At 37.8% G+C, this 115,343-nt stretch carries 112 protein-coding genes, 17 tRNA genes, 2 rRNA genes, 1 pseudogene and 1 other annotated feature (2 of these 133 cut by a window edge); of the genes and pseudogenes, 35 read left to right on the forward strand and 97 right to left on the reverse strand.

Going from position 1 to position 115,343, the window contains the following annotated elements:
- Positions 1–338, reverse strand: the 5' end (the start) of a protein-coding gene (locus O7776_RS16215; RefSeq protein ID WP_274308001.1) for a TPM domain-containing protein. Its footprint begins 418 nt before the window's first position; the window shows 338 of its 756 coding nt (coding positions 1–338); its start codon is at positions 336–338; the stop codon falls past the left edge of the window.
- 60 nt (positions 339–398) lie between these two features.
- Positions 399–914: a LemA family protein gene (locus O7776_RS16220; protein ID WP_420802187.1), complete on the reverse strand. Its 516-nt coding sequence runs from the start codon at positions 912–914 to the stop codon at positions 399–401.
- A 173-nt stretch (positions 915–1,087) separates the two neighbouring features.
- Between O7776_RS16220 and O7776_RS16225 the strand changes: the two genes are divergently transcribed.
- Positions 1,088–1,699, forward strand: a complete 612-nt coding sequence (locus O7776_RS16225; RefSeq protein WP_274308003.1) for a spore coat protein — start codon at positions 1,088–1,090, stop codon at positions 1,697–1,699.
- A gap of 238 nt (positions 1,700–1,937) precedes the next feature.
- Here O7776_RS16225 and O7776_RS16230 read toward each other — a convergent pair whose 3' ends face one another.
- The 8 genes from O7776_RS16230 to O7776_RS16265 all read right to left on the reverse strand — a co-directional run bounded on the left by O7776_RS16230 (position 1,938) and on the right by O7776_RS16265 (position 13,500).
- Positions 1,938–2,150, reverse strand: coding sequence for a hypothetical protein (locus O7776_RS16230; RefSeq protein ID WP_274308004.1), 213 nt, complete (start codon positions 2,148–2,150; stop codon positions 1,938–1,940).
- A gap of 20 nt (positions 2,151–2,170) precedes the next feature.
- Positions 2,171–3,652 carry an NCS1 family transporter gene (locus tag O7776_RS16235; RefSeq protein ID WP_274308005.1) on the reverse strand — a complete coding sequence of 494 codons (1,482 nt, stop codon included), beginning with the start codon at positions 3,650–3,652 and terminating at the stop codon, positions 2,171–2,173.
- Between the two features lie 35 nt (positions 3,653–3,687).
- Positions 3,688–4,971 (reverse strand): NAD-dependent dihydropyrimidine dehydrogenase subunit PreA, encoded by a 1,284-nt coding sequence (preA, locus tag O7776_RS16240; RefSeq protein ID WP_274308006.1) that lies wholly within the window; start codon positions 4,969–4,971, stop codon positions 3,688–3,690.
- A gap of 11 nt (positions 4,972–4,982) precedes the next feature.
- Positions 4,983–6,320, reverse strand: coding sequence for an NAD(P)-dependent oxidoreductase (locus tag O7776_RS16245; protein ID WP_274310528.1), 1,338 nt, complete (start codon positions 6,318–6,320; stop codon positions 4,983–4,985).
- Positions 6,321–6,379: 59 nt separating this feature from the next.
- Complete coding sequence (gene hydA / locus O7776_RS16250; protein ID WP_274308007.1) at positions 6,380–7,777, reverse strand: dihydropyrimidinase; 1,398 nt, start codon at positions 7,775–7,777, stop codon at positions 6,380–6,382.
- A gap of 1,189 nt (positions 7,778–8,966) precedes the next feature.
- Complete coding sequence (locus tag O7776_RS16255; RefSeq protein WP_274308008.1) at positions 8,967–10,484, reverse strand: CoA-acylating methylmalonate-semialdehyde dehydrogenase; 1,518 nt, start codon at positions 10,482–10,484, stop codon at positions 8,967–8,969.
- Positions 10,485–10,501: 17 nt separating this feature from the next.
- The gene (locus O7776_RS16260; protein WP_274308009.1) at positions 10,502–11,857 is read right to left on the reverse strand and encodes an aspartate aminotransferase family protein; all 1,356 of its coding nucleotides are present in this window, start codon (positions 11,855–11,857) and stop codon (positions 10,502–10,504) included.
- 107 nt (positions 11,858–11,964) lie between these two features.
- Entirely contained in the window at positions 11,965–13,500 is a 1,536-nt protein-coding gene (locus O7776_RS16265) for a PucR family transcriptional regulator (protein WP_274308010.1), read from the reverse strand.
- Positions 13,501–13,630: 130 nt separating this feature from the next.
- On the opposite strand from O7776_RS16265, the gene O7776_RS16270 reads away from it, so the two are divergent.
- A complete protein-coding gene (locus O7776_RS16270) occupies positions 13,631–14,878 on the forward strand; it encodes a Zn-dependent hydrolase (RefSeq protein WP_274308011.1) in 1,248 nt (415 codons plus the stop codon).
- 574 nt (positions 14,879–15,452) lie between these two features.
- Here O7776_RS16270 and O7776_RS16275 read toward each other — a convergent pair.
- Positions 15,453–15,524 (reverse strand) — tRNA-Arg (locus tag O7776_RS16275).
- Positions 15,525–15,707: 183 nt separating this feature from the next.
- Between O7776_RS16275 and clpP the strand changes: the two genes are divergently transcribed.
- The gene (gene clpP / locus O7776_RS16280; protein ID WP_274308012.1) at positions 15,708–16,301 is read left to right on the forward strand and encodes an ATP-dependent Clp endopeptidase proteolytic subunit ClpP; all 594 of its coding nucleotides are present in this window, start codon (positions 15,708–15,710) and stop codon (positions 16,299–16,301) included.
- 136 nt (positions 16,302–16,437) lie between these two features.
- On the opposite strand, the gene O7776_RS16285 is transcribed toward clpP, so the two are convergent.
- The 22 genes from O7776_RS16285 to O7776_RS16390 form a co-directional block, all read right to left on the reverse strand.
- Positions 16,438–16,743 (reverse strand): MarR family winged helix-turn-helix transcriptional regulator, encoded by a 306-nt coding sequence (locus O7776_RS16285; protein ID WP_420802128.1) that lies wholly within the window; start codon positions 16,741–16,743, stop codon positions 16,438–16,440.
- A 114-nt stretch (positions 16,744–16,857) separates the two neighbouring features.
- Positions 16,858–17,115, reverse strand: coding sequence for an HPr family phosphocarrier protein (locus O7776_RS16290; RefSeq protein ID WP_241369988.1), 258 nt, complete (start codon positions 17,113–17,115; stop codon positions 16,858–16,860).
- A gap of 107 nt (positions 17,116–17,222) precedes the next feature.
- Positions 17,223–18,164: a DNA-binding protein WhiA gene (whiA, locus tag O7776_RS16295; RefSeq protein ID WP_241369986.1), complete on the reverse strand. Its 942-nt coding sequence runs from the start codon at positions 18,162–18,164 to the stop codon at positions 17,223–17,225.
- A 36-nt stretch (positions 18,165–18,200) separates the two neighbouring features.
- Positions 18,201–19,178, reverse strand: a complete 978-nt coding sequence (locus O7776_RS16300; protein ID WP_274308014.1) for a gluconeogenesis factor YvcK family protein — start codon at positions 19,176–19,178, stop codon at positions 18,201–18,203.
- Between the two features lie 4 nt (positions 19,179–19,182).
- A complete protein-coding gene (gene rapZ, locus O7776_RS16305; protein WP_274308015.1) occupies positions 19,183–20,064 on the reverse strand; it encodes an RNase adapter RapZ in 882 nt (293 codons plus the stop codon).
- Positions 20,065–20,079: 15 nt separating this feature from the next.
- Positions 20,080–20,550 carry an NUDIX hydrolase gene (locus tag O7776_RS16310; protein WP_241369982.1) on the reverse strand — a complete coding sequence of 157 codons (471 nt, stop codon included), beginning with the start codon at positions 20,548–20,550 and terminating at the stop codon, positions 20,080–20,082.
- A 242-nt stretch (positions 20,551–20,792) separates the two neighbouring features.
- Complete coding sequence (gene trxB / locus O7776_RS16315) at positions 20,793–21,737, reverse strand: thioredoxin-disulfide reductase (RefSeq protein ID WP_274308016.1); 945 nt, start codon at positions 21,735–21,737, stop codon at positions 20,793–20,795.
- A gap of 76 nt (positions 21,738–21,813) precedes the next feature.
- Complete coding sequence (locus O7776_RS16320) at positions 21,814–23,346, reverse strand: tetratricopeptide repeat protein (RefSeq protein ID WP_274308017.1); 1,533 nt, start codon at positions 23,344–23,346, stop codon at positions 21,814–21,816.
- A gap of 176 nt (positions 23,347–23,522) precedes the next feature.
- Positions 23,523–24,146 (reverse strand): bifunctional phosphoribosyl-AMP cyclohydrolase/phosphoribosyl-ATP diphosphatase HisIE, encoded by a 624-nt coding sequence (hisIE, locus tag O7776_RS16325; protein WP_274308018.1) that lies wholly within the window; start codon positions 24,144–24,146, stop codon positions 23,523–23,525.
- Positions 24,143–24,901 carry an imidazole glycerol phosphate synthase subunit HisF gene (gene hisF, locus O7776_RS16330; protein WP_274308019.1) on the reverse strand — a complete coding sequence of 253 codons (759 nt, stop codon included), beginning with the start codon at positions 24,899–24,901 and terminating at the stop codon, positions 24,143–24,145. The genes hisIE and hisF overlap by 4 nt, the downstream gene beginning before the upstream one ends.
- Positions 24,895–25,515 (reverse strand): imidazole glycerol phosphate synthase subunit HisH, encoded by a 621-nt coding sequence (gene hisH, locus O7776_RS16335; RefSeq protein WP_274308020.1) that lies wholly within the window; start codon positions 25,513–25,515, stop codon positions 24,895–24,897. The genes hisF and hisH overlap by 7 nt, the downstream gene beginning before the upstream one ends.
- The gene (hisB, locus tag O7776_RS16340) at positions 25,512–26,102 is read right to left on the reverse strand and encodes an imidazoleglycerol-phosphate dehydratase HisB (RefSeq protein WP_274308021.1); all 591 of its coding nucleotides are present in this window, start codon (positions 26,100–26,102) and stop codon (positions 25,512–25,514) included. The genes hisH and hisB overlap by 4 nt, the downstream gene beginning before the upstream one ends.
- Complete coding sequence (gene hisD, locus O7776_RS16345; RefSeq protein ID WP_274308022.1) at positions 26,102–27,385, reverse strand: histidinol dehydrogenase; 1,284 nt, start codon at positions 27,383–27,385, stop codon at positions 26,102–26,104. The genes hisB and hisD overlap by 1 nt, the downstream gene beginning before the upstream one ends.
- A 13-nt stretch (positions 27,386–27,398) precedes the next feature.
- Positions 27,399–28,022 carry an ATP phosphoribosyltransferase gene (gene hisG / locus O7776_RS16350; RefSeq protein ID WP_274308023.1) on the reverse strand — a complete coding sequence of 208 codons (624 nt, stop codon included), beginning with the start codon at positions 28,020–28,022 and terminating at the stop codon, positions 27,399–27,401.
- 2 nt (positions 28,023–28,024) lie between these two features.
- Positions 28,025–29,185, reverse strand: coding sequence for an ATP phosphoribosyltransferase regulatory subunit (locus O7776_RS16355; protein WP_274308024.1), 1,161 nt, complete (start codon positions 29,183–29,185; stop codon positions 28,025–28,027).
- Positions 29,186–29,462: 277 nt separating this feature from the next.
- The gene (locus tag O7776_RS16360) at positions 29,463–29,996 is read right to left on the reverse strand and encodes an acyltransferase (protein WP_274308025.1); all 534 of its coding nucleotides are present in this window, start codon (positions 29,994–29,996) and stop codon (positions 29,463–29,465) included.
- A 2-nt stretch (positions 29,997–29,998) separates the two neighbouring features.
- A complete protein-coding gene (gene ppaX, locus O7776_RS16365; protein ID WP_274308026.1) occupies positions 29,999–30,640 on the reverse strand; it encodes a pyrophosphatase PpaX in 642 nt (213 codons plus the stop codon).
- Positions 30,641–30,697: 57 nt separating this feature from the next.
- The gene (gene lgt / locus O7776_RS16370) at positions 30,698–31,564 is read right to left on the reverse strand and encodes a prolipoprotein diacylglyceryl transferase (RefSeq protein WP_274308027.1); all 867 of its coding nucleotides are present in this window, start codon (positions 31,562–31,564) and stop codon (positions 30,698–30,700) included.
- A 60-nt stretch (positions 31,565–31,624) separates the two neighbouring features.
- Positions 31,625–32,563: an HPr(Ser) kinase/phosphatase gene (hprK, locus tag O7776_RS16375; protein WP_274308028.1), complete on the reverse strand. Its 939-nt coding sequence runs from the start codon at positions 32,561–32,563 to the stop codon at positions 31,625–31,627.
- Between the two features lie 135 nt (positions 32,564–32,698).
- The gene (gene cccB / locus O7776_RS16380; RefSeq protein WP_274308029.1) at positions 32,699–33,016 is read right to left on the reverse strand and encodes a cytochrome c551; all 318 of its coding nucleotides are present in this window, start codon (positions 33,014–33,016) and stop codon (positions 32,699–32,701) included.
- Positions 33,017–33,068: 52 nt separating this feature from the next.
- Complete coding sequence (locus tag O7776_RS16385; RefSeq protein WP_274308030.1) at positions 33,069–33,932, reverse strand: YitT family protein; 864 nt, start codon at positions 33,930–33,932, stop codon at positions 33,069–33,071.
- A 231-nt stretch (positions 33,933–34,163) separates the two neighbouring features.
- Positions 34,164–35,144 (reverse strand): ABC transporter substrate-binding protein, encoded by a 981-nt coding sequence (locus tag O7776_RS16390; protein ID WP_274308031.1) that lies wholly within the window; start codon positions 35,142–35,144, stop codon positions 34,164–34,166.
- A gap of 181 nt (positions 35,145–35,325) precedes the next feature.
- Between O7776_RS16390 and O7776_RS16395 the strand changes: the two genes are divergently transcribed.
- The 3 genes from O7776_RS16395 to O7776_RS16405 are packed head-to-tail and all read left to right on the forward strand — an operon-like array spanning position 35,326 to position 38,191.
- Positions 35,326–36,327: a FecCD family ABC transporter permease gene (locus O7776_RS16395; protein ID WP_274308032.1), complete on the forward strand. Its 1,002-nt coding sequence runs from the start codon at positions 35,326–35,328 to the stop codon at positions 36,325–36,327.
- The gene (locus tag O7776_RS16400; RefSeq protein WP_274308033.1) at positions 36,327–37,382 is read left to right on the forward strand and encodes a FecCD family ABC transporter permease; all 1,056 of its coding nucleotides are present in this window, start codon (positions 36,327–36,329) and stop codon (positions 37,380–37,382) included. The genes O7776_RS16395 and O7776_RS16400 overlap by 1 nt, the downstream gene beginning before the upstream one ends.
- Positions 37,383–37,396: 14 nt before the next feature.
- Positions 37,397–38,191: an ABC transporter ATP-binding protein gene (locus O7776_RS16405; RefSeq protein ID WP_274308034.1), complete on the forward strand. Its 795-nt coding sequence runs from the start codon at positions 37,397–37,399 to the stop codon at positions 38,189–38,191.
- Between the two features lie 93 nt (positions 38,192–38,284).
- On the opposite strand, the gene O7776_RS16410 is transcribed toward O7776_RS16405, so the two are convergent.
- Positions 38,285–39,520 (reverse strand): EAL and HDOD domain-containing protein, encoded by a 1,236-nt coding sequence (locus O7776_RS16410; RefSeq protein ID WP_274308035.1) that lies wholly within the window; start codon positions 39,518–39,520, stop codon positions 38,285–38,287.
- 98 nt (positions 39,521–39,618) lie between these two features.
- Between O7776_RS16410 and O7776_RS16415 the strand changes: the two genes are divergently transcribed.
- Positions 39,619–40,395 carry an enoyl-CoA hydratase-related protein gene (locus O7776_RS16415; RefSeq protein ID WP_274308036.1) on the forward strand — a complete coding sequence of 259 codons (777 nt, stop codon included), beginning with the start codon at positions 39,619–39,621 and terminating at the stop codon, positions 40,393–40,395.
- Positions 40,396–40,500: 105 nt separating this feature from the next.
- Here the strand turns inward: O7776_RS16415 and O7776_RS16420 are convergent, their stop codons facing one another.
- From O7776_RS16420 to O7776_RS16460, 9 genes are all read right to left on the reverse strand, one after another.
- Positions 40,501–41,139 (reverse strand): DedA family protein, encoded by a 639-nt coding sequence (locus O7776_RS16420; protein ID WP_274308037.1) that lies wholly within the window; start codon positions 41,137–41,139, stop codon positions 40,501–40,503.
- Positions 41,140–41,352: 213 nt separating this feature from the next.
- A complete protein-coding gene (locus O7776_RS16425; protein WP_274308038.1) occupies positions 41,353–43,326 on the reverse strand; it encodes a S9 family peptidase in 1,974 nt (657 codons plus the stop codon).
- Positions 43,327–43,444: 118 nt separating this feature from the next.
- Positions 43,445–44,995: a fatty acid--CoA ligase family protein gene (locus O7776_RS16430; protein ID WP_274308039.1), complete on the reverse strand. Its 1,551-nt coding sequence runs from the start codon at positions 44,993–44,995 to the stop codon at positions 43,445–43,447.
- 138 nt (positions 44,996–45,133) lie between these two features.
- Positions 45,134–47,068: an FtsX-like permease family protein gene (locus tag O7776_RS16435; RefSeq protein WP_274308040.1), complete on the reverse strand. Its 1,935-nt coding sequence runs from the start codon at positions 47,066–47,068 to the stop codon at positions 45,134–45,136.
- Positions 47,040–47,813, reverse strand: coding sequence for an ABC transporter ATP-binding protein (locus O7776_RS16440; RefSeq protein WP_274308041.1), 774 nt, complete (start codon positions 47,811–47,813; stop codon positions 47,040–47,042). Before O7776_RS16440 ends, O7776_RS16435 begins: the two co-directional genes overlap by 29 nt.
- 16 nt (positions 47,814–47,829) lie before the next feature.
- Positions 47,830–48,252, reverse strand: a complete 423-nt coding sequence (locus tag O7776_RS16445; protein ID WP_274308042.1) for a hypothetical protein — start codon at positions 48,250–48,252, stop codon at positions 47,830–47,832.
- A gap of 10 nt (positions 48,253–48,262) precedes the next feature.
- The gene (locus O7776_RS16450; protein WP_274308043.1) at positions 48,263–49,246 is read right to left on the reverse strand and encodes a sensor histidine kinase; all 984 of its coding nucleotides are present in this window, start codon (positions 49,244–49,246) and stop codon (positions 48,263–48,265) included.
- Positions 49,246–49,950: a response regulator transcription factor gene (locus tag O7776_RS16455; protein ID WP_241369930.1), complete on the reverse strand. Its 705-nt coding sequence runs from the start codon at positions 49,948–49,950 to the stop codon at positions 49,246–49,248. Before O7776_RS16455 ends, O7776_RS16450 begins: the two co-directional genes overlap by 1 nt.
- A gap of 540 nt (positions 49,951–50,490) precedes the next feature.
- A complete protein-coding gene (locus tag O7776_RS16460) occupies positions 50,491–51,483 on the reverse strand; it encodes a lipoate--protein ligase (protein ID WP_241369928.1) in 993 nt (330 codons plus the stop codon).
- Between the two features lie 139 nt (positions 51,484–51,622).
- Here O7776_RS16460 and yhfH point away from each other — a divergent pair, with 139 nt between their 5' ends.
- Complete coding sequence (gene yhfH, locus O7776_RS16465) at positions 51,623–51,748, forward strand: protein YhfH (protein WP_241369927.1); 126 nt, start codon at positions 51,623–51,625, stop codon at positions 51,746–51,748.
- A 154-nt stretch (positions 51,749–51,902) separates the two neighbouring features.
- Here the strand turns inward: yhfH and O7776_RS16470 are convergent, their stop codons facing one another.
- From O7776_RS16470 to hemE, 9 genes are all read right to left on the reverse strand, one after another.
- The gene (locus tag O7776_RS16470; protein WP_274308044.1) at positions 51,903–54,089 is read right to left on the reverse strand and encodes a YhgE/Pip domain-containing protein; all 2,187 of its coding nucleotides are present in this window, start codon (positions 54,087–54,089) and stop codon (positions 51,903–51,905) included.
- A gap of 89 nt (positions 54,090–54,178) precedes the next feature.
- Positions 54,179–54,754, reverse strand: a complete 576-nt coding sequence (locus O7776_RS16475) for a TetR/AcrR family transcriptional regulator (RefSeq protein WP_274308045.1) — start codon at positions 54,752–54,754, stop codon at positions 54,179–54,181.
- Between the two features lie 88 nt (positions 54,755–54,842).
- Entirely contained in the window at positions 54,843–55,349 is a 507-nt protein-coding gene (locus O7776_RS16480) for a FixH family protein (RefSeq protein WP_274308046.1), read from the reverse strand.
- Entirely contained in the window at positions 55,349–56,737 is a 1,389-nt protein-coding gene (locus O7776_RS16485) for a sensor histidine kinase (protein WP_274308047.1), read from the reverse strand. The genes O7776_RS16480 and O7776_RS16485 overlap by 1 nt, the downstream gene beginning before the upstream one ends.
- On the reverse strand, positions 56,734–57,432 hold the full coding sequence (locus tag O7776_RS16490; RefSeq protein ID WP_274308048.1) for a response regulator transcription factor: 699 nt from the start codon (positions 57,430–57,432) through the stop codon (positions 56,734–56,736). The genes O7776_RS16485 and O7776_RS16490 overlap by 4 nt, the downstream gene beginning before the upstream one ends.
- Positions 57,433–57,437: 5 nt before the next feature.
- Entirely contained in the window at positions 57,438–58,388 is a 951-nt protein-coding gene (locus O7776_RS16495) for a YncE family protein (RefSeq protein ID WP_274308049.1), read from the reverse strand.
- A gap of 223 nt (positions 58,389–58,611) precedes the next feature.
- Entirely contained in the window at positions 58,612–60,036 is a 1,425-nt protein-coding gene (hemG, locus tag O7776_RS16500; RefSeq protein WP_274308050.1) for a protoporphyrinogen oxidase, read from the reverse strand.
- Between the two features lie 14 nt (positions 60,037–60,050).
- Positions 60,051–60,983 carry a ferrochelatase gene (gene hemH / locus O7776_RS16505; protein ID WP_241369913.1) on the reverse strand — a complete coding sequence of 311 codons (933 nt, stop codon included), beginning with the start codon at positions 60,981–60,983 and terminating at the stop codon, positions 60,051–60,053.
- Positions 60,984–61,156: 173 nt separating this feature from the next.
- Positions 61,157–62,209, reverse strand: coding sequence for a uroporphyrinogen decarboxylase (gene hemE, locus O7776_RS16510; RefSeq protein WP_274308051.1), 1,053 nt, complete (start codon positions 62,207–62,209; stop codon positions 61,157–61,159).
- 215 nt (positions 62,210–62,424) lie between these two features.
- Between hemE and O7776_RS16515 the strand changes: the two genes are divergently transcribed.
- The 4 genes from O7776_RS16515 to O7776_RS16530 all read left to right on the forward strand — a co-directional run bounded on the left by O7776_RS16515 (position 62,425) and on the right by O7776_RS16530 (position 65,007).
- The gene (locus O7776_RS16515) at positions 62,425–62,931 is read left to right on the forward strand and encodes a Target of RNAIII-activating protein (RefSeq protein WP_274308052.1); all 507 of its coding nucleotides are present in this window, start codon (positions 62,425–62,427) and stop codon (positions 62,929–62,931) included.
- Between the two features lie 83 nt (positions 62,932–63,014).
- A complete protein-coding gene (locus tag O7776_RS16520; protein WP_420802129.1) occupies positions 63,015–63,569 on the forward strand; it encodes a chromate transporter in 555 nt (184 codons plus the stop codon).
- Positions 63,566–64,093: a chromate transporter gene (locus O7776_RS16525; protein ID WP_274308054.1), complete on the forward strand. Its 528-nt coding sequence runs from the start codon at positions 63,566–63,568 to the stop codon at positions 64,091–64,093. Before O7776_RS16520 ends, O7776_RS16525 begins: the two co-directional genes overlap by 4 nt.
- Before the next feature lie 62 nt (positions 64,094–64,155).
- On the forward strand, positions 64,156–65,007 hold the full coding sequence (locus O7776_RS16530; RefSeq protein ID WP_274308055.1) for a flagellin N-terminal helical domain-containing protein: 852 nt from the start codon (positions 64,156–64,158) through the stop codon (positions 65,005–65,007).
- Between the two features lie 22 nt (positions 65,008–65,029).
- Here O7776_RS16530 and O7776_RS16535 read toward each other — a convergent pair whose 3' ends face one another.
- Together O7776_RS16535 and O7776_RS16540 are read right to left on the reverse strand one after the other, a co-directional pair.
- Positions 65,030–66,208, reverse strand: coding sequence for an ABC transporter permease (locus tag O7776_RS16535; protein WP_274308056.1), 1,179 nt, complete (start codon positions 66,206–66,208; stop codon positions 65,030–65,032).
- On the reverse strand, positions 66,192–66,941 hold the full coding sequence (locus O7776_RS16540; RefSeq protein WP_274308057.1) for an ABC transporter ATP-binding protein: 750 nt from the start codon (positions 66,939–66,941) through the stop codon (positions 66,192–66,194). The genes O7776_RS16535 and O7776_RS16540 overlap by 17 nt, the downstream gene beginning before the upstream one ends.
- Before the next feature lie 154 nt (positions 66,942–67,095).
- On the opposite strand from O7776_RS16540, the pseudogene O7776_RS16545 reads away from it, so the two are divergent.
- The 5 genes and pseudogenes from O7776_RS16545 to O7776_RS16565 form a co-directional block, all read left to right on the forward strand.
- Positions 67,096–67,530: pseudogene (locus O7776_RS16545) on the forward strand (HIT family protein); the annotation flags it as partial.
- 129 nt (positions 67,531–67,659) lie between these two features.
- On the forward strand, positions 67,660–68,031 hold the full coding sequence (locus O7776_RS16550; RefSeq protein WP_274308058.1) for a YtxH domain-containing protein: 372 nt from the start codon (positions 67,660–67,662) through the stop codon (positions 68,029–68,031).
- Positions 68,032–68,212: 181 nt separating this feature from the next.
- Complete coding sequence (locus tag O7776_RS16555; protein WP_274310529.1) at positions 68,213–68,785, forward strand: HTH-type transcriptional regulator Hpr; 573 nt, start codon at positions 68,213–68,215, stop codon at positions 68,783–68,785.
- A 193-nt stretch (positions 68,786–68,978) separates the two neighbouring features.
- Entirely contained in the window at positions 68,979–69,521 is a 543-nt protein-coding gene (locus tag O7776_RS16560; RefSeq protein WP_274308059.1) for a DUF3267 domain-containing protein, read from the forward strand.
- A 28-nt stretch (positions 69,522–69,549) separates the two neighbouring features.
- Complete coding sequence (locus tag O7776_RS16565) at positions 69,550–69,735, forward strand: hypothetical protein (protein WP_241369896.1); 186 nt, start codon at positions 69,550–69,552, stop codon at positions 69,733–69,735.
- Between the two features lie 97 nt (positions 69,736–69,832).
- On the opposite strand, the gene O7776_RS16570 is transcribed toward O7776_RS16565, so the two are convergent.
- Complete coding sequence (locus O7776_RS16570; RefSeq protein ID WP_274308060.1) at positions 69,833–69,943, reverse strand: YjcZ family sporulation protein; 111 nt, start codon at positions 69,941–69,943, stop codon at positions 69,833–69,835.
- 141 nt (positions 69,944–70,084) lie between these two features.
- Here O7776_RS16570 and O7776_RS16575 point away from each other — a divergent pair, with 141 nt between their 5' ends.
- Positions 70,085–70,936 (forward strand): peptidylprolyl isomerase, encoded by an 852-nt coding sequence (locus O7776_RS16575; RefSeq protein ID WP_274308061.1) that lies wholly within the window; start codon positions 70,085–70,087, stop codon positions 70,934–70,936.
- Positions 70,937–70,982: 46 nt separating this feature from the next.
- Here the strand turns inward: O7776_RS16575 and O7776_RS16580 are convergent, their stop codons facing one another.
- Together O7776_RS16580 and O7776_RS16585 are read right to left on the reverse strand one after the other, a co-directional pair.
- On the reverse strand, positions 70,983–71,318 hold the full coding sequence (locus O7776_RS16580; RefSeq protein WP_274308062.1) for a zinc ribbon domain-containing protein YjdM: 336 nt from the start codon (positions 71,316–71,318) through the stop codon (positions 70,983–70,985).
- A gap of 113 nt (positions 71,319–71,431) precedes the next feature.
- Positions 71,432–72,202 carry a formate/nitrite transporter family protein gene (locus tag O7776_RS16585; protein ID WP_274308063.1) on the reverse strand — a complete coding sequence of 257 codons (771 nt, stop codon included), beginning with the start codon at positions 72,200–72,202 and terminating at the stop codon, positions 71,432–71,434.
- A gap of 499 nt (positions 72,203–72,701) precedes the next feature.
- Here O7776_RS16585 and serC point away from each other — a divergent pair, with 499 nt between their 5' ends.
- Positions 72,702–73,799: a 3-phosphoserine/phosphohydroxythreonine transaminase gene (gene serC, locus O7776_RS16590; RefSeq protein ID WP_274308064.1), complete on the forward strand. Its 1,098-nt coding sequence runs from the start codon at positions 72,702–72,704 to the stop codon at positions 73,797–73,799.
- Between the two features lie 379 nt (positions 73,800–74,178).
- A complete protein-coding gene (locus O7776_RS16595; RefSeq protein WP_274308065.1) occupies positions 74,179–75,429 on the forward strand; it encodes an MFS transporter in 1,251 nt (416 codons plus the stop codon).
- A 386-nt stretch (positions 75,430–75,815) separates the two neighbouring features.
- Here the strand turns inward: O7776_RS16595 and yhaM are convergent, their stop codons facing one another.
- Positions 75,816–76,751 carry a 3'-5' exoribonuclease YhaM gene (gene yhaM, locus O7776_RS16600; RefSeq protein ID WP_274308066.1) on the reverse strand — a complete coding sequence of 312 codons (936 nt, stop codon included), beginning with the start codon at positions 76,749–76,751 and terminating at the stop codon, positions 75,816–75,818.
- Positions 76,752–76,948: 197 nt separating this feature from the next.
- On the opposite strand from yhaM, the gene O7776_RS16605 reads away from it, so the two are divergent.
- Positions 76,949–77,134: a YhzD family protein gene (locus O7776_RS16605; protein WP_241369881.1), complete on the forward strand. Its 186-nt coding sequence runs from the start codon at positions 76,949–76,951 to the stop codon at positions 77,132–77,134.
- A gap of 57 nt (positions 77,135–77,191) precedes the next feature.
- Here the strand turns inward: O7776_RS16605 and O7776_RS16610 are convergent, their stop codons facing one another.
- From O7776_RS16610 to O7776_RS16620, 3 genes are all read right to left on the reverse strand, one after another.
- On the reverse strand, positions 77,192–78,361 hold the full coding sequence (locus O7776_RS16610) for a hypothetical protein (RefSeq protein WP_274308067.1): 1,170 nt from the start codon (positions 78,359–78,361) through the stop codon (positions 77,192–77,194).
- A gap of 120 nt (positions 78,362–78,481) precedes the next feature.
- Positions 78,482–79,261: an enoyl-CoA hydratase gene (locus O7776_RS16615; RefSeq protein WP_274308068.1), complete on the reverse strand. Its 780-nt coding sequence runs from the start codon at positions 79,259–79,261 to the stop codon at positions 78,482–78,484.
- 60 nt (positions 79,262–79,321) lie between these two features.
- The gene (locus tag O7776_RS16620) at positions 79,322–80,968 is read right to left on the reverse strand and encodes an FAD-binding dehydrogenase (RefSeq protein WP_274308069.1); all 1,647 of its coding nucleotides are present in this window, start codon (positions 80,966–80,968) and stop codon (positions 79,322–79,324) included.
- 514 nt (positions 80,969–81,482) lie between these two features.
- Positions 81,483–81,728 (forward strand) — a binding site (T-box leader).
- 76 nt (positions 81,729–81,804) lie between these two features.
- Here O7776_RS16620 and serA point away from each other — a divergent pair.
- Positions 81,805–83,427, forward strand: a complete 1,623-nt coding sequence (gene serA, locus O7776_RS16625; RefSeq protein ID WP_274308070.1) for a phosphoglycerate dehydrogenase — start codon at positions 81,805–81,807, stop codon at positions 83,425–83,427.
- Between the two features lie 306 nt (positions 83,428–83,733).
- Positions 83,734–84,975 (forward strand): polysaccharide deacetylase family protein, encoded by a 1,242-nt coding sequence (locus O7776_RS16630; protein ID WP_274308071.1) that lies wholly within the window; start codon positions 83,734–83,736, stop codon positions 84,973–84,975.
- A gap of 41 nt (positions 84,976–85,016) precedes the next feature.
- Here O7776_RS16630 and O7776_RS16635 read toward each other — a convergent pair whose 3' ends face one another.
- The 5 genes from O7776_RS16635 to O7776_RS16655 all read right to left on the reverse strand — a co-directional run bounded on the left by O7776_RS16635 (position 85,017) and on the right by O7776_RS16655 (position 89,546).
- Entirely contained in the window at positions 85,017–85,394 is a 378-nt protein-coding gene (locus tag O7776_RS16635) for a DNA polymerase III subunit delta (RefSeq protein ID WP_241369871.1), read from the reverse strand.
- Between the two features lie 118 nt (positions 85,395–85,512).
- Positions 85,513–86,301, reverse strand: a complete 789-nt coding sequence (locus O7776_RS16640; RefSeq protein ID WP_274308072.1) for an HAD family hydrolase — start codon at positions 86,299–86,301, stop codon at positions 85,513–85,515.
- 143 nt (positions 86,302–86,444) lie between these two features.
- Entirely contained in the window at positions 86,445–86,696 is a 252-nt protein-coding gene (locus O7776_RS16645; protein ID WP_274308074.1) for a DUF3006 domain-containing protein, read from the reverse strand.
- Positions 86,683–87,873, reverse strand: coding sequence for an MBL fold metallo-hydrolase (locus O7776_RS16650; RefSeq protein WP_274308076.1), 1,191 nt, complete (start codon positions 87,871–87,873; stop codon positions 86,683–86,685). Before O7776_RS16650 ends, O7776_RS16645 begins: the two co-directional genes overlap by 14 nt.
- A gap of 167 nt (positions 87,874–88,040) precedes the next feature.
- On the reverse strand, positions 88,041–89,546 hold the full coding sequence (locus O7776_RS16655; protein WP_274308077.1) for a coproporphyrinogen III oxidase: 1,506 nt from the start codon (positions 89,544–89,546) through the stop codon (positions 88,041–88,043).
- Positions 89,547–90,006: 460 nt separating this feature from the next.
- On the opposite strand from O7776_RS16655, the gene O7776_RS16660 reads away from it, so the two are divergent.
- The gene (locus O7776_RS16660; protein WP_274308078.1) at positions 90,007–90,378 is read left to right on the forward strand and encodes a hypothetical protein; all 372 of its coding nucleotides are present in this window, start codon (positions 90,007–90,009) and stop codon (positions 90,376–90,378) included.
- 31 nt (positions 90,379–90,409) lie between these two features.
- Here the strand turns inward: O7776_RS16660 and O7776_RS16665 are convergent, their stop codons facing one another.
- Both O7776_RS16665 and O7776_RS16670 read right to left on the reverse strand, forming a co-directional pair.
- Positions 90,410–90,754, reverse strand: a complete 345-nt coding sequence (locus O7776_RS16665) for a YlbF family regulator (RefSeq protein ID WP_274308079.1) — start codon at positions 90,752–90,754, stop codon at positions 90,410–90,412.
- 21 nt (positions 90,755–90,775) lie between these two features.
- Positions 90,776–91,921 carry a DUF445 domain-containing protein gene (locus tag O7776_RS16670; protein ID WP_274308081.1) on the reverse strand — a complete coding sequence of 382 codons (1,146 nt, stop codon included), beginning with the start codon at positions 91,919–91,921 and terminating at the stop codon, positions 90,776–90,778.
- A gap of 107 nt (positions 91,922–92,028) precedes the next feature.
- Between O7776_RS16670 and O7776_RS16675 the strand changes: the two genes are divergently transcribed.
- Both O7776_RS16675 and O7776_RS16680 read left to right on the forward strand, forming a co-directional pair.
- Entirely contained in the window at positions 92,029–92,238 is a 210-nt protein-coding gene (locus O7776_RS16675) for a YheE family protein (protein ID WP_274308082.1), read from the forward strand.
- Between the two features lie 571 nt (positions 92,239–92,809).
- Positions 92,810–94,114, forward strand: a complete 1,305-nt coding sequence (locus O7776_RS16680; RefSeq protein WP_274310530.1) for a hemolysin family protein — start codon at positions 92,810–92,812, stop codon at positions 94,112–94,114.
- Positions 94,115–94,181: 67 nt separating this feature from the next.
- Here the strand turns inward: O7776_RS16680 and O7776_RS16685 are convergent, their stop codons facing one another.
- The 3 genes from O7776_RS16685 to O7776_RS16695 form a co-directional block, all read right to left on the reverse strand.
- Positions 94,182–94,832 (reverse strand): response regulator, encoded by a 651-nt coding sequence (locus tag O7776_RS16685; RefSeq protein ID WP_274308083.1) that lies wholly within the window; start codon positions 94,830–94,832, stop codon positions 94,182–94,184.
- Between the two features lie 11 nt (positions 94,833–94,843).
- A complete protein-coding gene (locus tag O7776_RS16690; protein ID WP_274308084.1) occupies positions 94,844–95,956 on the reverse strand; it encodes a GAF domain-containing sensor histidine kinase in 1,113 nt (370 codons plus the stop codon).
- Positions 95,957–96,273: 317 nt separating this feature from the next.
- On the reverse strand, positions 96,274–97,815 hold the full coding sequence (locus O7776_RS16695) for a carbon-nitrogen hydrolase family protein (RefSeq protein ID WP_274308086.1): 1,542 nt from the start codon (positions 97,813–97,815) through the stop codon (positions 96,274–96,276).
- Between the two features lie 175 nt (positions 97,816–97,990).
- Here O7776_RS16695 and O7776_RS16700 point away from each other — a divergent pair, with 175 nt between their 5' ends.
- The 3 genes from O7776_RS16700 to O7776_RS16710 are packed head-to-tail and all read left to right on the forward strand — an operon-like array spanning position 97,991 to position 99,777.
- Entirely contained in the window at positions 97,991–98,416 is a 426-nt protein-coding gene (locus tag O7776_RS16700; protein WP_274308087.1) for a disulfide oxidoreductase, read from the forward strand.
- Between the two features lies 1 nt (position 98,417).
- Complete coding sequence (locus O7776_RS16705) at positions 98,418–98,888, forward strand: thioredoxin family protein (protein ID WP_274308088.1); 471 nt, start codon at positions 98,418–98,420, stop codon at positions 98,886–98,888.
- Between the two features lie 55 nt (positions 98,889–98,943).
- A complete protein-coding gene (locus O7776_RS16710; RefSeq protein ID WP_274308089.1) occupies positions 98,944–99,777 on the forward strand; it encodes an RluA family pseudouridine synthase in 834 nt (277 codons plus the stop codon).
- Between the two features lie 46 nt (positions 99,778–99,823).
- Here O7776_RS16710 and O7776_RS16715 read toward each other — a convergent pair whose 3' ends face one another.
- Positions 99,824–100,180 carry a hypothetical protein gene (locus O7776_RS16715; RefSeq protein ID WP_274308090.1) on the reverse strand — a complete coding sequence of 119 codons (357 nt, stop codon included), beginning with the start codon at positions 100,178–100,180 and terminating at the stop codon, positions 99,824–99,826.
- Between the two features lie 117 nt (positions 100,181–100,297).
- Between O7776_RS16715 and O7776_RS16720 the strand changes: the two genes are divergently transcribed.
- The gene (locus tag O7776_RS16720) at positions 100,298–100,510 is read left to right on the forward strand and encodes a hypothetical protein (RefSeq protein ID WP_274308091.1); all 213 of its coding nucleotides are present in this window, start codon (positions 100,298–100,300) and stop codon (positions 100,508–100,510) included.
- 50 nt (positions 100,511–100,560) lie between these two features.
- On the opposite strand, the gene O7776_RS16725 is transcribed toward O7776_RS16720, so the two are convergent.
- Both O7776_RS16725 and O7776_RS16730 read right to left on the reverse strand, forming a co-directional pair.
- The gene (locus O7776_RS16725) at positions 100,561–101,112 is read right to left on the reverse strand and encodes an acyl dehydratase (RefSeq protein ID WP_274308092.1); all 552 of its coding nucleotides are present in this window, start codon (positions 101,110–101,112) and stop codon (positions 100,561–100,563) included.
- 32 nt (positions 101,113–101,144) lie between these two features.
- A complete protein-coding gene (locus O7776_RS16730; RefSeq protein ID WP_274308093.1) occupies positions 101,145–101,975 on the reverse strand; it encodes an aldo/keto reductase in 831 nt (276 codons plus the stop codon).
- Between the two features lie 231 nt (positions 101,976–102,206).
- Here O7776_RS16730 and O7776_RS16735 point away from each other — a divergent pair, with 231 nt between their 5' ends.
- The gene (locus O7776_RS16735; protein WP_274308094.1) at positions 102,207–103,823 is read left to right on the forward strand and encodes a long-chain fatty acid--CoA ligase; all 1,617 of its coding nucleotides are present in this window, start codon (positions 102,207–102,209) and stop codon (positions 103,821–103,823) included.
- Positions 103,824–103,879: 56 nt separating this feature from the next.
- On the opposite strand, the gene O7776_RS16740 is transcribed toward O7776_RS16735, so the two are convergent.
- Positions 103,880–104,041 (reverse strand): multidrug ABC transporter ATPase, encoded by a 162-nt coding sequence (locus O7776_RS16740; protein ID WP_274308095.1) that lies wholly within the window; start codon positions 104,039–104,041, stop codon positions 103,880–103,882.
- Between the two features lie 380 nt (positions 104,042–104,421).
- Between O7776_RS16740 and O7776_RS16745 the strand changes: the two genes are divergently transcribed.
- Entirely contained in the window at positions 104,422–105,309 is an 888-nt protein-coding gene (locus O7776_RS16745) for a VOC family protein (RefSeq protein ID WP_274308096.1), read from the forward strand.
- A 104-nt stretch (positions 105,310–105,413) separates the two neighbouring features.
- Complete coding sequence (locus tag O7776_RS16750) at positions 105,414–106,181, forward strand: sporulation protein (protein ID WP_274308097.1); 768 nt, start codon at positions 105,414–105,416, stop codon at positions 106,179–106,181.
- Between the two features lie 181 nt (positions 106,182–106,362).
- Here the strand turns inward: O7776_RS16750 and trmL are convergent, their stop codons facing one another.
- Together trmL and queG are read right to left on the reverse strand one after the other, a co-directional pair.
- Entirely contained in the window at positions 106,363–106,836 is a 474-nt protein-coding gene (gene trmL / locus O7776_RS16755) for a tRNA (uridine(34)/cytosine(34)/5-carboxymethylaminomethyluridine(34)-2'-O)-methyltransferase TrmL (RefSeq protein ID WP_274308098.1), read from the reverse strand.
- A gap of 20 nt (positions 106,837–106,856) precedes the next feature.
- Complete coding sequence (gene queG / locus O7776_RS16760) at positions 106,857–107,987, reverse strand: tRNA epoxyqueuosine(34) reductase QueG (protein WP_274308099.1); 1,131 nt, start codon at positions 107,985–107,987, stop codon at positions 106,857–106,859.
- Positions 107,988–108,079: 92 nt separating this feature from the next.
- Here queG and O7776_RS16765 point away from each other — a divergent pair, with 92 nt between their 5' ends.
- Both O7776_RS16765 and O7776_RS16770 read left to right on the forward strand, forming a co-directional pair.
- Positions 108,080–108,769: a B3/B4 domain-containing protein gene (locus O7776_RS16765; RefSeq protein ID WP_274308100.1), complete on the forward strand. Its 690-nt coding sequence runs from the start codon at positions 108,080–108,082 to the stop codon at positions 108,767–108,769.
- 13 nt (positions 108,770–108,782) lie between these two features.
- Positions 108,783–109,292 (forward strand): hypothetical protein, encoded by a 510-nt coding sequence (locus tag O7776_RS16770; protein WP_274308101.1) that lies wholly within the window; start codon positions 108,783–108,785, stop codon positions 109,290–109,292.
- Between the two features lie 257 nt (positions 109,293–109,549).
- Here the strand turns inward: O7776_RS16770 and O7776_RS16775 are convergent, their stop codons facing one another.
- From O7776_RS16775 to O7776_RS16870, 20 genes are all read right to left on the reverse strand, one after another.
- The gene (locus tag O7776_RS16775) at positions 109,550–110,461 is read right to left on the reverse strand and encodes a S66 peptidase family protein (protein WP_274308102.1); all 912 of its coding nucleotides are present in this window, start codon (positions 110,459–110,461) and stop codon (positions 109,550–109,552) included.
- Positions 110,462–110,764: 303 nt separating this feature from the next.
- On the reverse strand, positions 110,765–111,478 hold the full coding sequence (gene nagB / locus O7776_RS16780) for a glucosamine-6-phosphate deaminase (protein WP_420802188.1): 714 nt from the start codon (positions 111,476–111,478) through the stop codon (positions 110,765–110,767).
- Between the two features lie 295 nt (positions 111,479–111,773).
- Positions 111,774–111,855: transfer RNA gene (locus O7776_RS16785), tRNA-Leu, on the reverse strand.
- A 49-nt stretch (positions 111,856–111,904) separates the two neighbouring features.
- Positions 111,905–111,978, reverse strand: a tRNA-Cys gene (locus O7776_RS16790).
- A 7-nt stretch (positions 111,979–111,985) separates the two neighbouring features.
- Positions 111,986–112,060 (reverse strand) — tRNA-Gly (locus O7776_RS16795).
- Between the two features lie 7 nt (positions 112,061–112,067).
- Positions 112,068–112,142: transfer RNA gene (locus O7776_RS16800), tRNA-Gln, on the reverse strand.
- Between the two features lie 27 nt (positions 112,143–112,169).
- Positions 112,170–112,245, reverse strand: a tRNA-His gene (locus O7776_RS16805).
- Between the two features lie 38 nt (positions 112,246–112,283).
- Positions 112,284–112,359 (reverse strand) — tRNA-His (locus O7776_RS16810).
- Between the two features lie 26 nt (positions 112,360–112,385).
- Positions 112,386–112,459, reverse strand: a tRNA-Trp gene (locus tag O7776_RS16815).
- A 9-nt stretch (positions 112,460–112,468) separates the two neighbouring features.
- Positions 112,469–112,552, reverse strand: a tRNA-Tyr gene (locus tag O7776_RS16820).
- A gap of 6 nt (positions 112,553–112,558) precedes the next feature.
- Positions 112,559–112,634 (reverse strand) — tRNA-Thr (locus tag O7776_RS16825).
- Positions 112,635–112,641: 7 nt separating this feature from the next.
- A tRNA-Phe gene (locus O7776_RS16830) sits at positions 112,642–112,717 on the reverse strand.
- Between the two features lie 23 nt (positions 112,718–112,740).
- Positions 112,741–112,816, reverse strand: a tRNA-Asp gene (locus O7776_RS16835).
- A 3-nt stretch (positions 112,817–112,819) separates the two neighbouring features.
- Positions 112,820–112,894: transfer RNA gene (locus tag O7776_RS16840), tRNA-Met, on the reverse strand.
- A 21-nt stretch (positions 112,895–112,915) separates the two neighbouring features.
- Positions 112,916–112,991 (reverse strand) — tRNA-Val (locus O7776_RS16845).
- A gap of 27 nt (positions 112,992–113,018) precedes the next feature.
- Positions 113,019–113,093, reverse strand: a tRNA-Glu gene (locus tag O7776_RS16850).
- 15 nt (positions 113,094–113,108) lie between these two features.
- Positions 113,109–113,200, reverse strand: a tRNA-Ser gene (locus tag O7776_RS16855).
- A 10-nt stretch (positions 113,201–113,210) separates the two neighbouring features.
- A tRNA-Asn gene (locus O7776_RS16860) sits at positions 113,211–113,286 on the reverse strand.
- A 14-nt stretch (positions 113,287–113,300) separates the two neighbouring features.
- Positions 113,301–113,416, reverse strand: a 5S ribosomal RNA gene (gene rrf, locus O7776_RS16865).
- A 114-nt stretch (positions 113,417–113,530) separates the two neighbouring features.
- Positions 113,531–115,343 (reverse strand): 23S ribosomal RNA (locus tag O7776_RS16870); it runs 1,116 nt beyond the window's last position.

A 115,343-nucleotide genomic window follows, 5' to 3' on the forward strand; every position in this document is an offset into this window, starting at 1 on the left:
CATATATCATTTTGTCCTTTGCCTTGCTCTGTTGTGGCAAAAATGAGCATGCCATTATCAAGCTTTTCATCACCAATGCCCCATGCTCGCATTGTTTCTGTTCCAAATTCATACGGTTCCAAGCCACCAATCGTATCAATCGTCATCATTACAATGACATTTCCTGTTGATCCTTCAAGTGCTTTTGCTGCTTGAATTAATTTTTGCTCAACGTCATCCGAGATAACATTTCCGTAATCATAAACATACGAATTATATGCGGGCTTTTGTGGAATTACCGCAAATGTTTGTAATGGCATTAAGACTAAGAATAATGCCACTAACAATAGCTTTTTCATATGCCCTTCCCCCTTTAGAAGCTGAGATCTAAACTGCCGGCTCCACCTGAATACGAACTATTACTCACCATTTCCAAAATCAACAGAAGGCGACTCTTCTACACCTTCTTTAATTTCAAAGTAATCTTTTTTCTCAAAGCCAAACATACTAGCAATCAAGTTACTTGGGAACAGACGTACATCACTATTAAACGTTTGAACGGTATCATTATAATCTTTACGTGCAACTGCTAAACGATTTTCCGTTCCAGCCAGTTCATCCATTAAACGTGTAAATTGTACATTAGCTTTCAACTCCGGATAATTCTCTACTATGACTAATAAGCGTGACAATGCAGAAGATAAATCATTATTCGCATCTGCGGCTTCTTCTATTGTATTGGAATTTCCATATTGTGTACGTGCATTAGCTATTTGTGTATATACTTCTTCCTCATGGCTCGCATAACCTTTTACGGTATTTACTAAATTAGGAATTAAATCAAATCTGCGTTGTAATTGGTTTTCAACTTGTGCCCAAGTAGCTTCCACCTTTTCCTCACCTGTTACTAAACTGTTATATTTTGGCACAATCATTACTACCGCAATAACGATGATCGCTACTATTGCAATGAGCACAATAAGTAACGCACTTCCTTTTTGATTTTTTACATGCACAACGAACACCCTCTCTTTGAAAATTACGTATAAAAAATTTTTTATTCTCCACAATAAGAACGTACGAAATTTCTAAAAATGGAGGTTTATAAATGTATACCCAATCATCACAATCTCAAGACAATCAAATGCCTTTCTCACACAACCACGGTGCCCACGAGTTACTTGACGTTCACGAAGTACTTAGTACTATGATCGCCGGACTGAATCAATATGTACTACTACGCGACCATGTACAAGATAGTGAGCTATTAAATATTATGGATCGTCAGTACGCTTTCATGCTCGATGAATACAATATTACGATGGAGTCATACAAAACCGGCCATGACCCGCAACATCCAACCCGTAGCTACAATATGCAAATGGGCAATGACACAAATTATGGCTTAACACCAGGTACCCCAAAAGCACCAATGACTTCTGCAAGCGAAATAAACGATGCTGTCATTTCAGGCTTCATGTTAGGCTGTCATAAAGCTGGTGCAAAAGGCAAAACCGCTGCCGCACTTGAAACAACAAATCCAGTCGTACGTAGGGTTTTACAAGATTCTGTCGCCAACTGCATCGAAATGGCGTATGAAGTTTCACTTTACGAAAACAAAAAAGGGTTTTACCAAGTACCACAACTATCTGAGCAAGATATGAACGCAATGCTCAATATGTATGGCCAAGCACAAAAAGCGAAAAACATGCCAAACTAAAATCATATTTCTTACCAAGATATACGGATGATTTAATCAAAAGTTTCTATTCGCCAAAAAATAACAGAGCATGCGTACAAAATAATTGCGCATGCTCTTTTTATAAATTTCATCTAAGGTAGTAATAAAGAATCGCCAAGATTGTAGTGGGCTTACACCACTGAGTTGTTGTACACTCCGGGCAAAAATAAAACTAGTACTTTTATAGAATTCTCGACAAAAGTACTAGTTTTCAAACTTACTTATTTAATTGTTCATGTAACTTAGAAGAAAAATATTTTCTCGTCTCTGCCATTTTAATATGCAATATTATCTCATCTTTCGTTTCTTCATTCATAAATGTAACATATGCGCCCTCTAAGTCTTCGGTAATATTTGTGAAAATATAGTTTTGCGCAAGTAGTTGATCAATTTGCTGAATTTCCTTTTCGACAAACTGAAATTCCGACATAATCCCACCTCTTTGACATGTTATTCTGTAGAAACTGTTGATGGAACACTAATTGGTTCTGCTTCCACATCAATTGTCCAACTGCGTCCCGTTGTAATACCTAAATAGTCTTCATCACTTGGATTCACTATTTCAGCTTGTGGATACTTTTTGAACCACCAGAACTTCGCTAATACAAAGTAAATGGCAGCCCCTACAAAAAAGCCGATTAATGAAGAATACGCTGGCCAAATATTAGCGATTAACCCACCAATAATCCAAGCAATAAGTCCCGCTAAATTTACACCTTTTAAATAACGATATTGCCCATTAATTTCATATAACTCTTTTACATTTACACGACGTTTTCGAAGTAAATAATAATCCGCAAATAAAATACCTACGATTGAAGATAAAATTCCACCAATCACAAGAAGCACGCTATTTAAAATGTCAAACAAACTCCACGGTTGAACAACTGTACCAACAATCCCAGCAATAACTACCCCCACCCAGAAAGGCACTTTTGGTCCACCTATATTCGAAAAAATGGTAGCTGCTGGAATTACGTTCGCAGAAGTATTTGTCGACCATTGGGCTAAGACAATCATCGATAATAGCATTACAAGTACAAATCCACCCGCTGCCTGCTGAAGTGCATTAATTGGATCACCCGAGCCTGTCGCCATATAACATACCGCTCCGATTACAACCATTAATGTATTAAAAACAGGTTGAACAATAAGAGAACCTAATAATTGCGTTTTATTTCGTTTGAACCAGTTGCGTTCATATTTTGGCGCTTTAAAGTGACGAGAAAGCGTTGGCATATCGGCAGCCAATGTCGCCCAGAAGCCCATAATCGCTGTTGCGATAACCATAAATGCGGTAAACTGTTCAAAGCCTGTTTGTGGTGCTTCCACCCAAGACCATACTGCCTTTCCTTGTTCCTTTGCTTCAGCAGATAATTGTAAATACATCCAAATCGAGATGAAGATAATGATTGGCGCTGCGAAATCTGCAAAACGCTCGATCGACTTAATCCCCAATGAAACATTTAGCAATTGTAACCCAGCAAATACGATGAAACATACAAACCAATTATCAAAGCCAATTAATATATTTAAAATTCCGTTGATTGCTGCAGCACCAAAATACGTATTAATACCAAACCAACATGACGCGGTAAATGCACGGGCAAATGACGGTAAATGGGTTCCGATTGTACCAAATGGAGCCCGCATGTATACCGGAAACGATAAACCATGCTCTACACCTATATCACCGATAATTACCATAAATATTCCGATTAATACAGACCCAACTAATGTCGCCAATATTAACATTGGCATACTTAAATTAATAATACCTCCAGCACCGATTGCAAACGCTGCTAATACAATGGCCATACCTACCCAAATTACACCAAAACCTAACATCCCTATATTACGGTTTTCATACTTAATAGGTAGTAAATCAGGAGACTTTAAGTAATTATCACTTGAACTTTTGGATTTTGACATGCTACACCTCATTTAATTAGATTTCTTTAAACTAATTAACGGACAACATTTGAATTATTCGCACTGAATCCTGCAAGTAATGATTGTCTTTCATTCCATGTCATTGATGCTTGTGTACGAGGTAATTCTTTCATCGTAATTGCACCTTCAGCCGGACAAACAATGGAGCATAAATTACAACCAACACAGTCCTCTTCTCGAACTTTTAACATTGGACGCCCATTTTCCGAATATAAATCGATACATTGATGAGAAGTATCTTCGCAAGCTATATGACATTTATTACAATTAATACAGATGTCATTATTAATTTCTGCGACAACTTTGTAATTTAAATCTAAATCCCCCCAATCCGAATATTTCGGGACTGTTTTTCCAACTAAATCCGTTACTGAAGCTAAGCCTTTTTCATCTAAATAATTGCTTAAGCCATCAATCATATCTTCTACAATACTAAATCCATGATGCATGGCTGCTGTACAAACTTGTACGCTTGTAGAACCCATCAAAATAAATTCTGCTGCATCTTGCCAATTTGAGATTCCACCAATGCCTGAAATCGGTACGTTTATAATTGGATTTCTAGCACATTCCCCTACCATATTTAGTGCAATCGGTTTAACAGCTGGGCCACAATAACCTCCGTGTGCACCTTTATTTCCGACATGCGGGATTGTATTCCAAGAGTTTAAATCCACTCCGGCTAAACTATTAATCGTATTAATCATACTAATGGCGTCTGCACCACCACGAATCGCCGCTTCTGCTGTTACAGTAATATCTGTAATATTTGGTGTTAACTTTACGATTACCGGAACTTCAGCATACTCTTTTGCCCAATAAGTTTGCTTTTCTACTAGTTCTGGCACCTGCCCTGAAGCGGAGCCCATTCCGCGTTCGGCCATTCCATGTGGACAACCAAAATTCAATTCAAAGCCATCAACACCGACATCTTGTACTTTCTTAACGATTTCATGCCACTTTTCAGCCTTTGGTTCAACCATTAACGACGCAATAATCGCATGATTCGGAAATCGTTTCTTTGTTTCATAAATTTCTTTTAAATTCACTTCTAGTGGACGGTCTGTAATTAACTCAATATTGTTAAAGCCTGCAACTCGTTGTCCATTAAAACTAACAGCTGCAAAACGTGATGTAACGTTTAATATAGGATCTCCTAATGTTTTCCAAACTGCACCACCCCAGCCTGCCTCAAACGCCCTTTGCACTTGGTAACCCGAGTTAGTCGGTGGTGCCGATGCTAGCCAAAATGGATTTGGTGACTTAATGCCTGCGAAATTAATCGATAAATCTGCCATTTGAATACCCCCTATGCAATTTCTGATTTTGCGTTCAGTTCATTATGAATTGCGTATGCCGAATCTTTTCCTTGTTGCGCCGCGGACACGACCGTTGCTTCACCATAGCCATTGCCATAAATAACGTCACCGCAAGCATAGATTTTCGGATTTGATGTTTTCAAACTATTCATGTCTACATCAATCACACCACGTGTATTCGCTAATCCTAAATGCTCAATCAGTTCATAATGTTTCGTTTGACCAATTGCTCGAATGACTGCATCTGTTTCAATGACAAATTCAGAGTTAGGAATTTCCGTTAACTTTCCTTTTCCATTCTCTATATCCGTTAACTTCATTTTCACACATTCCATTCCAATGACTTGACCGTTTTCATTGCCAATAATTCGTTTAGGTAGTGATAACCATCTGAATTCCACACCGTCCAGTTTGGCAAATTCATATTCAAAATCATAGGCCGTCATTTCTTTGGAGGTACGACGGTAAACAATTTGCACTTGCTCCGCACCTAAACGAACCGAGCAGGTTGCAGCATCTATCGCTGTATTCCCAGCACCAATGACAACTACTTTTTTCCCTACTACCTTATCAGTAAATGTAGCTTTTGATTCTTTTACATAATCAATCGCATCATATACGCCCTCTAAGTTTTCACCCTCAATGCCAAGCATCGGTACTTTCCCCATCCCAACCGCTACGATAATGCGGTCAAAATTGGCAAGTAGTTCATCTACGAGCACATCTTCCCCTATTTTTGTGCTTGTTTTTATTTCTACACCTAGGTTTTGTACTTGCTTAACTTCCCATTCTACGACATCTTGTGGTAAGCGGAATGAAACAATTCCGTAGTAATTTAAACCGCCTGCTTTTTCATCGGCCTCATAAATCGTTACGGCATATCCTAATAACGCCAATTCACGTGCGGCAGATAAACCTGCGGGGCCACTCCCGATAATTGCGATTTTCTTACCGTTTTGCGGTTGTGGTGTAAATAATTTTACGTTCGATTCACGTAGCCAATCAGTTGCATAGCGTTGCAAATGACCAATTTGAATTGGTTTTTCCTCACTATTTAATACACAAGCTCCCTCACAAAGCTCGATTGTTGGACAAACTCTCGCACAACTTGCACCTACAGGATTTGACTCCATTATGACGCGAGCAGAACCCTTCATATTATTCGAAGCAATTTTCTTTATAAAGCTTGGAATATTAATACTTGTTGGACAGGCTTGAATACAAGGCGCGTCGTAGCAATATAAACATCGATTTGCTTCAACCGTTGCGGTATATGTTGTTAAGCCACCAAACATTTCTTCAAAGTTTTTTGATAAATCATTACTCATTTTCATAACAATCCTCTCCCCAGTGTGATTTGTTATTACTTGTCTAGTGGGATCAATACTTATGAAGATACTTTAGTTGTGTTCTTTACTTCTCGTCGGATATACTTGCCACTTCCAAGTTTACCTACGAATTTTTTTTCTTTAATTACGTATTCACCACGTACTAAAACGCTTGTCGGTTCACCTGTTACTTCCAACCCTTCAAATGCGTTATAGTCCACATTCATGTGATGCGTCTCCGCTGAAATCGTACGTTTAACTGTCGGATCAAATAAGACAATATCGGCATCTGATCCAATAGCAATCGTCCCCTTTTGCGGGAATAATCCGAAAATCTTTGCGGACTGTGTAGAAATCATATCAACAAATTCATTAATTGAAATTCGGCCTTTTTCTACGCCTTCCGAATATATAACAGAGAAGCGATCCTCAATAAATGGCCCTCCATTTGGAATTTTCGAGAAATCATCTTTCCCTAATGACTTTTTGCCGTTAAAGCTGAAAGAGCATTGATCTGAACCAATTGTTTGTAATTGCTTCGCTTTCAATGCATTCCATAATACTTCCTGATGCTCTTTCGGGCGTAAAGGTGGTGACCATACATATTTTGCCCCTTCAAAGTCCGGCTTTGCTAATGCTGATTGATCCAACACTAAATACGGTGGGCATGTTTCACCTAAAACATTGTAGCCTTTATTGCGCGCTGAAATAATTTCATCAACGGCTTCTTTACATGTAACATGTACAACATATAATTGTGCTCCCGCTAAATTTGCAAGTTCAATCGCACGTTTTGTCGCTTCTCCTTCTACTTCTGGAGGGCGTGTTAATGCATGATAAATTGGAGCTGTATTACCCTTTGCTTTCGCCTCTTCTACTAGCTCGTCAATAACCGACCCATTTTCACAGTGCACCATAACCGTTGCACCTAGCTCTTTTCCAACTTTAAATGCTTGGAATAATGTACGGTCTGTTGCCTGGAATTCCTTTGCATATGCTAAAAACACTTTGATTGAACTTATCCCGCCTCGTTCTAGCGCTTCAGGCAATTCTTTTAGACGTTGCTCATTTAAATCACCAATCATTAGGTGGAAACCGTAGTCAATAACCGCCTTGTCTTTCGATTTGCTATGCCATGTATCAATGGCATCCATTAAAGTAGGAGAACCGGCACTAATGCAGAAATCAATAATTGTTGTCGTTCCTCCAAATGCTGCTGCAATCGTCCCTGACTCCCAATCATCATCGGTAACGGTATTATTAAAAGGCATATCTAAATGGGTATGCGGATCAATTCCTCCTGGGAAAATAAGCTTTCCTGACGCATCAATAATTTCCGCATCTTCCTCTTGTATACTCGGTGCAATTTGCGTAATTACCCCGTCTTCGATTAATAAATCTGCTTTATACGTATCGGCAGCCGTTACAATAGTTCCTCCAGTTACGATCTTCTTCATAATTTCTCCTCCTAGTTGCTAAAATTATTTATCAAAAACTCTATTAAAGAATTGATAAAACAACAGAATACAAAATATTCGGATTATTAAAGGTGTGCTTATCCTACATTAATGCTCACACTTAAAATGATAAGTGTTTGGAGACAGCTTAAATGAGGGATCCACTGACACTATAAGCACGCTAAGTGAAAGCTAATGTTCGAAATAAGATGAGGAATATCCCATCAAGCAAAGAAAGTTTCACTTTATGCAATTAAATATATTTATGAAAAGAATTTTGATTATATCCATACGTTGGACAAAACTGATGTGAACTAAAGCTTAAATACCTTTTGCGGAAAGCGTACTACTAAATATTTTTAGCAAACACAATTTCATAGAATGAGGGATAGATGTATTAAATTTTGAATAATAATCTAACATTGAGCAAATTTAAAGAATGGATTAATTAGAATGTTACTTATTGTGGCGGGCTACGGCATGACCGCATTATGGCCACGTGGTACGTGTCCATACTACTGTCTTTAATGCCGCATGCAAGGCCCGCCAAACTAAAATGTTGCGTGTGAATTTAGTTAAAAGAGTCCAATGCCGCCGCTTGCGCATTCGCGAGGCGGCGAGGATGCATAAAACATGTCGCTGTTTACAATATTGTATCTTCAATTAAATGTTTTCTTTGAAAATAAAAACCAGCTATTTTTTTTAAAATAAAACCATTTCAGATGAAAGTAGACTTTATTTCAATAACTAAGATTAATTCAGCACACTTCATTAAATAGCTTTGTAAAAAAGTCAACTTTAGTTATATAGTAGAGTGCCGCGAAGTGAAGGGGCGGACTCCTTGGGGATTAAGCGTGCGCGTAAAAAATAAAGTTGCTCCTGCGGTTACTCGTCGCAAAGCGTTTGTCAACGCTTTGGAGCCACGCCCCCAGGAAAGCATGCCCCGTAGAGTAGCAGAACGAATTATTTTATCTACGCGTACTTTATTCCAAATATTGTATTGTAAAGTACTAATTATGGATAGTAATTTTAATTTTACAAGATGGATTGTTGCGATTTAATATACACTACGTAATGTAATTTATATTAAATTGTGGACATTTTGTAAAAGTAATAATGAATAAAGGAGCAATTCCATTATTACTTATCCACAATGTAATAAAAGCTTGCTCCTTTTCAATCCATCTATTTAGTTATTGCTAGGGAAAGCAAATGTAGATTCGGTTTTTTCTGTTACTTCAATCCAACGTTCTGAAATGGTCTTCGTTTTCGTATAAAAACGGGCTTGATCTGGTCCAAACATATGGCCTTCACCGAAACGAGAGCCTTTGAAACCGGCAAAATTGTGGTAACCTACTGGTATTGGAATTGGCACGTTTACGCCAACCATCCCTACATCAATCTCGGTTGTAAACTTGCGTGCAGCTGCACCGTCATTTGTAAAGATCGTTACACCATTTGCTAATTCTTGCGAATTAATAACAGCAATTGCTTCCGCTAAAGAAGCTACGCGCACAACATTTCGAGCGGGACCGAATACTTCTAATTCGAAAATATCCATTTCCGTTGTAATATTATCTAATAATGTGGGACCTACAAAGTAACCATTTGAATTTTCCGCCATGTTTAATGTACGCCCATCATTGACAACCGTTGCCCCTTGCTGCTCCGCACGATCAATCGCTTTTAAAATGCCCTCTTTGGATTCTTTCGAAATGACCGGACCGAAATCTGTTCCTTCTTCGGTATAACTACCGACTTTTAACTTACTAATTTTCTCTTTTAAAATTGCTACTAATTTATTTGCCGTCTCTTCGCCAACCGGCATAATTGTAGAAATGGCCATACAGCGTTGAGAGGCCGCTCCATATGCCGCTCCGATAAATGCGTTTGCTACTTGCTCTAAATCTGCATCGGGCATGACAACCATATTATTTTTACCACCACCAAGTGCTGTTACACGCTTTCCATATTTTGAGCCAGTCTCGTAAATATATTTCGCTACCGGCGTTGAACCTACAAATGAAATTGCTTGCACCGATGGATTTTCTAATAGTTCATTTACAGCCTCTTTACTACCATTTACTACTGTCCAAATGCCATCTGGTAAGCCCGCCTTTTTCCATAATTCACTGACAAATAACGCTGTCATCGGTACTTTTTCAGAAGCCTTTAAAATAACGGCATTCCCAACAGCTACAGCCATTGAAGTTTGCGCTAACGGAACCATAATTGGGAAGTTAAACGGTGAAATCGCAGCAACAACCCCTAAAGGATATTTTGCCGAATACGAATTAATTTGACCGCCTACATTGACAGAGTATTCCCCCTTCATTAAATGAGGTGCTCCAATAGCTAAATCAACGGATTCCAATCCACGAATAATTTCACCGCGCGCATCTTCTAAAGTTTTTCCGCTTTCTGTGCAAATGATATTCAGTAACTGATCTATATTTTCTGTTATGAGTTGACGAAAACGTATGATAACTTCTACTCGTTTAGCAACGGCGATATCACGCCATGCAGGGAATGCAGCCTCAGCCGCGGCAATTGCTTCATTCGTTTCCTCGGCAGTTGCAAGTGGCACTTCTGCAATCACTTCACCCGTTGATGGATTATATACATTTGCATAATTACCACTTTTACCTTCTACTAATTGCCCATTAATGAAATGCGTTAATTTTTTTACTGAAACCGCTTCTGTCATATGAGAAATTCCTCCTTTTACTTAATGCTGTTTACAGCTTCGATAAATGTATTGGCAATAAAGTTCATTTCTTCAAACGTAATTGAAAGTGGTGGGGATAATGTTAAAACATTATTAAAGTTCGCAACTGTCACACCATTTTTCCCAATGATTAATCCTTTTGCCTTACAATAAGCAATAACGGCATTTACTTTATGGATATCTAATGGTTTTTTCGTTGCTTTATCTTCAACAAGCTCAATTCCTAGCAACAAGCCTTTCCCACGAATATTCCCAACATATGGGTGGTCATTTAAATTATCCTGTAAGCATTGCATCAGTTCTGTACCTAGCTTTACAGATTGTTCAAATAAATTTTCACGTTCCATAATTTCGATATTTTTTAAAGCAACTGAACACGCTACTGGTGAGCCGCCAAATGTATTTACATGACGCAAAAACTCATAGTCTCCATTGCTTGTGAATTGATCATAGATTTCCCGACGTACAGCTGTAGCAGATAATGGCATATAGGCACTCGTCAGCCCTTTAGCCATTGTCACAATATCAGGTTTAATTCCATAATTTTGGAATCCGAAAGCTTTACCCGTACGACCAAAGCCACAAATTACTTCATCAATGATGAGCAACGTACCATGCTTTTCACATACTTCTTTCACACCTTTTAAGTAGGCCTCATTGGGTACGATTACACCGCCACCCGTAATGATTGGCTCCATAATAACGGCAGCCACCGTTTCTGACATTTCCCACGTAATCGTTTGATCAATTGTGTTGACACTTGGTAATGTCGTTGGATCATTATTTTGCATCTCTTCAGGATTGCGATATTGATCAGGTGGTGCAACGTGTAGGAAGCCTGGTGCAAGCGGCTCATATTTATATTTTCGTTGTGCTTGGCCTGTTGCTGCAAGTGAGCCCATTGTATTTCCATGATACGCGCGGTAACGGGAGATAATTTTATAGCGATTTGTTTCACCTTTTTGTTGATAATATTGACGAGCGATTTTAAATGCTACTTCATTCGCCTCTGAACCGCTATTCGAATAAAAAACAACATATTCATCGCCTAATAATTCACTAATTTTTTGACTTAATAAAATCGATGGTGTATGACCATAAGAAAGAGGTGTATAGGAGTTTTTAATCATCTGTTCATATGCTACTTCTGCCATTTCCTTACGTCCATACCCAATATTAGTACACCAAAGTCCTGCCATTGCATCCAAATATTTGTTACCATCAATATCCGTCACCCAAGCACCTTCAGCTTGTTCAACAATGAAAGTTGCTTCAGGGTTATAAGGTTTCATTGAATGCCATACGTATTTTTCATCATTTGTTTTCCAGTTATACTCCACTGATTTACTCATGAACATCCCTCCTAATTTTCAACACTTACACTTATTTTCTCTTATTAGAATTAGTAGGGCACTATACATTGTGTAAAACAATTATTTCAACGTATTTCACATTTAGCTCATTCTTTCGTTCTGACCTGATTTTGTTTTGTCATTAATAGCATAATTTCAAGGCATAAACGATTTTCGTAATTCATGAAATCACTACCAATTACTTGTTCAATTTTTTCAAGGCGATGATAAAGCGTTTGACGAACAATAAATAATTTTTCGGCAGTTTCTTTCTTTAAGCCATTACACTGCAAATACATATTTAATGTTTGAATTAAGTTACTATTATGCTTGCGGTCATACAGTCGAAGCTTCTCAACTTTTTCATTGGCCATTTGCATCAGAATCGAATTATTTTGTAACACTTTCACCATGTGATAAAGTGTCAGTTCATCATAAAAATAAGAAAGCTTCATATTTTTCATCCTTATTTGTAAGGAATCTTGCGCCGTTTGATAGCTTTCGGTCAGCTCATTATAGTTGTACACATATTTTCCTACCGCAAATAATGTCTCCAGCCGGTATTGATTCACAATTTCGCCCATCGCACGTTTCATGCGTTCCTTATACGTATTTTCTTGCAATAAATCGCTTAAAATAAAAATTAAACAATGCGACTGCTCGACAATAAACGTATAAAAACCTTCTTTTTGTAAGGATTGGCGCAAATTGATTTTATAGTTTGTTAAATCCGTTTTTTTGTTTTCCTTTCGTAGCTGATGAATCATAACTAGCCAACCATTTTGCGTTAAATTACGATCAATTTCTTCTAAAAAATAGCCCATTTCTTCATTGCTATTTTTCCCTTCTAACCATTTTTCGAAAAATTTACGGTGCTCACTTTCGAGCTTCTCTTCAATGTATAAATCTCTTAAAACAAATTGAGACAAAGTAACGACTGTTCTATCCAAAATTAATATATCTAAATCGGTAATCTCCTTTCTTTCTGAATATATATAGACGGTGCCATACGCTTGATCAAATATATTCAATTCATTGCTCGCACGGAACTTATCTCCTAGCTTCACTATGCAATCTTTTGAATTTTCAGTCTTTTTATCCGGTATTGATAGGCTTGCTCCTGTATTTATTTCGAAAAATACATTTACATTTAAATACTTTTGCATATATTGAAGGATCTTTACTTTATCATTTACTTTTAAAACATATTTATTTATTTTTTGGGAATAGTCTTCTAACTGTTTTAAAATATCGTATTGATGATGAATAATAACCGTATGTAAATCCTGTGTAATTTCAACAAACGGTACAATTTCTTCAAAAATAATTAAGGGGAAATCCAATTGGTTTGCTAGCTTTCTGACGCTTTCAGGAATTTCTTTTATATACATGCCAAGCTCCACACAAAGTCCTGCCACACCTAAATCGCTCAATTGTTGGACAAATTGAAGAAACCCTTGCTCGTTATCTTTTAAAACAACCCCAGTTGTCAGTAGTAATTCATTGCCCTTTATTAATTGTTTCACATCGGTAACTTCCATTATGTGTATCCATTTAATGACACGGCTTAAGCCAGTATTGCCTGCAACTACTTTGGAACATTCAAAATATTTTCGCTGTAAAACCTCTTGAACCGTTAACATTTATGACCCCCCTCAAAATTTACATAATGTACATGCTATTATTGTAATATTTTACAATATGTATATACAAACATATTTTATAATAATGATATAGTAAAAATGAATTGCTGACTTTAAAGGAGGTTAACCAGTGTTCAAAACGAATCGTGAACGACTTAAAAAAAATATTGAGTTATTTAGTCAAATTGGTGCTACTGAAAATAATGGGGTCACACGTTTAAGTCTTTCTCCTGAAGATATTATGGCGCGCGACAAATTTAAAGCTATTTGTGAACAGCTTGGCATGATTATTACAGTTGATGACATGGGCACAATGTATGCAACACTGCCTTGTAAAACAAATAACTTACCTATCGTGATGGGCTCACATTTAGATTCCGTTATTAAAGGCGGACGCTTTGACGGCGTTCTTGGCGTATTAACGGCATTAGAAGCAGTAGAAACGATTATCGATGCTAATATTGAGCTTAATCATCCTTTAACAATTGTGAACTTTACAAACGAAGAAGGCGCCCGTTTTGAACCTTCACTAATGGCTTCTGGTGTGCTTTCAGGAAAATTCGAGAAGGAGAAAATGTTAGCTTCAATCGATCGCGAAGGTATAACATTTGAAAATGCGTTAGAAAAAAGTGGCTATAAAGGCGAAGAAGAAAATCGTTTAACCAAAGCGCATGCCTACTTGGAACTTCATATTGAACAAGGTCCCGTTCTGGAGCATTACAACAAAGAAATTGGTGTTGTAGAAGGTGTTCTAGGAATGGTATGTTATGACATAACTTTAACTGGGGAATCCAATCATGCAGGTACAACCCCTATTTCCATGCGTAAGGATAGCATGTTTGCCGCGATGCAGATTATTTCTATCTTACAAAATAAATTAAAGCAGCTTCCTGAGGATCTCGTTTATACGATTGGTCGTATTAACGCCTATCCAAATATTCACACCGTCATTCCAAGCCATGTAACTTTCTCATTAGAATCCCGCCATCAAGACCCTACAGTTATTCAACAAGTGGAACAAATTATTTTCGATTTACCAAAAGAAATTGAAAATTGTCAGCTTGAATATACGAAATTATGGAATCGTGATACGGTCTATTTTGCTCCTACAGTAATTAATGCCGTAGCAGCAAGTGCCGAAGAATTAGGCTATTCTAGCCACCATTTATTTAGTGGGGCTGGTCATGATGCACAATTTATCGCACAATTTATCCCTTCTACAATGATTTTCGTACCAAGTGCAAAAGGCTACAGTCACCGCGAAGATGAATTTACTTCCTATGAAGCATGTTCAAAAGGGGCCGATGTTCTAGTGAATGCTGTATTAAAAGTTGCAAATCATACCCTATCACAAGCAAATTCAGCTAATGCCTTTTAATATACAACACACATCCCCCAAATCCGTCCTGTTCAAAATTGCAAGACGGATTTTTTTAGTGCCTATATTTTTCTTTACGCAAAAAAACTGTTTCATCGGCATTGTGCTTTTGAAACAGTTTTGAATTCTGTATGTTATTTGTTTGAATGAATTGTTATTGGAAAGAATGAATTTAGGATAAAAAGAAACGGTACAGTGAATCTTTTTATCCTAGTAAAACTTCACTCTCCGTTGTAAAAACTCAAAACTACAATTCGATTTTTTACAACAGCTATAAAAAGTATATTAAAACAGTAAAATGGTGCCCACGAATGGACCTAATAACAGTGTGTAGTGCCTTTGATTATTTGTTCTAATTAGCAACTTTCACCATTAACACGACATTTACTAATTTACTAATTTTCGACACACTTTTCAAGTATTATTTCTCATAAAAATAAAGAAATTAAGTATTTGAAGAGTTTCTGTAATGTTTAATTTATCCGAAAGCGGGAAAAGTATTCATGTAAAAAATCCCCTTAACAACCATTCGTGCCGAAATGGAAAAATTAATTAGATATGTCGATTGAATAAGCGCCCTCGGAGGGAATCGAACCCCCATTTTAAGAACCGGAATCTTACGTGCTATCCATTACACCACGAGGACATTATAATATTTATCTAGCATTCCCATTATACAAAGTGTACTGTTTGTTTTCAACTGTTAAAAAGCAGACTTTATATTTGACCATAATTGACTAATACGTGTATGATAGGTTTACAGCTGAAATACTTACCAAATTCAGCAAAGGTATACGAAAATAGGCTTTAACAAAGGGAGGATTTTTCAATGAACTTAATTCCTACAGTTATTGAACAAACAAACCGCGGCGAACGTGCATATGATATTTACTCACGTTTATTAAAAGACCGTATCATTTTATTAGGGAGCGCTATCGACGATAACGTTGCCAACTCAATCGTAGCTCAGCTTTTATTTTTAGAAGCAGAAGATCCAGATAAGGATATCTACTTATACATCAACTCTCCAGGTGGTTCAATTACTTCTGGTATGGCGATTTACGATACAATGAACTTCATTAAACCTGATGTATCAACAATTTGTATCGGTATGGCAGCTTCTATGGGCGCATTCCTATTATCGGCTGGTGCAAAAGGGAAACGTATTGCATTACCAAACGCCGAAGTTATGATTCACCAACCACTTGGTGGCGCACAAGGTCAAGCAACTGAAATCGAAATTGCGGCTAAACGTATCTTATTCTTACGCGAAAAATTAAACAAAATTATGGCCGAAAACAGTGGTCAACCATACGAAACATTGGCACGCGACACAGATCGTGATAACTTCATGACTGCTGAGCAAGCAAAAGAATATGGTTTAATCGATAAAATCTATGAGCGTAACCAACTTAAAAAATAATATTTATTAAAAGCGGCAGAGCGATTCTGCCGCTTTTTTATTTTAAACTTAGCTTGTGTAAACAACAAAAGGTAGCACTAGATAACACAATCCGCGCAAATATCGTCCGAGCTGATTAGTATAGGCATTCTAACTGTTAATCGATATTTGTAGCCTGATATTTTTCCTTATTCAATCGCTTCAATAAACCTAGTAGTACCCCATGTTGATCTACTGGTATGTTCTCTAAAAGCCTATCCGTAATTTCGTTTTGTAAAACACGCACTTCATCCAAATGCGTTTTTGCTAAATCGGTTAATTGTAATAAGATTGCCCTAAGATCATTTGGGTCAGGTTGACGAACGACCTGTTCTAAAGCATCTACAAAATCGGTAACAGACCTTGCTTTTATGCCCAAAATTCGGGCAAGTTCATTCATACGTATCGATCCTTTTTCTGCCACAGTTGAAAGAACTCGATTTCTAGGCCCAGTTAATTGGAAAGGTGAATCTACATACAAAAAAGAGGTGCTCGTGAAATTATTTCACAAACACCTCTATGATTACGCTTCCAAAAATTAATCTGCTTTTTCGATTAGTAGCTGTAGCGCATGCATCGCTTTTTCTTCATCATGCCCATCTGCGCTTAGCGTCACTGTCGTACCTTTTGCTACCGCTAAGCTCATAATGCCCATGATCGATTTGGCATTCACCTTTTTCGCTTCTTTTTCTAAAAAGACATCTGATTTATAACGATTCGCTTCTTGAACGAATAGTGCAGCTTGTCTTGCTTGTAATCCTGATTTTAGCTTGACCTCTACTTGTTTTTCGATCATTTTGAAATACTCCCTTTCACATCCGTACATCAACTTATTTATTTCATCTTATCGAAATTATCGGAAAAGAACAACAATAGAATGCAATATTTTGAAAACTTACCTTTCTAAATCTGCTCTCCGCGACGAAGTGCTTCCGCAATTTCATCGATTTTACGTAAGCGGTGATTCACGCCCGATTTACTAACAACTCCCGTTGAAACCATTTCACCTAGTTCTTTTAACGTGACATCTTGATACTCGACACGTAATCGTGCAATTTCCCGTAGTTTTTCTGGCAACTGATCTAAACCGATCGCGTTGTCAATAAAACGAATATTATCGACCTGACGTAATGCCGCGCCGATTGTTTTATTTAAATTAGCGGTTTCACAGTTTACAATGCGGTTCACACTATTACGCATATCGCGTACAATTCTGACATCCTCAAACTTTAACATAGCTGAAGTCGCACCTACTAAATTTAAAAAATCCGAAATTTTTTCTGCCTCTTTTAAATACGTGACAAAGCCCTTTTTACGTTCAATCGTTTTCGCATTCAAATCATAGTGGTTCATCAGATCAGCCAACGCCTCCCCGTGCTCCTTATAAAGCGAATAAATCTCTAAATGATATGAGGACGTTTCTGGATTATTCACTGAACCACCGGCTAAAAACGCACCACGTAAATAAGCACGGCGCTGATTATTTTTTGGAATGATCGACTGTGCAATTGTATGATTGAACTCGAAAGAATTCGAAACAATTTCTAAATCCGCTAAAATTTCACGGGCCCCTTCACGTACACGGCAAATGTATACATTGTTTTTCTTAAGGCGCATTTTTTTACGTACTAACAACTCAACATTATATGGATAAAGCTTTTTAACAATTGTATAAAGTCGACGTGCAATCGCTGCATTTTCGGTTTGTACATCTAAACTTAATTGACGATTGGCAAAGCTTAAAGATCCATTCATTCGTATAAGGGCGGACACTTCAGCTTTTAAGCTTGTGTCATCCGCTTCAATTTGCGTGAGCTCTTTTTTTGTTTCTGATGCAAATGACATTTCTGAGTTCCCCCTTTCTAGCAAACTATGTAGTAATTAGTCCTGCATTTTTTGTTGCTTTTGTGCTGCATAATCACATAGCCAATCCGCTAAATTTTTTGCATCATGACGAACTGTGCCGTCTTCTATAAGTGCAATTTCTTTTTTTATTATTTTCAAACCCATTTGAGTTAATTTTTCAACATCAAAATGTACGGGCTCTGCATTTTCTTCACGATAATGGGCGTAAATTGCAGGAGGTAATTCTTTTTCATTAAACAACACGGATTCGATAAATGATTCACCAACATGTTCATGAATTGCTTCTATGTGCTGTGATACTGAATAATTGATTGTTTCTCCTTGCTGCGTCATTAAGTTAGCAATATATATTTTTTCGCCTTTTGCCTTTACGACCGCTTGCCCAATTCCTTTTACTAATAGGTTTGGAATAATACTAGTATATAAACTTCCTGGACCAATTAAAATAAAATCGGCACGTTCAATCGCATGGATCGCGGCTGGCAACGGCTTTAAATTACTTGGTTCTAAAAAAACACGTTTAATAGGCGCATGACCTGAAGGGATTTTGGATTCTCCAACAATTGTTGTTCCGTCCGTTAGTTCGGCATGTAGAGTCACTTTTTTATTTGCAGCTGGAACGACCTTACCGTGAACATTTAATACTTTACTCATTTCAGCAATAGCATGGTTAAAGTCACCTGTAATTTCGATAAGCGCCGTTAGCATTAAATTGCCTAAAGAATGTCCATTCAAATCATTGGACTGCGAAAAGCGAAACTGAAACATTTGCTCGACTAATGGTTCCACATCAGATAGCGCCGCAATGACGTTTCGTACATCCCCAGGTGGTGGTATATCATAGTCATCTCGTAGTCGTCCAGAAGAGCCACCATCATCTGCTACTGTAACAATCGCTGTAATATCAAACGAATGCAGCTTTAATCCCCGTAGCACCGTCGATAGCCCTGTGCCTCCCCCAATGACTACGATGCGCGTTTTCTTTTTTTTCATGCTATCAATCCTTCCTATGATTGATATCTCTGTGTGAAATAATAACTCGATCATTTTTTGTTAAAAACTTACCAAAGTATTCTGCAAGTGTTACTGAGCGGTGCTGACCACCTGTACAGCCAAATGCAATCACAAGCTGTGATTTCCCTTCATTACGGTACTGTGGAATCATAAAGGCAAACAGGTCAGTTAATTTAGCAATTAACTGCTGTGTTTCATCAGTTGCTAATACGTACGATGAAACTTCCGTTTGAAGCCCTGTTTTATGACGAAGTTCTTCGACATAATATGGATTTTTTAAAAAGCGCACATCAAATACTAAATCGGCATCAATTGGAATACCATGCTTAAAGCCAAACGACATGACATTTACTGAAAATGAAGGGCTACTTTGATTATCAAATTCTTGTGCGATGCGCTCACGTAATTCACGCGGTTTTAACGAAGAAGTGTTAACAATCGTTTTTGCACGTCCTTTTAATTCAGATAATAATTGGCGCTCTAACTGAATTCCTTCAAGCGGTAAACCTTGAGGAGCTAATGGGTGTGAGCGGCGTGATTCTTTATATCGGCGCACAAGTGTGGCATCATCCGAATCTAAATATAAAATGCGTGCTAATAAATCCTCTTCTTCTAAAAGAGCATCTAGCGTTTCAATTAACGAATCGAAAAACTCACGCCCACGTAAATCCATCACAACAGCAATACGGGAAATTTTCTTTTCAGAATCCTTCATTAACGCTAAAAAAGTAATTAATAAATCTGGCGGTAAATTATCAACACAGTAATAGCCTAAGTCTTCAAAGCTATGAACAGCAACTGTTTTACCTGCGCCCGACATCCCTGTAATTATGACCAACTCATGTGTATAGCTCGAACTCCCCACAGTGTTTCTCCTCCTCTAGTTTTCTTCGATTGAATTTTGGATTTTTTCGCTAATCAACTCAAAATCTTCTGTATATTCAAATGTACCATATTGTATACCTTTGTTTAACGCTGCAAACAATAAATTAGTTCGATCACCTTCAGCCATCGGAAGTTCGTTGATACTGTCAATGGAATGCCAACCTAAAATTCCTTCGCGTGTTTCAATAAATTGTGTACCTTCCACATCATTTGCAACAAATGTATACAGCATCCACTCGTCAACTACTATATCTTCATTTTTAATAACCATTGTATAAATGCCTTTTAAATGAGCAGCTTTTGGTGTTAAGTTTGTTTCTTCTTGAAATTCGCGTACAGCGGATTCATAGATGGACTCCCCTAACTCCATTTTACCTCCTGGCGCAACAAACCAACCGCGCCTTGGCTTTTGGAGTAATAATACTTTTCCATCCTTTATAGCTAATAAATTCGTAATACGTTGCATATTTAACACCTCAATTCTTTCATGTAAGCTTACTTCTATTATACCTTGTCCTATGCATTCCGTAAAAGCGCATACTTCCATTTAATGTATATCAAAACGCCAACTACGCAAAAAGAGGTCGCTTCGGCGTAGGTACGCTCGAAACAACCTTAAACGAATTTGATTATAAGGGGGTTAAAACGAATTCATATGTTTAGTATACCCTACCTTTGTAACGATTCGATTACAATTATGTTAAAAAATTATTGATTTATTTTTTCTTTTAATTCTTCGATGTAATGTTGAGCTGATTGCGCTGCGATACTACCATCACCTGTTGCTGTAACAATTTGACGAAGCATTTTGTCTCGAACGTCACCAGCTGCATAAATACCTGGCACTGCTGTTTCCATTTTTTCGTTTGTTACAATATAGCCAGCATCATTAAGAATGTTTAACGGTGCAAATGGTGCAGTTAACGGTAGCATACCCACATATACGAAAACGCCGTCAGTTTCTACTTGAGATTCTGAACCATCTTCTGTTGATACTAATGTTACTTTACCTACTTTACCATCGACTTCGTGAATTTCGCTAACTGTTGAATTCCAAATGAAGTCGATTTTTTCATTTGCAAATGCACGGTCTTGTAAGATTTTTTGTGCACGTAATTTATCACGACGGTGAACGATTGTTACTTTATCAGCAAAACGAGTTAAGTAAACGCCCTCTTCTACTGCCGAATCACCACCACCGATAACGATTAAGTTCTTTTGTTTGAAGAATGCACCGTCACATACAGCACAGTAACTTACACCACGACCACCAAGCTCTGTTTCGCCTGGAATGCCTAATTTTTTATATTCTGCACCTGTTGTAATAATAATTGTGCGTGTTTTATATTGTTTCTTGCCTGAAATAATTGTTTTATAATCCTCGCCGTCAATGATTTCTGAAACATCACCGTATGCGTATTCTGCACCGAATTTCTTCGCGTGTTCGAACATTTTCGTTGAAAGTTCAGGACCTAAAATTGTATCAAAACCTGGGTAGTTTTCTACAGCTTCTGTGCTCGCCATTTGACCACCTGGAATCCCTCGTTCAATCATTAATGTTGATAAATTTGCGCGAGATGTATAAACGGCAGCTGTCATCCCTGCTGGACCAGCACCGATAATGACAACATCATAAATTTTTTCTTCTGACATGAAAATCCTCCTCTTGCGTGTACCTATTCCTAGTATTTATCGTATAAGATTACTGTAACAAATACAAATTTACTGCTTATTCATAGTCGGTTGGTACAAATTTATATAATTCATCGTTATATTTCGTTAATGTTGATGTGGAAATACCATATTTCTCAGCCATTTCCTTCTTGGTTACTTTATTTTCAATTGCTACATGAAATGAATATTCAATTGATGCTGCTAATGCCGCACTATTTTTGAATGCATAGCCTTGCTTAAATGCTATTTCCCCAAGTGCAAACCAAGTACTTAAAATTTGTGCTACCTCTAAATTAATAGATTCATTTGCTTGGACGATTAATTCTGCAACTTGCATAAAGCTTAAAAATGTCTGTTCTTCCTTACAGGTTGGATTAAATTCGTATTCAAGAGCATACGCCAAGCTTAATTTTTCAAGTTCAGAAAAACTTGTCACATTTAATAATGTAGGATGGGCCACAATTTCTTGCCTATGCGCAGAACGTTTCAGCAAAAATAATCCGAACAATCGGCTCGATTCGTGCTCATCTGATAATTGACGGATGATGAAATCACGATGGTTTTCTGCAGAGTTACGCATACGCCCAACTTCACCATGCAACCATGGCTCCATGCCTTCTTTTGTCGGGTCTATTTTAATGAGTGTTTGCCACGCCTCAATTGCTCTTTGCTTGTGTCCAGTGAAATGTGCTGATTGCGCCAACCAAAAATAAAATCCAGCGTCGCCCTCATAGCCACGCTTACTCATCGAACGTAACCACTTGTATGCACTTTCATATTCACCAATTAACGCAAAAGTAGCACCTAGCTTATAACGATTATCCCAATCATATGGCTGAATTTTATTTAAAAGTTCTAGTAAATTACCAAGCTCTTCATTGTTTTTTTCGTAGTAAGCAAATACCGCTAAATTACATAGAGCATGCAAGTTCCCTTGATTTTCACGTAGCACTTGGTATAGTAGCGCACGGGCTTGCTCGGCTTCACCAATGTAAAAGTAGGCCAGTGCTAAATTATTATAAGCGTTCCACAAGTCCGGAAATTCCTCTATTGTCTGCTCCAACACTTCAATTGCAGACTGAAAATTACCTTGTTCCATTAGACGACGTGCTTTTTCTTGTGCCACGAGCTTCTCGCCATCATACTCATCCATATCTTCGATTGCCTCTGATTCCGATACATAATCAAAGAAGTCCAAAATTTCTGTTGCATCTTCAATATATGTACCATTTGGATCCATCTCTAAATATTTCGCTGCGTATTTTTGTGCATCTGCAATATGTCCGATACAGCCTGAAACTTCAGCTAACATAAATACAATTTCTGCCTCATTTTGCTCAATACTATATGCTGTATGAATCAATTCATAAGCATGGTCGAAATTTTGTAATTCCATTTCTAAAATCCCATATTGTAATAACACATGTGCGTCATCCGGGCTTAAATCTGCGGCACGTTTAATGTACTTATACGCCTTATCCATTTCATCACGATCTATCGCTTTTAATGCTTTATTGTAGTAATAATCACCATTCGGAACAAACGACACGACATTAGTAGATTTTTCTTTTAAACGTTTATTTTCCAATAAAATTCCTCCGAGTAAATTTCCGTTCGTTTACTTTATATGAAAGGCTATACTTGTTTTTATACAAAGAAATAAGGAACGAGCATGATGTCGTTCCTTAATCAATTCTTATTATTATAGCATATTTATGCTCATTAGCATAAAACCTCACATTACAAAGTCGTGAAATTTGCTCATTATTTTTGTGGTTTTTTACCTTCGTGACGTTTTTGTAGTACTTCTAACACCTCATACACATCTATTTTTTGTTCCTGTAGTAAAACTAATAGGTGATAAATGAGGTCTGCTGCTTCCCATTTTACTTCTTCTTTATCACGATTTTTCGCACCAATTACTACTTCAGTCGCTTCTTCCCCTACTTTTTTACAAATTTTATCGATTCCTTTTTCAAATAGGTACGTAGTATATGCGCCTTCTGGCATATCGATTTCGCGCTGTTTAATAACTTCAACTAATTGCGGTAAAATCGCCACTGACCCTGGGTGTGCGTTATCTACAATTGTTTCAGTGAAGCATGATGTTGTACCGTTATGGCAAGCTGGGCCTTCCGGAAGCACCTCGATTACTAATGCGTCTTGATCACAGTCCGCTTTAATCGACACAACTTGTTGCGTATTACCGCTTGTTGCACCTTTATGCCATAATTCGTTGCGTGAGCGAGAGAAGAACCATGTCTCGTTCGTTTCAATCGTTTTTTGTAATGATTCCTCGTTCATGTAAGCTACTGTTAATACTTCTTTTGTTTGTGCATCTTGGACTACGGCAGGAATTAATCCTTGCTCATTAAACTTTACATTCATCGTACGTAAACCCCTTTTTGTTGTAAGTAGCTTTTTACTTCGGCTACGCTCGTTTCTTTATAGTGGAAAATGCTCGCAGCAAGTGCAGCATCTGTATCAACATCTTGAAGTACTTCACGGAAGTGTTCAGCATTACCAGCACCGCCACTTGCAATAACCGGTACAGTTACAGCATTGCGTACCGCTTTTGTAAGAGCCAAATCGAAACCCGATTTTTCGCCGTCTTGATTCATCGACGTTAGTAAAATTTCACCCGCACCAAGTCGAACTGCTTCTTTTGCCCATTCTACTGCTTTCCACTCGGTTTTATTGCGACCGCCATGTGTATAAACCATCCATGTCTCATCTTCTTCCGAGTAACGCGCATCAATCGCACAAACGATGCACTGTGCACCGAAATAATCAGAGCCCTCTTTTATTAACTCAGGACGTTCTAACGCAGAGGTATTCACCGATACTTTATCTGCACCTGCACGTAAAATACGTTTCATGTCATCTAATGTACGAATGCCACCACCAACTGTAAATGGAATGGCTAATGTGGACGCTGTTTGGCGTACCACGTCCACCATCGTTTCGCGCCCTTCATGTGAGGCCGATATATCTAAAAATACAAGCTCATCAGCACCTTGCTCATCGTAAAACTTTGCAAGCTCAACTGGATCACCTGCATCTCTGAGCTCCACAAACTGTATACCTTTTACAACACGGCCTTCTTTTACATCGAGGCACGGAATTATTCGCTTCGTTAACATACTGTATCCATAACCCCTTTCGCCCATGCTGTTAATAAGTGAACACCAAACTGACCTGATTTTTCAGGATGGAACTGCATACCTGTAAAGTTTTCCGCTGAAACAATTCCTGGTACCTGTAAATTTTCATAATCCGCATAAGCAACAAGTTCATCGACATTCATATCGCTCGCATAAAATGAGTGCACGAAATACACATGACGCGCTTCTGGTAATGATTGCTCATTTAGCCAATCTGGTGTTTGTAGTAATTCTAAATTATTCCATCCCATATGTGGAATGCGCGAAACTCCCTCAAAACGCTTTATACGTCCAGTGAAAATGCCAAGTCCCTTTGTTGGTGTAACTTCATCACTTTCTTCAAATAACAGCTGCATCCCTAAACAAATGCCTAGTAGCGGCTTTTTTGTTGTTTGAATGAAATCGATTAGATCCGTTTCTTCTAGGCGTTTCATTGCATCTGGAAATGCGCCAACACCTGGTAGTAATAATGCATCAACTGCTTGCAATTGCGTTTTATCACTTGTAACAACAACTTCAGCATCAAGCTTTTTTAACGCCTGCTCAACGCTGAAAAGATTTCCCATTCCGTAGTCAATTACACCAATTTTCACGTTAACAGCCCCTTCGTTGATGGCACACCTTTTACGCGTGGGTCAATTTGGATTGCATCATCTAACGCACGTGCTACTGCTTTAAAGATGGCCTCAATAATATGGTGTGTATTAAGACCATAAGGCACGATAACATGCAAATTAATGCGAGCCTCTAATGCAAACTTCCATAAAAATTCATGTACTAATTCTGTATCAAATGTGCCAACTTTAGCATTGAGAGTTGGTGTCACACGATACTCTAAATGTGGGCGATTCGAACAATCAACTATAACTTGCGCTAACGCGTCATCCATTGGCACAAAGGCATTCCCATAACGTTTAATCCCTTTTTTGTCACCTAATGCTTCGCGGAATACTTGACCTAATACGATACCGATGTCTTCTGTTGTATGGTGATCGTCAATCCACGTGTCGCCAGTGGCAAAAATTTTGCCATCAAACAAACCGTGCTTAATGAAAAGGTCGAGCATATGGTCCATAAAACCAACACCTGTTTTAATTTCTGCTTGACCTGTACCGTCTAAATTTAGTTCTACTGTGATTTTTGTTTCATTCGTACTTCGATCGATTTTTGCAAAACGCATTATGCTTCGTCTCCTTTATCCCATCCACGTGATTCTACTGCGCGCGCATGTCCTTCTAACCCTTCTAAACGAGCTAGTCGAGCAATTTTTTTCGCATTTTGTTGCCAAGTTTTTTGGCTATAATACACAACGCTCGTTCGTTTTATGAAATCATCAACATTTAAGCCACTTGCAAAACGTGCTGTTGAGTTTGTTGGTAACACGTGGTTTGTTCCTGCAAAGTAATCTCCAACCGGTTCTGAGCTATAACGCCCGATGAAAATCGCACCTGCATGCGTAATCATCTTTGATACTTGCTCTGCATTTTCCGTTACAACTTCTAGATGCTCAGGCGCTAAAGAGTTTACCGCACGCACCGCTTCTTCTATTGATTCTGCCACATATATTTGACCAAAGTTTTCAATCGCTTTACGTGCGATTGCTTCACGTGGTAATCTACTTAACTGTATTTCAACTTGCTCTGCTACTTCATCGGCTAAATCATCACTCGTCGTAATTAATACTGCGCACGCTAATGTATCATGCTCGGCTTGTGATAAAAGATCCGCTGCAATTTCATCAGCATAGGCTGTATCATCCGCTAATACGCAAATTTCTGAAGGACCAGCAATCATATCAATCGCCACTTCACCGAACACTTCACGTTTTGCTAAGGCGACGTAAATATTACCAGGACCTGTAATTTTATCAACCGGTGCAATCGTTTCTGTACCATAAGCAAGTGCGGCAATCGCCTGTGCACCGCCCGCTTTATAAATTTCAGAAACCCCTAAAATATATGCCGCTACTAGCACGGCTTCTGGTAATTTACCACACTTACCAGCAGGTGATGTAATAACAATTCGTTTTACGCCCGCTACTTGCGCGGGAATCACATTCATTAGTACCGAAGATGGATATGCTGCTGAACCACCTGGTACATATAAACCAACCGCATCAAGTGCTGTAATACGCTGCGCTAAATAAGAACCATCAGCAAGCGGTAATTGGAATCCGTTACGCTTTTGTTCATTATGATACAGACGAATATTATGAGCCGCTTCTTGTAAATCCATATATAATTGGGAGTCAAAATTATTTACTGCATCTGTAATTTCCTGCTTAGTCACACGTAAATTTTCTGGTGCGAAACCGTCCCATTTTTCACTATAGTATTTAATCGCCGTATCGCCTTTTGCACGAACATCCGCAATTACTTCCCGTACAGTTTGCAGTTGTTGTTCATTGCCCTGCTCTAGCTGGCGTTTTAACGAAATATCACTTGTTAACGTTGTAATTTTCATAAAGCTGCCTCTCTTATTTCACACATTTTTTTAATCGTGTTACTAAATCTTGAATACGCTCGCTCTTCATACGGTAGCTCACTGGGTTTGCGATTAAACGCGAAGATACTTCTGCAATACGCTCGTATTCAACTAAGCCATTTTCCTTTAATGTACGCCCTGTTGATACGATATCGACAATACGATCCGATAACCCAATCATTGGTGCTAATTCAATCGAACCGTTTAATTCGATAATTTCCACTTGCTCGCCAATTCCCTTGTAATATTTCATCGCGATGTTTGGATATTTTGTCGCTATGCGTGGTGCAATTTCGTTCATTGTTGTATTGGGTAACCCAGCTGATGCGATATAGCATTCACTAATTTTTAAATCGAGTAGCTCATGGACTGTACGTGCTTGTTCGAGTAACACGTCCTTACCAGCAATGCCGATATCTGCAACGCCATGCTCTACATAAACCGGTACGTCCATTGGCTTTGCTAAAATGAAGCTAATTTGTTCTTCTGGAATTTCAATCATCAGCTTGCGTGTCATTTCTACTTCTTCTGGAAGGTTAAAGCCTGCTTCTTGTAACATCACATATGCTTCTTCAAAAATACGACCTTTTGGCATCGCAATAGTTAGTGCTTTCATGCTTATGCCTCCTTGCTTTTAAATTCGTTTACTAGTTTAAATTGTGCTTTAAGTGCATTCACATTTTCGATACCTTCATATGCTTGGAATGTCACTTGTTTACCTTGTTCACGTAAAAGTTGCGCCTGTATCAATGCTTCAGAAAAACGCTCCGCTGAGAATAATACAAGCACATCATTGTTGTCGATTTCGATTTTTGGCATCGCTTCAAAAACACGATCTACACGTAAGCCAAAGCCTGTTGCACCAACCTGTGAACCGAAATGCTCTAAGAGTCCATCATAGCGACCACCATTACCTAATGGGAATCCACTCCCTGATGCGAACACTTCAAATAACATCCCTGTGTAATAGCTCATATGACTTGAAAGTGTAAAATCAAAGGCGATATACGGCTCATAACCCGCAGCATCTAAAATACGCGATAAATTACGCATATATTCAAGTGCATCGTTTTTACGTACATATTTTTCAATTGCTTCAATTGAAGGTAGGCTAATCGCTTCTTCAATGTAAGCCAGTAAAGCATCCGATTTTGTTTTCGGTAAATCAAAAGCAAGTACCGCCTCTTCAAAGCCTACATAATTGCGTTTTACAAGTAGTTCATTTAACGCCTTTGCTTGTTGTTCACTTTCTGTATAGTCTTTTAAAATGCAACTTAATACACCTGCATGACCAATTGTTACTTTGAAATCTTCAATGTTATAGGCCTTTACTAAATCAATCGCTGTCATAATGACTTCTGCATCAGCAAAAACACTTGAATCTCCAATTAGTTCGATGCCCATTTGATCGAATTCTGCTGGGCGTCCACCTTCGCGCTGTTGTGCACGAAACACATTGGCAAAATAAGCTAGGCGTTGTGGAATTTTTTCTTTTAATAATTTCGATGTCGCTATACGCGCAATCGGTGTTGTCATATCTGGTCGTAATACAAGCGTATTCCCTTGACTATCGACTAATTTAAAAAGACGCGCATCTGAAATTGCCGATGCTTTGCCGACTGTATCGTAATATTCAACAGAAGGTGTAATAATAAACTCGTACCCGCGTCCTCGAAGTAGCTCTCGTCCTGTTGAACGGATTTGTTCTAGTTTTTCGTAGATATCGGGAAATGTATCGCGCATCCCAAGAGGTTTTTCAAACTTTTTAATTGATGACATTTTGACACATCCTAAACTTTAAATAAGATTTCCGTTCTGATTACCACTTTAATCTGCTAGAGTGATAAATCATTAGTGTATGAAAGTATTTTACTGCTAGAACTGATTACCGTCAACCCACTATTCTTAATAGATTTATTAAATAGAATTTTCTGATATATTTTATTATACACCAATTTATAGCCAACTTTGATGAGACATACCGGATTCCATTACTTCATTAGTATTTGTGCGCAAGAAAAAAGCAAAACCTCTAAAATGAGATTTTGCTTTTGTATTATTTATTTTGCCAAACTGGGTTGTCTGATCTTTTACGCTCTGCCATCTCTTCCGCAGTAAAAATAATACGCATTGGATTTCCACCAGCCATCGCACCAGCCGGTACATCTTTATGAACAAGCGTCGCGGCTGAAACGATCGCACCGTCACCTATTTTAACTCCCGGTAAAATGGTTGAATTTGCACCAATCATGACATGACTTCCAATTTCAACATCACCTAACCGATATTCTTCAATCAAATATTCATGCGCTAATATTGTCGTATTAAAACCTATTATCGTGTTATCACCAACTGAAATTCGTTCCGGAAACATCGAATCTGGCATGACCATTAACGCTAATGACGTTTGTTTACCAATTTTCATTTTTAAAAAAGTACGGTATAACCAGTTTTTCATTGATAAAAATGGTGTGATTCGACCAATTTGAATAACCGTAAAGCATTTCATAACTTTCCAAAACGACACCGTCTCATAGACATTCCATAATGAATTCGCACCTTGTACACGGTAGCGCTCCGTTCGTCTCATCGCTATTCCCCTTTCACAATTTCAAGTAAGTCGCGCATATGATGCAGCATATATGTCGGTTCAAAAGTTTTTAAAAATTCGACACCTTTTGCAGACCATGCCACCCCTGCTGTACGCACACCAGCATTTTTTCCCCCTTCAATATCATGCGAATTATCACCAATCATAATCGCTTCTTCTTTTGGTACTCCTAATTTTTCTAGTGCTAATAATACTGGTTCAGGATGCGGCTTTACATGCTCGACATCATCTACGCCTACAATCACTTCAAATAAGTGCTCTGCTTTTAAGATATTTAAGCCACGTGCTAAGCCCTCACCACTTTTTGTCGAAACAATTGCTAATTTAATACCCATTTTATGAAGCGCTTCTAATGTTTCGAGTACAGCATCATAGCCTGTGACAAGTGCGTCGTGATTCGCTGCATTCCATTCTTTATACTTAGCAATCATCTCATCGGTTTCACCTGGCGTTAATTCGTCAAATGTCTGCTTCAATGACGGACCAATGAATTGTAAGCAGTCTTGTGTCGAATATTTCCCCGGAAATTTTTCGTCAAAAATATACATAAACGTTTGAACGATTAAGTCATTGGTATTTAATAACGTACCATCAAAATCAAATAATAGTGCGGTTGTTTTCATTTTATTGCCTCTTTCTTGTAAAAAACCGTTCGCATCAATTGCAAACGGTCTACATCATTATTTCTTTTTCGTTTGTTTTTTCTTCGCCGGTGTTGTCGTTGCTTTATCTTTATCTAAATAATGAATAGCAGGTTTCACATTCACACGGCGGTAAATAATACAAATTAATCCGACTGCAAAGCCAATGATCGAAACAACTTGCGCTGAACGTAAGTCACCTACTAAATATAAGCTGTCGGTACGTAAACCTTCAATAAAGAAGCGTCCAAACGAATACCACATTAAATAGAAGAAAAACATTTCGCCGCGACGCCAGTTCCACTTGCGCGCGAATAATAAAATAATAAGGCCGATGACATTCCATAATGACTCATATAAGAATGTTGGATGAACATATGTACCATCTTCTTTAATATACATTTGCTCAATAATCCAGTTTGGTAAAAATAAATTTTCTAAAAAACTGCGGCTAACAGGCCCACCATATGCTTCTTGATTGACAAAGTTGCCCCAACGACCAATAATTTGACCAATCAAAATACTCGGTGCAGCGATATCTGCCAAATGTAAAAAACTCGTTTTACGTTTTCTCGTAAAAATGTAAGCCGTAATAAATGCTCCAATTAGCGCTCCATGAATGGCAATTCCACCATTCCAAATTTCAATAATACGGCCTGGATTTTGGCTATAATAATCCCATTTCATTGAAACATAATAGATACGCGCACATAAAATCGAAATCGGCACTGCCCAAAGTAATAAATCAGCAATATACTCTGAATCATAACCATGGCGCACCGATTCACGCTGCGCAATAAAATAAGCAAGTACAATTCCTAATCCAATTAAAATTCCGTACCAGTACACCGGGATAGGTCCCAAATGAAAGGCAACAGGGTTAATGGCTAAAACAACTGATGACATAATATTCTCCCTTCAATTACAGCATTATCACGTAGACGAATATGTAGTTCCATAAATGGTTTAAAAATCATCCATTTCATCTCTAGGGACGAGCATATCATCTAATCGACGTGAAAATTCCTCCGCTGCATTCACACCCATTTTTTTCAGGCGATAATTCATTGCAGCAACTTCAATAATTACTGATACATTTCGTCCAGGCTGTACTGGAACGGTTAGCTTTGTAACCTCGGTATCAATAATTCTCATTTTTTCTTCATCTAATCCTAGACGATCGTAAAACTTATCAGGATCCCAGTTCTCTAGTTCAATAATTAATGTAATGCGTTTATACGGACGCACAGCACTTGCACCAAATAACGTCATAATATCAATTATACCAATACCACGAATTTCAAGTAAGTGTTCCAGTAATGGCGGTGGACTACCAATTAACATGTTTTCACCTTCTTGGCGAATTTCCACACTATCATCGGCAACAAGACGATGACCTTTTTTCACAAGTTCAAGTGCAGTTTCACTTTTCCCTACACCACTTTTCCCCATAATTAATACGCCAATACCATATACATCGACAAGTACACCATGCATCGCTGTCGTTGGTGCTAACTTACTTTCTAAAAAGTTCGTTAATCGGCTTGAAAAACGAGTTGTTGTTAGGGACGTGATCAGTACAGGCACATGATTTTCATTGGAAGCATCGATCAATTCCTGTGGTACTTCCAAACCACGTGAAATAATAATTGCTGGTGTTTGCTCAGAACATAAACGCTTCATGCGGCTTACTTTTTCATCTTTAGGCAGCATTTCAAAAAACGATAGCTCGGTTTTTCCTAACAATTGCACACGATTTGCCGGATAGTGTGTGAAATAACCTGCCATCTCTAGCCCTGGACGGGAAATATCACTTGTAGTAATATAGCGCCCAATTCCTACTTCTCCACTTACTAATTCCAACTGAAATTTTTCCATAACATCTCTTGTGATTACTTGAATCATGAATTCGATACTCTCCTATCTTCAACCCATCTCCACTGTATTTTAACATGTAACCAACAATTGCTATATAATCTGAACTTAAATTTTTGAAAATAAAAACGATGAAGCCTATTCGCCCCATCGTTTATAGATAAATTACTTTAATCCTGATAAATATTCAGCTGCAGCTTCAGCTTTTTCTCCTTTAATGATACCAGGAGGCATGCGATCCTTACCATTTAAAATAATATCTAAAATCTCTTCTTGTGTATATTTTGCGCCTAATTTATCTAACGCTGGCGCACTGCCACCTTGTAATTGACCACCGTGACAAGTTGCACATGATTGCTGCACGACTTTTTTACCATCTAATTCTGCTGTTTCACCATTTGATGATTCTGAATCACCGCCACCACATGCTGCTAAAAATAGTGCAGACCCTAATACAATTGTAGAAAGTAATCTTTTCTTCATTCTGAACCCCTCCAAAAATGAACTTTTCTATTCGTTTCCCAGTATACCAAATTTACGCTCTTTTGAAACCTTCCCCCAAGACTTCATATGCATCCGATACGATAACAAACGCTTGAGGGTCAACATCTTCTATCACTTGTTTCAACTTTGTGAACTCTGTTTGATAGACAACAACCATTAGTACTGGGCGATTTTCACCTGTATAGCCGCCAATCGCAGACAGCTTCGTAACACCCCGGTTAACATCTTTATAAATTGCATCACGCACTTCGTTTTCCCTTTGTGTAATAATATAGACCATTTTAGATTGACTAAAACCGAGTTGAATAATATCAATTGTTTTTGTCGTCACATAAAGGCCAATAAGTGCATATAACCCTTTTTCTAAATCAAATACAATTGCCGCGCTTATCGCAATAATTCCGTCAATTAACAGCACGCTCGTCCCAAGGGTTAGACCCGTATATTTCGTAATAATTTGTGCTAACAAATCTGTTCCACCAGTAGATGCATTACCCTTAAACACTAAACCAATTCCGAAACCAACGATGATTCCACCAAAGATTGAACCTAATAACGGGTTTAATGTCCAAGGCTCCCAATCCTCTGTTAAAATAACGAACATTGGTAATGCCAATGTCCCTACTAGAGACTTCACACCAAATTTCTTCCCAAGAACTAAAACACCTGCAATAAATAATGGAATATTGAACGCATATTGCACAATTCCTGCATTCCAGCCAAACATACCGTGTAATATTGTACTAATTCCACTAACACCACCAGAGGCGACTTGGTTTGGGAATAAAAAAACATTGAAACCAAGTGCAATTACCGCTGCACCAACAATTACAAATATATATTCCTGTATAACATTTTTCACAGAATTACGTGATTGATAAACTGTCTTTTCCATGTAAATCCTCACTTTTTTCCAAATTCCATTGAATTATAGCAAATTCATACATAAAAGAGAACTTCATTACGTTAAAGGAAATATAGTTAACATTGTACAAAAAACAAATAGAATTTCAGTATAGCATTTAGTTGGGACGATAAATGAAAAACGCTATACTTTCATCATTATGTCGATAAAAGTATAGCGTTTTTTTATTCATATAATAGGTGAAGTACCTTTATGAAACTTTTATTTCGTAAAGATTTCTTCTACTTGATCAAGCATAATGTTAGCTGCTAGAATACCACCTGCAGTATTCCAAATTGCATCGTCAACTTTATGCGCATTTCCTTTTTGTACAGCAGTTAGATTTTTCCAAAGTGGATCTTGTGTCCACTCTGTTTCAGTAGCTAAAGCTGAATTATCATCTTTTGGCATGTAAGTAAAGTAGAAAATTACATCTCCATCCATTTTCGGAATTACTTCTTTTCCAACTTCAACAGCTAAATTCCCTAATTTTGCATTATCTTTAAATAATTCAGCTTGGGCTGGTACACGTTTGAATCCTAATGAATCAAAAATAACTCCTGAGAATGAATCAGTATAATAGATACGAGATTTATCAGCCATAAAACGGACAAATGAAACTTCTTGATTTGTTTTATCGCCTAATTTCCCTTTGACAGATTGTACTTTATCATCGTAAGCTTTTAAAACTTCTTCACCTTTAGCTTCTAGATTTACTGCTTTTGCATATAGTTTGAAGTTTTCTTTCCAATCACCACGTAATGTTTCTGAGAATACTGTTGGAGCAATTTTGCTCAGTTTTTCGTAGTCTTTTTCTTGTCTTAATTTATTCCCAATGATTAAATCTGGCTTCAATGAAGCAATTTTTTCAATATTGACTTCGCTTTCAGTGCCTACAACTTCAACACCTTCCATATCGTCCTTAATATGATCGTACCAAGGATCACCTGTCCAAGATTGAACTGCTCCAACTGGCTTAATTCCTAAAGCTAAAATTGCTTCCGTTCCTTCATTTGTTAAAACAACCACACGTTTTGGTGTATCTTTTACCTCTGTTGTACCCATAGCTTGTTGTACAGTGTATGCTTTACTCTCATTTGATTTTTGCTCTTTCGGTTCTTCTTTTGTATTGCCACATGCTGCTAGGGCAAATACAGCCACTACTGCAAGCAATACTAGTAATTTACGAAATACTTTTTGCATCTTTTCTTCCCCCGATGTATGTGATAGAATGTTTTAGTAGATTTTTTGAAAATGAGAATCAATTTCATTTAATTGAGAACGATAATAATAATATTGCAAGAATCTATTACTGTCAATAAATAATTAATAAATTTTTATTTTTTATTGTAAAAACAATCTATTTAGAAAAGAGTTTGACCTAATGATTTTTAAAAGTAATTTTTCAAAAATGATTGCATTAATAGTAGGAATGCTACTTTTACTTTTATGCATGGGTATAAGTATTGTATATGGTTATGCAGATACTTCCATCCAAGCAACGTATCAATCATTTACACAATTCAATAATTCTAACGAACACATCATCATTCAAAACGTTCGCATCCCGAGAGCTCTAATTGCTACTTGTGTGGGTGCTTCCTTAGCTATAACTGGAGTACTTATGCAAACATTAACGAAGAATCCTTTAGCTTCGCCTGGGATACTAGGAATTAATGCGGGAGCCGGCTTCGCAGTCGTATTTGCAATGATTTTCTTCCATATATCGAGTCTGCAATCTTTTGCATGGATTGCATTTTTAGGTGCAACAATTGCAGCACTAGCTGTTTATGGCATAAGTTCGTCAGGTAGAGATGCAATAACCCCTGTCAAAATAACCTTAGCTGGAGCAGCTATTAGTGCTTTATTTGCGTCTTTTACTCAAGGGTTACTAGCAACAAATGAAGCAGAGCTCGACCAAGTACTATTCTGGTTGGCTGGATCTGTACAAGGGAGAGAGCTTGAAATCTTACTTGCTGTACTACCCTATTTAGTAGTTGGTTGGATTGCTGCTCTACTGATTTCTTCAAAAATGAATATTCTTGCGCTTGGAGATGATGTAGCAAAAGGATTAGGGTTACCTTTAGGATTCATGAAGGTAGCGGTTGGCCTTATTGTTATTCTATTAGCCGGTGGTTCAGTTGCAATAGCTGGTCCTATAGGGTTTATCGGGATTGTGGTACCCCACTTTGCACGAAAGTTTGTTGGTACAGATCATCGTTGGGTTATCCCAATGGCTGCTGTATTAGGTGGCATTCTTTTACTACTTGCAGACGTAACAGCCCGTTATATCATCATGCCTCAAGAAGTACCTGTAGGAGTTATGACAGCAATAATCGGGACACCTTTCTTTATTTACCTTGCGCGAAAAGGTGGAAAAAAATAATGAAGCATTTCAAACCCATTCGTTTATTACAAAATAAAATATCCTTTTTACTTGATGTGAGAGCCTCAAAAAAAATATCGATTATTAGCATTATTGCAATAGCTGTTTTCTTATTTAGTGCTTCATTAGGTGAATCATTTATTAACCCTGTTAAGGTGTTCCAAGTTTTCATGGGTAAAGGTACTGAATTCGATCAATTAATTATTGTCGATTTCCGATTGCCAAGAATTTTTATTGCTGCATTTGCAGGAATGGCATTGGCAGTAGCAGGTGCCATTTTACAAGGAATTATTAAAAATCCACTAGCTTCTCCTGATATAATTGGCATTTCAGCTGGTGGTAGTGTTGCTGTTGTTGGTTTTTTAGCCATTTTCAGTGATTCTAATCATTCTTTAACAGTTAGTATTGAATGGCTACCTCTAGCTGGTTTTATCGGAGCTACTTTCGTTGGTATGATCGTGTACCTATTTGCTTGGAAAGATGGTGTAACACCCAACCGCCTTGTATTAATCGGTATCGGTGTTTCCGCTTTTATGCAAGCTATCACAACGATGCTGATGATTATTGGCCCCATTTATAAGGCAAGTGAAGCGAATAAGTGGATAACAGGAAGTGTTAAAAGTGCAACTTGGGAACAGGTTCAAATAATTATTCCAGTGATACTGGCACTTCTACTTATCACAATTTTTATTACACGACAATTAAATGTACAAGAACTGGGTGATGATATGGCGGGGAGCTTAGGACAATCTGTTCAAAAAACACGTCTCCTTTTATTAATCCTAAGCTCGAGTTTAGTAGCTAGCGCCATTTCTTTCGCTGGTGCAATAGGGTTTGTCGGTTTAATGGCACCACATATTGCTCGACGCATTGTAGGTCCATCATTTAGTGTTTTAATACCAACATCCGCAGCAATAGGCGCATTACTCGTTATGGTTGCAGACATTATTGGTCGCACTGCATTTAGTCCATTAGAAGTACCAGCTGGTGTATTTACCGCTGCCATTGGTGCTCCTTACTTCATCTATTTATTATTTAGAAACCCTAGGAAATAAAGGAGTCAGATTGCATGACTGTATCTATAGAAACAAAATCACTTACACTTAGTTATGGTGATATAAACATCATTGAAAATCTAGATTTGTCTATTCCAATGAATGAGATTACCGTGTTAATTGGTGCCAATGGTTGCGGAAAATCTACGCTTTTACGCTCAATTGCACGATTATTAAAACCGAAGCAAGGATCTGTATTATTAGATGGATCGGATATTTTTAAGTTATCAACAAAACAAGTAGCAAAAAAACTCTCCATTCTCCCTCAGTCACCCGTGGCACCGGAGGGATTGACAGTTCTACAACTTGTTAAACAAGGTCGTTATCCTCATCAAAGCTGGAGAAAACAATGGACACCAAAAGATGAGGAAATAGTTTTGAATGCATTAAAAGCAACTGGTGTTGACCACCTTCAAGATAAATCCGTGGACGAGCTTTCTGGTGGTCAACGTCAACGCGCATGGATTGCGATGACTCTTGCCCAAGATACAGATATAATTTTGTTAGATGAACCAACAACATACTTGGATTTAACACATCAAATAGAAGTATTAGATCTGCTATTTGAATTGAATCAACAGCAAAATCGAACAATTATTATGGTCCTTCATGATATAAATCTCGCATGTCGTTATGCCGATCACATCATAACTGTTCGTAATCAGACAGTATTTAATCAAGGAAAACCTAAAGAAATAATGACTTCCACATTGGTAAAACATGTATTTGATCTTAAATGTAAAATGATTGATGATCCGATCTTCGGTACACCTTTATGTATTCCATATGGTAAAGGGCATAAAATCTAAAATATGGCACTTCTTGTTCGATTTTGAACAGGAAGTGCCTTATTTATTTAACTATACCTTATTCTTTTTCACGGAGCAGCCTCAATATACATTTCATATATGAATTGCTTCATCCACCCAAACGCGTGCTTCTTCATAGATCGGTAAAATCTGATCTACCGAAATGTTTAATTGTCGCGCTAGAGGTTCGATTTCCGCCCAATTTAATTTGCTTAGCGCAATGCTAAATTGCAAATATGGCATCATTTCTGTCTCGGCACCGCTAATCGTTTCTATAATATTTTCCGCTAAAGGCAGTTGCACTAAAATCGAATTGATTGGACGATTTAATAATGCATCTATTAATGAAAATAATCCAATTAAAAAATACTCTGAATAATTATTTTGATAATTTAATCGCGCACATTTTTCGCATACTTTCGCTCTGAATAACGACGCATACATTAATTCATTGAATATCTCGCCTTTTTGCTGTATATCTGACTCGTGCATCGCTAGTAAGTAAATCCATATTCGAAGCTCTGTTAGCCCTAGTAATAATATTGCCTGCTTAATAGAACGAACTTTCGATTTCGAACGCTTTGATGAATTATTAATTAGCTTTAATAGGCGATAGGTTAATGAGATTTCCCGTTCGATATATTCAACTAACATATCAATATTCGTATTTTCATCACGCAATAACGAAATAATTTGGAAATATTGAAATAGGTTTGCTGGTATGTCTGTAGCTTTTAAAATTTGCGGTTGTTGAAAGAAATAACCTTGAAACAATGAATACCCTGAATTCTTTGCCTGTTCATAATCCTCACGTGTTTCTACTTTTTCTGCAAGTAGTTGAATATGCGGGAATTTGGCTTTTACTTTATTTTCAATAATGGCTCTCTCTTGTTCTGATGTCTGTATAAAATCTACTTTAATATAGTCTACTAACTCAAACAAATTGTCATAGATGAGCACGCTTTCGTCCATAGTAAAATCATCTAATGCTAGTTTAAAACCATCGCGCTTTATTGTTTTAAGTCGATCAATTAAAGCTGGAGTAATTGGGATATCCTCTAAAAGTTCAATCACTACTTTTGTCGGATTTAAAAAATGAAGCTCCTCCTGCATAATCAAATTTTCCGTAAAATTGATAAAAGATGGGAGCCCATTCGATACTTCCTGAAAACCAATCTTTATAAACGAATTGATCAAAACATCTATGGTCGCTTTATCGGAATCAATTTGGGAAAATTTATTTACACCATTGTTTCGATATAAAAGCTCATACGCAACAATTTCTTCTTCACTATTAAATATAGGTTGCCTGCCGATGAAAACTTCCATGTTAAATTCCCTTCCTCAATTTTATATAGATTCATTGTATTTTTCTTATTTTCCATTGTACTATAAAGTAGATTAACAAAATATAGGAGGTTGTAATTGTGAACACTATAAAATATGAGCAAAAAGATTTTATCGCCTATGTTACATTAGATCGTCCTGATATGTTAAATGCTTTTAATTTTGAAATGCTAGAGCAATTGCGCAAAGTAATTGAATCGATTCAAATTCACCCTGATATTCGACTTGTAATTATTACCGGCGCTGGTGATAAAGCCTTTTCAGTTGGAGCGGATTTAAAGGAACGTAAAACTTTGCCTGATACACTTGTTAAACGAAATTTAAATCGCTTTGGGGAAGTGTTTTCACTTATTGAGCAATTGCCACAGCCCACAATTTGTGTCATGAATGGCTATGCTTTTGGTGGTGGTCTTGAACTAGCGCTTGCTTGTGATTTCCGTATTGCCGCAGATTCCATTACACTTGGCTTAACTGAAACAAGCCTCGGGATTATCCCAGGCGCTGGTGGTACACAACGTTTACCGCGCTTAATCGGCGAAGCAAAGGCACTAGAATTAATCTTAACTGCCAAACGTATGACAGCCACAGAAGCACTACACTATGGCGTTGTCACAAAAGTTGCACCAAGAGAACAGTTACATGAGATGACGGCAGAGTTCGCTGCAGTCATTTTAAAAAATGCACCAATCGCCATTCAACAGGCAAAATTTGCTGTAAAGCAAGGCATGAAAACAGATATTCAAACCGGCTTACAAATAGAACGCAAAGCTTATGAACTTACGATTCCAACAGAAGATCGCATTGAAGCACTTAACGCCTTTGCAGAAAAAAGACCTCCTCAGTTTCGAGGGAAATAAGGTCGTTAAATGCTTATGAATACTTTATGTATTTCTCTTTCTATATTCATAAAACAATAGTTAATATAAAAGGGCATCGCTAAATGTTTAGCAATGCCCTTTCCATTATTTTTTACGTGCTTTTAGTGCACCAATAATTGCTGGTAATACTGAAATCACAATAATTAAAATAAGTACTAACGAGAAGTTTTCTTTAATAATTGGAATATTACCGAAGAAGTAGCCGAGTAGCGTACAACTCATTACCCATAAAAACGCACCTAATACGTTATAGAATAGGAAGTAACGATAGTTCATGCGACTTGCACCGGCAACAAACGGAATGAATGTACGAATAAATGGCATGAAACGTGCAATAACAATCGTTTTACCGCCATGTTTATTAAAGAAGCGCTGTGCAATTTCTAAACGCTCACGATTAATAACTCGTCCGATAAAACTGTTTTCCGGGATAGACATCCCTACTTTATGTCCAATATGATAATTGACTGTATCCCCGAGAACTGCTGCCACGAAAAAGATAATCAATAAAGTATATAAATTAAATGCACCTAATGCGGCCAGAGTACCACTCGCAAATAATAGTGAATCCCCCGGTAAAAATGGCATAATCACTATGCCTGTTTCAACGAACACAATCGTAAATAAAATCCCGTACGACCAATTCCCAAACTGTTGGATAATTTCAACAAGATGTTCGTCGATGTGTAAAATAAAATCAATTAACCCATAAATGATTGACATCGTTACTCTCTCTTTTCTGCTAAATTATTTTTTTATTTTACCATACTATGAAAGTGATGGTTGATTATTTCGTCTATGTAAAGACGTTTAGTACGTTGAATTGTTGCCACAACTCAATGTTTGCTAAACAAATTTACAAAACTGTAATATTACTTTGCAATTAGAAACAAAATGAAAAGGGCATCCACTTTCGATGGATACCCTTTTTTCATGTTATAAATATTTTTCAAACCAACCGGTAATTTGAGCTAAACGCTCTACTCGTAAGCTCGGAATCCCTGTACGTGATAAGTTATGGTCACTTTCTGGGAAGCGAACAAATCCTACTTCTTTCCCCATACGTTTTAGCGTAATGTATAATTGCTCTGCTTGCTCTATTGGACAACGGAAATCACGTTCGCTATGCAAAATTAATAGCGGTGTTTCCACATTTGTTGCGTACTTTAATGGTGAATGATGCCAAAGCTTTTCGACATTATTCATATCGGCAAGCATTTGCCATTCTGTGAAGTAATAGCCAATATCCGATACCCCATTAAAACTAATCCAGTTTGAAATTGAACGTTGTGTTACCGCTGCTTTAAAGCGGGTAGTATGTCCTACCACCCAGTTTGTCATGAAGCCACCGTAGCTACCACCCGTTAAGCCAAGACGCTCCTCATCAATCCAATCATAGTTGGCTAACGCATAATCTAATCCAGCCATAATATCTTCATAGTCTCCGCCACCATAATCACCGCGCACTGCATCTACAAAGCCTTGCGAATAGCCATGACTACCACGTGGATTTACATATAAGACGCCATAGCCTTGAGCTGCTAATAGCTGCATTTCGTGGAAGAATGTGTTGGCATAAAGTGTATGCGGTCCGCCATGAACTTCCACAATTAGTGGATACTTTTCGCCCGCAATGTAATTTGCTGGTTTCATAATCCATCCATGCACAGTGAAGCCATCTTTTGTTGGATAAACAATTGCCTCTGGTGTTGAAAGTGCTGTGTTTGCTAGAAATTCGGCATTAAATGTTGTTAATTGTTTGCGCTCACCTGTTGTAATATCAAAATCAAATAGCTCTCCAGGAAATGTTGGATTTGATACGGTCATTAATGCACGATTACCATTTTTAAAAATCGCATAGCCATATACGTGTTCATTTTCAGGGGATGCCGGATAAATCGCTCCTTCAAGCGTTGCATAATACAAACGAACATCACCTTCTGTTGACACTTGGAAATACAAATCATTGTTTTCCGTCCACATGACAGTTGGTGCTGATGCAGCTTGTTGAGTGTCTCCTACCGCATAATCTCCTACTGGTACATCAAACATTTCTGTTAGCTTTTGTATATTTTTTGATTGTGTGTCGTAAATATAGACATGACCATGCGTTGCGTTTTTAAATGTTTGATCTGAACCACCAAATGCAATATAGCGGTCATCAAATGAAAACGCAGCGTCTCCATAATAACCATCTTCCTCGATTAACATTATTTCTTCTTTTGTGTCCACATCTACTAAATAAAGTGGTGTGCGGAATACATCATCAGTGTTGTCAACTCTGTTTACCGCTACTACTAGCGTTTTCCCATCATGTGAAATTCCTTGTAAGCTATGTGAATAAGGTGCATCTGTATATGCCGTTACTTCTTTTGAGCCCAATTCAACAACAGCAATTTGTGCATGACGATTTTGAGGTAATAGCCCTAAACTATCGGCTTTATACTTCATTTTGTCGACTACAAATGCTTTCGGAAATTTTTTATCTTCCTTTTCTTCCTCGTCCGTAATTGCTAGTCCTTCTTTGACTGAAGTTGTCAGCCAAATCTTTTCACCACATGGGCTCCATAAAAATGAATTAACCCCATTTGGTAATGTCGTAATTTCTTGTGCTTCGCCTCCGCGACTATTTAATAAATAGAGCTGTTGTTTTTCGCCACGCTTCACTAAAAATGCCACTTGTTTACCATTCGGCGACCAAGCTGGACTTGAGATTCGTTCGTTTCCAAATGTCCATTGTGTCAAATTGCCTGATGCTAATTCAATGTGAAATAAATGGGCATTATAATTATTTTCTTTTTCGTTAATTTGTGTGTGAATGAATAGCGCTTCCTGCTCATTTGGAGCTAGCACTGGATTGGTAATCGATTGTAGTTCAAATAAGCTTTCTTTTGTTACAAAGTTAGTCATAAGTCACCTCGTTATTATTTCGGATTACGTAATATTTAGTTTACCAATTTTTGCATCAAAATTCAAAGTAAAAAATAAATAACACTTACCACCAATCGAAGCGGTAAGTGTTGACTTATTAGGCTTTCATCGCTTCTTTTAACGAACGACGCAAAATTTTACCTGTCGTATTTTTTGGTAACTCATCAATAATTTCGATGACTGTAGGTACTTTATATTTTACGATATGCTGTGCGCAGTATTCTTGAATATTTTCTACTGTTAATGAAGGATCTTTTAGCACAACATAAGCATGCACTGCCTCACCGAAGTTTGGATCTGGGAAGCCGACAACAGCCGCTTCTACAATACCGCTGTGTGAATATAACACTTCCTCTACTTCACGAGGATATACATTAAAACCACCTACAATAATTAAATCCTTTTTGCGATCCACGATAAAGAAATAATCTTCTTCGTCTTTTCGTGCTAAGTCACCTGTATATAGCCAGCCATCGCGAATTGTAACTGCTGTTTCTTCTGGCATTTTATAATAGCCCTTCATCACATTTGGTCCGCGAACGATTAATTCGCCTACCTCACCAATTGCGACTTCTTGACCAGTTTCATCAACGACTTTATTTTCCACATTAATAATTGCTTGTCCGATTGAACCAGGCTTACGGTCACGATCAATTGGATTAAAACAAGTAACTGGTGAAGCTTCTGACAGACCATAACCTTCTGAAATTCGTACATTAAACTTATTTTCAAAGTTATGTAGTAATGATACTGGCAATGATGATCCGCCTGAAATCGCTACGCGTAATGTAGATAATGCGCTTACTTCGCCACCTTCAAATTGGTATAAGAAGTTAAACATTGTCGGTACGCCTGCAAATACCGTTGCTTTATAAGTAACAGCTAACTCAAAAATTTCACCTGGGCTAAAGCGTGGCGCTAATAAAATTGTAGCCCCACGTGTTAATGGTGCATTCACTACTACCGTTAATGCGAATACGTGGAATACCGGTAACGTGGCAATAACACGATCTTCATGTGTCATTTTTAAATAATCACCAATATCACGGGCATTTGAATAAAGATTATTATGTGTTAACATCGCACCTTTCGGATGACCTGTAGTACCTGATGTATACAAAATAATCGCTGTATCATCTGGTGACACTTCTACTGGGTCAACAGAACGTGTTGCCCCCGATAACACTTGTGTAAATAATTTTGTCTTCACTTTCACTGCGTCAGATAACGCTGCATATTTCTCCCCAATATCTGGTGTCGTTTCGCATATAATGTAATTTGTCACTTGTGGGAATCCTTGCACCCCTGCCTCCACAAGTGGCAATAACATATCTAGTGCGATAACAACCTTTACATCACCATTTTTAATAATGTACGAAATTTCGTCTGCTGTATAAATTGGGTTGATTGGAATAGCAACTGCCCCAATACGCATTGACGCGTATAAACTAATGATAAAATGCGGTGTATTGCCGAGTAAAAGGGCGATATGATCTCCCTTTTGTACACCTAAATCTTCTAGAGCTCCAGCAAAACGTGAAACTGTTTGCTCTAATTCTCCATAAGAAGTGCCTTTCCCTAAAAAGTGATACGCTGTTTTTTCTGGTTGTTCGAAAGCTTGTTGTCGTACTTTTTCAACTAAATTCAATACACCCATCCCCTTTTCACATAAAATGAAAGAATATTCACTTTAATAGAAGTATAAAATAAGTATATTAATAAAACAACATCAATTTCTGCGTTATTACATAAATATTGTTTTTAATACACCTTTTTCTATTTTCCATTACCCACTAATATGCGAAATATAGCGCCAACGAATTAAGAAGAAATAGACAATTTGGATGAATATAAAGCACGTAAATGAAAATACCACCTCTTTTACGATTGACAAATTCATATAATCATTTAACACCATTTGCACGACATAAAATGCAAATGCGCTGTGCATCAGGGCTAATCCCCACGGTAAGAAAAATTGAATGACTAAATTCCGAGTGACAATTCGCTTCATCTCTTTGTCTGTTAACCCAATTCGCTTTAATGTATTAAACTGCTTTTTCTCACGATCTAAGTTTGCATAAATTTTGAAATACACAAAACTACCTGAAGCAAGTAAAAATACAGCAACCACCAAAATTCCAACAATTGTCAATAATGAATACGTAGCTAATATATAAGAATAATTTAGCCCTGCATTTTCAAAATAAAATGGCAATGAGTAATTTCTATTCAGCACATACTCGCTTGCGACCATTTGCTGAATACCTAGTCCTACAAATTCGGTTTCAGCCCAATTCGGAATATCAAACGTAAATAAATGGTAGCCAGGCTCAACATCTGGTGCACGTTCGAATTCATTTACTAGCTTTTCAAAATCTTCGTCACTAATAATAATCGAATTACTACTAATCATCGCCGCTGGGAAAAACATTTTCGGGTACACACTATTAATCGTTAGTGCTACATTATTTTCCTTCAATGTTGTATGGACAACCGTTTCACGAAGCTCTTTTATTGAATCCTCCGAATACGGAATGAACATTGCTTCTCCACTATTCAAACTAACAAGCGGGTATTTATATGAAAACAGTAAATGATTAACATCAGTTTCCCGAAAAACCTCTACTGGATTCGATGTAAAAGTAGACGTTTGACGCACTACGGAAAAGCGTGTCATATGATAACTAATACCGTTTTGTTCTAAATCCTTAATAATTGAAAGTACATGTTCGATTTCATAAGGATTATCGATTTCCCCCTTATAAATAATGCCAATTGGGTTAATTTTGTCATATTGAGATGTGTAGGATGACATCGCAGATAACACACCTACTGTCAAAAACGCCAATGTCGAAACAAGTGTCACGACAAAAAACATTCGCGAATTTACACGCAGTACTTGTACTTGATCGGCAATCAATAACATACGGGATTGCTTCCAGTACACATGCTTGCGTCGCTTAATACGATCAATTACCAGTAACGTCGTATCTGAAAAGAAATAATACGTACCAAACGTAACAAATATCGGAATTAGTAACGTATACGTAAAAATAGACGATTTAGTTGTTAAAAGTGCCAAGCTATATCCAACAACTATTAATACAATGCCCAAAATTGCATTGCGTTTGGAATAAGACTGCTCAATTTCAATCGATTGTTGACCACGAATCAAATCGCGGATCTTTAAGTCAGGAATAAACATCATACTAATCGTCGAAATAATAACAAATGCACTTAAATAAACAAAAAGAGTAAGTACAAAAGGTTCCCACGAGAAGTACAATGGCAATGCCGATAAATTCAAAATTTCTCGCACAATCATAAAGAAAAAATTCGAAAAAGCAAAACCAAAAACGATGCCCAACAAACACGAAAACAGCCCGATTGTCATCGTTTCAATGAAAATTAACTTTCCAAGCTGATGCCGACTCATGCCGAGCTGTAGTAATATTGCAAATTCCTTCGAACGTGCTTCTAAAAATGCACGCAACGAATAGTAAATAAAAAACCATGAAAATAACACGAGTATAATTTCCGCAAAAACCATGCCCGCAATCGAGACTTCTCCTAAAAAGCCACTTTCAATTTCAGGGTGAAACATGAGCATTGAGTAAATAAAAAAAACAAACACACTAAAAAAGGTGGCCATAAAAAACGCCGCATAATTTCGGAAATTGCGGAAAACGTTACGGTAAGCGAATTGAAGAAAAGTCACCAACATGTCCCCCTAGTAGGCTTAATACATTTAAAATGCGTTGGAAAAACGTTTGCCGACGGTCATCCTTATAGATTTCATTGAAAAATTCACCATCTTTTATAAAAATGACACGGTCACAATAACTAGCAGCGATCGGATCATGCGTCACCATTAATATGGTCGTCTTGTTTTCTTTATTCATTTTTACAAGTAGCTCTAACACTTCACGAGATGCATTGGAATCTAAATTCCCTGTAGGCTCATCTGCTAAAACGAGCATGGGATCATGGATAAGTGCACGTGCAATTGCTGTACGCTGCGCCTGCCCACCTGATATTTCATTTGGACGCTTATGCAAAATTTGCGTTAAATCTAGCTTATCACTTAAAAATGCAAGACGTTCTTCCATCACTTTAATTGGCTGTTCATCAAGCGTTAATGGCAAAATAATATTTTCCTCCACCGTTAACGTTGGCAATAAATTGAATTCTTGAAACACAAAACCTAACTGCCTACGGCGAAAATAAGCCAGTTCCTCACTAGAAAATTTTTGTGGTTTCATGCCATCAAAAACGACTTCACCCGAAGTTGGTACATCAATCATCGACACAACATTCATAAGCGTTGTTTTCCCACTACCAGATGGTCCCATAATGGCAATAAACTCACCCTTTTCAACCTCAAAACTTAACTGATTAAGTGCACGGTTTGTTACTTTACCCTCATAAACTTTCGTCACTTCATGTATTTGTAAGATTGACATAATTACTCCTTCATACTTAAACTTCCATTTTCACTTCTAGTACCCAAGGCAGCACTACTTCAAAGCTAATTTCAATGATTGAACCTATCATTACGATAGGTACCATATCAAATTCAGATGTTAACGAAAAACAATGTGTATCCAATACGATATCCCACGCATCTAGTTCCCCTTCAATCACTTCACCGATAATATGATATTTACCTGAATACATTACCGCTGTATTGTTATTAACTTGAAGGCTCTCTAACTGACTTGGCTTAGCTAGGTCAATTCCTAGTTTATTTGCAAACTCAAGTACAACTGGACCCATATGATTTTCACATGCTTCAACAAAATTACGACACTCTTCACTCATACAAAGGTAGCTATTGAATTCAACCGCCATTTTCGTATTTTCTATATCTATCGCTAATAGCCAATCTTCTATTTGTACCATCGCGCTCCTCCTAGGATTGAAAAATCACTTCGATTTGAGTTCCTATTCCTACCTCTGATGTAATTACAAGTTGATGTCCGAGTCTATCACAAATTTCCTTTGCAATATAGAGCCCCATACCAGTAGACTCTCCTGTTTTGCGCCCATTTTCGCCTGTATAAAAAGCCTTTGTCACACGCGAAAGGTCAGCCATTGGAATGCCGATACCTTCATCACGAATAATTAGATGAATATGATGCTCTATTTTTTTAGCTGAAATAAAAATTTTTTTATTTGGCTCAAATGTATATTTCACGGCATTTGTGATGAACTGCTCTAAAAGAAAGCGCAACCACTTCAAATCACTCATGACGACAATCGCCTCATCTACATCCACTTCAGGAAACACACGATTCGCGATAAATAAACGCTTATTGTCATTTACTGCTGTCATTACTGCTGATTTTAATGGAATTTGCACGATTTGCATATCGTCGGAAAAGTTTTCTAGCCTTGCATGCATAAGTACCATCTCTAACCCACGTTTTAATCGTTCGACTTCTTCTTGTACACTTTTTTTATCTAGTTCTTCTTCCTGCTGTAAAAGTAGCTCTAAAATGGATACAGGGGTTTTCATTTGATGTACCCACTGATTCATAAATTTATATTGCCTTGATTGTGTCGCATATAACGTTTGTACTTCATGCTGATAAATTTTATAGAGCTCTGATAAATACTGTTCTGTAATGGCGTACTCAGATGTTTTTGAATCTTTTTGCAGCGCATCCTCCATCCTTACCGGTAACTCTACAATTTTTGCTAAATATCTGCGACGTAGCATATAGCGCACCACTAAAAACGATGTAATTAATAACATACTAATCGCAATAACATAAATGGCCGTACTTACATTTCTTAAGCCATCCAACCAAAAAAGCACAAGTAAAAATGCTATTAATACCATTTGAAATAAAATATAGGAAATATGCTCTCTTATAAATAACTTTATAGCCACTACATTTCCTCCGCGCTTAAAAGAAAGCGATATCCAGCCCCACGCACAGTTTCAATGCTTGATATTATTCCGTAATCTGCTAGCTTTTTGCGCACACGCGTCATATTAACATTCAGCGTATTTTCATCAACAAACGCTTGATCATCCCACAGCTCTTCCAATAACTGATCTCGCGACACGACTTTTGGAGCCTGTCCCATTAACAACCCAAGAATAATACACTCCTTTTTTTGTAGCGGTACTATTAATTCTTTCAATTGTAAATCCATGCGCTCCAAATAAAGTGTGAGCTGTCCTTGAACAACGGTGCGCTCTTCTTGACGTGCCGAATATTCACCGTAAGTACGGCGTAGATGACTGCGAATTTTTGCAAGTACAATTTCATAGTTAAATGGCTTTGTAATAAAATCATCGCCTCCATTTTCTAGCGCAAAGATTTGGTCCATTTCTCCTGAACGTGCCGAAATAAAAATAATTGGGCACTTTGTATATGAACGTAATTTCCGGCACCAATAATAGCCGTCGTATAAAGGTAAATTAATATCTAATAAAATCATATGAGGTGCAAACGCTACGCATTGTTCGCTTATTGTTTCAAAGTCTTGAACTGTCTCCACATCATACTGATACTTCCTCAATGTATCTGCTAGTAATGAGGCGATTTTCGGATCATCCTCTACGATAAAAATCCGATGCTTTTCCATCACCAATGCCTCCTTCATATTTCTAAAATCTGTCTATACAGTTGGTTCTATTGTAACAAAAAAACAGAGCACTCGAAAATACCAGTGCTCTGTTTTATAAATTCAACTTTTATTTTAATAATTAACATTTAGCAAATGTACTAACAGAAAATGGATTAAGTAAAGTGTTACTTATTTTTGCTTTAAGACGAAATTAGCTTTTTTTCAATTACAAAGTTCAATTCATCACACTTCATTCAAACACTTTGTAAAAAAAAACGATTATAGTTTATTGTAGAGTGCCGCGAAGTGAAGGGGCGGACTCCTTGGGGATTAAGCGTGCGCGGAAAATCCACTCTATGGTTGCCGCCGTAGTGGCATGCATAGAGTTAGTTGTAGCCACGCCCCCAGGAACAGTGGAACAAATGCTAAATGCACCACATCGTGTGGCGACGCATTCGTGACCAACATCGTGTTGGCCTCCCGTAGCGTAGCAGAACGGATTTTATTAGATAAACGCTCTTGATTCCAAACTTTGTATTGAAAATTGCTCGTTGAAAGTTAATAAATCAGCTGTAAGAAATCCTCTTCTGTAATCCCACCAAAGTATGTTGGAATATCGAGATCTTTTAGCACTTCCCCGATTGCTGTACGGTCGTACTTTGTACCGATTAAGTGCTGTGCTACTTCTTCTACATCACCAACCCCAAAGAAATCACCGAAAATGGTTACATCTTCAATAATCCCTTTGTTCACTTCTAGTCGAATATCGATGCTACCAGATGGGAAGCGTTTTGTTTTTTGGATATTAAATCGTGGTGATTTACCGTAATTCCACTCCCATAATTGATAGCGATTTTTTGAAATTTCGTGGATATTTTCCCAATCTTCCTCTGTTAGCTCATAGTATTGAATGTTTTCTTCGCCACCGAAAATAGATTTTAAAATTTCGCTGCGGAACTGTTCTACAGTAATTTTTTCAGGTAAAAAATCAATAATGTTCGCTACACGAGATCGAACCGATTTAATGCCTTTTGATTCGATTTTGTCTTGTTTTACTTTTAATGAATTCACAACAGCGTCAATGTCTAAATCAAACATTAATGTGCCGTGACTAAACATACGACCACGCGTTGAGTATTGCGCATTACCAGACACTTTTTTACCTTCAGCTAAAATATCGTTACGACCGGATAATTCAGAGTTTACCCCTAATTTTGCAAGCGCATCTACTACAGGCTGTGTGAATTTTTTGTAGTTGCTGAAGCTGTTTCCATCGTCTTTTGTAAGGAAGCTGAAATTTAAGTTGTTTAAATCATGGTATACTGCGCCACCACCAGAAAGACGGCGAACAACTAAAATATCATTTGCTTCTACGTAGTCTGTGTTAATTTCCTCAATGGTATTTTGATTTTTGCCAATGATAATCGAAGGCTGATTGATATAGAACAGTAAAAAATCATCCTTTTCAATATCCATGTTTTTTAATACGTACTCTTCAATTGCTAAATTAATTCGTGGATCTGTAATTCCTTTATTGTCGATAAAATACAAGATGGTCACTCCTTCACAAATTGTCCATAATTATTTTAACCTAAATTTCCTGTTTTGTGTTGACGAATCTCAACTGTTATAATACAATATAAAATATAAACAGAAGTAATATAACAGACATTTAAAGGAGGCACACACAATGTTAGAAAACGTAGTGGAATTTTTCAAAAACTTACCAGATAAAATTTGCGTATCATGCGGTGATAAAATTGAAGAACAAAGCGAGTGCTACAGCAACAATTGTGAAAAATGCAACTCTCTTTAATTCTTACTCACTGTTTAACTAATCTTTAAATACCTTCATCTTAGACTAAGATGAACCTAAAACGCTTACTTCAAACCATAAGCTCGCTCAAAGCTTATGGTTTTTTTCTGCATAAAACAAGCGCATGGAACAAAAATTCCATGCGCTTGTTTTTTTATGCTTCTGTATGATGTTTTGAATAACGTTTTTTGTGTACTAATGCGAAGTAACCAAATGTAATCACTAAGCATGACAGCATTACGGCTGCTAATAATGACCAATTGAACATTAAGAATGTTGTATCACCTGTTGAAATAGCTGCTTTGAAGCCTTGAACAGAGAACGTCATCGGTAAAATTTTATTAAAGATTTGTAATTGCTCTGGTACTAATTCGATTGGGAATGTACCTGCACTTGTTGTTAATTGTAGAATTAACACAATGATCGCTATAAAGCGGCCAGGGTCACCGAATATTGACACAAGCATTTGAACAATTGCTAGGAAAGTAAAGCTTGTTAAAATTGTTGTCAAAATAAACTGTGGCATGCTATGAACTTCTAGTCCTAATCCCCAAACAACAATAGCTACCGATAATAGTGATTGAATAATACCGACACCCATTAATACAGTCACTTTACTTACAAACCAACTTGCGCCTGTTTTTGGGATAATTGCTGGTTCCACAAGTGGGAAAACAATTGAAATTAATAATGCCCCTACAAATAACCCTAATGAAATAAAGTATGGTGCAAATCCTGTACCATAGTTTGGTACATGGTTTACTGCTTCTTTTTCAACTTCAACTGGAGAACTTACCATATCATACGTATCTTCTGTTGGATTAACATCTGCTTTTTCACCAGCTTCTGATAATTTATCAGTTAATGTAGTAGTTCCATCTTTTAAATCTTTTGTACCATCTACTAATGTAGTAGAACCTTGTGCTAATTCATCTGATTTTTCGGCAAGTAAGCTTGTGCCATCATTTAATTTGTTTGAGCCATCTGCTAAAGTATTTAACCCTTGTGCTAATTCATTTGCTCCTGTTGAAGCACTTGTTGCACCTGCGCTTAATTCATTTAACTTATTAGCGATTGTTGTAGTGCCTTCTGCAAGAGAAGTTGCACCATCTGAAAGTTGAGCAGAATTTTGTTGTAACTGTCCAACACCTGCACTCACTTGTTGTTGACCCGCATATAATTTATCCGCACCCGCGCTAATGGCCGCGATTTTATCGTCTAAACCGTTCGTACCATCATTTAATTGGTTTAAACCACCACTTACTTGTTTACTACCTGCTTGTAATTGTGACAATGCTGTTTTTAATGCGGCTTGATTTTCTTCTGGTAGCGTTGGAATAATTGCTTCTAGCTGAGTAGCTAATTGATCAATGCCTCCTGCTACATTGGTAGATCCATCAGCTAATGCTTTAATTTTGTCATCAATATTGGCTGTGCCCTGTGTTAGTAATGATAAATTTTCTGCTAAATTAGCCTGGCCAGTTGTTAACTCTTTTTGGCCGCCTGCTATTTGAGCAACCCCATTCGTATAGCTCATAATGCCTTGTTGTAAAGCATTAGCACCATCTGCGGCTGTTTGTGCTCCGGCTGCTAATTGTTTACCGCCATCTGCAATTTTTGCTACTCCGGTTGCTAATTCATTAGCACCATCTGCGGCTGTTTGTGCACCCGCTGTTAATGTATTTGTACCTTCTGATAATTCAACTGAACTTGAAGCCAATTGCTCTAAATAACCTTTGAATTCATCTGCACCATCTGCTAATTTTTTTGCACCTTCATCTAATTTTCCAGCGCCATCAGCTGCTTCAACGAAACCGTCACCAAGTTGGGTAATTGAATCGAATAAACTTTCAGCATAGATTGTGGAAACTTGCTTATTTACTTCCGCCTTAATAAGCTCCATTGCAGATTCACCAATTTGAGCACTTAAAAAGTTAAAACCTTCATTTGGAATGTAATCAATCACTAATTTTTGTGGTTGTTCATCTAATAAAGTTGTGGCATGCTCAGAAAAGTTTTCTGGAATTTTAATTAAGATATAATATTTTTGATCTAATAATTGTTGATTGGCATCTTTTGCATCAATTTCTTCAAATTGAAATTGCTTACTATCTACGAGCGTGTCAACTAATATTTGACCCATTTCCATTGTTTCACCGTTCATCGAAGTACCTTTGTCTTCATTGACAATTGCTACGGGCATGCTATCTAAATTTGAGTACGGATCCCAAAACGCCCATAAGAACATGCCACTATACATGACTGGCACGAAAAGTACAGCAATTACAGATATCAGCATTTTTTTTGTTTTAAAAATTTTAAGCCATTCTGCTTTTATCACACTATTTCCTCCTTATAATACCCAATGACCAAAAACGTCACTTGGTCATTTTACTGCAAAAAGAAACTCACTTCAAATGGAAGTGAACGTTACTTTTTCTTTGCTAAACCACGGAAAATTGTTTTACTGAATAAGGTCAAAATCTCTTGTTCTTTAAGTGGCTCATGATGTGTCAACTGCCAATCTACAATAAAGGCTAAATATGATTTGAACAATAAATAAGCTACATGCTCAGGGTTACAATCAATTATTTCATCTTTAGTAATCCCATTACGAATACGCATTGATACATACGAAATAATTTCTGCTTCAATTTTTAAAAGCATTTGCTGTACTTCTGGTGTACGTAGCGCTTTTTCTTCTTCAATCAATTTTGCAAATAGCATATGTCGCTCTCGGAAGTGGAGCATTTTTATTAAGGCGGTATGCGCATTTTGCATAAAACTTGCGTTTGTATCAATAAGTTGATCTGTTTCATGCTTCATCTCGTTAATCAAATGAAATACTACCTCTTGAAATAGCTCTTCTTTATTTGAAAAAAACGTATAAATCGTCCCTTTACCGACATTTGCGATTTTCGCTACCTGTTCAATAGTCGTCGCTTTGTAACCAAATAATGAGAACGATTTTGTAGCTGCTTGTAAAATTTCATATCGACGATCCATAAATCCACCTCCTTAAAACAAAAGTGACCAGAAAACCTTTTCGGTCATCTGGTCATTATTATACACCGTTCATTTTATTTTGCAACAATTAATGATTGTGATCTTCTTCTTTTTCTTTTTCTTTGTCTTTATCCTCGTTTTTATGTTCTGAATGCCCCATAGTGTTTGAGCTTGTGTCTTCTAACACCTTGCTCATATCTGGATTACCTACAACAAGCTCGTGCTTTGGCATGACATGCATACCACGCGCTGTTGTATGAGCGAACATATAGTAAACCCCGTCATGATCGAATGTATAATCCACTGCGTATACACCATCTGACGTTAATTCTCCAATTAGCATTTCTCCTTGTTCACGCATGCCTGATTCCCATACTTCGAATTTCACTTCATCGGCATCATCTACCGCTTCTTCATTTTGCGTAATACGTGCTGCTAATTGAACCGTTTCATTGCTATTTAACTGCGTTGCTGTTTGAATTTCAACTTCAACAATTGCCGGTGCTTCAGTATTGGCATCCGTTTGAAGTTCTTCTTCACCACAGCCAAATAATAAAAACGGTACTGCTACAACACTATAAATCCATTTTTTCATCATGATTCCTCCATTAATGGGAGCGTTACGATTACGCGTGTCCCTTGTTCACTTACGCTTTCAATTTTTAATGTTCCGTTATGTTGTTTGACAATTTGCTCTACAATTGACAGCCCTAGTCCACTGCCACCATCTGCTCGACTGCGCGCCTTATTCACACGATAAAAGCGCTCTGTTACATGAGGTAGGTCTTCTTTTGGGATACCTATCCCAAAATCCTGTACTGTAATTACAGCTTGATTTTCTCGTTTGGACGTTGTAATGATAATCTGTGCTTGCACATGTGAGTAACGAATCGCATTTTCAATCACATTGATCCATACTTGTTGTTGCTTTTGCTCATCGCCAAGTACGATGAGTTCTTCATTAAAATTTTGGATAATTTGAATTTGCTTATTCATTGCTTGTTGGCTCAATAAACAAATCGCATCACGCAGATTCTCGGCCAACACAAGTGGATCAAATTCACTTGCCGTAATATCATCTTTTCGTGCTAGCTGCATTAACTCATTCGTTAAACGTTCCATACGCGACGCTTCTCGTGAAATAATTTGAATAGCCTCTTCTCTTTGTTGCACATCAACTAGTCCATTTTGAATAGCTTCACTATAACCCTTGACATAGCTAATTGGTGTACGCAGTTCATGCGAAACGGTTGCTAAAAAGGATTTTTGCGCTTCATCTTCTCGTTGGATAGCTGCTGCCATTTGGTTAAAAGCTGCTGATAGACTTCCAATCTCATCATTAGATGTAACCATTACCCGTGTTTCATATTGACCTGTTGTCATTTTCCCTACTGCGCGCTGTAATTTTGCAAGTGGCTGCAATATTTTACGCATGCCATAATAAACAAAAAACGCTGCAACTATTAAGAACATCACCGCCCCCGTTACAAGTAAAATCACTTCTTGTTGGGCTAGCTCTGAAATTTTAGCAAGTGGATAATACACATAAATAATACCCTCTAAACGATTTTGGTCTGTGAATGGTAAAATGACAGAAATGATTTGACGTTCAAAACGTTCCTCATAACCTATTTTCGTAACAGCCTTCCCCTGCAACAGCTGCTGCCTTTCATCCACACCAATCAGTGCATCATAATCAATATCAAACGGAACACAGGCACTTAGCTCACGTGGATTACGTACCGCAAAAATTTCAAGATTTGAGTAAGCGGCGTACGCATCAATTTCAGCTATGAGCTCGTCCGTAACTTTTCCACCTGTATATTTTGTTTGCAGTTTTTCGCCTACTTCAATCATTGTGGCCTTCGTATCTTCTACATAAAGTTGCACATATAAAAAGTTTGTAAATATGTACATGAACACTATGGTCGCACTTAAAAACAGTACAATCAGCAACCAAATTTTTGACGACAGCTTTTTCATAAATCCTTTTCAAAGCGATAGCCTACACCCCAAACGGTTTGGATATAGTCGCTTGCTTCCTTTGATTTTTTACCTAATTTAATGCGCAACGTTTTAATATGCGTATCTACTGTGCGCGTGCCACCAGAATAATTCAAATCCCAAATTTGCTCAAGTAACTGTTCACGGGAATACACATTATTCGGATGCTTCATAAACAAATATAGCAGTTCAAACTCTTTTAATGTCAACACAATCAATTCATCCTCTATAAATACTTTGCGCGAAATTTCATCCAGTTTAATTACACCGTGTTGTAGGAACTGTACTTCGGTCTCTTGAATTAGAGTCCCTGTGCGTCTTAATACCGCGTAAATACGTGCTACTAATTCCTCTGCAGTAAATGGTTTTACAATATAGTCATCACCACCAATCATAAGTCCCTTTACTTTATCGTCTTTCGCATCACGTGCCGTTAAGAATATAATCGGTACTTTGTCCATGGTCATGGCATGAATCGCTTTACATACTTCAAAGCCATCTTCACCAGGCATCATGACATCTAAAAGCACTAAATCAATCGAATGTTGACTTATTGCTTGATAGGCTTCTGCCCCATTTTCAGCATGAATCGTTTGGAAGCCTGATTTTACTATTACTAAATCAATGAGCTGACGCATATTATATTCATCATCAACAATTAATATCGTCGTCATTGTTGTCACTCCCTTACTAATAACTGAAATGCACCTTTTCCTGTAGCAACCGTTTCAATAATATTCGCATGCTCTGTTACATAAAGCGTTTGATCATCATAGCCTGCTACAACCAATTGACCATCAAATGAAACAATTGAAAACGGATTAGCCGCAACTTCTTGTTGCCAATTGATAGTTCCATCCAACGAAGTACTATAAATCATATTCGAGCCATGACTAGCAATAATTACTTCTTGTTCCTGCTGTATTAATGTGATCGGCATCACCGGTACAGCAATTTCTTTTTTCACCACACCTGTTGTTAAATCGAATACTTGCACCATTTCGTTTGGCTTACTTCCTTGTCCATGCCCACCTAACCAAAGCTCATTTGTCGCTTCCACTACAAGTGCCCCTTGAGATGAACTTGCAATCAGCCACTCATCAATTGCCTGGAATGTTGTTGTATCAATAACGGAAAGGAATGTATCTTTATAATTCACAACATAAAGCATATTTTCATGCAACGCCATGGACATTGGATAATTGCGTAGCTTCAAACTTTGTTGTAACTCACCCGTTATTGAATAACTTGTTAATTCATTTGTTTTACTATTGGTCAAATAAATGGCATGTGCTTGTTCATCATAAAGTGCATTTGTCGTGCCAACACCTGTTTTCAATTTGACTATTTGCTTCCCTGATGACAGGTCATAGAGTTCGGCCTCGTCAAGTTGATGGCCATAAAGCAAAATTGCGTTTGTTCCAACTAACGTCGCCCCTGTATATGTATTATCCAAATCCCATGTCGCTATCAATGCATAGTCTTCATCATAAAACGTAATCGAAGGTTCTAAAATATTGACAGAAGCTAAAAAACTTTGCTGTTCATCAATTGCATCAAAAACCGATTCATTACACCCAGTCAAAACAAACAGGCAGCATACTAAAAATAATGCTTTAAAAAATTTCATGGCGTAACACCTCGTATTTAAGCGTACTAAATAAATGTGAAATTTGCATGAAATGAAAAGGATAAATTTGTGAAATTTACATACAAAAAACGCTGGACTAAAAGCAGAAACTTTTAATTCAGCGTTTTCGTTCTATTTGAATGGATAAACAATCAATTACGCCTCGGCGATTCGCCCCCCACTTACAAAAATGGACGACTTCAGCTGAAGCAAGTTAAATTGATTATTTCCCCTGTGTAAGCTGCGAGATAATTCGCTCGGCTGTTTCTTTTCCTTGGGATACACAATCCGGAATACTAATGCCTTCATATGAGCTACCAGTCAAATAGACATTCGGAAATTCCTTGCAAAACTGTGCTTTTAATAGCTGAACACGTTCTTCATGACCAATTGTATACTGTGGCATCGATTCTTTCCAACGTGCGACTATCATTAATGATGGCCTCTCATTTAAGCCAATCGCCTTTTTTAAATCCTGTAGCACAATTTTTTCAATTTCACTATCCGACAATTCCACAATCGACTCATCACCGACACGTCCAATATAGACTCGTATTAATTCATGTCCTTCAGGTGCAACATGGTCGAATTTACGATTGCTCCATGTACATGTTGTGATAGCAAAATCACTATTACGAGACACAAAGAAATTCATAGCATCGGTATACTTCTGCACTACTTCTCTATCAAAAGCTAGTGTGACAGTTGCAATCGTTGCGTAATTCATTGTATCCATATTGTGAAGTGTTTCCGAATCCCGGAATATTTTTTTTGTTACATTAAATGGTGTCGTCACAACGATTTGATCAGCTTGAATGGACGTCCCATCATTTAAATACAGCTGTTGTGTTAAATCCGTGTTTTTTTCGATTGTATCCACTTTTAAGCCTTTTAAAATTGTGACGTTTGTTAATGCGGCTTCTAATGATTCCACTATCGTTTCTAATCCACCATCAAACGATTCATAATGAATTTCACCTGGCATATCGAATAGCGCATAAATGCCTCTGCCTGTCTTTTTCATTCCAACTAAAAGGCTTCCATAATCTTTCTCTAACTGGTAAAACTGCGGGAACATAGATTGCATACTTACATGATCGACATCACCAGCATAAGTTCCTGCTATCACAGGTTCGACAAGATTTTCTACCAGTTCCTTGCCGAAACGACGACGGAAAAAGTCACTAATAGGCTCATCCTTCTCATGCGATAATTTTGGTAAAAGTAAATCGCCAGCCGCGCGAATTTTACCACTTAAAGAAAGAAAATTCGAAGTCAACACAGATAAGATTTTAGGTGACCCCCCAAGCAATAAATTACTTGGGATTTGGTGAAGTTTGTTGCCGATTGCGATAAATGTTCGACCGTTATTATTTTGTATAATTTTATGTTCGATTTTTAAATCACGTGCTAAACTATGAACACTGTTACTTGTATCAAAAAACGATTCAGGGCCACGTTCAATTATGTAGCCATTTTTACGAACAGTGTGGATTTTTCCACCTAGACGTAATGACGATTCAATTAACACAATTTCTAATGATAAATCGTCTTCCATCGCTTTTTGCTGTAAATAGTATGCCGTCGTTAAGCCCGTAATTCCACCGCCAACGATTACAATCTTACTCCTTTTTAAAGTCACCTTCATCATCACTCTCTATATTATTTCGCTAATTTTTTATCGATTGCATCTACCATCGCATCGATGAATAACGGATGCGTGTTTGGCATTGCAGGTCGATAATAGCTAGCGCCAATTTCATCACACACTACTTTACACTCAATATCGTTATCGTAAAGCACTTCTAAGTGTTCTGTTACGAAACCAACAGGTGTATAAATGAATGATTTGTAGCCTTTTTGTTCATATAATTCTTTTGTTAAATCTTGTACATCTGGCCCTAGCCATGGTTCTGGTGTTTGACCAGCTGATTGCCAACCTACTTCCACGTTTTCAATATCGGAAGCCGCTTCGATTAAACGAGCTGTTTCGATTAATTGCTCTTCATATGGATCGCCAGCTAATTTAATTTTTTCTGGTAATGAATGGTTAGACACGATTAAGCACGCAGTTTTACGCTCTTCTTCAGTCATTTTTGCTAATTCACCATTTACTGCTTGTTTCCAAAACTCAATGAATTTTGGTTCGTTATACCACGCTTCTACAGAAGTGATATTTAATGTGCCACCTAATTTTTCAGCCGCTTCTTTTGCACGACCGTTATAAGATTTAATTGAGAATGTTGAGAAGTGTGGTGCAAGTACGATTGATACCGCTTCTGTAATGCCTTCGTTCATCATTGCTTCTACTGCATCTTCTACGAATGGCTCGATATGTTTTAAACCAATGAATAATTTATATTCTACTTCGTCTTGTACCTCATTTAAGCGTGCACAAAGAGCCTCTGCCTGTGCTTTTGTCATTTTTGCAAGTGGGGAGATCCCACCAATTGCACGGTAACGCTCCGTTAAATCATCAATATGCTCTTGTGATGGCTTGCGGCCGTGACGAATATGTGTGTAATAACGTTCAATATCTTCTTCTTTATATGGTGTGCCATATGCCATGACTAATAATCCACGTACTTGTTTCATGTTTTATCACCTCAAAATATTATTATCCCGCATTAAAGGTCATTAAGGACGCCCACTTCAAACTGGAAAGTGTTAGGAGACAGGTAAGTGGGGTTCATTGTCCCTAAAAGCCCGATTGGTAAAAGCTAATGCTCAGTGAGGAATGAAGCCCCCCCGCCGAGCAAAGCTTCAATTTATCCGCGTTTTGCAATTTGCTCACGGCTATAATCATGAACAAATGTCGTTAAACGTTTTAATACAGCTGGATCTACTTCTGGGAATACACCGTGGCCTAAGTTGAATATATGACCATTTGAATGTGCTAAACCTTGGTCCACAATATCTTTTGCACGCGCTTCTAATACATTCCAATCTGAAATTAGTAATGTTGGGTCTAAGTTCCCTTGTACAGCTTTCGTTATACCTCGTGCTCCTGCTTCACGAATTGGTAAACGCCAGTCTAATCCCACAACATCAATTGGAAGGTCGTGCCACTCATTTACTAAGTGAGATGCACCGACACCAAATTGAATTAACGGTACATTTAGTGCACGTAACTCGCCGAAAATACGTGTCATTATAGGCTTGATGAAAATACGGTAATCTTCAACATTTAAAGCACCAACCCACGAATCGAAAATTTGGATTGCCTTTGCCCCAGCTTCTACTTGGGCTGAAATATCCATAATAATCATATCTGCAAGCTTGTCCATTAACTTAAACCAAGCTTGTGGTTGTGATACCATAAATGATTTTGTCTTTGCGTAGTTACGGCTTGGACCACCTTCAATCATATAGCTCGCTAATGTGAATGGTGCGCCTCCAAAACCGATTAACGGTACATTTAATTGTTCTTGCGTTAACATTTTGATTGTTTCAAGTACATAAGGTGTATGCTCTTTTGCATTGAACTCGCCTAGCTTTTCAACATCCGCTACAGAACGAATTGGGTTTGAAATAACTGGTCCTACACCTGCTTTAATTTTTACATCGACACCGATGCCTGGTAGCGGTGTTACGATATCTTTATAAAGAATCGCAGCATCTACGTTATATTGTTCAACTGGTAAACGTGTTACATAAGCACATAATTCCGGTTGCATTGTAATTTCTTCTAATGAATATTTTTCTTTAATTTCACGATATTCAGGCTGTGAACGCCCTGCCTGGCGCATAAACCAAACTGGCGTATGATCGACTTGTTCCCCACGAGCTGCACGTAATAATGTATCGTTAAATTTCGTCATGTTTGATGTTACTCCTTATCAAATAGAATTTCTTGATTTTTCCAATCCCTAAAAACGTCATTGATATCCATTATCGACTATAAACTTTTATATAGAAAATGTATAGATTTCTTAAGTAAATGTCATAAAATCGCCCTTAACGCCACATAACATTTTGACAAAAAGCTTGAACAGCTTTATAAATGAAAATAATAGAATAAAGGAGGTTTAAGCTTATGAACTTTTATGTAACATCTGGTACACCAGATTATATGGAGAAATTAATCGAAAAGAATGCAAAACACCCTTTAATCCTTCTACATGGTAATGGTAATTCAGTCGTTTTACATGAAAGCGACAAAAAATCCATTTTTGCTGTCCCAAGAAAATTCGAGGTAATCGCTCAAAAAGGACAGTTTGAACAAAAAGGCTTTTTCACTTTTTACAATATGCCTATTATGTCAGATGATCGCCCAGTTTTCGAGGAAAAAGCACTAAATACCCTTTCATTGCTTGATTCAAACGATGCTGTCATCGCCTATCGTTTGTTACGTCCTATTAAAGAAGAAACGTATTTGTTCATTACTCAATGGGGTGGTCCAGTCTCCTATGAAGTTTGGAAAAATAGCACAGTCTATGTAGAACGTTTTGCACCTCTTTTCGAAAGCAAAGCAGCCGCACTTCAATCAATGTTCAATTCACCTTCCTATATTACGACATATAGTGCACCACCAAAAGAATAATGCTCGTATAAGAAAGCTGTGGGGGCAATATTTTTTCTCACAGCTTTTGTATTGTGAAAAACTAAATCATGATGGAGGAAATCATGTTGGCTAAACAATTACATATATTTATCGCCTTTTTTCGTTCTGGTATTCTAGGCTTTGGCGGTGGTCCTACAACAATTCCACTCGTACATAAAGAAGTCGTCAAAACATATGGTTGGATGACAGATGAAGAATTTGCAGATGTCATTTCAATCGGTAACACATTGCCTGGCCCAATCGCTACAAAAATGGCTGGCTATATTGGCTACCGAATTGGTGGCTGGCCAGGGCTAATTACCGCCCTATTTGCAACGGTTTTTCCAACTGTAATACTAATCATTTTATTATTAGGTTCATTAAAACAATTTCATGATTCAAAATTTGTTAGTGGCATGACAAACGGAGTTATTCCAGTAGTGGCCGTGATGATGGGTGTGTTAACATACGATTTCTTAAAAAAATCAAAAGCTTCTCTCGGTTTCAAAATCGCTGCACTTATATTTATCGTGAGCTTTATTACCATTATTCTTTTAAATATTCATCCGGGTATTGTTATTTCTATTTTATTGGTGCTTGCTTTTGCCTTACCTGTTAAAGGAGGTCAAGAATCATGACTTATCTCCATTTATTTATCGCTTTTTTCTTTCCGAATATTTTAGCGTATGGCGGAGGGCCCTCTGCAATCCCATTAATCGAGCATGAAGTCGTAGAGAAATATGAGTGGATGTCTAAAACCGAATTTAGCGAACTGTTGGCACTTGCCAATTCATTACCAGGACCAATCGCTACAAAAATGGCTGGCTATATTGGCTTTGAAGTAGCTGGAGTTTTAGGAAGTATTGTTGCCTTATTTGCAACAATTGCGCCATCACTTGCATTGATGCTACTATTATTAAATTTGTTGCATAAACATCGTAACTCACCACGTGTTAAACGTTTATCGAGCTTTGTATTACCTGCAATTGCGGTACTAATGCTATCGTTATCATTTGATTTTTTACAAACATCTTATAAACATAACAATTGGATTCCAACGGTACTACTTGTTATCGCTAGCTACTTCGCATTAGAAAAGTTTAAAATTCATCCTGCATTCGTTATTTTAGCAGGACTTTTAATTGGTGGATTATTTTTATAGTGGAAAATTATGTAACGCAACCGATATAACCCATGAGTATGTTTTATGGGAGGGGGAGCAACATGCGTATTGGAAGCTGGAGCAGTGCTGGACTTGCGATTTATAACAACTATAACCGCCATTATAACACTATGAATAAAGCACTGTATCGTATTTCCACAGGATATCGCATCAATAGTGCTGCTGACGATGCGGCAGGACTTGCCATTTCCGAAAAAATGCGCGCACAAATCCGTGGTTTAAATATGGCAGGTAAAAATATTCAAGATGGCATTTCGCTCATTCAAACGGCTGAAGGTGCACTAAACGAAACCCATGCCATCATACAACGAATGCGTGAGTTGTCGGTTCAGGCAAGTAACGATACATTAACTGACGATGACCGAAAACTACTTGATATTGAATTCCAAGAGCTAAAAAAAGAAATTACCCGCATATCTACTGATACCGAATTCAATACCCGCACATTATTAAACGGTGACTATAAAAATAGCGGCTTGAAAATTCAGGTTGGTGCCAACAGTGGAAAAAATATTGAAGTATTAATTGGTGAAGTAAGTAGCTCCTCATTAGGCTTAGACGGTTTATCGATTGCTACAAGAGAAGATGCAGAAAAATCACTGAGTCAATTGGACAAATCATTAAACCAAACGTCAATGGAACGCGCTCGTTTAGGAGCTTATCAAAACCGATTAGAACATGCCTATAATGTGACTATGAACACATCTGAAAATTTATCAGCTGCGGAATCACGCATTCGTGACGCGGATATCGCTAAGGAAATGATGAATTTCACTAAGGCAAGCATTTTAATGCAGGCTACACAATATGCCATGCAACTACACCTTCAACAAGCACATTCTATTTTAGATTTACTAAACTCCGGTTTATCACCGAAAAAAAGATGGGGTTAGCTATTCGCTAAAACCCCATCTTTTATTTTGACATACGCAATGTCAATTCACTTACAACAATCATTACTATAGGAACTATATAAAACAGTGGCTGCATGACCGCGCATAACATCACTATGATTGCTTGTACAACACTTAATTGGCGCAATAACTTTGCAACTGCCTGCTTTCTCGTATCACGTGCAATTGGATAGAGCATATCCATTCGGAACTCACCAGCGTTCATCAGCGCATATTTTAATTGTAATGTCGTCGCAAAGGCCATTGCCGCTACAACAATCCATGTCACAAATGGAATCGAAATAAATAGTGCAATCCCCCCTGCAATTGCAGTTAAACGCACCCATAAGTAAAAGTGGTCATCAGTACGAATAAACGTACGATAAACTAAGTATGCTTGTGTATTTCCCTTTTTGAAAGCAATCATTTTATAGGCAACATCTAACCATGCACGACGCTTTACCGAACCTTTTAAATGCGGTACATCAGTAAAATAGTTAGCAAAACGGTAAAAACCCATCATACGATTTTGCTCAAGTTTAATAAAATGCTCATATGGCACAGGGTTGTTCACCGTTTTTTTCATTAAGACAAAAATGTAATACGCTAGCATTACTAAAAATACTAAAGCAATAAAGCCATCCGCTAATGACATTTGAATTCCTAAAATTGTTACAATTGCACGTACAAAACGATCCAATAGCACCGCATTGCCACGATTGACAAAACGATAATAAAACTCCGCACGCACATTAAGCCACTTTAAAAATGCTACAAATATGACCGTTAACCATAATGATAATACCGATAAATCGGTCGCTGCTTTTAATAATGGAATCGAAACAATAAAAAGCACAACAGGCACAAGCACTTGCGACCAAAAAGTCCAATTCATCGCTTTATTAAAATACCCTTGCAACTGACTTTCAAGCGGCAGTAAATACACTTGGTCTGGCTCTTTTAATAATGTTACAGGGCGACTAAACGCAATCACTAATCCGATAATAACGGCAATTATCCACTCCGCAGGGAAATCCGGCTCAACCACTTTTAGCCACTCGCTATATTGATAGCCCCCTGCCCCAACAATAAAGACAAGCACAATCGCAATATGACCTGTAAAGATGAAGCGCATATATTTCATCACTTCGCCAATATAGTGCTCAAATCGCTTCCTCCATACACTATGCATGTTGTTCATTGTCCTGCTCCTTTGTCATCGCAATGTACAGATCATCTAGTGTCGCAGTCGGCATATTAAACGCTTTTCGTAAATCATCCATTGTTCCTTGTGCACGTACACGACCCTCATGTAATAAAATAATGCGGTCACAATGCTTTTCTGCAGTTGATAAAATATGTGTCGACATTAAAATCGAAGCACCCGCCCGTTTTTTATCGTCCATTTGGTCAAGTAATGATTGAATACCAAGTGGATCTAGTCCTACAAACGGTTCATCGATAATATACAAACTTGGATTCACTAAAAACGCGCACATAATCATCACTTTTTGGCGCATACCTTTTGAAAAGTGCGAAGGGAACCAGTTTAAACGCTTTTCCATACGAAATTCTTTTAATAGGCTTTCCGAACGGTCTTTTAATGTTTTTTCATCTAATCCATAGGCCATCGCCGTTAACTCTAAATGCTCTCTTAATGTCAATTCTTCATATAATACAGGTGTTTCAGGAATATAAGAAAAACTTGAACGGTATTTATCCATATCCTCTTTTAAAGTTACACCGTTTAGACGAATTTCTCCTGCACGAGGTAAAAGCGTTCCGATAATATGCTTAATCGTGGTACTTTTCCCTGCCCCATTTAGTCCAATCAAGCCGACAAGCTCACCTTTATTTATTTCAAACGATAAATCTTGAATAACAGGTTTTTTCGTATAGCCGCCTGTTACATTTTGAAGTTGTAAAATAGTCACAGTGGTCACTCCTTTTTCTAAATTTTAGTTTATCAAAAGCTTTTGAAGTTGAACACCGAATGAACCCATTTGGTGAATGTAAAATGAAATTTTTCCATTATAATAAGATAGTTTTCCATATTTTCTATGTTAAAATGAAAGGAAATATCACGAAAAAGGAGCGACAAAAATGAGTGATTGCTTATTTTGTAAAATTATCGCCGGAGAAATTCCAAGCTTAAAAGTATATGAGGACGAGCATGTATATGCATTTATGGACATCATGCCCTTAACTAAAGGACATACCTTATTAATTCCAAAAACACATTGCAAGGATCTTTTTGAAATGCCAGAAGATGTTGCCCGTAATTTATACGCAGCTGCACCGAAAGTAGCCAACGCGATTAAATCTGCATTCAATCCTGTAGGTATGAATACAATTAACAACAATGGCGCAGAAGCGGGTCAAACGGTGTTCCACTATCATCTTCACCTTGTACCACGTTATGACGAGACAGACGGCTTAAAATTACAATGGAACGGTCGCCAAGATGAATTTCCACTTGAAGTACTCACAGAAATTTCAGCACAAATTAAAGCAAATCTATAATCATCTGGCGGTACGAAAGGCATTCACTTTTAGTACCGCTTTTTTATCCAAATACAGACAGTCTATGTTTACTATAATTAGAATATGGAAATGAGTGTATCAATAACACTCTCGAAAGGACGTAATTCAATGAAAGCAAAATCATTTCTTATTGGGTTAACAACTGGATTAGTTAGTGGCGCTGTAGTTGTATTATTTTCAGCTCCACAATCTGGTGCACAGCTTCGTCAATATATTGCTAGCAATACGACAGGGGTAAAATCAAAATTACAAGATGTACAAGCCGAAATTGGCAATGTAAAACAGTCGATTGGAACGCTAAAATCCGAAGCACAGAATAGTATACCTAGTATAATAAATGAATTGAAGGATAACTTCACAGCATTTAAAACTGAAATCGAGCCAGAATCAGAAAAGTTAAAACAAGAAATCGAAAATTTACAGAATTCTATAAAAGAAATCGAGAAAATTATCCCTCAAAGCAAAAATAGCGCACAATGAACAATCATTCACGATTAATTCTTTAGAACTATTTCATTCGTAAAAATAGGGTGTTTTAATTCCAAAAATATCATTTTCTAGTATTTTTAAATCAACATTTAATTATTCGATTTTTCTAACTTTAAACTTTTTTCTTTTATTGCTATAATATTTTCAAAATGATAAATGAAAGAAGAAGGTGATTGCTTTGACAGAAGATTTATACTCACAAAGAGAGGCTATGCTATTTAGCCAAAGAGTGGCACAATTATCAAAAGCCCTTTGGAAAGCTATCGAAAAAGATTGGCAAACATGGATTAAGCCTTTTGATTTAAACATTAATGAGCACCACATTTTATGGATTTCGTACCACTTAAAAGGTGCCTCGATTTCAGATGTAGCTAAATTTGGTGTCATGCATGTATCTACTGCTTTTAATTTTTCAAAAAAATTAGAAGAACGTGGATTACTCACTTTCTCTAAACGCGATGAAGATAAACGTAATACATACGTGGAGCTGACACCAGATGGCGCAGAGCTAATTTTACGTATGTATGAACATTATCACGATACAGAACATACTATTTTACAAGGTGCGCTCCCATTAAAAGAATTATATGGTCGCTTCCCTGAATTTTTAGATGTGATGGCTGTCATCCGAAATATTTACGGTGACGACTTTATCGAAATCTTTGAACGCTCATTTTTCAACTTTAAAGAAACGATCGATGAAACAGGCAAAAAAATTATTACTGCACCTGCATCTACACTATAACCAAATGTTTACGAAGAAATGTCCTCATCTAAAATTTGAAGACATTTCTTTTTTAGTGTATAAAAAAGTATAGGCTTTAAAAAAATACATCATTATACTTAAAATGTATTTATTACTTTTAGTTTAATGGGAAAACATAGAAAGAGGCTGTCAAAAAACGTTTTCAAGACGAGCCCCACATAGGAGGATATCTGTGCACTGTTGGAAAACCATTAATATCGAACGCGAGTACGGAGCAACACGACTTTATTTACTAGCGATCATCCTGTTCGTTCTTGTATTTTGCTTTTCATACATTGCGTTTAGCTTTAATTTTACAGGCCGGCATATAGATCGTTATTTATGGTTGGTCTTTTTAATTGTGCCGATTATTTACCCCCTTCATAAATATTTGCATTATATCGCGCTATTTCATCACAAAAAATCGCTCGTTTTTCGCTTTAAAATTCAATACCATTTCGTACCCATATTTTATATGCGATTGCAACACGGCATTCCGAAACGTTCTTACATTTTCGCGTTAATAACACCATTCGCTGTACTGAACACTGCATTTATTGTAGGGGGATTCCTCTTACCAGAGTTTGCACATTATTTTAGTGTGCTACTTGCTTATCATTGTAGTATTTGTTTAATGGACTTTTTATATATCAAAAATTTAAAGTCCGCACCAAACAATGCTATAATTGAGGAAACACCAAGAGGATATGAGATTTTAGTACCACTTGATCTTTAATTTTTTTGCTTAGAGGGGAGGAATAAATTTGTTACTTCTTATCGTAATTTTATTTTCAGTAATATACTTATTCCAAATTAATCGAATGACGGCCGCATTATGTAGTCGCCGCGAAATTCCAGAAGAAAAACAACCTAAAATTTTCCGCACTATTAATGTACTCATTACTATTTTATTAATTTCCATGTATGTGGAAGTTCTGTTAGCCGTTTAACTTGTAAATCACTCACATTCACAACATTTAAAGGTGATGCGCTTAAAATATGCGCATCACCTTTTAAGTCACATAGCTATTGTAACTTACCTAAAAATTAGTAAAGAAACGCTGCGCCAACGATAATTAATAAGATAAATAACACAACGATTAACGCAAAGCCTGAACCTGAACCATAACCGCCACCATTGTAGCCACTGCCGCCCATACTAACACCTCCTTTCTCCCTTTATCCTATGCACGTGCTTTTGTAAAACTTAGGCAATCTCGGCATGCAACCATTTTGTTTTTAAAACGTTTATGTTATAGTAACTAAAGATTTAAAGTTCAGTTAGGAGCGTAATTAAACATGAAAAAAACTCTTTTAGCATTAACATTCGCTGCATCTCTAGGTTTAGCAGCATGTAGTAATCCTGGAGATGAAGTAGTCGTTTCAACAAGCGTAGGTAACATTACGCAAGAGGAATTTTATAACTCAATTAAAGAAATTGCCGGTGATCAGCTTTTACAACAAGTGGTTATCGAACAAATCTTAAACGACAAATATGAAGTAACAGACAAAGAGGTAGACGAAGAATTAGCTGCTGTTAAAGAACAATACGGCGAGGGCTACGAAGCTGCAATAGCTCAAAGTAACTTAACAGAAGATATGTTAAAAACGAACATCCGCTTCAGCTTATTACAGGAAAAAGCGACAAAAGATGTTGAAGTAACAGATGAGGAAATTCAAAAGTACTATGACCAAGCCTCTCAAGAATTAAATGCTCGTCACATTTTAGTTGAAGACGAAGCATTAGCTAAAGAGTTAGTTGCTAAACTAAAAGCTGGTGAAGATTTCGCTAAATTAGCGAAAGAAAACTCTACAGATACTGGTTCTGCTGAAAAAGGCGGCGAATTAGGTTGGTTCTCAGTAGGAACTATGGTTGAACAATTCAACGATGCAGCGTATGCTTTAGAAGTCGATGAAATTAGTGAACCAGTAAAATCTGACTTCGGTTACCATATCATTCAAGTTACAGAAAAACGTGATGTAAAAGACTACGGTACACTTGAAGAGAAAAAAGAAGAAATTCGCGATGCAATCGCTGCTACAAAAGGCGACTGGAATAAAAAAATGGCTGAGTTAATCAAAGAAGCAAAAGTTGAAGTAAAAGACAAAGACTTAAAAGGTGCTTTCGACGGCATAACATCAGCGGAATAATCTAAATAGAAAAAGCGAAGTCCAACAAATTGGACTTCGCTTTTTTTTAGTTTTTCTTTACAAATTCTGATTTTAATTTCATTGCACCAAAACCATCGATTTTGCAGTCGATGTTGTGATCGCCTTCCACAAGACGAATATTCTTTACGCGTGTACCAATTTTTAAAGTAGATGAACTACCTTTTACTTTTAAATCTTTAATGACTGTTACTGTATCACCATCTACAAGTAAATTGCCATTCGCATCACGTACAACTAAGCCCTCTTCTTCTACAACTTCAGCAGTTTGAGGCCATTCATGTGCACATTCAGGACATACAAAATTTGCACCATCTTCATACGTATATTCTGAGCCACATTGTGGACATTTAGGATATTCCATTTTACATACCTCCAGCATTTATTCTTCTTCATACTGTCATACTTCTTACCAAGAAACAACTTTAGCTCAATAATTCACGCAAATTCTGCAAAATTCACCCAATTTTCTCATTATTAGTATTCACGATTTCCAGTTTCCGTTAACCAAAGCGCAACTCCTAATAATGCGCCACCTAGTGCATTGCCTATTGTTACTGGAATTAAATTATGAAAAAAATGATCGATTGAAAATACAGCACCCTGTGGAATCATTGATGCTACAGAAAATACCATCATATTGGCAATACTATGCTCGAAACCACCTAGTATAAACGGAAAGATACAACAAAAAATCAACGCAATTTTCGCTGTTTCACTTTTCACGCGATATGTACACCAAACTGCCAAACATACTAAAACATTGCAATAGATTCCACGAAACAATAGCTCACTAAAACTAGCAGACGTTTTTAGATGCGTTACTTTTTCAACATAGGCAGCTAAATCCCCTACAACATAGCCGGTCATCATTAATAACCACGCACAAAGATAAGCTCCGACAAAATTGCCACCATAACTAACTATCCAAACTTTTACTAAATCAAGCCACGATGATCGTTTTTCTAAAGCTCCTATTGTCATGACCAAATTATTGCCCGTAAACAAATCAACGCCACCTAGCATAACCATGCAAAGCGCAATTCCAAATACTGCTGCTTGTATAATTTTTACATACGGCACTTCTGCAGGTGTGAGCATCCCGCCAATAACGATAAACGTTAACATACCAAATCCTATAAAAAGCCCACCAAGTAAAGCCAACATCAAATAACTAAAAACACTTCGATTTACTATATTTACTTTTTTTTGTGCTACTGCTACAATTGCTTGAAAAGTTTCATTCAAAAGAAATACCTCATTCCCAATAAGTATTCTATCAATTACGCCTCGGCGTAATTGCGTCCAGATTTTTTCAAGCTCGGGGCCACAGGACGTGGGTCAGTCAGCCGTTGTCACACGATGTGACGTCTTTAGGCTGACTTCCTCTTTTAAAATTCACCTAAAAAATCTGTGACATCCACCGGAGCTTAACTTGATTCAGCCGGAGTTTGAACTCCCGCTGAATCAAGTTAAATTATACCAAGTTAATTAACAACATGTGTGTGGAAGTTCAAAATACAGTGTTTTTCTTAACATTCGAATGTAAACCACGCTTAATATTCTAATTAAAGCCCACAAAACCGAACATTAAATTTTCACTCAATACAAAAATTCGTGAATTTGATATATGTTCTGCTCTTTTTTGTTTATTGTAAAAATTATTTTAAGAATTTTCCCACTTTAAATGTAAAAGGGTATATTATCAAGTAAGAGATTATTTAACTTTACACAAGGAGTGTTTCCATTGACATTTACTACAAAACGCGCATTTAACTTTAATGCAGGTCCATCTGCATTACCACTTGAAGTTTTACAAAAAGCACAAGCCGAGTTAGTTGATTTCCAAGGAACTGGCATGTCAGTTATGGAGCTTAGTCACCGCAGTGCAACTTTTGAAGCCGTACATAATGAGGCCATTGCACGCTTACGTAAGCTTTTCGAAATTCCTGAAAACTACGAAGTGTTATTTTTACAAGGTGGCGCAAGCTTACAATTCACAATGATTCCAATGAACTTTTTACAAGAAGGTAAAAAAGCAAGTTACATTCAAACAGGTGCTTGGTCAGAAAAAGCGTTTAAAGAAGCAAAACTTTTCGGTACACCTGTTGAAGCGGCAAGCACAAAAGAAAATAACTACAAAAACATTCCTGCACTTGAAAATATCAACATTGATCCAGAAGCAGCATATGTTCACTTAACTTCGAACAATACAATTTTCGGTACACAATGGAAGACATTCCCGACAACTGGCGATATTCCATTAATCGCGGATATGAGTTCTGATATTTTATCGAAAAAAGTAGATGTAAGTAATTTTTCAATGATTTATGCTGGCGCACAGAAAAACTTAGGTCCTTCTGGTGTAACAGTCGTGATTGCACGCAAAGACTTATTAGAAAAAGCAAACACAAACATTCCAACAATGTTACAATACGAAATACATGTAAAAAACAATTCACTTTATAACACGCCACCAACATTCGGTATTTATATGTTAGGTGAAGTATTAAAATGGGTGGAAGAGCAGGGCGGTTTAGACGTAATTGAAAAGCGTAACGAGGAAAAAGCTGCATACATTTACGATGTTATCGACAACTCAAATGGCTTCTACTACGGTCACGCAACAGAAGATTCTCGTTCACTGATGAACATTACATTCCGTGTAGCTGACGAAGAATTAGAGAAAAAATTCTTAGCTGAAGCAAAAGAAGCGGGCTTTGTTGGCTTAAATGGTCACCGTTCAGTTGGTGGTTGCCGCGCATCTGCTTACAACTCAGTACCTGTTGAAGCATGTAAGGCACTTGCTGATTTCATGGTAAAATTCCAACAAGATAATCAGTAATTCTTAAAAAATTGAAAATGCTCCCGAGTATGGGGGCATTTTTTAGTCGATGGTGAAACAAAAATTTTTCAATGAAATCCACATATGAAAAGCGCTAAAGCGCCCTTTTAGCTCCGAGTGGGCAAAACGCCACGTCCATGTGGCATGCCACCAATGACTCACATCGTGTGAGCCTCAGACATTGGAGAGCCCGATTAGAAAGAATGCGCTTTTCCGACTTTCGACAGCGGAATCAAATGGCGCGAGGAGTTGACGCTTTAGCCTAGACATTGTTACAACGGAAAAAATTATTCTTTTCTATATTTTAATAAAAACATCAAATCGCGCCAATATAGCTCGATTTGATGTTTTTCTAATCTCTACATTTGGGGGTGTAGCTTTGAAAAAATGGCATTATAGTTGGATTATTTTAGCTGTTACATTTGTATCGATCATCGTTGCTGGCATTATCCGTTCTTCTGCTGGTGTATTTATCGACCCATTTGAGCAAGATTTTGGTTGGAGCCGTCCGTCAATTTCCTTTGCATTTGCCGTTAGTTTATTTTTATACGGCTTTTCTGGTCCATTTATGGCCGCATTCGTTGAAAAGTACGGCTTAAAACGCATGATGCTTGGCTCAATGCTTCTATTATCCATCGCGCTAGCTTGTACGTCTATCATGCAAAAAGAATGGCAGCTAATAATCATTTGGGGCGTCATGATGGGGATTGGCTCGGGATTATTTTTAACGGTATTAAGTACACAGGTGGCTAATCGTTGGTTTGATAAACAACGCGGTTTAGCTGTGGGTATATTAACTGCTGCAACTGCTACAGGACAACTAATATTACTTCCCGTTCTTGCAACATTAATAGAACACTATTCATGGCAAACAGCGATCATGTTAATCTTCATTTTAAGTCTGCTAATGCTAGTAATCATTGCGCTCTTTATGCGGAATGATCCGAGCGAAATAAATATCAGTCCATATGGTAGTGATGAAGTCATTGAGCCTGTAAGGGCAACTATCGGCAACCCATTTAAAATGGCTTTAAGCGCTTTAGCTGAGGGTTTAAAGGTAAAAGAGTTTTGGCTATTAGCGGGAAGCTTTTTTATTTGTGGGCTATCGACAAGTGGACTTATTGGGACGCACTTTATTTCGTACTGCATTAGCTTTGGTATTCCTGTCGTAACTGCTGCTGCAATGTTATCTTTTATGGGAGTTTTCGATTTAATTGGCACGACGCTTTCTGGTTGGCTTACTGACCGCATTGATAATCGATGGCTACTATTTTGGTATTATTCATTACGTGGGCTGTCATTATTAGCGTTACCTTTCGCTTTAGCAAGTGGTTCCTATACATGGTTAATCATTTTTTCTATTTTTTATGGACTTGACTGGATTGCAACTGTCCCCCCGACAATCGGCTTAACACGTCAACGCTTCGGCATTGAAAAAAGTGCCATGATGTACGGTTGGATGGTCGCAGCTCATCAAGTAGGTGCTGGGGTTGCCGCTTATTTTGGGGGCATTGTTTTTGAAGCAATGGGTTCGTATAAAATAGCGTTCTTATTAGCGGGTGGTTTCTGCTTACTTGCTAGTTTGTTTGTTATCGTGATAAAAAAACAGCCAATTCCATCAGCTAGATAAAATAAGCATGGGCCGTTAAAGACGACCCATGCTATATTATCAATTACGCCTCGTCGTAATTGCGTCCAGATTTTTTCAAGCTCGGGGCCACAGGACGTGGGTCAGTCAGCCGTTGTCACACGATGTGACGTCTTTAGGCTGACTTCCTCTTTAAAACTCCCCTAAAAAATCTGTGACATCCGCTGGTGCTTAGGCCAACACGATGGTGGTCACTCAGGCGTTGCCGCACGAAGCGGCGTTCTTAGCCTGAGTTCCCCTATTCAGCCGGGATTGAACCCCCCACTGAATAGAATTACATATTTGACATTCATCCCCCGCTTATAGAAGTAGGGTACTTCTGTACCTGTCGCTTTGCTTATGATACAAAAAGAATTTTAAGAATCAAGTTAAATTGTTGGCTTATAGAACGAACGATTATCTAATGGGAATAAGCGCTCTGTAAATTCGCCTGGCTTTGTTTTATCAAGTGCACGCGTAAGCATGTTCATTTTTGCATCGATATTATCGATGTAATGTAAAATTTCAGCTTCTTGAATCATCGGCTTTTTCGGGCTTCCCCACTCTTCTTTTCCGTGGTGTGATAATACTAAATGTTGCAGTAACATCACTTCTTCGCCTTCAATTTTTAATTCTGTTGCCGCTTGACCAATTTCATTGACCATAATTGATATATGTCCTAATAAGTTCCCTTCTACGGTATACATTGTGCCAACTGGACCACTTAACTCTATTACTTTACCAATATCGTGTAAAATAACACCTGAATATAATAGGTCACGGTTTAATGTTGGGTATAAATCGCAGATCGCCTCGCTTAATTTCAACATTGAAACAACATGGTCAATTAAGCCTGATGCGTAATCGTGGTGATTTTTCGTTGCCGCTGGATAAACAATTAGGCGGTCTTGATATTTCTTTACTAAAAAACGTGTAATACGTGAAATATTTGGATTTTGAATTTGGAAGAAATATTGTGTAAGTTCTTCATATAGCTGTTCTTTTGGTACGGCTGATGTTGGTAGTAAGTCACTAATAGTAACCCCTTCATCTTCACGCGCTGGACGAATTTGTTTTACACGCAGTTGATTTTTACCGCGATAATCATGAATTTCGCCACCCACTTTTACGATGGACTGTGCACGATACAAATTTTCGTGTTCATCATTCGTATCCCATAGTTTCGCTTCAATGTCCCCACTTCGATCTTGCAAAATAAGCGACATAAACGGCTTCCCTACTGTAGTAACACCTTTTTTAGCTTCTTTAATTAACAAATATTGATCGACTTGATCCCCAGGTTGAAGTTTCGTAATTCCATTCACAGGCAATCGCTCCTTTAATACTCTATTACAAGTAATTGTAACATGTAAATACGAATGATACCGACTAAAAGACTGTACAATTGTTCATGAACATTTCAATAATACAAATATTTTCTAACAAAAGTAGAGTTGTACCGTGAATTGTCGAAATATTTTATGTATAATGTAAATATCTTGCTTAAAAAGGGTGGTTTAATATGGAGAATTATCGTTTTACAGCTTTTGAAAAAACAGGTGAAACTTTATTTGATGAAGTTTGGACTTTTGATAATGACCAAACAGCAAAAGTTGAGGGTCAAAAACAAATCGATGAAAAAGGGATTGCCGAAAAAACTCATCGCTTAGTAAACTCACAAGGTAAATTAATTTTATTTCACGTGTAAACTGGCCTATACAAAGTCAAAAGGTGGACATCCTAATAGCCTGGATATCCACCTTTTTTATGCTAGTCGCTCAATCATTTCATATAGCTCTTGATTGGTTGGTACTTGTAAAAACATACGTTGACGTACAATTCGATCCATTTCCTTTTCAATCATCCCACGTGCAAATGCTTCACGATTACCCGAAGCGTACATATTACGAAATTCTTGTGGCATATTATATATTTCATTAAAATCATGCAATACTTGCTGCAGTTCATCTTCATTCAATAAATATTGTTGTGCTAAATTGACAAGTTCTTCATTAAAAATTTCGAGCATTTTTACTACATCATCTTTAATAACGAAATCTAACACTTTTTGCATAAGCTTTGTAGTAACAACACTACCTAAAATAAGTCCTATAATGCCGCCAATTAAACTAATAACCGCTGTGCTTACATTTGGAATGGTAAAGCCGATTCCTCCACCAATAACTAAGCCCGCAATACTCCCTACAACATTTGCTGCTGTTTTCGAGACATTTTTAAATAGTTGTGCTGGTGACATTTGACCTTTAATCATTCGTACTATATCTACGCTCGACATAACACCTGTTACAATTGCACCTGTCACAACATTGGCATTCAATAAGGTAATGGCTTTTTTTGCCGCAATCGAGCTATACATCACTTTTTTCGTTGCCGAACCCGCCATTTTTTTTACGACCGCTTTGGCACCGTTCTTTTTTATTGCCCCAACAATACCAGCATCTAATTCAATATGATCAATTAGATTTACAAGCTGTATATGCTGCTCTATCACTTCTTCTGCAAATAATTCACCAACAACCGTTAAACCCGTAAAAACAGCATTTTCTACAGCAACTTCTCGTTCAGCACCATTCCATTTACTTTGTGCAAACGAAATAGCTGTACTCATGCCAATCGTTTCTTCAAAAAGATAAATCATTCCTTGTGTATCCATCGTTAAATGATGGACATTACCAGCTTCCGCAATATGACGCACCTGCTGATAAGTAAATGCACCTTGCTTTATACAATCATTATTATTAAAATGCGCTGAAATCTGCTCAAATTGTTCGAATGGTACTTCCAAATAATTAATTTGACCTTCATCTAGCTGCTTTAATTCAACTTCACAGATTGCAATTGTCTGTTCCACAGTTGGACAATATACATTATGCAATACTTGTCGTTGTTTTTTAGAAAGCAGTATTTGTTCCACAAGGTTACCTCCATTTTTTAAATTCTTCATTATCATAATGGCAATCGGGAATGTTGTACAGATTTTTGTTCTACGTAAAATTGTAAAAAAGACTAGCACATTACATGCTAGCCCTCCTATCTATTCTCCTACAAACTGTGGTATACGTTTTGCTACAAATGCTTGAATACCTTCTAAATGATCTTTTGTTTGACGCATTTTTACTTGCCCTTCTGACTCGCCTTGTAAAATTTGCTCAAGCGTACTTAAATTGGCATTATGCAAAATTTGCTTCGTTTCAATCATCGCTAAAATTGGTGAAGCTAATAACTTTCCAACAATTTGGTCTACTACAACACTAGCTGTACCATCAGCCACATTGTAGTCAACTAAACCAAGTGCTAATGCTCGTTCACCATCTAACATTTTACCTTCCCAAATCATTTGCTTCGCCTTCACTGTACCAAGACGCTCCTTCATGAAGAAATGCCCTGCGCCATCTGGTATTAAGCCAATTCCAATAAAATTCATCGCAAGCTTACTTGACTCTTCAGCTACAATAAAATCACTGCCTAATGCCAAACTAAACCCTAATCCAGCCGAAGCACCGTGTATTTGGGCAATCGTAATCATCGGCAGCGTATAATAGGCTTTTACTAATCGTGCAATATCCCCCATGATGGTACCGAAATCTGAAAAATCATCCGAAGCAACCATCATCTTTACATCGCCACCAGCAGAAAATACTTTTCCTTCCCCTTTGATCACAAGCACTTGAACTTCTTTTTCATTATGCAGTGCCTCAAAGCAATCTGCTAATTCGCGCATCATTGTAAAATCCATGGCGTTCATTGCGTTTGGTCGATTTAACGTGACTGTCGCTTTTCTTTCTGCTACTTCTAATTGAATAGTTTCATACATTGTTCAAACACCCCTTTTTATGAATAACCATTCATTTCGACAACGTGTAGCATTTTCCCTTTATTTACTCAAAAATTTTCCAACTTGAAGCCCTGTAAATAGACAGCCACCAAGAAATGTACCTTCTAAAGAACGGTAGCCATGGACACCGCCTCCCCCAAAGCCACTTACTTCACCCGCTGCAAAAAGTCCAGAAATTGGTTCACCATACTCATTCAACACTTGCCCATTTAAATTCGTTTGCAGTCCACCCAATGTTTTACGCGTTAGAATATTTAAACGCACGGCAATCAGTGGGCCAGCTTTTGAATCTAATAATTTATGTGGCTTCGCTGCACGTATTAATTTATCTCCAATATAATTTCGTGCACCATGGATTGCCGTAATTTGCGCATCCTTGGAGAATTTATTTTCAATTTCACGGTCACGCGCCAAAATTTGCTCCTTTATACGCATAAAGTCTAGTAATTCACTTCCAACAAGCTCATTCATCCCCATCACTAAATCCTTCAGATTATCTGCGACAACAAAATCTTCCCCATTATCCTTAAAGGCTTGCACAGCTGCTGGGGGACCCGGTAATACACGTTTCAACACTTCTTTAATACTTTTATTTGTTAAGTCAGAGTTTTGTTCAGAACCTGATAATGCAAATTCTTTCTCGATTATTTTTTCGGTTAATATAAACCATGAGTAGTCATAGCCTGTTTTTTGAATTGCTTCAAGGGTACTAAGCGTATCAAAGCCAGGAAAATTCGGAGCTGTAAAACGATTTCCCACCGCATCAAACCACATCGATGATGGCCCCGGTAAAATGCGAATGCCGTGATTTTTCCAAATCGGATTCCAATTTTTCAACCCCTCCGTGTAATGCCACATGCGATCACGATTGACGATGCGCCCTCCAATTTCCTCGGTAATTTCGAGCATTTTCCCATCAACATATGCCGGTACGCCAGATACCATATTTTTAGGTGGTGTTCCTAGTCGTGATGGCCAATTTTTCTTCACTAATTCGATATTAGCACCAATTCCCCCACTTGCAACGACTACGGCATCTGCATGATATTCAAAATGATCAATCACGACACGCGAACTTTCTTCACCTCGTGTTATGGTAGCCGCTTCTAATATATTCCCACGAATGCCTGACACCGTTCCGTCTATTGTTATTAGTTCGGTTACTTGATGACGTGGCTTGTAATCGATTTTCCCTTCACTCGCCGCTTGTAATACTTGGTTGGAAAATGGCTCAACCAAGCCCGGTCCAGTTCCCCAAACAATGTGAAAGCGCGGAACAGAATTGCCATGCCCCCCAGCAAGTGAGCCACCACGTTCAGCCCATCCCACTACCGGAAAAAAACGAATGCCTTTTGATTGTAGCCAGCTATATTTTTCACCAGCCGCAAAATCTACATAGGCTTTAGCCCATTCATATGCCATAACATCTTCATCTTCTAAACGGTCAAATCCAGCAGTTCCACTCCAATCTTGCCAGGCTAATGCCTTACTATCCTTTATCCCAAGTCTTCGTTGTTCAGGTGAGTCAACTAAAAATAATCCTCCAAATGACCAAAATGCCTGCCCACCAATTGAATTTTTAGGTTCCTGATCAACAAGTAATACTTTTTTATTTGCATCAATTAATTCACAAGTAGCTACTAGACCAGCAAGTCCGGCTCCAACAACTATGACATCATAACGCACTCTAATTTCCCCCTTTATTTTCCACAATAAAACTGGCTTCAGCAAACTCTTTTTGACAACACTCGTGATCAACTTTCTGTTGAACTAATGCACATCAGATATCACAGATTTAGAGATTATTTATAAGAAAACTTGAAAAAATCTGGACGCTATTACCCCAAGGTGTAATTGGTAATTTCGTGCTCGTTTATATATCCCCTTCTAATTGGGAAAAAATAAAATTAGTCATAAAATTTTTTTGTGACAAAATTATGTCACAAAAATAAAACCGAATTCCCTCTTTATAATTTCACTCGTAATATTTTCAGTAAATTCAATCAAATGGCATAATACCAACATCGTTAGCGCTTACATCTAAAATTTCTAAAAACGAATATTCAATACTAATTACAACAATATAGTTCGTATTCAGATGTTTACAAGTTAATGGAAACGAAAAAATTTTCGGAAAATCGAATATCCCGTTGACAAAGGTGAACATTCGGGTTTATGATGTTATCAAATTTAATCACGATAAACTATTGCGATAGAGACATGCTTTTCGATTTGTATAGCAAAGAGAGCTGGTGGTTGGTGTAAACCAGTATATACTGCGATAAAGTTCCACTCTTGAATAGAATAGCTGAAAATATTAGTAGGTTATTCCGTCCCATGCACGTTACGCATATGGATGAGGTTGTACGAGTATTTGTCTGAATATTCCGTCAACAAATAAGGGTGGTACCGCGATTCTGATATTTCTTAGCCTTTCGCCCCTTACAGTGACATGTAAGGGACGGAAGGCTTTTTATTTTATTTCAAAAAATGGATAAACCATTAAGGGAGAGAATTTTATTATGGCAACTGAAGTTATCGAAAAAGGCACAAAAGCAATTAACGTATTTATTGCAGATCCGCTTAGTGAAGATGGGATTTTCCCTTTACGTCAAGAAACGGAATTAAACTTAAATATTATTATCGACACTGGCCTTGCTCCTGAAGAATTAATCGCAAAAATCGCTAACGTAGATGTACTCCTTGTTCGTTCTCAAACAACGGTTACACGCGAAGTAATCGAAGCTGCGAAAAACTTAAAACTAATCGGTCGCGCTGGTGTTGGTGTAGATAATATTGATTTAACAGCTGCAACAGAACACGGAATTATTGTTGTAAACGCACCAGACGGTAACACAAACTCTGCTGCTGAACATACAATTGCAATGATGACATCTTTAGCACGTTACATTCCACAAGCATTCAACACACTTAAAAACGGTAAATGGGACCGTAAATCTTATGTTGGTGTTGAGTTAAAAAATAAAACATTAGGCGTTATTGGTATGGGCCGTATCGGTGCGGAAGTAGCATACCGTGCAAAAGGTCAACGCATGAACGTTATCGCTTATGACCCATTCTTAACAGAAGAACGCGCAAAAGAGCTTGGCATAACAAAAGGAACAGTTGACGAAGTATGTGCAGCTGCTGAATTCATCACAGTACACACACCGTTATTACCTGAAACTCGCAATATCATTAACAAAGAACGTTTTGCGATGATGAAAGACGGCGTTCGTATTATTAACTGTGCACGTGGCGGTATTATTAACGAGGACGATTTATATGATGCAATCGTAGCAGGCAAAGTAGCAGGTGCAGCACTAGACGTATTCGTGGAAGAGCCAGCTACAGATCACAAATTACTAACATTACCACAAGTAATTGCAACGCCTCACTTAGGTGCATCTACAGTAGAAGCTCAAGAATCAGTTGCAGTAGACGTATCAAACGATATTATTAAATTCTATAAAACAGGTACTGTTACAAACCCAGTAAACATGCCATCAATTCCAAAAGAAAAACTTGCGCAAGTTGAACCATTCTTTGCGTTAGCTGAAAAACTTGGTAAATTCTTAATCCAAGTAACAGAAGAAGGCATTCAACAATTAAATATTTCTTATGCAGGTGAAGTAGCTAATTTTGATGTTCGCCCATTAACTGCAAATGCTATTAAAGGTTTACTTTCTACTAACCACGGCTCTCACGTAAACGATGTAAACGCACGTTACTTAGCTGAGCGTATCGGTATGCAAATTAATGAACACAAAACAACAACTGCAAAAGGTTTCACAAACTTAATTACAGTTGAAATTATCACAGAAACAGAAAAACATACAGTTGCAGGTACTCTATTAAACGGACTTGGTGCTCGTATCGTTAAAGTTGAAGGTTTCGTAGTAGACGTTGTTCCTGAAGGCAACCTACTTTACATCAAAAACCAAGACAAACCAGGTTCAATCGGCCGTGTAGCGACTAAGTTAGCCGAAAAAGACATTAACATCGCAACGATGCAAGTAGGTCGCGACCATGTTGGTGGTTCTGCAGTTATGATGCTTGCCGTTGATAATGAAGTAACAACTGAAGATTTAGTTTATGTTGCACAACTTGAAAATATCGACGAAGTAAAAGCGATTACTCTATAATTTCATTACGAAAACGGATAAGCAAAATTCAACGCTTATCCGTTTTTTCATTTGATTTTACAATTCAATTTAGAATTCTAAAGGTCTAAACTCTTTAATTTAGTACTAAATGAATATTTAACTTGCTTCAGCGGATGTCATTGATTTTTTAGGGGATTTTTTCGGGCCTGTTTGAAAAAATCTGGACGCAATTACGCGGGGGGAATTAATCTAGGGTTTATTCATATTTTGCGTAAAGAATTGTATACTTATAGTATTAAGTAAATTTTTAACAATTCATTCTAACTCGATGAAGGAGTTTTCTACATGAAAAAATTAATTTTTTGCGCAGTTATAATGGTACTGTTTAGTTTATATTTACCTCGTCATTCCAGTGCTGCAACTAACGCTAATATTAAAATGACAACGAATAAGAGTGAATTGTTCGATGATTCATTGCAATTAGTAATACATGAATTACCTCAAAATGTGCCCGTTATTGTGTTGGAAGAGCAGGAACAATGGTCAAAAGTTCAATACAAAGAGCAAATTGGCTACATTAATAACGAACTATTAACTACTGTGCAAGCAAAATATATGCTCGTGCATTCTAAAGCAGATTGGCCAATTTATCTAAGTGATGCACAGCAAGGGCAACTGCTTGGAAGAATTTATTTGAACAGTATTGTAGAAGTGTTCCCTAGCAATTCACCAAATTATATTTTTATCCGCTATGGTCATTTAGCCGGCTATGTAGATAAACAAGCTGTTGTCGACCCATCCACTAAAAAGAAAATTGTTAACGATCCAAAAGGACTTATCGTACGTACCACTGCTAGCCCCTCTAGTGATATACTTGGGCATCTTGCGGCTAATACAGAAGTAGCAATGTTAACAAATTTTAACGGCTGGGCGTTTGTCACAACAAAAGAATTTTCAGGCTATGTTTTAGCAAGTAGCTTAAAAAATACTACTACAAAACCACTTCCTCCAAACAATACGACGAGTAATAAAACAAAAAAAATAGCGCTCACTTTTGATGATGGACCACATCCAAAAGTGACACTACAAATTTTAGAAATTTTAGAAAAATACAACGCTAAAGCGACATTCTTTGTCGTTGGTAATGAAGTGCAAAAAAATCCAAAAATATTAAAATCAGTAGCAGATGCCGGGCACGAAATTGGCAACCATACATATAATCACACGAAATTAACAACATTACCACTGCAAAAGGCCAAATTACAAATCGATTCTACTGATGCCGTCATTAAAGCTACAATCGGACGCAATTCTACTGTATTTCGACCTCCGTATGGTGCGTATGACAAAACCATCGTAAACCAATTAAAAGTGCCAAATATCCTTTGGACAATTGATACGCTCGATTGGAAGCACCGTGATCCGAAAAAAACATTAGCTACTGTTCAAAAAAACGCCAGAAATGGTAGTATCATACTCATGCACGACATTCATCAAACGACTGCCGATGCATTAGACCCCATCTTAGCGACATTACAAGAGCAAGGCTATGAATTTGTAACTGTATCAGAAATTATAAAGAAATAATAAAGTGCCACGCTCGAATCCTGTTTCGAACGTGGCACTTTTTAACTTAACGATTTCAGTTGTATAAATGTTAATGGCTCTTGATTTGCTATAATACTAGACGCGCTTGGTAGCAAGTTTACTACATCGAAGCCCTGTGATACACCCATAGCTAGCACAATCCCTGCAACAAACACTGTACCTACAGATATTAAGCTCGATAACAAGCGGTGCGCTTTTTGCATTTCTTCGTTGGACTCTTTTACGTCTTTTTTACGTACAAGTTTAAAAAAACGCTCTTGCTGTGGAGGCATTGATAACACATGTGCACATGCTAAGCACAAATTGGCGCTATGACGCTCTATCGTCACTAAATTCACCTGTACATATTCTGTTGTACGTCCGCAGTTTTCACAGCTGCATGCCTCATAGTTACCCATAAAAAAACCTCTTTCATTTGTTCATGAGTCTATTATAACATAAATTTTCAGAAAATTCTCTATTTGGGTTTTTAATTATGCAAAAAAACGCACAAATTTTTGTGCGTTTTCCTAGTTTTTATAGTGTTTTTACAAGCTGTAAAAACTCAGTTAATGATGATACTTCATATGTTGGTATAACATCAGGATTTTTTGGCTTGTCCTCACGGTTAATCCATACATTACGCATATTCACTCGAGATGAACCTAAAATATCTGTCATTAAATTATCGCCCACCATAATGCCATCCTCTTTTGATACATTTGCCTTTTCCATCACAAATTCGAAAATCGATAAATCCGGCTTTCCTTTTCCGAAGTCACCTGAAATGACAATATGGTCAAAGTAAGGAACAATTTCTGGTGTAATTTCTAATTTTAAATTTTGTAAACTTGGTGCACCATTTGTTAATAATACAAGCTGATACTTACCTTTTAATTCATCCAATACAGCAAATGTGTCTTCATAGAAAAATGGCGCCTTTTTTCGTTCTTTTACAAAGCGTTCGCCAAGTTCCGCGCCAAATTTCGCATCGTCAATGCCCAGTGCCGCTAAACCGTTCGTCCATGCCTGTGCACGGTAGCCAGGTACAATTCCCTTCATTTGTTGGAATTGAGGTGTTGGGTCATCGAATGTTCCCCATAAGCCTTCAAACGGATTGATGCCGATTAGCACTGTGTAATCATAGGTTTCGTAGCTTTCATATAACGTACGTGCCGCATTACGCACTTCTTCTTCAAGGGTAATCGAGTCAACATTTTTGACAGTACTTGCATATTCGCATGTTTTTTCAAACGCTGTTTTAACAGATTTTTGATCATATAACAGCGTATCATCTAAATCGAAAATAATTGTTTTAATCGCCATGATATTTGCTCCTAAACTATAATGATATACCTCAATAGTTTACCATAATAAAGCGTTTATTTTTATTTCATTTTGATTTTTCTAAATTTTAGATACGAAAAGGCTCATTCATAATTTGCTTATTGGACGCCCTTCGTCATATACTATTTATTCTTTTCACGTAGTTGCTGCATTAAATTTGTAATGTGTTGTTTTCGATTGGCTGTTTCTTGTTTTAACACCTGAACTTCGTAAGTTTGACCGTTGTCATAAATAGTAACAATATCGCCTTCTTTAACTTCTACCTCTATATCTCCCTGATGAACCAATAGCTGCTTTGTTTCATCTGGATGCTGCAAAAAAATCGCGTAATCCCCTTCAAAACGGTCTAATGTATATTTTTTATGGTAGCTCACTAACAATTTCTCCCTTCGCATTTTTTAATTTTGCGGCGTCACCAGAGTTAAGCCAGATTTGCTTTTTCGTCCATTCAAGGGCATTTCCACTCGCTTTGGCATCAGTTCCACTTGTCACATAAATTTTCTTACCTGGTACTAAATTGATGTTTGGGAAGTTAAACTCTTGATTGCCCTCGACCGAAATCAATTTCCAGCCTTGTAAGTTTACTGTTTCGTTACTATTATTTTGAATTGCTACAATCTCAGCTTGTAAATCTTTACTTATAAGTTCTACCTTATCTGACTTTGATAAAGTAATTGAACTTGTTGCACCAATGCCAGTCCATTGTTTCGCATTCACATCATAGGTAACCCCATCTGTTGCTACGACTATAGTTCCTGATTCTGCAGTGCCATAAAGATCACTACCTGCTTGTTTTAGTGTATCTACTACTTCCGCATGTGGATGACCGTATTTATTGTCCTGACCATAGCTTAATATTGTCGCTAATGGATTTACCTCTTTGATAAACTGGGCCGAGCTACTCGTATTTGACCCATGATGTCCAGCTTTTAAAATTGTCGCTTCGACATCAACTCCTGAATTTAATAATTGTTGTTCAATGCCATGGTCGGCATCGCCCATTAATAAAAACGAAATTTGTTGGTACGCCACACGTAAGACAATTGAAGCGTCATTATTATCGGCTGCATTTTCATCACTTGCCAATACATCTACGTTTACTACCGAATCAAGTGCTATTGTATCTCCTGTCGTTGGAACGGTATAGCGAATATTTTTGTTATGTATTAATGTCAGCATTTCCTCATATGTTTGAGACGTATGAACTTTTCCTGAATCGATAAATTCTTTAATTGAAATCGAATTCAGTACAGCAATTAACCCTCCAATATGGTCCGCATCTGGATGTGTTGCCACTACATAGTCAAGTTTCGTCACACCTTGTGAATGTAAATAATCTACAACGGTTTTCCCGGCGCCTTTTACCCCACCATCAATCAGCATCGTTTTACCACTAGGAGATTTTATGAAAATCGAATCGCCCTGTCCGACATCAATAAAATGTACTGTCATCTCCTTTCCTGCTACTGCCGGCGCATTTGTTTCCACCATTTCTGTACAGCCTGCTAGCATCACTAGCAAGGCTAATACAAACCATAATAATCTTTTCATATTGTCATATCCTTTTCTTATACTCCCTTTAAGTGTACACAACATTAGACGAATAGAAAAACACATTCCGAATAAAACCGCGTCGCAGTTTTGTGGATTTCCTCACTATCTTAATCAAAACAAAAAGGGTGAACTGCTACGGATGTAACAGTTCACTCTCGATTGTATTAGGATGAGTATATCTCTTCTAATATTTTTATTTTTTTCGCAATGGCATCTTCAAACGTCATAATATATGCTGCTGGATCTTTCGGATTGTGGAATTGCGTAATTTTGCCTGTTTCTGGATGTACAAATTTCGAGGAAGCACCACAACCAATACCTAAAATCGTTTGTACTTCTTCCATTATAACGATATTGTATATCGATTCTTCACTCGGCTTACAGTAGCCAACATTTTCTAAATTACCTAAAATATTTTTTTGACGGTATAAATAATAAGGAACATAGCCATTAGCAGCTGTCCAATCCGTTGCCATTTGCATCATTTGTGCGACTGTATCACGGTCAGCTACTTTATATTTGTCTTTGTTACGCGTCATTTCCGATGCACGTTTAAAACTTAATGTATGCACCGTTAAGCTTTCTGGTTGCATTTTAGCCGACTCTTCTAATGAATGCTGGAATTCCTCAATCCCTTCATTTGGTAAGCCTATGATTAAATCCATGTTAATATTATTCATACCTGAATTACGTGATAGCCAAAACTTTTCAATGGTTTCCTCAACTGTATGATGACGGCCAATTGCCTTTAATGTTTCTTGCGTATAACTTTGTGGATTTACTGAAATACGGTCAATACCCCACTTTTTCAGCACTTCAATTTTCTCTGGCGTAATCGTATCAGGACGACCTGCCTCTACCGTAATTTCTCGAATCGATTCAGGGTTTGGGAAGGCATCAAACATCGTTTTATAAAGTGCATCCATTTCATGCGCTTCGATTGACGTTGGTGTACCTCCACCCCAATAAATCGATGTAATGCGCATATTTTTCTTTGTAAGCCATTTACCCATTTCTTGTAGTTCAATGTGCAATCCGTCGATAAATTTCTCAACTCGTCCCGCTTTACGATTGGATTGAATTGCATAGGCTGGGAATGTACAGTATGCACACATTGTAGGGCAGAAAGGTACCCCGATATAAATCGAAATTTCTCGTCCTAACTCATCTATATCTGGAATAACCTTTAATTGACGCTCAACAATCGCTTTCATGAGTGCGATTTTTTGATCAGAAATTCGGAAATCCTCTTTTAAAATTGTTGCGATTTCTTCATCAGATTTCCCTGCTTTACGGTACTTATGATACAGCTTCGTAGGACGAACTCCCGTTAAAATTCCCCACTGCTGTGTCATCCCTGAATATTGCTCCAACACATCTAGCATGACATGCGATAACGCACGCTTCATACGAATGCTTTGCTCTTTTTCAGTGCCCTCCGTTGCATAACCAATCGAATAGCTATTTGTAAAGGCTTGACCATCTACTAATAATTCTGCCGCCGTATGAATTGTAAACGAGGCATCAATGGAATGTTCAAAAGCTAATGTCATATCCGCACCATCGTTTTCAATTTGAATGACCGAGTCTTCGTAAAAGAGATTGGCAATATGGTTTAACACGCGTGTCCAATCCTCTTTAAATTGTTCATTTATATGAATTGTTTTCATTATTTATTCTCTACTTTCCTATCTAAATGAAGGTTAGAAAAAGATTTCGCTTTCGCGCATAATGGCCAAAAACAATGTCTTTTCTAATATGGATTTCCTCTAAAAAAATCCTAGTTTCTTATTTATTAAAAACAAAATCCATCTCATTGTAACAAAAAATGAAATGGAATAAACGAATACTGCTTATATTTTTTGAAAACACCTTTCTGCAAAACCAATGCGACTAATGCAGTAGAAATTTTCGCGCTCGTATCCACCTTTAAAAAATTACCAACTTTTAATAGTCATTTAACTTAATTTTAACTTTTCATCTGTAAAATTAGTTATAAATTTAGGATAAAAAGGGGTTTCCACTATCTATATAGTAATAACATGGTATTTTTTTACTATATTTCATTAGACTAACTTTATAGAATATTCTATACTTTTTATTATCAACTATTAAATGGAGGTAGCAATGATGGTTCGACCACTAAACTTTACAACTCAGAATTTCACTGATATAGTAAATCAACTTTCTATCGGCATTCATACGTTTGATATAAATCGCTGCGATGAGCGTACATTTTACATTACAATAAATGTTACTTATGCAAATAATTCAACTACTTGCGATTTAATTTTCTTGATTGATCGCGACGAATTATTTGGCGCGATTTCATTAAACGACCTTTATGAAAATGTTCAACATTTCTTTTCACAACACTTTAACTATCAATTACTTTATACAGACGAAATGCAAATTGCTAAGCTCGCTACAAAGCATCCTAGCTTTTCAGAGAGCATTCGCAAATACTCACAAAAATTCCCAAAACACTCTATTTCATTATAAAAGGCTCACACAATTGTGTGAGCCTTTTATCTTATAGTCCGTCGTATAATGACTGGATTGGCTGTGTAATAATGCGGTTTACTTCTTGAATAACTGAGCTTAACGCCATTTCTGCTTCTAGCATTGCTAAGATTTTCAGGTCTTGTTGCGCTAATTGAGCTACTTTTTGTAAATACACATATTCTTCTTCTGTAATTTCTTCACCTGCATTTTGCTTATCTTGCAACTTCATTTGTACATCGCGGAAATTTGTGAATAGTTTTTTTGCTTCTTCATCTTCACGTACTGCATCTACCGCTTTTTGTAGATTTTCGAACTCATCTGTTTTGCGGAATGTTGCTTGAAGTTTATTAATATCTTCATAAATGTTAATCATCTTAAATCCTTCTTTCTCGTTTTAGTTCGTCAACAAGACGACAATTGCTTGAATAACTCCTACAAGACCACCAATAATGCCACCTAACCAAGTGATTAGCTTGAGCTCCTTGCTAATAATACCAAGTACAAGCTCCTCTAATTTAGCAATCGGGAATGAATCCACCTGCTCACGCACGACTTCAGCTAAATTTAATCGTTTTAACACATCTTCAATTTTATTTTCTGCTACGATAAACAACTTCTCCATGACTTTAGGCAATAGGTCAACCGTTACCCATTGTATTCCTTGTGGCCAATAATCATTAATCGTTTTGTCTAAGCGTGATTCAATCGCTAGTGCATTTTTTGCATAGCTTTGGATGTTATACTCAATCGTATCAAAGTTTACATCATTCATAAAGTCCATCGCTGGACGATTTTTAATTTTTTCCCATTCTGAGATAAAAATTCGCTGTAATAACGCCGCTGTGCCTGGCGCTTGTAAAAACTTCACAAGCTCACGCTGCACTTTATCAACAAGTGATGTTGAATCGCCTAAAAACATTTGAATCATGCCACCGAATGAACCCTTAGTCGATAAAAAGTCATCAAGCATATTTTTGATTGTTATTGCGCCTTCTTGTGATAAGAAATAGTCTTCACCCTTTTGTAAAATCTGCACAACCGCTTCATCTACTTTACGGTCTAATACAGGCTCTAAATCAGTCGGTAAAATTTCACGAATCGCTTTTGACGATAATGTATTTTTCACCGACATCAATTGACTATGAATAATTTCATCCACTTTTCCTTCAACGGTTTGTGGTAATGTTTGAATTCCGGCTAAATGCAACCAATCATTTATCGTTTTTTCATCCGTAAATATTTCTTGTTTCACCTTGTCCTGCGCAAATGTTAATACGCTCGCTCGAACTTCTGTAGATAAAAATTTCTTTTTAATCGTATCAGGTGTTAATAAATAATCAGTTACCGTTTTGCCTAATTGAATCGCTAAATCACCACGACGCTTCGGAATTAGACCTGGTGTTAATGGTAACTTCCACTTTTTGAAGTAAATCGGCTTATACGGTCTAAATAGCATTTTAATCGCCATGTAATTTGTTGCTGCACCAACGACCGCACCGACGACACCAAGTAAAAGTAATAGCGTAATAAATTCTCCCATTGATCTCACTCTTTCCTCATCTATATCTATTCTATTATTAATTTCTTCAACCAAAAATTGCAACAACTGACTACTTTCTTGTACGATTAAATCGGGAGGGAAGTTTCATGATTCAACATTTTAGCTATAAACCACTATTTGAAAACAGCCAAATTCCAGGCTGGTCTATTAGTTTCTTTTTTAAAAACGAGCGATTTGCTGCGGACTATTATAAAGATGGCAGTATTCGCTTCATTGGTAATGCCCCACAGCAAGACGAACTTGCCAACGTAGAAAAAATGGTCCATGAATTAATGTTATTCCACGTTTATGAATGAATGAATGAATGAATGAATGAGAAAAGCGCTAAAGCGCCTTCAAGCCCCGAGTGGGCAAAACGCCACGTCCATACTATCTTATTTTTTAAAGAAAAAGAGCACCCTCACTTTTGAGGATGCTCTCTTTATCCCGCATTAAGGGACAGTAAGAAGCAAACTGTACTGTCCCTTAATGCCCGATTGGTAAAAACTAATGCTCGGTGAGGGATAAATCCCTCACCGAGCAAAGTTTCACCTTATGCGCATTCAAGTAAATTATTAAAATAGCTGGCTAGAGAATTTATTTGCTGGCAATTTTTACAATAAATTTCTCATCTATTCAAATAATTACTTGTTCAATAGATTACCATTAAAATACTGATAATTCAATTTTTAATACATTATTTTTTAGTGCTTGCATAAATCACCTCACATTTCAAATAACATAATTTGTTTTTTTAGCATAAATATTTTATCATTGTAGTATTAAAAAATTTTTTTAGGAGGTGTACTCTTTATTTGCCGTGCCCATTTGTGCCGCAAGTAAGGAATATATTTGGACGTAGACATAGGTATTGAACTAACCATTAGGTTGATAGTATTTGCTATCTTAATTGCCGCTACGGCATTTTTCGTTGCAACTGAGTTTGCAATAGTTAAAGTAAGAACGACAAAAATCGATCAGCTCGTTGCTGAAGGAAACAAAAAAGCAATTCGTGCAAGAAAGGTCATCACTAATCTTGATGAGTATTTATCTGCTTGTCAATTAGGGATTACAATTACCGCTCTTGGACTTGGTTGGCTTGGAGAACCAACCTTTGAAATTATTCTCCACCCACTATTCGAATTTTTAGGATTAAGTGGTAGTGTTACATCCGTTCTTTCATTTATTGTTGCCTTCTCACTCGTAACGTTTGTACACGTTGTCGTAGGGGAATTAGCACCGAAAACTCTTGCTATTCATAAAGCAGAAGAAATCACTTTAAATTTATCAGGCGCAATTATTTTGTTCCACAACATCATGTATCCATTTATTCGTACTTTAAATGGTTCAGCACGTGCATTAACAGGACTTTTTGGTTTAAAAATGATTTCTGAATCTGAAGCAGCACACTCTGAAGAAGAGCTTCGCATGATTTTAACAGATAGCTATAAAGGAGGAGAAATTAACTCCTCTGAATACGAATACGTAAACAGTATTTTCGAGTTTTCTGAACGCATTGCGAAGGAGATTATGGTTCCTCGAACTGAAATTATTAGTATCGAAAAAGATCAAACAATTCGTGAAGTATTTGAGCTAATGGGGATCGAGCAATATACACGTTATCCGATTACCGATGGCGATAAAGACCATGTTATCGGTTTAATTAACATGAAGCATTTATTAACCGCTTATATTAAAAATCCAGCAAATGGTGATAAAAAGGTTGAAGAATATATGCAACCTGTTATCCGTGTTATTGAAACAATTCAAATTAGTGATTTACTTTTAAAAATCCAAAATGAACGCATTCATATGGCGATTTTAATGGATGAATATGGCGGTACATCCGGTTTAGTAACGATCGAAGACATTATCGAAGAAATCATCGGTGATATTCAAGATGAATTTGATGATGATGAAATTCCTGAAATTCAAGAAATCGCAAAAGACCACTATATCTTTGATTCTAAAATGCTGCTAGAAGAAGTAAACGACATTTTAGGAACAGACATTGAAGATGAAGACATCGATACAATCGGTGGTTGGTTCATGACGCAACGCTTTGATGTTGAGCTAGGCGATATAATTGAAATGCAAGGATACAAATTTAAAGTTACCGAGTTAGATGGTCACCACATTTTGTATTTAGAAGTTACAAAATCACCTAAGTTTGAAACGTCAGTCGAGGAATAATTTTTAAAGCCCGCATTTTCTTAGTTGAAAGTGCGGGCTTCTTCTATTTAAATGGGGCTGAATCATTTTAGGCTTTTTCACTTGGCTCTGTTAAATTATGCTTAACTGCATATAAAGCAGCTTGTGTACGGTCTTGTACTTGCAACTTTGTAAAGATATTCGAAATATGTGTTTTTACTGTTTTTTCCGTTACAAATAGTGATGAAGCGATTTCACGATTGCTTTTCCCTTTTGTTAGCTCTGCTAGTACATCTTGCTCGCGTGGTGTTAATGGGTTAATAAAATGGGGTTTATTTTCCTCTTCCCGTAACCCTTCTTCTAGTTGCGTAGTTGCCTCTGGATGCAATGTATTTTCACCGCGCATAATTTGACGAATCGATTCCACTAAATCATCCGGCTCAATATCCTTCAATTGATAACCTGATGCCCCTGCCTCCATTGCGGGCAGCACATGGTCTTTATCAGAAAAGCTTGTCAGCATTAATACCTTAATATCCGGCCATTTACTCTTAATTTTTTTCGTCGCTTGAATGCCGTCCATCTCAGGCATAACTAAATCCATTAGTACAATATCTGGTTCAAACTTTTGGACAAGCTCAATTGCCTCTACACCGTTTTTTGCTTCACCAACCACTTCAATATCCTTTTGCGTTTTTAAGAAAAATAATAATCCACGACGTACAACGTGATGATCATCTGCAATTAATACTCGAATCATTGTAACTCCCCCTAATACGGCAAGCGGACTAATAGCTCTGTCCCTTTACCAATCTCACTTACCCAATCCGCCGTTCCACCAACCGCTTGCGAACGATCTTTTATTGACTGAATCCCAATTGATGGAATGTCATCGATTGCATCAACATTAAAGCCCTGTCCCGCATCTTTTACAACTAGCAATACATCCGTTGCAGTTATATTTATGAAAATTTGGACTTGTGTTACACCGGAATGTTTTCGTACGTTATTAAGTGCCTCTTGCGCGATTCGAAATAGTGTTTCCTCCACGCGAGACGGCAATTGAATAACACCTGCTACATTGACCGATAATTGTAAGTTCATCATTTCCGCATAAACTTTAATTGCTTCAATAAGCCCACTTTCCAGCCCTTTTGGACGTAATTGCCAAATAAGTGCGCGCATTTCTGTCAATGCCTCTTGTGTGAGCTGCTGAATATCTTTGAACGTTTCTTTTAACTCTACTTGCTCCGTCATTTCAATACCTGCACGAGCTGTTAATGTCACAGAAAATAACAGCTGATTAACAGAATCATGCAAATCACGTGCTAAACGGTTACGTTCCTGTACAAGTGCAATTTCTTGCTGCTCATTTGTTAAATAAATACGCTTAATGGCCGAGCCCATTTGAAACGCAACGGATTCGAGTAAATCAAGCTCCTCATCCGTAAAACGCACCGTATTGCGTGATGCAACATTGAGTATGCCAAAACGTTCTTGTCCAGATTGCAATGGCACTGTCGCATGGTGTGTAATGTCATTATGATCTCCGTCATTTGCTTCAATCGCACCTTCAATACGCTGGCATTCGATAATGTTCGAAGCTTTTTTTAGTTCATCATTGCGGAAACGTGACACACACCAACATCCACCGCGCTTTAAATGCTGACACTCATTATAGCTAAGCGCATCGGGTAAGTTTTGCTTTACAACAAGCTCGGATTTTCCCTTTTCATCAATAAAGAAAATCCAGCCTGTTTCAAATTTCGTCCCGCTTAAAAATTTTGATAATGCGCCGTTTAACATCGGAATCATTTCGGTTTCTTCGTTTAACAGCTCAGCAATTTCTTTTAGTATTGCAATATTAGAATGATTATTCGTCATTGGCATTCGTCCCTTTTCATCGCGCTTTCTATTATCATATCACGCAAGCAAACGCCTAGCATCGCAATCTCCCTCATACTTTTGAATGAAAAGGGAGTGTCCTAGAAGTATTTCTGGGACACTCCCTTAAAAACCATCTTCATAACATTGTAAAAGTTCAATAATTTCCTGTTCATTTCCGGCAATTGCGCTTTTTATTAATAGCTGCTCCTCCATACTTCTCCCCCTTTATGTATTAGACATTTTTATGTTCGCTTTCGTTCAATTACGAAAAAAAAATTCTGCCACCTTACAATAGCAGAATTTCCCATCGTTTATTATTTCAAATAATCGACACGGTACACATCATGGCGACGATCTTTTAAGTGTTTCACCGTTCCGTCTTGGCGCTGACGACGCAGGATTTCCAAATCAACATCACCAATGAGTACCATCTCTAAATTCGGACTTGTTTCACCTACAATGCCATCGCGCGCAAATTCAAAATCACTTGGCGCAAAAATACCAGACTGAGCATACTGAATATCCATGTTTTCCGTTTCCGGTAAGTTACCAACCGTTCCCGAAATAACGGTGTAAATTTGATTTTCCACTGCGCGGGCCTGTGCACAATAACGCACGCGTAAATAGCCCTGACGGTCCTCGGTACAAAATGGTGTGAAAATAATATTGGCCCCCATATCCGTTGCAATTCGTGCAAGCTCTGGAAATTCAATATCATAACAAATTTGAATCGCAATTTTACCACAATCCGTATCGAACACTTCTACTTTATCACCACTGCTTATACCCCACCATTTACGTTCATTTGGCGTAATATGCACCTTATACTGCTTTTCAATCGTTCCATCACGTCTAAATAAATACGCAATATTATAGATTTCTTCGTCCTCTTCCTCTACAAAATGTGAGCCGCCAATAATGTTCACGTTGTATCGAACCGCTAAGCTCGTAAACAACTCCATATATTCCGGTGTATATTTCGTTAATTTACGCACTGCCTGTGAAGGAGACTTTTCATTTAAAAAGCTCATCAGCTGTGTTGTAAAAATTTCCGGAAATACAACAAAGTCCGAACCTGCATCTGAGCCAACGTCCACAAAATACTCACATTGCTTAGCAAAATCTTCAAACGAATCAATTGCACGCATCATGTATTGTACGACACAAATACGTACAGGATAGCTCGTTTTAAAATGGCGTTTCGAATGCGGACGATAATCAACATTATTCCATTCCATTAAAGTTGCATACTTCCCTGAAGCAATATCGTCCGATAAATAATTCGGATTAATACGCATCAAAATAAAACCATTCATCATTTGAAACGTTAACACTGGATCATAAATTTTATGGCGGCTAACCGCGTCCACATAATCACGAGGACTCATTTCCTCTGAATGCACATGAAAATTCGGAATCCGTCCCCCGATAATAATTGATTTCAAATTAAATGAACGTGCTAAATCTTTTCGTGCTTCGTATAAACGATGGCCTACCTTCATACGCCGATACTTTGGGTGGACCATCACTTCAATGCCGTACAAATTATAGCCATTTGGATCATGATTCGTGATAAAGCCATTATCGGTAATATCATTCCACGTATGTCGGTCATCGTATTCATCAAAGTTGATTCGTAAACTCGAACAAGAACCAATTACCTTGCCGTCCAATTCTGCTACGATTTGCCCTTCCGGAAAAATCGTTAAGTGACTATATAAATGCGCACGTTCCCATGGTTCCATGCCAGGAAACGATAAGCGCTGAATTTCTAAAATTGCTTCAATATCCTCTGTTGTCATATTACGAATAATCATTGGTTTTTCAAATTTCGAAATGTCTAAAGCATCAGTCATCTAAATTCCTCCCTTATCATCAAACTTTTCCTTTTTATAACATTTTTAAAACATAACAATTTCATTTCTAGCAATTTTATTATGCTTTTTAATTTACATTTCCATATAATTGATTTTTTCTCGAATTCAAACTATAATCAATGCAGGTTAAATTCTGATTTCCGAGGTAAATACGATGTCAAAAAAACTTGAAAATGCCTTGCTTATGATTTGGGTCGTGTCATTAACAGCGACACTTGGATCATTGTATTTTTCTGAAATACGAGGCTACGAACCATGTACCCTTTGCTGGTACCAACGCATCATCATGTATCCAATCGTCCTTATTGGCACCATTGCTTACATTCAAAAAAATGCAAAAATTGCATTAACAACGGCTGTATTTTCTTGTATTGGGGCGGCAACATCTCTTTACCATTACAGCTTACAAAAGCTTGATTTTTTACAAGATTCAGCACCTGCATGTGGTCGTGTACCATGTACCGGAGAATATATTAACTGGCTAGGGTTTATTACGATTCCATTTTTAGCATTAACGGCTTTCGTTATTATTGCCGCAACTAGTTTTTATATGTTAAAAGTTTTGAAGGAGGAGAAATAACATGAAGAAACTTGCAATTGTTGGCGCAGTCGTAGTCTTATTATTTGCTGGGATTATCGTCCTAACAAACATGAAAAATGCTGACAAACTTAAAGATAATCCATACGGTACAAATGAATTAAGACAATCTACAATCGATTTATTAGGTGATAAAAACTATCAAAACATCATTCTACCGGATGCATTAGCAGACAAAATCGCTTCAGGTGAAGGTGTTGTTGGTTATTTCTTTAGCCCAGAGTGTTCTCACTGTAAAAACTACACACCGAAAATGATGCCAATTGCTGAAGAACTAAACATTCAAATTGACCAATTAAACGTATTAGAATACCAAGATGCTTGGAACACATACAATATCACTGCAACACCAACAATGATTTATTTCGAAAATGGTGAAGAAGTAGCACGTGTTGAAGGCGATGCGCCAAATGAAACAACGCGTCAATTCTTTAACGATATTGTGTTAAAATAAGAAGACATTCAAAATCGTGCTTATTAAAAGCACGATTTTTCATTTGGAGGAAAACATGTTCACATATACAATAAATGAAAACAGGCAAACTGTAGAAGATTTACTGCGCATCAAATGGCGCTTAGGAAAAAAACTTGTTCACGAACTACGTATGGCAAAGGCTGTAACAATCAATGGTGAGCCAATCATGTGGAAGGAACCATTTGATAAAGGAACGAAAATCGAATTTAACTTTGAAATACCAGCCTCTAACTACATCCCAACGCAAACTTGTGATGTCATCATTCGATACGAGGACGAGCATTGTTTAATCGTTTCAAAGCCTAAAGGAATGGCAACACATCCAAACGAGCCAACCGACCAAGATACTTGTATGAACCATGTCATGCGTCACATCGTTGATAATGGTGGGCATTACGCAGAGCATGTACACCGTTTAGATCAAGGAACAAACGGCCTATTACTTGTAGCGAAACATCCAATTGCCAAATCTATTTTCGACCGAATGATTGAAGAAAAGTCAATCATCAGAACATATGCAGCCGAAGTACAAGGAAATATTCGTACAGATAATGGCACTATTAAAGCAGCCATTGGCAAAGACCGCCATCATAATACTCGCCGTGTAGTTGCACCGAATGGACAAAACGCTGTTACACATTATGAAGTTGTAAACCGCTACAAAGGAACATGTGTTGTTCACGTTGTACTAGAAACAGGTCGCACACACCAAATTCGCGTACATATGGCGCATATTGGTCACCCAATTGTTGGCGATACATTATACGGTGCACGCGAAACAGCAGTTGGCACATACGCGCTACACGCCATTCAACTTGCTTTTAACCATCCATTTTTAAATGAGGATGTTGTTGTAAAAGATCAGTAAGAAAAAAGAGACAAGAAAAGCATAATGCCTTTACTTGTCTCTTTTTCTAATCTAGTTTTTCACGCTCTACATACGGTATGCCGTTTTGAATTGAGTAATGATAAATATAGCTTATTGCTTGCGAGTTTAATTCTTTTTCTTTAATGACAAACGAATTACCAGAATTGGCAATTATCTTCACTTCGCCCTTGTTATCTCCTACGACATATTCATAGTACACTTCCGAAAGCTCTGTCCATTCATACTGATCGTTCAACCATAAAAAATTGCGCTCAATTTGCTCGTTACTAATTTTCAAATAGTTTTGCGTCGAATAATAGGCCGTACTGCCACCAATTACAAGTAACAAAAGACTAATTCCATAAATTACTTTTGTACGCTTATACGCTAATAAGCCAAACATCGCCCCAAAAACGAGGCTGGCTCCTATAATAAGACGTAAGGTAATTGGATTTATTAGAAATACATCTTGATCTTCTGGCTTTACGAAAAAAAACTTTGAAATATCGGTTGTAATAACATGATATATGGCGTAAAAATCAAAATGGTAATGGCAGCCATCGCAAAAAATAACCCTGGTGAAAAATTTTTAAACATCATCCATCCCCCAATTGTTGGCGATACACTCTATGGCGCACGAGAATCAGCAGCTGGCACATATGCCTTACACGCAATCCAATTAGGTTTTTCACACCCATTTTTAAATGAGGATATTGTTGTAAAGGATATGTAAGAAAATAAGGGACGTGAAATAGCATCATGCATTTTCTCGTCCCCTATATTTTAATCAACCTTCTCACGCTCTATATATGGTATGCTGTTTTGAATTGAATATCGATAAATATAACTTTTCGCATGTGAATTTAGTTCTTTCTCTTTAATAACAAACGAATCTCCCGACTTGGCAATCAACTTTACTTCGCCTTTATTCGCTCCTACGACATATTCATAATACACTTCCGAAAGCTCCGTCCATTCATACTTATCGTTCATCCACAAAAAATTGCGCTCAATTTGTTCACTATTAATTTTTAGATAATTTTGCGTCGAAAAGTACGCTGTGCTTCCGCCAGTTACAAGTAATAATAGGCCAATACTATAATATACTTTTGTACGTTTATACGCTAATAAAGCAAACATGGCACCAAATACTAGACAGGCCGCTATGACAAGGCGTAAATTAATGGGATTTAGTAAAAATACATCTTGATCATGTTGCATCCCGAAAAAGAAGTTTTGAAAAATTGGTTGAAATAACATGACAACTGGTGCAATGATTACAGTAGTAACCGCGGCCATCGCAAAAAATAACCCTGGTGAAAAATTTTTAAACATCATCCATCCCCCAATTAAAACGAATTTAAATGTTAAAAATCAAACTTAAAATTATCTGGATTTTGTCCGAAGCGTTCATTACGATTCAAGGAATTAATTTCCTGCATTGTCACTTCAGTTAATTCGAAGTGGAATACTTCATTGTTTTCCTTAATTCGTGATGGCGTTACTGACTTTGGAATGACTATAATATCATTTTGTAGATGCCAACGAATGATTACTTGTGCTGGTGAAACACCATATTCATTTGCAATACGTACTATTGTATCGTCACTTAATATTTGTCCTCGACCAAGTGGTGACCACGCAGTAACTCCAATATTGTGTTCCTTACAAAATGCGTGTAATTCCGCTTGATTTAAATAAGGCTGTAATTCTACTTGGTTAACCATTGGTGCGACGTTACAGTTTACTAATAGTTGTTGTAAGTGATGCTCATGGTGATTGGATACACCAGTTGCCCGAATTAATTTTTCATCATATAGACGCTCGATTGCACGATACGTATCCACAAATTTATCTTCTACTGGCCAGTGTGTTAAATACAAATCAACATAATCCATATCTAATTTTTTTAATGAAGTTTCAAACGCTCTTAGTGTATTGTCATAACCTTGGTCAGAATTCCATACTTTAGTTGTGACAAAAATATCTCCACGCGCAACAGATGAATTGCGAATGGCTTCCCCTACTTCTTCCTCATTGTAATACAGTGCAGCTGTATCGATTGCGCGATAACCTAAATCTAAAGCTGTAGTAATGGCTTGCAATGTTTCATCACGATCTGTCATTTTATATACCCCTAGGCCAAGTCTAGGCATTTCAACGCCATTTGCTAATGTTTTTGTTGATTGTAAATTCATATGAATCACCTCGGTTTTAATTTCAATCTATTATAGCATTATTCAGATTAGTTAATTACCATATTTTATTATCTGATTTACGGATATAACTTGAAATAGTTTCAAAATTCTTGAAATTACCATTGTTTTTGTAGATAGAAAACATATTGTCTAGTATAATTCTATTTACAGAAAATTCTTTCAACTAGAGTTCTACGTAAAATTATTATTTTCGTTTAGGAGCTGATAACTATGATGGATACACAGTTAGTTTTGACAGGATTTTTAAAGCGCGCAGCACGTTACTTTCCAAACAAGCAAATCATTTCACGTACAAGCCCTACGACTACACATCGCATTACTTTCAAGGATTACGTAAAACGCACACATCGTCTAGCAGATGCTTTAGCGAAGCTCGGTATGACGCGCGGCACAAAAGTCGGTACATTCGCATGGAATCATCATCGCCACTTAGAAGCGTACTTTGCGGTTCCGTGTAGTGGTGCAATTTTACACACAATTAATATACGCTTAGCACCCGACCATATTATTTATATTATTAATCACGCGCAGGACGAAATTCTATTAATTGATGGCGACCTGTTCCCATTAGTCGAACCTGCACTCGGCCATTTAAAAACGGTCAAGCATATTATCGTCATGAGTGATGACTTGGCAGCACCTGTATCATCATTCCCAAATGTGCATAGCTACGAGCAATTACTAGAGCAAGCTGATGAAAACTTTGTATTTCCAGATGACTTAGACGAAAATTTACAAGCTGGTATGTGCTACACATCTGCGACAACCGGCATGCCAAAAGGTGTTGTTTATACACATCGTAGCATCGTCCTCCATAGTTTGGCGCTAGGTCTTGCCGAATCATTTGCTTTAACAGAGCGTGATGTCTCGTTACCAATTGTGCCAATGTTCCATGTAAATGCATGGGGCTTCCCATTTGCAGCACTTAACTTTGGCTCAAACATTGTGTTACCAGGTCCGATGGTAACACCAGGCATTATTTTAGATTTAATTGAACAAGAAAAAGTGACGATTACAGCTGGTGTTCCTACAATTTGGCTTGGTGTTCTTGCTGAGCAGGAAAAGCATCCTCGTGATCTGTCATCAATTCGATTAGTTATTTCAGGTGGTTCTGCATCACCTAAAGGTTTAATTCAAGCGTACAACGAAAAACTTGGTGTACCTTATGTCAACGCTTATGGTATGACCGAAACTTCACCACTTGTCAGCATGTCGCATCCAACTTCTGAAATGGACAACTATAGTGCCGATGAGTTGTTAGATATGCGTGTTACACAAGGCTTAACCGTGTCGTTAATTGAAACCGAAGTTGTAAACGAAAACGGTCCTGTTCCATGGGACGGTGAAACGATGGGTGAACTAAGAGTACGTGGTCCATGGATAGCGTCTAGCTATTATCAAGATGAGCGTACAAATGAAGCATTCCGTGACGGTTGGCTGTACACAGGTGATATCGCTATATTAACAAAAGAGGGCTATATTAAAATAACCGATCGAACAAAAGACTTAATTAAATCTGGTGGTGAGTGGATTTCTTCCGTAGATTTAGAAAATGCACTGATGTCACACCCTGCTGTATTCGAAGCAGCTGTTATCGCTGTGCCTCATCCAAAATGGCAAGAGCGTCCACTAGCTTGTGTTGTCTTAAAAGAAGACGCTAGCGCTACAAAAGACGAACTTCTCTCATTTATTGAACAAGAGGTCGCAAAATGGTGGATTCCAGACGATGTTGTCTTTTTAAATGAAATTCCAAAAACATCTGTTGGTAAATTTTTAAAAGCCAAATTACGTGAAGATTTAAAACACTACGAAATTCAAACAACTTAATAAGCACTGACTAAAGAAGTCCGCTATCAAAAATGATAACGGACTTCTTATATTGCTTATTCGGTTTCTTCATTATCAAATTGTTGTGGGTCTGCAATTCGATTGGTTTCTTCTAGCTGTTGCTCATCACGCATATTTTCCATTTGCTTGCCTAGTAGGGCTAGCTCCTCCATTGAATTAGCCATATTCCCATTGACGATTTCTTCTCGTTTTTTCATTAATTATTCCTCCTATCCCATTAAACTTTTCCCAAATTAGAACCATTTCTGTCATAATATTAAGTATTCACATCCATTTTTTGTGCTATACTGAAAAAAGAGACAATTAAAACATGAGGAGGACACTTCCATGAAATTAATTTTAATTCTTGGTGTTTGTGTATCATTCTTAACAGCTATGTTCACAGCTGGTTACGATAGCGATAACAAACCATTCGCTAAAACTAAAAACTAATTTTAGCTAGCTTTCACTAAAAGACAATTGTGTTTTTAAACACAATTGTCTTTTTTTGCTTGACATCTTTACGGTGGCAATTTATATTAGTTACATAAAGTAAGTTACTTATAAATTACAATCGATATAAAGGGGCAATTAGACAATGGCTAAACATTTTCATAAAAAACCAAATTTGTATTCATCTCATGTTCAATTAAAGGTTTCAAATTTAGCACGTTCAATCGAATACTATACAACTATTATTGGCTTTAAAGTTCTAAAACAAACAGAAACGGAAGCTTTTTTAACAACTGATGGTCAAACAAGCTTAGTATCACTTGTGGAAGTTCCAAATGCATCTCCACTACAACGTGGCTTCACTGGGCTTTACCACTTTGCATTACTATTACCCTCTCGCAAGGATTTAGGAAACATCGTCCAACATTTTGTTAACTTAAATATAAGAATCGGGGCTGCAGATCATGATGTTTCAGAGGCATTATATTTAAATGATCCTGACGGTAATGGTATCGAGATTTACATCGACCGTGACGAATCTGAATGGACTTGGTTCGATGGCGAACAAGTGCATATGGTTACAGAACAACTTAACTTCCAACCAATTTTAGCGGCAGCTGATGGCAAATGGGATGGCTTACCAACTGGCACTGTCATGGGACATGTGCATTTATCCGTTGCAAGCATTGAAAAATCAGAGCAATTTTATGCAAATGTATTAGATTATAATGTCGTGACACGATATGGCGCACAAGCCTTATTCATTTCAACAGGTAAATATCACCACCACTTCGGCTTAAATACGTGGAATAGCAACAACGGCCACGCACCAACGGAAGATATGGTTGGATTAAAATCGTTTACCGTTGTACTAAAAGATGTAGCATATGCTGAAACAGTTAAACAAAGCTTGCTCGACAATGGCTATTTAGTAGAACAATTTGAAGCAGCACCTAAATTCGGAGGCGAACAAGCCTTTTCAACAGTCGATCCAAATGGGTTACGCATCGTGTTCACAATCGAAGGGAACTAATATAACAGGGCGGAAGAAAAATAAAAATTTTCTTCCGCCCTTTTGAAACTTAATTTTATTTAATTCGTATAAAGTATATAAAATAATAAATTGGGGGAATTGTATTGTCACTATTTAATAAAGTATTAGCAAGTGTTGGAATTGGGGCGGCTACGGTTGATACAAAATTACACAAATCAAGTTACACAATTAACGAAATGGTTACTGGTGTTGTAGAAATTGTCGGTGGCAATACTGAACAGCAAATCGATGCTATTTATTTAACGCTCTACTCAAACTTCATTCGTGAAATTGATGATAAAAAAGTCAATGATCAAGCTGCATTACAAAGCATTAAAATTAACGAGCCTTTCACAATTCAAGCAAATGAAAAACGTGAAATTCCATTTTCAATGGATTTACCTTCGATTGTACCAGTCACAACGGGTCATTCACGTGTATGGATTCATACGGGCTTGGATATTAAAAATGCCATTGATCCAAGCGATAAAGACTTTCTAGATATTCAGCCAACGCGTTTAGCAAGTGCTGTTTTATCTGCAGTTCAAAATCTTGGTTTCCGTTTACGTAAAGTAGATACAGAGCAAGCTCCTTCATACTTACGTAATCGGACAAAAATTGTACAAGAATTTGAATTCCAAACAACGAACAATACGTATCGCCGGTATCTAGATGAATTAGAAATTGTATTTTTAGAGCAATCGGAGCGTTCTGTCGAAATTTTAATACAGGTAGATCGACGCGCACGTGGACTTGGTGGCTTTTTATCTGAGGCGTTTAATATGGATGAGAGCTTTATTCGTTTAACGATTTTCGAAAACGATAATATTCAAGCTAAATTAGCCGATGCCATTGAAAGTAAAATGCGTTAATTTTTCAGCGAGTGCTGGGACACCTGCTGAAAAAATTAACGCCTCTGGAGGATGACACGGATTCGGTAAGGAGTTTTTTGCGTTAGCGCAAAGCCGAATCCAGACACAATTACGCCGAGGCATAATTGATTCAAATAAATGGAAGGTGCACGTATACAATCTGTGCACCTTCCTTTTTTACTTATTTTAATCCCGGATAATTTTGCTGACGTAATGCTTCATAAATAACAATAGCTGCTGTATTCGATAAATTTAATGAACGTACATGATCGCTTTGTGGTATACGTAAGCACATTTGCGCACGCTCTTGTGCAAAATCTTTCGGTAAGCCTGTCGTTTCGCGACCAAACATGAAATAAATATCGCGCGTTGTATCGCTAAAATCATGTGTTGTATACGGTTCGTCACTATACGTTTCGATTAAATACACATCACCGTTTTTACTATATTCAATAAAATCTTCTATTGAATCGTGGTATACGACATTTACATGCTCCCAATAATCTAGTCCTGCACGTTTTAACATTTTATCGTCTGTTGAAAAGCCTAACGGACGGATTAAATGGAGTGACGTGTTCGTACCAGCACATGTACGGGCAATATTTCCTGTGTTTGCTGGAATTTCTGGTTGATATAAAACAATATGGTTTGGCACTTTTTATCCTTCTTTCTTACTTATTGTAACAACGCTAGTCCTTTTTGAATTTCGGCTAGCACTTCCTCGTCTTTTTCTACTTCGAGTGCTTTCATCAGTACTTTTTCGGCATTTGCTGCACCGATTTTACCGATTGTCCATGCAGCCGTACCACGAATGACAGGGCGTTCGTCTTTTTGTAACAAGTCGATTAAATCTGGCATTGCACTTTCTTCTTTAAAATGGGCTAGTGCTAATATCGCATTACGCTGAATCGGCTTTTTACCACGCCATGAGCCCGATACATGGCCAAACTTCGCTTTAAACTGTTTATTTGAAATTGTCAGTAGTGGTCGCAATAACGGCTTAGCAATTTCAGGATCTGGTGTAAATTCGTCATGTATCCAATTGAGTTTCCCTTTATTTTTTGGACATACAGTTTGGCATGTATCACAGCCATATAAACGATTGCCTATTTTGGCACGGAATTCATCTGGTAAAAAGCCTTTCGTTTGCGTTAAAAAGGCAATGCAACGCTGCGAATTTAGCTGTCCCGGTGCTACAATTGCACCCGTAGGACAAACATCTATACATAAATTACAGTCCCCGCATTCATCCTCAATTGGCGTAGTCGGTGCAAATGGAATATTCGTCATCACTTCACCCAAATAAACATATGAGCCAAATTCTGGCGTAATGATCGAACAGTTTTTTCCGACCCAGCCGATACCCGCGCGTTCTGCAACAGCACGATCTACAAGCTCCCCTGTATCAACCATTGATTTGGTCTTTACATTCGGCACATGCTCTATTAACCACGCTTCGATTAACTGTAAACGTTCCCGAACAGCTGTGTGATAGTCAATTCCCCACGAAGCGCGACAAAAAATACCACGGCGCTCCCCTTTTTTTCCTTGTGGTGCATTTTCCATACGTGATGGATAAGCTAACGCAATTGCAATTATACTTTCGGCTTCATCTAATAACCGTAATGGCTCGGTACGTAATTCGATGTCGGATTCTTCAAAACCAGATTGAAACCCTAATTGTTGCTGACGGCGCAAACGATTTTTTAGTTCATGAAACGGTGCTGCTGTTGTAAAGCCAATTTTATCAACTCCGATTGATTGTGCATATTCAATAAGTTGCGCCTGAAGCTGTGTCACATTCATTTCCCCAGCCCCTTTCATTTCTTCCAAATAGCTATAGCAAATTTTAGTAATTCTTAATTCAATCCATTACAATAATAGATAGGTGATAACATATGAAAATTTCAATTAACGAAACAATCTTTTCCAAAGCCGAGCAATTAAAAATCGGCCTTATCCATTATAGCAAAATTACCGTGGCAGAATCTCCTCAAATGATTAAAGGCCGTACACAACTTTACCAAGAAAATTTATTTTTTGAATTGCAGGAGTCACCGGTAACAGAACGTGCAGGTATTAAAGAATGGCGCCAACTTTGGAAAACATTCGGTGCTGACCCTAATCGTTACCGTCATTCTGCCGAAAGTCTGATGCGTAGAATCTCAAAGCAAAATTATCTAACACCGTTTCACTCGGCAGTCGACTTAAATAATTTCTTCTCGCTACAATACGAGCTTCCGATAGGTATTTATGATACAAGCACTATTGAAGGTGATATCGAAATCTCGCTTGGTGATGAAAACACAGGTTACGAAGGCTTAAACGGTCGCTTTAACGCACTTGCAAATATTTTATATTCACAAGATGCGCTCGGTGCATTCGGTAGCCCATTTGTTGACTCAAAACGCACCGCTGTTACAGAAGACACAACGGACGCACTACAAATCTATTATTTACAGCCATCTCTACAAGTAGAACAAGCAGAGCAGCTATTAACAAGTGCTGGCAATATGTTTACGCAAATTAATGGCGGCGATTACACGATAGCAATACTAACAAAGGACAACCCTACAATTCAATTTTAAGGAGTGTTTAGATTTGAGTATTAATTTAGCAGAATCCGTAAAATTAAAAAGTATCATTACAAAGAAGATTCAAGAACTGACAGTCGCGGTACATCAAGTAACACATGTAGTAATCGAAAAAGGCGAGGAACCAAAGCAACCTGCGCTTACACTTGAAAAACTAGAAACCGATTTAAAACAACTACGCTACGACTCACGCAAGCTTGATGCACTCATCTATCGTGCAAACATCGACAATACCATCGTTTTTAACGATGAAGAAATGCCGATTGTTGAAGCCATTGAATTAGCAAACCAATTGCGCGCTGAAGCAGCATTTTGTAAAAAGCTCGGCATGGAAGATAAAGAATCGTATTATCATTCAGTCGGAGAAACAATGCTATACCGTATCGCACTTTATGAGCCACTTGACTATTTAAACCGTTCCAACGAACTTGAAAAACAAGCACATCGTTTATCGAACGCAATTAACGCGAAAAATTATCAAGTGGCAATTGCATTTGATGATTCAAATTATTACTAATCCTAGGGCGGTGAGACTCCAAACTAGGTAATAACGAGCGACCCATTTGCAAATGCAAATTTAACTTAGTCTAAACCAATCAACCCTTACCTGTTACTTTGTTACCTTTAACTCATGACCAACCATTGTCAAAGCTAACAACAATCAGCGAATTACTTGATTTTTGCTCGTTATTAAAAGACCCTCTACTCACTTTTGGTGAATAGAGGGTCTTTGCTATTTGATCTATACTAAGACACTTTAAGCGCGTAGTATCTTTATTCGACGCCCGGCAAAATGCTTAGTGTCTTTTCATCCGCATTTAATATTGCATCCACACCCAATGGAATTGCAACATTTGGCGTACAATGCCCGATTTTAAAGCCTGCAACTGTTGGTTTATTAAAAGGCTTTAAATAGCCCGTAATCATCTCAATTACATCCTCATAACTAGATGTGTCATCCGGCATATTGAAATCCCCAATTACAAATCCTGCAGCCTGCTCTAGCTTACGCGCTAAACGTAATTGATTCATCATATGGTCAATTTGCTCAATCTTTTCACCAATATCTTCAAACAGGACAATTTTATTGCTTACATTGATTTCAAATTTCGTACCTAATGTACCGACTAAGCGATTTAAATTACCGCCAACAAGCTCCCCTCGCACCACGCCTGGAATTACTGTCATAAGGGGGGCAATGCTTTCTGTATACTGAATTTCAATCGGTTGGAATAACTGTTGGAACATTTTCTGTGATAGCTCATCTAGTGCTCCTTGTGGACTGGATAACATCGGTCCATGGAATGTTACTAAATTAGAGAATTCATTTACTTGTGTATGTAATGCCGTAATATCCGAAAAGCCCCAAATAATTTTAGGATTGTCCTCTAATAATGGATAACTAATTTTATCAATCACACGTGGAATTCCATAGCCACCCTTAGCTAAAAAAATTGCCTTTACTTCTGGATCTTGTACCATCGCATGGAAGTCAGCGACACGCTCTTCATCAGTTCCTGCTAAATAGCCCTCAAAGCTTTGAATCGTATTTCCTAATTTATAACGTAATCCAAGCTGGTCTAAAAATGCTAGCTTTTCTCCTAATGTTTCTTGTGTAAGTGGACTACTTAAATTAACTACCCCTACTGTATCCCCTTGCTGTAATCTTGCTGGTCGAATTTTCATTTGTTTGACCTCCTTTTGCTACTGTCGTTATTGTATCATAGCGTTTTATGTAAAGCGCATTACCAGGCTACTCGGCATTTATTTAAATTTTATTCCCGTATTTTCATCGATTTTTGCAATACTATTTTTAGATGAACACCTACTACTTTCACAAATAACTGGTGGTATTGCGGTCATCACAGGCGTTTTTATTTCTAATATAAAAACGACACGCATAATATGAGCGTAAGTTGATGTCTTTACCTCTATAAACTATTTACTTTCAAAAAAAGAGGTGCAGCATCGGATACTGCACCCCTTTTACTATTTTACGTCAGTATAAATTACCGTTACATTTGAATGGTTATGCAATGCACTTGCTGGGAAATCCTCTGTAATTACACCGCTACGTAAACGATTTATTGCTTCTTGCTTTGATGTACCTGATATTAAGAGTACCACTTTTTTCGCATTTAAAATCGTTTGAATCCCCATTGTAATTGCATGAGTTGGTACTTCTTCAATCGAATTAAAGTATATTTTATTTGCTTCACGCGTTGACTCTGTAAGTTCTACTACATTTGTTCCTAAATCAAACGAAGTACCTGGTTCATTAAATCCTATATGGCCGTTAACACCAATACCTAAAAGCTGAATATCAATTCCACCCACTGCCTCAATCTTCGCATCATATTGCGTTGCAGCAGTTTGTAAGTCATTTGTATCACCTTCTGGTAAATGAATATTATCAGTCTTCATATCCACATGGTTAAAGAGCTGCTGATCCATATAATAGTGATAGCTTGCTTCATTTGCTGCATTAATGCCTACATATTCATCTAAATTAAATGATTGTGCCTTTTCAAATGAAATTTCGCCTGCTTTATATGCCTCAACAAGTTCTTTATAAAATCCTTCTGGCGTCCCACCCGTTGCCAAACCTAGCACCATTTCAGGGTGTTTCTGTAACTCTTCTTTAAAAATTTTGGCTGCAATTTTACTCAATTCATCATAATCTGCAGCTTCAATCCAATTTATATTCGATACTGTAGTCATCATCTATACCTTCTCCCTTTAGAGCGTAATTTTTAATATCTCCATCTTATTTCTTAACATCATCATGTTAATTTTATCTAAAAATTTTATTATATGCTATATAATAAATCGACAAATTTCCTTTTAATAACCCTATTATTTTGTTTATTAACCACATTTATTTATAAACACATTATCTATTTTAACTTTATTATTTTTTTCATAAAAAAAGACCCTCAACTAATCGTTGAAAGCCTTGTTTTAATAAGGTTTATGACAGTTAACCTTATTAATAGTATACCGATAGTCGGGGTCGAACCGACACTCCTCACGGAACCGGATTTTGAGTCCGGCGCGTCTGCCAATTCCGCCATATCGGCAAGAAAATGGATATAAAAAAAACCGGATTAACCGATTTCATTAAAAATATGGAGGCGGCAACCGGATTTGAACCGGTGATAAAGGTGTTGCAGACCTGTGCCTTACCACTTGGCTATGCCGCCATATTTATGGAGCGGAAGACGAGGTTCGAACTCGCGACCCCCACCTTGGCAAGGTGGTGTTCTACCACTGAACTACTTCCGCAAACGAATGGCTGGGGAACCTGGATTCGAACCAGGGCATGACGGAATCAAAATCCGTTGCCTTACCGCTTGGCTATACCCCAATAAAGGAAATTTCAATTTAATAATAATGGGGCGACTGATGGGAATCGAACCCACGAATGCCTGAACCACAATCAGGTGCGTTAACCACTTCGCCACAACCGCCATAATAAAAAATAGAATATAATAAAACAAAAAATAAATGGGGCGACTGATGGGAATCGAACCCACGAATGCCTGAACCACAATCAGGTGCGTTAACCACTTCGCCACAACCGCCACTATCGTATTTTGTTTTTGTAAATTGGCAGGGGCAGTAGGAATCGAACCCACACTGACGGTTTTGGAGACCGTAGTTCTACCTTTAAACTATGCCCCTAAAAAGAGATGGTGGAGGGGGACGGATTCGAACCGCCGAACCCTAAGGAGCGGATTTACAGTCCGCCGCGTTTAGCCACTTCGCTACCCCTCCAGGTAATGGTGCCGGCGAAAGGAGTCGAACCCTCGACCTACTGATTACAAGTCAGTTGCTCTACCAACTGAGCTACACCGGCAAAAATATGGTGGGTTTGGACGGAATCGAACCGCCGACACTTAGAGCTTCAATCTAATGCTCTACCAACTGAGCTACAAACCCATATATGTATTATTTGTTAAAAATGGCGGTCCCGACCGGGATCGAACCGGCGATCTCCTGCGTGACAGGCAGGCATGTTAACCGCTACACCACGGGACCTTTTGGTTGCGGGGACAGGACTTGAACCTGTGACCTTCGGGTTATGAGCCCGACGAGCTACCACTGCTCCACCCCGCGATAATACTGTATTATTTTTAATGGTGGAGGATGACGGGCTCGAACCGCCGACCCCCTGCTTGTAAGGCAGGTGCTCTCCCAGCTGAGCTAATCCTCCATGCTGGATATAATGAAATATAATTAATGGTGACCCGTACGGGATTCGAACCCGTGTTACCGCCGTGAAAGGGCGGTGTCTTAACCACTTGACCAACGGGCCATTTAAAAGTTTGCCTGGCGGAGAGTAAGGGATTTGAACCCTTGATGCAGTGTTACCCGCATACACGATTTCCAATCGTGCTCCTTCGGCCACTCGGACAACTCTCCAAGATTTAGATGGCTCCGAAGGCAGGACTCGAACCTGCGACCTGCCGGTTAACAGCCGGATGCTCTACCAACTGAGCTACTTCGGAATAATTATATGTTAGCCTAGCGACGTCCTACTCTCACAGGGGGAAACCCCCAACTACCATCGGCGCTAAAGAGCTTAACTTCTGTGTTCGGTATGGGAACAGGTGTGACCTCTTTGCCATCATCACTAGACTAATTTTGAAAGACATTTATTATTATACTTTAATTAACTTATTTCGTCAAGTATTATTATATTTTTTTATTCTTTCAAAACTGGATAAACGTTTCATTGATTTTCGTAAACATGTGGTTAAGTCCTCGACCGATTAGTATTCGTCAGCTACATGTGTCGCCACACTTCCACCTCGAACCTATCTACCTGATCGTCTTTCAGGGGTCTTACTTACTTGCGTAATGGGAAATCTCATCTTGAGGGGGGCTTCATGCTTAGATGCTTTCAGCACTTATCCCGTCCACACATAGCTACCCAGCGATGCCTTTGGCAAGACAACTGGTACACCAGCGGTGTGTCCATCCCGGTCCTCTCGTACTAAGGACAGCTCCTCTCAAATTTCCTACGCCCACGACGGATAGGGACCGAACTGTCTCACGACGTTCTGAACCCAGCTCGCGTACCGCTTTAATGGGCGAACAGCCCAACCCTTGGGACCGACTACAGCCCCAGGATGCGATGAGCCGACATCGAGGTGCCAAACCTCCCCGTCGATGTGGACTCTTGGGGGAGATAAGCCTGTTATCCCCGGGGTAGCTTTTATCCGTTGAGCGATGGCCCTTCCATGCGGAACCACCGGATCACTAAGCCCGTCTTTCGACCCTGCTCGACTTGTAGGTCTCGCAGTCAAGCTCCCTTATGCCTTTACACTCTACGAATGATTTCCAACCATTCTGAGGGAACCTTTGGGCGCCTCCGTTACCTTTTAGGAGGCGACCGCCCCAGTCAAACTGTCCGCCTGACACTGTCTCCTACCCCGCTAAGGGGCATGGGTTAGAAGTTCAATACAACCAGGGTAGTATCCCACCGACGCCTCCTTCGAAGCTGGCGCTCCGAGATCTCTGGCTCCTACCTATCCTGTACAAGTTGTACCAAAATTCAATATCAAGCTACAGTAAAGCTCCACGGGGTCTTTCCGTCCTGTCGCGGGTAACCTGCATCTTCACAGGTACTATAATTTCACCGAGTCTCTCGTTGAGACAGTGCCCAGATCGTTACGCCTTTCGTGCGGGTCGGAACTTACCCGACAAGGAATTTCGCTACCTTAGGACCGTTATAGTTACGGCCGCCGTTTACTGGGGCTTCAATTCGCAGCTTCGCTTGCGCTAACCACTCCTCTTAACCTTCCAGCACCGGGCAGGCGTCAGCCCCTATACGTCACCTTACGGTTTTGCAGAGACCTGTGTTTTTGCTAAACAGTCGCCTGGGCCTATTCACTGCGGCTCTCTCGGGCTATACACCCTACCAGAGCACCCCTTCTCCCGAAGTTACGGGGTCATTTTGCCGAGTTCCTTAACGAGAGTTCTCTCGCACACCTTAGGATTCTCTCCTCGACTACCTGTGTCGGTTTGCGGTACGGGTACCTCCCACCTCGATAGAGGCTTTTCTTGGCAGTGTGAGATCAGGAACTTCCTCCATACGGAGTCGTCATCACAGCTCAATGTTAAAGTACGCGGATTTGCCTACGCACACACCTTACTGCTTGAACAGAGACAACCAACGCTCTGCTTACCCTACCCTACTGCGTCCCCCCATTTCTCAAACGGTGGGGAGGTAGTACAGGAATATCAACCTGTTATCCATCGCCTACGCCTATCGGCCTCGGCTTAGGTCCCGACTAACCCTGAGCGGACGAGCCTTCCTCAGGAAACCTTAGTCATACGGTGCATGGGATTCTCACCCATGTTTCGCTACTCATACCGGCATTCTCACTTCTAAGCGCTCCACCAGTCCTTCCGGTCTGACTTCAACGCCCTTAGAACGCTCTCCTACCACGCATACCAACGGTATGCATCCACAGCTTCGGTGAATCGTTTAGCCCCGATACATTTTCGGCGCAGCGTCACTCGACCAGTGAGCTATTACGCACTCTTTAAATGATGGCTG

Origin of the sequence: Solibacillus daqui (assembly GCF_028747805.1) — a bacterium.
In the GTDB taxonomy this organism is placed as follows: domain Bacteria; phylum Bacillota; class Bacilli; order Bacillales_A; family Planococcaceae; genus Solibacillus; species Solibacillus daqui.

Coding starts and splice junctions, on each gene's coding strand:
- O7776_RS16220 (WP_420802187.1), bottom strand. CDS start 914: ATGATTGTGCCAAAATATAACAGTTTAGTAACAGGTGAGGAAAAGGTG.
- O7776_RS16225 (WP_274308003.1), top strand. CDS start 1,088: ATGTATACCCAATCATCACAATCTCAAGACAATCAAATGCCTTTCTCA.
- O7776_RS16230 (WP_274308004.1), bottom strand. CDS start 2,150: ATGTCGGAATTTCAGTTTGTCGAAAAGGAAATTCAGCAAATTGATCAA.
- O7776_RS16235 (WP_274308005.1), bottom strand. CDS start 3,652: ATGTCAAAATCCAAAAGTTCAAGTGATAATTACTTAAAGTCTCCTGAT.
- preA (WP_274308006.1), bottom strand. CDS start 4,971: ATGGCAGATTTATCGATTAATTTCGCAGGCATTAAGTCACCAAATCCA.
- O7776_RS16245 (WP_274310528.1), bottom strand. CDS start 6,320: ATGAGTAATGATTTATCAAAAAACTTTGAAGAAATGTTTGGTGGCTTA.
- hydA (WP_274308007.1), bottom strand. CDS start 7,777: ATGAAGAAGATCGTAACTGGAGGAACTATTGTAACGGCTGCCGATACG.
- O7776_RS16255 (WP_274308008.1), bottom strand. CDS start 10,484: ATGACAGAAGCGGTTTCAGTAAAAAAATTAACGCATTTCATTAATGGG.
- O7776_RS16260 (WP_274308009.1), bottom strand. CDS start 11,857: ATGAGTAAATCAGTGGAGTATAACTGGAAAACAAATGATGAAAAATAC.
- O7776_RS16265 (WP_274308010.1), bottom strand. CDS start 13,500: ATGTTAACGGTTCAAGAGGTTTTACAGCGAAAATATTTTGAATGTTCC.
- clpP (WP_274308012.1), top strand. CDS start 15,708: ATGAACTTAATTCCTACAGTTATTGAACAAACAAACCGCGGCGAACGT.
- O7776_RS16290 (WP_241369988.1), bottom strand. CDS start 17,115: ATGATCGAAAAACAAGTAGAGGTCAAGCTAAAATCAGGATTACAAGCA.
- whiA (WP_241369986.1), bottom strand. CDS start 18,164: ATGTCATTTGCATCAGAAACAAAAAAAGAGCTCACGCAAATTGAAGCG.
- O7776_RS16300 (WP_274308014.1), bottom strand. CDS start 19,178: ATGAAAAAAAAGAAAACGCGCATCGTAGTCATTGGGGGAGGCACAGGG.
- O7776_RS16310 (WP_241369982.1), bottom strand. CDS start 20,550: ATGCAACGTATTACGAATTTATTAGCTATAAAGGATGGAAAAGTATTA.
- trxB (WP_274308016.1), bottom strand. CDS start 21,737: ATGTCAGAAGAAAAAATTTATGATGTTGTCATTATCGGTGCTGGTCCA.
- hisIE (WP_274308018.1), bottom strand. CDS start 24,146: ATGAATGTAAAGTTTAATGAGCAAGGATTAATTCCTGCCGTAGTCCAA.
- hisF (WP_274308019.1), bottom strand. CDS start 24,901: ATGTTAACGAAGCGAATAATTCCGTGCCTCGATGTAAAAGAAGGCCGT.
- hisB (WP_274308021.1), bottom strand. CDS start 26,102: ATGCGTTTTGCAAAAATCGATCGAAGTACGAATGAAACAAAAATCACA.
- hisD (WP_274308022.1), bottom strand. CDS start 27,385: ATGAAAATTACAACGTTAACAAGTGATATTTCGTTAAAACGCCAGCTA.
- hisG (WP_274308023.1), bottom strand. CDS start 28,022: ATGAAAGCACTAACTATTGCGATGCCAAAAGGTCGTATTTTTGAAGAA.
- O7776_RS16355 (WP_274308024.1), bottom strand. CDS start 29,185: ATGTCATCAATTAAAAAGTTTGAAAAACCTCTTGGGATGCGCGATACA.
- O7776_RS16360 (WP_274308025.1), bottom strand. CDS start 29,996: ATGAGACGAACGGAGCGCTACCGTGTACAAGGTGCGAATTCATTATGG.
- ppaX (WP_274308026.1), bottom strand. CDS start 30,640: ATGAAAACAACCGCACTATTATTTGATTTTGATGGTACGTTATTAAAT.
- lgt (WP_274308027.1), bottom strand. CDS start 31,564: ATGTCATCAGTTGTTTTAGCCATTAACCCTGTTGCCTTTCATTTGGGA.
- hprK (WP_274308028.1), bottom strand. CDS start 32,563: ATGATTCAAGTAATCACAAGAGATGTTATGGAAAAATTTCAGTTGGAA.
- cccB (WP_274308029.1), bottom strand. CDS start 33,016: ATGAAGAAAAGATTACTTTCTACAATTGTATTAGGGTCTGCACTATTT.
- O7776_RS16385 (WP_274308030.1), bottom strand. CDS start 33,932: ATGGAAAAGACAGTTTATCAATCACGTAATTCTGTGAAAAATGTTATA.
- O7776_RS16390 (WP_274308031.1), bottom strand. CDS start 35,144: ATGCAAAAAGTATTTCGTAAATTACTAGTATTGCTTGCAGTAGTGGCT.
- O7776_RS16395 (WP_274308032.1), top strand. CDS start 35,326: ATGATTTTTAAAAGTAATTTTTCAAAAATGATTGCATTAATAGTAGGA.
- O7776_RS16400 (WP_274308033.1), top strand. CDS start 36,327: ATGAAGCATTTCAAACCCATTCGTTTATTACAAAATAAAATATCCTTT.
- O7776_RS16405 (WP_274308034.1), top strand. CDS start 37,397: ATGACTGTATCTATAGAAACAAAATCACTTACACTTAGTTATGGTGAT.
- O7776_RS16410 (WP_274308035.1), bottom strand. CDS start 39,520: ATGGAAGTTTTCATCGGCAGGCAACCTATATTTAATAGTGAAGAAGAA.
- O7776_RS16420 (WP_274308037.1), bottom strand. CDS start 41,139: ATGTCAATCATTTATGGGTTAATTGATTTTATTTTACACATCGACGAA.
- O7776_RS16425 (WP_274308038.1), bottom strand. CDS start 43,326: ATGACTAACTTTGTAACAAAAGAAAGCTTATTTGAACTACAATCGATT.
- O7776_RS16440 (WP_274308041.1), bottom strand. CDS start 47,813: ATGTCAATCTTACAAATACATGAAGTGACGAAAGTTTATGAGGGTAAA.
- O7776_RS16445 (WP_274308042.1), bottom strand. CDS start 48,252: ATGGTACAAATAGAAGATTGGCTATTAGCGATAGATATAGAAAATACG.
- O7776_RS16455 (WP_241369930.1), bottom strand. CDS start 49,950: ATGGAAAAGCATCGGATTTTTATCGTAGAGGATGATCCGAAAATCGCC.
- yhfH (WP_241369927.1), top strand. CDS start 51,623: ATGTTAGAAAACGTAGTGGAATTTTTCAAAAACTTACCAGATAAAATT.
- O7776_RS16475 (WP_274308045.1), bottom strand. CDS start 54,754: ATGGATCGTCGATATGAAATTTTACAAGCAGCTACAAAATCGTTCTCA.
- O7776_RS16480 (WP_274308046.1), bottom strand. CDS start 55,349: ATGAAAAAATGGATTTATAGTGTTGTAGCAGTACCGTTTTTATTATTT.
- O7776_RS16485 (WP_274308047.1), bottom strand. CDS start 56,737: ATGAAAAAGCTGTCGTCAAAAATTTGGTTGCTGATTGTACTGTTTTTA.
- O7776_RS16490 (WP_274308048.1), bottom strand. CDS start 57,432: ATGACGACGATATTAATTGTTGATGATGAATATAATATGCGTCAGCTC.
- O7776_RS16495 (WP_274308049.1), bottom strand. CDS start 58,388: ATGAAATTTTTTAAAGCATTATTTTTAGTATGCTGCCTGTTTGTTTTG.
- hemG (WP_274308050.1), bottom strand. CDS start 60,036: ATGAAGGTGACTTTAAAAAGGAGTAAGATTGTAATCGTTGGCGGTGGA.
- hemH (WP_241369913.1), bottom strand. CDS start 60,983: ATGAAACAAGTACGTGGATTATTAGTCATGGCATATGGCACACCATAT.
- hemE (WP_274308051.1), bottom strand. CDS start 62,209: ATGACGAAATTTAACGATACATTATTACGTGCAGCTCGTGGGGAACAA.
- O7776_RS16515 (WP_274308052.1), top strand. CDS start 62,425: ATGAACTTTTATGTAACATCTGGTACACCAGATTATATGGAGAAATTA.
- O7776_RS16520 (WP_420802129.1), top strand. CDS start 63,015: ATGTTGGCTAAACAATTACATATATTTATCGCCTTTTTTCGTTCTGGT.
- O7776_RS16525 (WP_274308054.1), top strand. CDS start 63,566: ATGACTTATCTCCATTTATTTATCGCTTTTTTCTTTCCGAATATTTTA.
- O7776_RS16530 (WP_274308055.1), top strand. CDS start 64,156: ATGCGTATTGGAAGCTGGAGCAGTGCTGGACTTGCGATTTATAACAAC.
- O7776_RS16535 (WP_274308056.1), bottom strand. CDS start 66,208: ATGAACAACATGCATAGTGTATGGAGGAAGCGATTTGAGCACTATATT.
- O7776_RS16550 (WP_274308058.1), top strand. CDS start 67,660: ATGAAAGCAAAATCATTTCTTATTGGGTTAACAACTGGATTAGTTAGT.
- O7776_RS16570 (WP_274308060.1), bottom strand. CDS start 69,943: ATGGGCGGCAGTGGCTACAATGGTGGCGGTTATGGTTCAGGTTCAGGC.
- O7776_RS16575 (WP_274308061.1), top strand. CDS start 70,085: ATGAAAAAAACTCTTTTAGCATTAACATTCGCTGCATCTCTAGGTTTA.
- O7776_RS16580 (WP_274308062.1), bottom strand. CDS start 71,318: ATGGAATATCCTAAATGTCCACAATGTGGCTCAGAATATACGTATGAA.
- O7776_RS16605 (WP_241369881.1), top strand. CDS start 76,949: ATGGAGAATTATCGTTTTACAGCTTTTGAAAAAACAGGTGAAACTTTA.
- O7776_RS16615 (WP_274308068.1), bottom strand. CDS start 79,261: ATGTATGAAACTATTCAATTAGAAGTAGCAGAAAGAAAAGCGACAGTC.
- serA (WP_274308070.1), top strand. CDS start 81,805: ATGGCAACTGAAGTTATCGAAAAAGGCACAAAAGCAATTAACGTATTT.
- O7776_RS16630 (WP_274308071.1), top strand. CDS start 83,734: ATGAAAAAATTAATTTTTTGCGCAGTTATAATGGTACTGTTTAGTTTA.
- O7776_RS16635 (WP_241369871.1), bottom strand. CDS start 85,394: ATGGGTAACTATGAGGCATGCAGCTGTGAAAACTGCGGACGTACAACA.
- O7776_RS16640 (WP_274308072.1), bottom strand. CDS start 86,301: ATGGCGATTAAAACAATTATTTTCGATTTAGATGATACGCTGTTATAT.
- O7776_RS16650 (WP_274308076.1), bottom strand. CDS start 87,873: ATGAAAAGATTATTATGGTTTGTATTAGCCTTGCTAGTGATGCTAGCA.
- O7776_RS16655 (WP_274308077.1), bottom strand. CDS start 89,546: ATGAAAACAATTCATATAAATGAACAATTTAAAGAGGATTGGACACGC.
- O7776_RS16660 (WP_274308078.1), top strand. CDS start 90,007: ATGGTTCGACCACTAAACTTTACAACTCAGAATTTCACTGATATAGTA.
- O7776_RS16665 (WP_274308079.1), bottom strand. CDS start 90,754: ATGATTAACATTTATGAAGATATTAATAAACTTCAAGCAACATTCCGC.
- O7776_RS16670 (WP_274308081.1), bottom strand. CDS start 91,921: ATGGGAGAATTTATTACGCTATTACTTTTACTTGGTGTCGTCGGTGCG.
- O7776_RS16675 (WP_274308082.1), top strand. CDS start 92,029: ATGATTCAACATTTTAGCTATAAACCACTATTTGAAAACAGCCAAATT.
- O7776_RS16685 (WP_274308083.1), bottom strand. CDS start 94,832: ATGATTCGAGTATTAATTGCAGATGATCATCACGTTGTACGTCGTGGA.
- O7776_RS16690 (WP_274308084.1), bottom strand. CDS start 95,956: ATGACGAATAATCATTCTAATATTGCAATACTAAAAGAAATTGCTGAG.
- O7776_RS16695 (WP_274308086.1), bottom strand. CDS start 97,815: ATGACTGATGCTTTAGACATTTCGAAATTTGAAAAACCAATGATTATT.
- O7776_RS16700 (WP_274308087.1), top strand. CDS start 97,991: ATGTCAAAAAAACTTGAAAATGCCTTGCTTATGATTTGGGTCGTGTCA.
- O7776_RS16705 (WP_274308088.1), top strand. CDS start 98,418: ATGAAGAAACTTGCAATTGTTGGCGCAGTCGTAGTCTTATTATTTGCT.
- O7776_RS16710 (WP_274308089.1), top strand. CDS start 98,944: ATGTTCACATATACAATAAATGAAAACAGGCAAACTGTAGAAGATTTA.
- O7776_RS16715 (WP_274308090.1), bottom strand. CDS start 100,180: ATGTTTGGCTTATTAGCGTATAAGCGTACAAAAGTAATTTATGGAATT.
- O7776_RS16720 (WP_274308091.1), top strand. CDS start 100,298: ATGATATATGGCGTAAAAATCAAAATGGTAATGGCAGCCATCGCAAAA.
- O7776_RS16725 (WP_274308092.1), bottom strand. CDS start 101,112: ATGTTTAAAAATTTTTCACCAGGGTTATTTTTTGCGATGGCCGCGGTT.
- O7776_RS16730 (WP_274308093.1), bottom strand. CDS start 101,975: ATGAATTTACAATCAACAAAAACATTAGCAAATGGCGTTGAAATGCCT.
- O7776_RS16735 (WP_274308094.1), top strand. CDS start 102,207: ATGATGGATACACAGTTAGTTTTGACAGGATTTTTAAAGCGCGCAGCA.
- O7776_RS16740 (WP_274308095.1), bottom strand. CDS start 104,041: ATGAAAAAACGAGAAGAAATCGTCAATGGGAATATGGCTAATTCAATG.
- O7776_RS16745 (WP_274308096.1), top strand. CDS start 104,422: ATGGCTAAACATTTTCATAAAAAACCAAATTTGTATTCATCTCATGTT.
- queG (WP_274308099.1), bottom strand. CDS start 107,987: ATGAATGTGACACAGCTTCAGGCGCAACTTATTGAATATGCACAATCA.
- O7776_RS16765 (WP_274308100.1), top strand. CDS start 108,080: ATGAAAATTTCAATTAACGAAACAATCTTTTCCAAAGCCGAGCAATTA.
- O7776_RS16775 (WP_274308102.1), bottom strand. CDS start 110,461: ATGAAAATTCGACCAGCAAGATTACAGCAAGGGGATACAGTAGGGGTA.